The sequence below is a fragment of the Streptomyces gilvus genome (assembly GCF_022513565.1).
GTDB lineage: Bacteria > Actinomycetota > Actinomycetes > Streptomycetales > Streptomycetaceae > Streptomyces > Streptomyces gilvus.
The window spans coordinates 1-84,492 of sequence record NZ_JAKWBE010000034.1 but is presented as its reverse complement, the minus strand read 5'-3'; the positions used below and the strand labels follow the sequence as shown (position 1 = coordinate 84,492).

Genomic DNA, 84,492 nt, shown 5'->3' with positions numbered 1-84,492 from the left:
GCCCGAAGCCCACCCCGACCCCCACGCCGACGCCCGCGCCCACTTCCCCGCCCTCGCAACAGCCGAAGCCGAGCCCGAAGCCGACGCCCACCACCACACCGGCCCCGACTCCCCCGCCCGCTCCCGCCGTCTACGAGTGGAGCGAGCTGTCGTACGACCTCATCGGCGACGGCATCGAGCCCGAGATGCGGCTCGGGCAGAGCAGCTGGGTGTGGCAGCGCCACGGCCTCTCGATCGACGGCAAGTGGTACGCGCACGGCGTCACCGTGCACGGCGCGTCCTCCGTCACCATCGACCTCAACCAGAGCTGCTCCGCCTACGACGCCTCCGTCGGCATCGACGACACAGCCCTGGGCCTCGGCAAGGTCCGCTTCTCCGTCTACGCCGACGGCGTACGGCTGTGGAAGTCCGGCCTGGTCGAGGGCCGCGACCCGGCGGTCCCGGTTCATGTGAACCTGAGCGGACGCAGGACGGTACGGCTGGTCGTCGAACCCGACACCTCCTTCGACTCGCTGACGCTCGCCGACTGGGCGGAGTCGAGGTTCACCTGCTCGTAGCCCGGCCGCTCGCTCAGCGGGCGGGGTGGCGGCGCAGCGTCTCCGTGAACTCGGCGAACAGGGCGGCGGGGGTGAGCGCCGCGCCTCGCGCGTACTCCGTCTCGTGGCGCTCGGCGCCCAGCGCGACGCGGGCGGCCTCTCCGGCCGCCTCGGCCCGGGCCCCTTCCGGCATCAGGCGCGGCTGGCCGTCGCGCCAGGTGTCCGCCAGGGCCAGCAGTCGGACCACGCGCGCGTGGTCGCCGAGTTCGGCCAGCAGCCCCGCGGTGCCGTCCAGGAGGGTCGCCACGATCATGTCGGCGCAGCGCTTCTCCACCGCCTCACGCACGGCGTCGACCAGCTTCGACAACCCGTGCGCCGGACCCGACTCGGCGGCCGTCACGCCCGCGTCCACGGCCATCAGCATGACCAGGAACTGCGGCGGTGGCGTGCCCCGCCCGGTCTCCTCACGGGCCTCCTCCCACAGCTGCCGCGCCCGTGCCGTGTCCTTCTCGTCCAGCGCCATCTGAGCGCGCGTCAGCAGGACGAACGCCGCCGAGTCGACGACGGCGTGCCGCTCGGCGGCCTCGCTCGCCTCGTCCAGGAGCCTGCGCGCGGCCTGACGGTCACCCGCGCGGTAGGCGATCTCGGCGAGCCGGGCCAGCAGGAACGGCGTCTCGGCGTAGGCGCCGACCTCGTACGCCAGCCGCAGCGCCTCCTCGTACTCGGCCTTGGCCTCCGCGTGCCGGCTGCGGGCCATGGCCGCCTCGGCGGACGCGCTGCACACCTGGGCCCGCATCCAGCGGTCGCCGACCCGCCGGCTGAGCACCCTCAGCTCCGCGAGGTCCTCGTCGACGCCCTTCATGCCGCCCGGCGAGTCGACGGCCATGTGGGTGCGGAACATCAGGACGACGCCGATCGCCCAGTCGTCGCCGTATCTGCGGCTGTTGGCGACCGCGGCCTCCATGGCGTCGCGGACGTCCACCGAGCCGTCGAGGACGTACGTGGCCAGCGGCCACACCAGCCCCGGCATCCGCGCCGCCTCCGGACCGCCCGGCGCGTAGAAGTCCCGCAGCCGGGCGACGTAACTCCGCAGACGCTCGTCCAGCCGGTCCTCGAACCGCTCGCTGTCCGCCCTGAGGAACAGATGCAGCATCCGGAGGTTCATCCGGAGGGGGTGCCGGGGGTGCTGCCGCTCCCCGTCCGGGGCGTCGAGGAAGGCGTCGATGGGGTCGGGGGTGGTCGGCGGGCAGGGGTCGCGGGTGGTCGCGGTGGGTTGGCCGTCCAGGGTGACGCCCAGGCGCAGGGTGCGGTCCACCCAGGCCATGCCCTCCTGGCGGTAGTTGCGCAGCCACCAGAACCAGCCCATGTCCAGGGCCAGGGCACCGGCCTCCTCCTCGGCCCCCGCGTCGAGGGCACGGTCGAGAGCCGCCCGGATGTTGTCCAGTTCGGTCTCCAGACGGTGGATCCACGGGAGTTGGTCGGCGGAACGCAGGCGCGGTTCCGCCTCCGCCACCAGCGCCCGCACCCACGCGCGGTGCCGCCGTTCGGCCTTCGCGCGCAACTCGGGGATCTCGGCGGCGCGCTCGACGGCGTACTCGTGGATGGTCTCCAGCATGCGGTAGCGCATGGTGCCGGAGCCGCCCTCCTCGTACGGCGTCTCGTACGGAGTGGCCACGATCAGGGACTTGTCGACGAGCGCCCCCACGAGATCGGCCGCGGGGCCCGGGCAGACGGCCTCCGCCGCGGTGATGTCCCAGCCGCCGGTGAAGACGGAGACCTCGCGCAGGACCGTGCGCTCCCGCTCGTCGAGCAGTTCCCAGGACCAGTCCACGACCGCGCGCAGGGTCTGCTGGCGGGGCAGGACCGTGCGGCTTCCGGAGGTCAGGAGGCGGAAGCGGTCGTCGAGGCGGTCGGCGATCTGGCGCGGGGTGAGCAGCCGTAGCCGGGCCGCGGCCAGCTCGATGGCGAGCGGCAGACCGTCCAGGCGGCGGCAGATCTCCTGTACAGCCTCGCGGTCGCGGAGCACGGCCGCCGCGTCGGGACGAACGGCGGACGCGCGCTCCTCGAAGAGGCGGTGGGCCTGGTCGGGGACGAGGGGTTCGACCGGGCGCACCGACTCGCCGGGAACGCCCAGGGGTTCGCGACTGGTGGCGAGGATCGTGAGCCCGGGGCAGCGGGTGAGCAGGGTCTCGGCGAGGGCGGCCACCGCTTCGATGACATGTTCGCAGTTGTCAAGGATCAGGAGCTGGCTGCGCGGGGCGCAGTGCTCTACGAGCAGGGCGACCGGGTCGTCCTGCGGGGCCGTCAGCTCGGTGGTCATCAGCACGGTCTCGCGCAGACCGAGCGCGTTGACCACCGCGCCTGGGACCGCCTCCGGCCGGTCGAGCGGCGCCAGTTCGACCAGCCAGGCCTGCGGGAGCCCGGCGGCGGCTTCCTCGGCGAGGCGGGTCTTTCCGGAGCCGCCCGGCCCGGTGAGGGTGACCAGTCTGGCCCTGTGCAATTCGGAACGGATGGCGACGAGCTCTGGTTCCCGCCCCACGAAAGAGGTAAGCCGCGGACGAATGTTGCCGGTGCGGGTGGGGGGTTGGGGGCGGGGGCCTGGGGTGGGGGTGAGGGGGGTTGGGTTGTGGTGGGGGTGGGTGGTGGCGGCGGGGCTATGGGGGTGGGGGTCGGTGAGGGGGGCCGGGTCGCGGTGGGGGTGGATGGTGCCGGCGGGGTCGTGGGGGTGAGGACGGGAGTTGGGCTGGTCTGTGAGGCAGGGGGGTTGAGGGTGGGAGGGGGCGGAGCGCTCGGAGGGCTCGGAGTGCTTGGAGAACTCGGAGGAGGATCGGGAGAGGAAGCTTTCGCCGGATCCAGCGGGTTGGGGACGGACGCTTCGGGCTGCCCCGGGGGCTGAAGGACGGGAGTCATGGGCGGACCCGGGATCCTGGGGGCGCGAGGATTCGACGGACCCGGGGGCCTGGAAGGGCAAGGCTTCGGCAGACCCAGGGGTCTGGGAGCGCGAGACCTCGGCAGACCCAGGGGCCTGGCAGCGCGAGACCTCGGCAGACCCAGGGGCCTGGCAGCGCGAGCCTTCGGCAGACCCGGGGTCCTGGGAGCGTTCGGCTTCAACCCCAGGGACCCCGAAGCTCGACGCTTCAAACTCAGGGACCCCGAAGCTCGACGTTTCACACTCGGGGACCTGGAAGCGCGGCGCTTCAGATCCGGGGACCTGGAAGCGCGGCACTTCAGATCCGGGGGTTTCGGGCCAGGAGTCTTCCGCCGGACGCGCGTTGGCGGCGCTGCGATCTTCCAGGGGTCGAGAAGCTCCGGGTCGACCCACCTCGGCCGCCCCGGAAGCTGTGGCGCGCGAACTCCCGGGGGAGCCCGGGCTTGGGCTGCGAGCACCCTCGGCCGAACCCCGGCTCGCGGCACCAGCACCCTCGGCAAAACCCCGGCTCGCGGCACCAGCACCCTCGGGGGTGGCGGAGCGCGCGGAGCGAGGCTCTTCGGTGGAGTTGGAGGGCGCTGTCGGCTGGGGTGGTTCTGTGAGCAATTCGGCGTGCAGTGCTCGCAGTTGTGGGCCCGGGTCGGTGCCGAGCCCCTCGGACAGGGCTCGGCGGGCCGTCTCGTACGCGGCGAGGGCGTCGGCGCCGCGGCCCGTGTCGCGCAGGGCACGGATCAGGAGGGCGTGCAGGGGCTCGTCGTACGGGTGGGCCGTCGTCAGTTCCGTCAGGCGCGGTACGACGGTGTGGGCGCGGCCCAGTCGCAACTCCGCGTCGATACGCGCGCGCGTGGCCTCCAGGTGCAGGGCGTCGGCGCGGGTGGCGGCGGTGCGGTCCGGGAGGTCGGCGAGGGCGGGGCCGCGCCACAGGGCGAGGGCCTCGGTCAGGACGCGGGCGGCGTGTGCGGCGTCGTCGGCCGTCACGGCCGCCGTGCCCTCGTGGACCAGGCGCTCGAAGACGTACAGGTCGACGTCGTCCTCGGTCGCGGCGAGGCGGTAGCCGCCGGGGGTGGAGGTGATGGCGTGCTTGCCGAGAGTGCGGCGGAGGCGGCCGATCAGGGCCTGGAGGGCGGCGGGGGCGTCCTGGGGCGGGGCGTCCGCCCAGATCTCGTCGATCAGGGTGGTGGGGGGTATGACGCGGGCGGGGCGCAGGGCGAGGGCGGCGAGGAGCGTGCGCAGGCGGGGGCCGGGGATGGGTATGGCGGTGCCGTGGTCGTCTGCTGCCTCAGTGACGCCCAGGATTCTGTACCGCACCGGGTCATTGTCGCTGGGAGACGTGTGTGGGGCATCGTGTTTGGGGGTGACGGTCCGTGGGTGGGCGCGGGTCGATGGTTCTCGCCCCCGCCGCCCCTACCCGTCCCCAGGAGCTGCCGCCCCTACCCGTCCCGTCCCCAGGGGCTGCCGCCCCTTCGACCCCGCCCGGGGGCTCCGCCCCCCTGGACCCCTGCCGGGGCTCCGCCCCGAACCCCCATCGGCCCTTCGGGCCTCGTCCTCAAACGCCGGACGGGCCGAGATGTCCGAACCCGACGCTTCAGGAGAACCGTTCCCTCACGCCTTCGACCCTCACGCCACCCCCGCTCCCCCACCCGAAGCCAACGCCCCCCGCTTCGGTGTGATGCCGCCCGGGACCGCTCGCTGGCGGGCCGGGGTGCCTGTCCAGCAGGTGCCTCGGCGGGCCAGGAGGCGGCGGAGCCAGAGTTCGAGGGAGACCAGGTCGGCCAGGCCGTCCAGGGGCAGGGGCTCGCCCTGTGCCGCCGCGCGCAGCGCCTTGCGGACCACCCGTGCCTCGACCAGGCCCGCCTCCGCCAGCAGGGGCGTACCGAAGAGGGTCATCAGGGAGTCCGCGGCGACTCTCAGGCCGGTGCGGGCGGCGACCGCCGCCGACGCGTGGTTCGGGGCGCCCCAGCCGGGCGGAAGGTCCCGTACGCCGGCGCCCTCCAGGACCGTACGGAGGATGTCCGCGCGGGCGCCCGGCTGGACGCGCAGGGCCTCCGGGAGGGTGCGGCAGGCGCGGACGACCTGGTTGTCGAGGAACGGGGCGTGCAGACGCTGGGAGCGGATTTCGGCCGCCTGTTCGAGGACACGGAGGTCGGCCGCCTGGCGGGCGAGGGCGGCACGCGCGCGGTGGTCGCCGGGGCGTTGGCCCGGGCCCATCCCGGAGCGGTTCGTGGCCGCCTGCAGGCGAACCGATACTTCAGCGAGCGCCTCGCCGGTCAGCCAGCGGGCCGCGGGGCCCGGTCTGGCCCAGGTGAGGGCGGCCAGGGAGGCTCCGACGGCGCCTCCGGGTTCGTCGAAACGGCGCTGGAGGAGGCGTTCGGCGAGCAGTTCGAGGCCCGCGCGGTACGGGGTGCGGGCGAGTCTCCGCGCGGCGCCGTACACGCGCGCGGGGACCATCACCGAGCCGTCCGCCTTGGCCAGGGCGGCGACCGGGCGCACCAGGTGGCGGCGTTTGCGGTCCATCAGGAGGTCGGCCAGCCGGGCGGGGTGGGCATCCAGGACCTGGCGGGCGCCGTAACCCGTGAAGTGGTCGGCGCTGCCGGCGGCGAGGCGGGCGCGGTGGCGGGCGGCCGTGACCAGGGACTGGCCCGGCTCGTCGGTCAGCGGACCGTCCAGGTCGGCGTACGGCAGGGTCTCCTCGCCGCCGGTCACCACCACGTGGTGCAGGCGCGGGTTGGCCGCCAGGGTGCCCGCCCGTTCCACCTCGGCCTCACGGCCGCCCACGACCAGGTCGTTGAAGGTCACCGCCAGCAGGCGCTCGCCCGCGCCCGTGCCGTGGCCGAGGACCGTGCCCGGCATGCCCGGCAGGCCGGCCGCCAGGAGCGCGAGGGTGCCCGACGCGGGGCCGCCGGAGAGGTCGGCGCCGATGCCCGCGACCGGCATCCCGCGCGCGGCACGGCGTTCGGCGGGCCCCATGCCGGGGACCGGGCCGGGGTCCATGTCGACGCCCGGGACGTGTCGCGGGGCCGACAGACGCGCGCGTACCGCCTCCACCAGCGCGTCGCGCACCGCGTCCACCGCGCTGTCGGGGTCGGCGGAGGGCGCCGCCACCGCGAGGGAGGCGACCGGCTCGTAGCCGGCGATCTCGCGCGCCCCGGCGCGCAGGATGAGCGCGTGCCCCGGCGGAATGCGCCGTACGCCGTCGTAAGGGGTGGAGTCGTCCAGGGCCGCCGGCACGTCGGGGGCGGCGAGCAGGGCGGCGAGGTGGCCGAAGTCGAGGTTGGCCTCGATGAGGTCGGCGAGCGGCAGGGCCGCGGTCGCGTACGCCGTGCCGCCGGCCCAGGGGGTGTGGAACACCGGGCGCGCGCCCGCCAGATCGCCGCAGACGGTGAGGCGGCGGCCGACCTGGACGATGGCCGTGTAACTGCCCGGCCACGCCGTCAGATGCCGCAACGCGCCCCCGCGCGCGGCGAACAGACCGACCCTCAGTTCCTCGTCGGAGGCACCGCAGGTGCCCAGGACCGCGATCCGGGTCCGGGCGTCGGCACTGACCACGCGCACCTCGTCGGGGCGCCAGTCGCCGACCGCCCACAGCGGGTCGGGGTCGCCCCACAGGAGCTGGGAGCCCACCGGGTGCACGGTCTCGCCGTCGAATCCGGTGGCCCCCGCGGAACCGATCTCGGCGGCCACCGCGGCGGTGCTGCTCCATCCCACCAACCACCGCATCGACGCCTCCACAGGCTGTGGACAACCAGTGCACCGCACGAACCGGTTCACCATGCTGCCATGAAGAAGGCGTGCTGGAGGGGCCGTGGAGCCGCTTAGGACCCCCGGAACGCGCCGGGGCGCTCACCCTTGCGGGGAGATCCCGAAGCCGTCAACACCTCTGCGGAAGAAGGCGTCTGCGACGCGAATGCGCCCCCGAAACGCTCCCTGAAAACGCCGTTCGCGCCCTCAAGTGCCGTGGTGGGAGCCGTAATCCGGGAAGGAACACGGGGTCGATTTTCGGCCAAATCCGGGGCGCGGAGACAGGTGTGCACACGCTCCGTACATGCTCTGCGCACCGCCATGTCAGGTGCGCAGCCCGGGAGGTGGGATTCACCTCCCGGACCGGTCCGCCGCCCGCGGGGATGTAGGCGGCGGTGTCCCCCAGCCCACTGGATCCAGTACAGCGGGCCGACCCACGCAGCATCCATGGAAGCGCTCCCCCGGTGGCCGGAGAAGAGCGCACGGACGGGCGCACGGCCACACGGCGGTAGCACGACGCAACTGCGCGTATCGGACCCGCACTTCAGTACGGACCACAATCCCGCCATCCGGAACAATGCCCCTTAACGCTTGGGATGCGGCGAACTACGCTGGGTTTACGAATGCCGCGTGGTTATGCCAACGCGGCAGCCGTCTGTGTCGAGGGGTGGCGCAATGTCCAGGGAGCAACGCGGGCCGAACGAAAAGCTCGGCGCCGTTCTCGCCCTCGCGGGAATCAGCAACGCAGGCCTCGCCCGTCGCGTCAACGACCTTGGCGCCCAGCGGGGACTGACTCTTCGCTACGACAAGACCTCGGTGGCGCGCTGGGTGTCGAAGGGCATGGTGCCGCAGGGCGCCGCGCCGCACCTCATCGCCGCCGCGATCGGCCAGAAGCTCGGCCGCCCGGTGCCGCTCCACGAGATCGGCCTGGCGGACGCGGATCCCGCACCCGAAGTGGGCCTCGCCTTCCCTAGGGACGTGGGACAGGCGGTGCGCTCGGCGACGGAGCTGTACCGTCTCGACCTCGCCGGGCGCCGGGCCGGCTCCGGTGGCATCTGGCAGTCGCTGGCCGGATCGTTCGCAGTAAGCGCGTACGCGACGCCCGCCTCACGGTGGCTGATAACCCCGGCCGACTCGTCGGTGGCGCGCGAGGCGAACCCCGCGGAGGGCTCGGGCGCACCGCTCAAAGTCGGCCACAGCGATGTGCAGAAGCTGCGGGAGGCCGCCGAGGACGCCAGGCGCTGGGACTCCAAGTACGGAGGCGGCGACTGGCGTTCGTCGATGGTGCCGGAGTGTTTACGGGTGGAGGCGGCGCCGCTGCTGCTGGGCTCGTACTCGGACGAGGTCGGGCGCGCCCTGTTCGGGGCGAGCGCCGAGCTGACCCGGCTCGCCGGGTGGATGGCCTTCGACACCGGGCAGCAGGAGGCCGCGCAGCGGTACTACATCCAGGCGCTGCGGCTCGCACGCGCGGCGGCCGACGTGCCGCTCGGCGGCTATGTGCTGGCGTCGATGTCACTGCAGGCCACCTACCGGGGCTTCGGCGACGAGGGCGTCGATCTCGCGCAGGCCGCCCTGGAGCGCAACCGGGGACTGGCCACCGCCCGCACCATGAGCTTCTTCCGGCTGGTCGAGGCACGCGCGCACGCACGCGCGGGTGACGCGCAGGCCGCCGGGGCGGCGCTCAAGGCCGCCGAGGGCTGGCTGGAGCGGTCCCGGGAGGGCGACAACGACCCGTCCTGGCTCGGCTTCTACTCCTACGACCGGTTCGCCGCGGACGCCGCCGAGTGCTACCGGGACCTGAAGGCGCCCCGGCAGGTGCGGCGCTTCACCGAGCAGGCTCTCTCCCAGCCGACGGAGGAGTTCGTACGGTCGCACGGGCTGCGGCTGGTCGTCTCGGCGGTCGCCGAGCTGGAGTCGGGCAACCTCGACGCGGCCTGCGAGCAGGGCGTACGGGCGGTGGAGGTCGCGGGACGCATCTCCTCGGCCCGCACCACCGAGTACGTCAAGGACCTCCTGCACCGTCTGGAGCCGTACGGGGACGAGCCGCGGGTGGTGGAGCTGCGGGAGCGGGCGCGGCCGCTGCTGATGGCACCCGCATAAACGGCACCCGCACAAAGCGACGCGAGGCAGTTTGAACACGATGTCAGTGGCGCAGTGCACTATCGGAGGCGGAGGTGGTGCAGGTGCGGCATGAGATCGCTTACGACTGCGACGTGCTGGTGGTCGGCGGTGGCATCGTCGGGTTGTCGACGGCGTACGCGATCACGCGTGCCGCCCCGGGCACCCGGGTGACGGTGCTGGAGAAGGAGGCCGGGCCCGCCCGGCACCAGACGGGGCGCAACAGCGGGGTGATCCACAGCGGGGTCTACTACCGCCCCGGCTCGCTCAAGGCCCGGTACGCCGTGCGGGGCGCGGCCGAGATGGTGAAGTTCTGCGCCGAGTACGGCATCGCGCACGCCGTCACCGGAAAGCTGATCGTCGCCACCGAGCGTGAGGAGCTCCCCCGTCTGCACGCCCTGGTGCAGCGCGGCCGGGAGAACGGGATTCCGGTGCGAGAGCTGGGCGGCTCCCAGATCGGGGAGTACGAACCGGAGGTGCGGGGCCTGGCCGCGATACACGTCGGGACGACCGGGATCTGCGACTTCGTGGGCGTGGCCCGCCAGCTTGCGGAGGCCTCCGGCGCGGAGATCCGCTACGGGGCGCGGGTGGAGCGGGTCGACCGGCGCCCGGAGCGCGGGGTCGCCGTCCGCACGGCCGCCGGGGACGTCGTCCGCGCGCGCGTGATGGTGAACTGCGCCGGGCTGTACTGCGACGAGGTGGCCCGGCTGACCGGGGACGATCCCGAGATGCGGATCGTGCCGTTCCGCGGGGAGTACTACTCGCTGGCGCGGCCCGAGCTGGTGCGCGGCCTGGTGTACCCGGTGCCGGACCCGGCGTTCCCGTTCCTCGGCGTGCACCTCACGCGCGGGATCGACGGCGGCGTGCACGTCGGACCGAACGCGGTGCCCGCGCTGGCCCGGGAGGGGTACGGCTGGGGCGTCGTACGACCGCGCGAGGTGGCCGGCACACTCGCGTGGCCCGGGTCCTGGCACATGGCTCGGCAGCACTGGCGCTACGGCGCCGGGGAGCTGCGCCGGTCGGTGTCCAAGCACGCGTTCACGACGGCGGTGCGCAGGATGCTGCCGGCGGTGAACGCGGACGACCTCGTCCCGACCGCCGCCGGTGTGCGGGCGCAGGCGGTGCTGCGGGACGGTTCGCTGGCGGACGACTTCCTGATCAAGGAGGGCGCGCGGACCGTGCACGTGCTGAACGCGCCCTCGCCCGCGGCCACCGCCTCCCTGCCGATCGGGCGGGAGGTGGCGCGGAGGGCACTGGCGATGCTGGGCTCGGTGTGAGCCGCCGTAAAATCGACCTCACTGTGTCTGACTCCCACACCACCCCCGACCGCGCCGGCAGCGGCGAGCACACCTCGCACGCGCCCGGTGTCTCCATCCGGCACACCCGGGCGAAGGGCGAGCCGCGGTTCCCCGACGGGCCGAAGGCCGATCCGGCCGGGTCCCACTTCGAACGGCGGATCCGCAGCTTCCAGCCGCGGCGCAGCCGGGTGACCGCGGGCCAGGCGGACGCCCTGCAGCGGCTGTGGCCCAAGTGGGGGCTGGACATCGACGGGCAGCGCACCCTCGACCTGACGGAGCTGTTCGGCAACGCCAACCGGGTGGTGCTGGAGATCGGGTTCGGCATGGGCGAGGCGACCGCGCAGATGGCCGCCGCGGCCCCGGAGACCAACATCCTCGCCGTGGACGTGCACACCCCCGGCCAGGGCAACCTCCTCAACCTCGCCGACCAGGGCGGTCTGTCGAACGTCCGTGTGGCCAACGGGGACGCCATCATCCTGCTGCGCGAGATGCTGACTCCGGACTCCCTCGACGGGCTGCGCGTCTACTTCCCCGACCCCTGGCCCAAGAAGCGGCACCACAAGCGGCGGCTGATCCAGCCGGAGTTCCTCGACCTCGCCGCCGCCAGGATCAGACCGGGCGGGATCGTGCACTGTGCGACGGACTGGGAGCCGTACGCCGAACAGATGCTCGAAGTGCTGACGGCGCATCCGGAGTTCGAGAACACCGCGCCCGACGGCGGTTTCGCGCCGCGTCCCGACTTCCGTCCCCTCACCCGTTTCGAGGGCCAGGGGCTGGACAAGGGACATGTCGTGAACGACCTGCTCTTCCGTCGCGTACCCCATCACGACCAGCCCCCCACCGGCGCCTGAGGCCCTCGGCCTCCTGCGGGCGGCGCCCTCCCTCGTTAGGGTCAATGCCGTGGCCACCAGTTCCCCGTATCCGACACACCCGCCGCAACCGCCGTACCCCGGCGCTCCCGCGGGCGGGTCGATCCGGCACGCGCACTGGTGGCAGCGGCGCTCGGTGCGCTACGGCGCGCTCAGCGCCCTGCTGGCGTTGTCCGGGCTGGTCATCCTCGCGCTGGTGCGCCAACAGACCGGGACGGAGGGCTTCCTGGTCGGGCTCGGCCTCGCCGTCCTGCCCGTACCGCTGCTCATAGCCGCCTTCCGCTGGCTCGACCGGGTCGCCCCCGGCCCCTGGCGCAACCTGCTCTTCTCCTTCGCCTGGGGCGCCTGCGCGGCCGCGTTGATAGCGATCGTCGCCAACAGTTTCGCCACGCGATGGATAGCGACGGCGACGGCGGATCCCTCCAGCGCCGACACCCTGGGCGCCACCGTCATAGCGCCCATAGTCGAGGAGTCCGCCAAGGCGGCGGCCGTCCTGCTCGTGTTCCTGTTCCGCAGACGGGACTTCACGGGGATCGTCGACGGGGTGGTCATAGCGGGGGTCACCGCCACCGGCTTCGCGTTCACCGAGAACATCCTCTATCTGGGCACCGCCTTCGGCACCGACCAACTGACCGGTGACCGGGGCATCGCCTCCGTGACGGCGGCGACCTTCTTCGTCCGCATCGTCATGTCGCCCTTCGCGCACCCCCTGTTCACCGTGCTCACCGGGATCGGCTTCGGCATCGCCGCGGCGGCGGCCGACCGGCAGCACGTACGGCGGGTGCTGGTCCCCCTGTGCGGGCTGCTGCTCGCGATGGGCATGCACGCCATCTGGAACGGCTCGTCCACCTTCGGCCAGTACGGGTTCTTCGGGGTGTACGCGGCCTTCATGGTGCCGGCGTTCGGACTGCTGACCTGGCTGGTGATCTGGACCCGGCAGCGGGAACTGCGGACCGTGCGCGAGGAGCTGCCCGCGTACGCGGCCGCGGGGTGGCTGACGCCGGCCGAGCCGTACGCGCTGGGGTCGATGCGGGCGCGGCGGATCGCCCGCGACTACGCGGGGCACCACTTCGGCAAGGCGGGTGCGCGGGCGGTCACGCAGTACGAGGCGTACGCCACCTCGCTCGCGTTCCTACGGCACCGGGGGCGCCGTGGGCGGGCCGGGGTCGATTTCGTCGTACGGGAACGGGAGTTGCTGGCCGAGCTGTGGCGCCTGCGGGACGTCGCCCGGCCGGCCCTGGACCACGCGGCCCGGGCAACGGCCCCACCGGTCCCGGTGACGGCCCCACCCTGGCCCCTGCACGGCACGTACGGCCACCCGGCGGCCCCGTATCCCGCGTACAACCCGTACCAGTCGTAGGACTCACGGCACCCTGGCCACCGCCGACCCCCGCCACTGTGGCTGAGCGCCGTGGTGGCCCGTACCAGTCGTAGGACTCACGGCACCCTGGCCACCGCCGACCCCCGCCACTGTGGCTGAGCGCCGTGGTGGCGGACGGAAAGGGCTGACGGAGGGCGGCGGCCGCGGCAAGCGGGGGCCAACCAAGGACCGACGAAGAGTGGCAGCCGCGCCCTCGCCCGCGCGGCGAGCGGGGCCAGCGAAGGACCGGGCCGACGCAGCGGACGGCCGAGAGCCGATCAGGCGGAGGCCTCGACCAGGTGGGGCCCCTGGCCAGGGCAAAGGCCCGCGTCAGGCAGAGACCTTCGCCAGAGCCCCACCTCGGTGCCCGGCCGGCTACAGATGCCCCGGCCAGCCCGTGAGGCCGAGGCCTCCATCAAGCCGATGACCTCAACGTTCGTCAGGCCGAAGCCTCCGTCAAGCGGCTCAGCTCGGTTTCCGTCAGGGTCAGGTCGGCCACTCCCAGGAGGGCCGGGAGCTGGTCCGGCGTGCGGGCCGAGGCGATGGGGGCCACCACCGTGGGCTGGGCCGCGAGCCAGGCCAGGGCGATCGTGGGGATCGGGGCGTCGTGGGCCTCGGCGATCTCGTCCAGGGCCTTGAGGACCCGCCGGCCGCGCTCCGTCTCCAGGTGCTTGGCGGCGCCGCCCGCGCGAGGGCTGTCGACCGTCGTACCGGGGCGGTACTTGCCGGTGAGGAAGCCGGCCGCCAGGGCGTAGTACGGGACGGCGGCGAGGCCGTAGCGCGCGGCGAGATCCTGCAGCGGGCCCTCGTAGGTGTCGCGGGAGACCAGGTTGTAGTGCGGCTGCAGCGCCACGTACTTGGCGAGGCCCTCCCGGTCGGAGAACTCCAGGGACGCGGCGAGCCGTTCGGCGGAGATGTTGGACGCACCGATCGCCCGCACCTTGCCCGCCGTCACCAGCTCGTCGAGCGCCCCGATGATCTCCTCGACGGGAATCTCCGGCTTGTCGAAGTGCGTGTAGTAGAGGTCGATGTAGTCCGTGTCGAGGCGACGCAGCGACGCGTCGGCGGCGGCCTTGATGTTGACGGCCGACAGCCCCTGGTACTCGGGGTGCTGGCTCACCTTGGTCGCGATGACGACGTCGGACCGGTTGCCGCGCGCCTTCACCCACTTGCCGATGATCGTCTCGGACTCGCCGCCCTGGTGGCCGGGAACCCAGGCGGAATAGCCGTCGGCGGTGTCGACGAAGTTGCCGCCCGCGGCCGCGTACGCGTCGAGCACGGCGAAGGACGTGGCCTCGTCGGCGGTCCAGCCGAAGACGTTGCCGCCGAGGGAGAGCGGGAAGACCTCGAGGCCGGAGGAGCCGAGTTTGCGCAGAGAAGTCATGTGTCGTGTCAACGCCCGCCCCGAGGGCCCCTCTTCCGGAACGGCCGCAAACATCCCGTAAACAATCGGAGGCGGCCGTTCCGGGGCGGAGTCGCTGTCAGGGGTTGAGGCCCTTGCTGCGCAGCCAGGTCATCGGGTCGATGCCGGTGGCCTGCCCGTTCGGGTGGACCTCGAGGTGCAGGTGCGGGCCGGTCACGTTGCCCGTGGCGCCGATCCGGCCGATGACGTCACCGGTGGCGACCTTCTGGCCGACGCTGACGCTGATCGAGGACTGGTGGCAGAACCACAGCTCGGTGCCGTCGTCGAGGGTGAGGATCGTGCGGTAGCCGTACGACCCCGCCCAGCCGGCCTCCGTGATGGTGCCGGAGTGGATGGCCTTGATGAGCGTGCCCGTCGGCGCGGCGAAGTCCAGGCCCGTGTGGTACCCGGAGGACCACATGGAGCCGGCCTGACCGAAGGTGCCGGTGATGGTGTAGGAGACGACCGGCAGCTTGTACTGCTTGGCGAGTTCGGCGAGCTTGGCGTCCGCGGCCGCCTTCTCGGCCGCAGCCTCCGCCTTCTCCTTGGCGGCCCGCGCCTTGGCCACCGCGTCCTTCTCCGCCTTGGCGGCGGCCTGGTCGATCTGCTTGGCGAGGGCCGCCTCGGTGGCCGACTGGGCCTTGCTGTCGATCTGGACCTGCTGCGACTCGGCCTGCGCCATGATGCGGTCGCGCAGCGCCTCACCGGCGTCCCTGGCACCCTGCTCGGTGTCCTCGGTGCTCACCCCGACGGCGCTGAGCGCGGTCGCGGAGCCCTTGGGGGCGTCGGAGCCACCGTCGAACACATGGGCGACGGAGGCCAGGTCGGGCAGGGAGATGGACACCGGTGGCTTGCCGGTGTTGGCGCTGGCCATGCCGCCCGCGCCGACGGCGGCTATGACACCGACACCGAGAACCGTGGAGCTGCGGGCGAGTCCCCCGCCGCGCTGCCTGGAGACACGGTGCCGGCCGCGTACCGGGTGGATGGACTCCTCGGTGGGGTTCCACTCCTCCCACTGGCCCTCGTCGTCGCTGGGGCCGAAGCCGAAGGGCCGGGTGCCCGGCACGAACGGGGCTGCCGGGGCAGGCGGGTTGGACGCCACGTGGGCGTGCTCCTTTCCTTCCTTCTCGCCTACCGGGTTAGCTGACGGGTTCGGAGCAGGAAGGTCTCCTACGCGCGTAAACCTGCCGTGGGTCCACGGCGGTTTCCGCGCGATTCACCCCAGGGTGGTGGTTCCCCGGTTCCCTCGCGGGATTCGGCGCGTGCGCACGGAGCCGCCTCTTGTGACGGCTGGGACGACCGCGCTGCGTTATCGAACGTTAATAGACCCGGGGTGGGGTTTCCAAGCAGTTCGGCTTGATCATTAAACGTTTTTGGCGCGGACGTACGGGCCATGACCGGTGAAAACCGGGCGAGTTGGCCTTGTCTCAGGTTCTTCACAGGGAGTGACGGGCAGGCAAACGGGAAACACCGAGGGCCGGAATCCAGTGACTGGACTCCGGCCCTCGGCCTTCAGTAGCGGGGACAGGATTTGAACCTGCGACCTCTGGGTTATGAGCCCAGCGAGCTACCGAGCTGCTCCACCCCGCGTCGTTGTGAGACCAGCATACGCCATCCGCGGGACGCCCAGCACCACGGTTTCCGTCCGCCCCGCGTCCGCCCCCGCGCCAGCCCCCACCTCCGGCCCCGCTTCACCTGCGTTTTTCAGCCCGGCAGATGAGCGTTAGGCGCCTTCGCCCGCTCCTCGTACTCGGGCAGTACGACCACCTCGACGCCCCGCGACGCCAGCAGACCGCTGCCGTCGGCGGCCTCCACGAAGGTGTCCGGCTCCCGCCATGCCGTGACCACCCGCCGTACCCCCGCCTCCAGGATCAGCCGGGCGCACGGCTTGGGACGGGACGCGCGGTGGGCGCAGGGCTCCAGGCTGCTGTAGACCGTCGCGGTCGCGAGCCCCGGGTCGGCCGGGTCGAGCTTGGCCAGGGCCGCCTCCTCCGCGTGGACCACGGGATCGCCCGCCTCGCGGGAGTGACCGCGGGCCAGCTCCGTTCCGTCGGCGGCGACGACCACCGCGCCCACGCTGAAGGCCGTCCGCGAGGGCGGACACTGGGCCGCCAGGTCGCAGGCGAGGCGGAGCCAGTGGCGGTCGGCGGCGGAGGCCAGCGGGCCGGTGCCGGGGGCGGTGGGCTCGTAGCGCATGAGGACCACGTCCTCGATCCGCCGGCTCTCCACCAGCCTGAGCCGTCCGCCCTGGTAGCCGCCCGGGCCGAAGAGGCGGGGCGCGTCGGGGTCGCCCACGAACAGGGGTGCGAGCACCAGCTGGAGCTCGTCGGCGAGCCCCAGCTGGAGCAGCTGGGTGTGGATGCGGCCGCCGCCCTCGACCATGAGCCGCCGCACGCCCCGGACGTCGTGCAGATGGTCCAGCAGCCGGCGCCAGTCGAGGTCGGGGCCGAGGGGGACGACGTCGGCGGCGATCCCGAGCGCGCGGGCCCGTTCGCCGCCCTTGTCGGTCGTGTAGACGACCTTGTCGCCGCCCGTGTGCCAGAACCGCGCCGCCGGATCCAGCTCGCCCGAGCCGCTGACGGTGACCTTGAGCGGGTACTCGGGCCGGCCCGAGGCGACGCGGGCGGCGCGGCGCTCGGGCGCGTTGACCAGCAGCCGCGGATTGTCGGCGCGGATCGTGCCGGCGCCGACCAGGATGGCGTCGACGGAGGCCCGTACCTCGTCGACGCGGTCGAAGTCGGCCGGGGACGACAGCAGCAGGCGCTCGGGGCCGGTGTCGTCGAGGTAGCCGTCGAGGGAGACGGCGGCGGACAGCAGGACGTACGGGTGGGGCATCGACGCGCTCCCCGGCTCGTGGTGGACGGGACACTCGGCACAAAGTGCTGAGCGGCTGCTCTTGGTTCAAGTTTGAAACAAACCTACACTGGTGGCATGACGACTCGCTGGCTCACCCCGAAGGAGCAGCGCGCCTGGCGCGCGTACATCGCGGCGACGTTCCTCGTCGAGGACGCGATCGACCGGCAGCTCCAGCAGGACGCCGGCATGCCCCACCTGTACTACTCCATCCTGGCCAGCCTCTCCGACGCCCCGGAGCGGCAGCTGCGCATGACGGACCTCGCGGAGCGGACGAAGATCACCCGCAGCCGGCTGACCTACGCCGTGGGCCGGCTGGAGAAGGACGGGCTGGTACGGCGCGAGAACTGCCGCTGGGACAAACGGGGCAGCATCGCCGTCCTGACGGACGAGGGCATGGAGGTCCTGGAGCGCACCGCCCCGGGACACGTCGAGACCGTACGGTCCCTGCTGTTCGACCATCTCACCGAGGAGCAGGTCGGGCAGCTGGAGGAGATCTGCGGGGGGCTCGTCCGGCGGCTCCAGGAGGACGAGCGCCCCACGACCGACGAGGTGCCCTGGCGCCGCCGGTCGTCGCCGTCCTGCTCGTGACCGGTACGTGACCGGTACGTGAAGCGCTCCGTAAATCGGTTGCTTCAAATTTAAAGCATGAGGTAGGGTCGCCGACCGTGAACCTGTTTCAAAACTGAAGCAGGGGCCGGCAGACCTCGGACGACCCCGGAGACCCGCATGCCCGACTTCCCCGCCGCCACCGAGCGCGCCCGTGTCCGGGTGCCGCTGCGCTTCGCCGACGGCTACAGCGTCGACGCCGAACTGGTGACCTTCCACGGCCTGACCGACGGCCAGGAGCACGTGGCCGTCGTCCTCGGCAGCCCGGCCCCGGGCACGGTCCCGCTGGTCCGGCTGCACTCCGAGTGCCTGACCGGCGACGTCTTCGGCTCCGCCCGCTGCGACTGCGGCCCGCAGCTGCGCGAGGCGGTCGAGCGGATAGCCGACCGCGGCGGGGTCCTGCTCTACCTGCGCCAGGAGGGCCGGGGCATCGGCCTCTACAACAAGCTCGACGCCTACGCCCTGCAGGACCAGGGCCTCGACACCTACGAGGCGAACGCGGCCCTGGGCCTGCCCGAGGACGCCCGCGACTACACGGCCGCCGCGCAGATGCTGCGGGCCCTGGGCGTCGAGGAGCTGGACCTGCTGTCCAACAACCCCGACAAGGCCGAGCAGCTGCGGGGTCTGGACATCGCCGTGCGCGACCGCGTCCCCACGGGGGTGTTCACCACCGCGCACAACGTCCGCTACCTGCGCGCGAAGGTCCTGCAGACGCAGCACACGCTGCCGCTGGGCCAGCTGACGGAGCTCACGGCCGGCTGATTCCGACGGCGTCCGTCACCACACGCATCTCGGAGGCGTCCCTCACCACACGCACGGCAGCATGACGTCGATCACGGTCGGCCCGCCGACGGGGCTGGAGACCTCCATGGTCCCGTCCAGGGCGGCCACCCGCCGCCGCATCCCGACCAGCCCGGAACCGCCCGTCTCGTCGGCGCCCCCGTGCCCCTCGTCGGCGACCCGCACCCGCAGCCCGCGCCTGACCCGCTCCAGCCGGACCGAGGCCCGCGCGGAGCCGCTGTACTTGGCCGCGTTGGTCAGCGCCTCGGCGACCACGAAGTAGGCGGCCGCCTCCACGGCCGCGGGCGCCCGCACCCCGTCCTCCTCCAGCCCGGCCACCTCCACGCTCGCCTCCAGCCCGCTCCCGGCCGCCAGCGCCCGCACCGCACCCACCAGCCCGCGGTCCGTCAGGATCGGCGGATGGATGCCGCGCACGACGTGCCGCAGCTCGGTCAGCGCCTTCTCGGCCTGCGCCTGGGCCTCGTCGAGGAGTCTGCGGGCGGTGGCGGGGTCGCTGTCGTAGGCGCGTTTGGCGAGCCCGATGCGCATGGACAGGGCGACCAGGTTGGCCTGGGCGCCGTCGTGCAGATCGCGTTCGATACGGCGCAGCTCGGCGCCGTGCGCGGCGATGGCGTCGGCGCGGGTCGCCGCCAACTCCTCCACCCGCGCCGCGAGTTGGGCCTTCGGGGACGGTTTGAGCAGGGCGGTGGACCAGTCGGCCTCCAGGTCGGCGATCCGCACGATCAGCGGGAGCACGAGGGGCGTACGGCGCAGCAGCCCGCTCCACACGCCGTCGACGACCAGTCCGAGGGGCCACAGCGGGAGAGCGAGGGCGAGGAGGGCGCCGTAGAAGTAATCGGCGACCATCCAGCGCAGGTCGGTGAACGTGCCGGGGTCCCGGACGGACGTACGGATGCGCTCCCGGACGGTCCCCGTGATCGGCTGGTACGCCTCCGGGATCCCCTGCCCGGTCCAGGCGGCCGTCATGGCCCGCTTGGCGCCGGCGATCCGCCGGATGACGAGCACCGTCTCGGGCAGCAGCCAGGCGCCGACCACCGCGAGCGTCCCGACCGCGGTGATGAGCAGCACCGTGATGAAGATCCACAGCCCGAACGCCATCGCCGCGGCCAGCACGAGATGCAGGGTGGCCCGCGCCGCCTGCCGCACCGTTCTGCCCATGGGGCAACGGTAAGCGGGTGGGGGGCGAGGGCGCGGTGTAGCGGGCTACACCATGTAGGCGGCGGACGAGAGACCGCCTCTGCGACCTCCGGCACGGGATGCCTCGGGCACGGTGTCCCGCTCGGAGTCCTCGTCGGGGACGGCGTAGGCACCCGCTTCGAACCCTCCGGCCAGACCAACGACCCCGGCCTCCGTCAGGCCGCCTCGCTGATCGACTACGTCGGCCGCCGCCTCGCCCTCGACCACCTCCCACCGGTACTGGGGAACCAGCGGCGCGGCTGATTCCGTACGCCTCCCTCCGGGCCCCGCCAACTCCCGCGGGCCGCGTTGAACCCCTCGACCGCAGGCGACGTACGAGTCACCGTGGGTGCGTGGGTCAAGGACGCCACCCACCGTCAGGGGCCCGAAGAGAGGCGGAACGATTTCAGTGGGACCGAGCCAGGCCGCAGAAGAACTCGCGCCCGCCGTCCAAACACGGGAAGCGTCCCCCGTCCAGCCGCGGGAAGCGTCCCCCGTCCAGCCGCGGGAAGCGTCTCCCGTCCAGCCGCGGGAAGCGTCTCCCGCGTCGCCCGCCCCTCCCGACCAGCCACGGCAAGCGGCCGCCCGCGCTGCCCCGCACATCCCCGGCCTCGACGGCCTGCGCGGCATGGCGGCGCTGTACGTAGTCCTCTTCCACTGCTGGCTGCTGACCTTCCCCGGCTTCCCCGCCAACTCGGGCCCCGCCTGGACCGGTTGGATGATGTACGGCCGCCTGGCCGTCGTCTTCTTCCTCGTCCTGTCCGGCTTCTCGCTGGCCCTCTCCCCCGCACGCAAGGGCTGGCAGCTCGGCGGCACGGCCCGCTTCCTGCGCCGCCGCGCCTGGCGCATCCTCCCGCCGTACTGGGCGGCCCTCGCGTTCAGCGTCCTGATCGCCCGGTACGTCGTCCCCGCGTCGCACTTCGGCCCGCCGACCCGATCCTCGCTCCTCGTGTACGGCCTCCTGGGCCAGGACATGTTCTCGGCCCCGACCCCCAACGGAGCGTTCTGGTCGATCGCGGTGGAGGCGGAGCTCTACCTCGTCTTCCCGGCCCTGCTTTTCATCCGCCGCCGCTGGGGCGCGGTACTCCTGGTCTCGGCGGTGACTCTCCCGGTGATCGCCCGCGGCCTCTTGGCCCCGCACGCGAACCCGGCGGAAGGCCTGAACTGGCTGACCCCGGACCTGGCCCCGGTCTTCGTCGCCGGCGTCGTCACGGCGGGCATCGTCACCGCGTCCGAGCGGATCCGCGGCCTGCCCTGGCACTGGCTCTCCGCCCTGGCCGCGCTCCCGCCCCTGGCCCTCATCGTCACCAAGGGCTCGGTCTGGACGATGCACCACTCCTACTGGATGAACCTGGCGGTGGTCCCGGCGATGGCCCTGCTCCTGGCCGCCCTCACCACGGGCCGCCCCACCCCACTCCTCCGCCTCCTCGCCACCCGCCCGATCCGCGCACTCGGCGACTTCTCCTACAGCCTCTACCTGATCCACCTCCCGATCGTGATGATCGTGATCCGAAAACTCGCCCCCCACGTCGTCCCCCCGGGCGTCCCCACCTTCCTCCTCACCCTCGCCCTGAGCGTCCCCCTCTCCCTCCTGACGGCCTGGCTCTTCGCCCGCTACTTCGAAAACCCCTTCAAGAGGACACGCTCGTGGAGGGCGATGCTGGGGGCGGGCGCGCGGAAGGGCCGTGCGGTGGAGGGGACTTCATAGTCAACCCTTTGCAGTGGCCAACCCGGCTGAGCACACAGTTGTCGCAACGTCACGGGATGGCACCAATGGCGGGCACAGCGCTGCCAGTTGTCAGCCCGATGCCCAGATTTCCCACCATTTACCCAGGCGGGTTGCCATCGTTCGCCTTGGTGTCTTCGGCGCCCTCCCGGCTACCGTATTCGCTGCTTTCTCAAACATCACACGCCCCATCAGGAGCCCGCCGTGACCCGCCGTTCCCGCCTGATCACGACAGCCACCGCCGGAGTGACGGCCGCCCTGCTCGTCGCCGGCTGCGGCGGAGGTGACGGAGACAGCTCCACGTCGAATGACAAGATCGCGGGCGCCGACACGGGGGCGCCGACTTCGGCTTCGCCCAGTGCGTCGACTTCGGCTTCGTCCGACGGCCGCCCCAAGATCACGCTGCCGTCGGATGTGAAGCTGACCTTCGACGGCGGTCAGACCGGTGACCCGGTCAAGGACGCGGTGCTCGCGGACGGCGCGGAGAGGGTGCGGGCGGAGGACGCCGCCATCGCCGGGACCGATCCCAAGGGCGAAGGTCTCGCCTACTACAACACGGGCAAAGCCCTTGAGGCCACGCTGTCCTGGGTTGCTCAGTTCAAGAAGGCGAACGTCACGATCACGGGTGAAGTCCGGTACTACAACCGCAAAGTGACGCTCCAGAGCAAGACATCGGCCATCCTCACGTTCTGCGGCGACGAGAGCAAGGGCTTCAGCAAGGACAAGAAGACCAACAAGGTCAACAAGACTCCCGTCACCAAGAACAGTTACGTCTCGTACAACACGAGGCTCGACAAGAACTCCGCCGGCGTCTGGCAGACGTCTCAGATCATTTCCGTCAGGGGGGCAGCCCAGTGCCAGCCGTAGCCAGAGGAACGGCCTACGCCTTCTTCGTCGGCGTTCTGTTGTGGACCTCTGGGCCGGTGGCTTGGGCCGACGTCACTCCTGGAGGGGGCTCGGGCACGAACACCCAGGTGACGGGGGATCAGGAGGGCGGTTCTCAGCAAGCTTGAGTACTTGACGCAGGACGAACGGGGAGGCGGTGACAGCAACCGCTCCGGCAGCAACCAGTTCACCACTCTTCGCTCCTGCCGGGACATCCCTGGTGGAACGCGCCAACTGTACGTCTGCCACATCCAGTTCGAGGAGAGAGCGACGCAGTTGGCTGCCCAGGCTGAGGAGTTCGTCGTCATCGGTGTCTGAAAGCCCGATCAACTCCAGCCGTACGGTCTTTACTCATTCCCCACGCCCCGCGATCTCTGCTTTGTGTCCAGAGCACCTTACTGGCAGTGACCACGCAGCGGTGGAGTTCCCAGCGAATCACTCCTGTGCATATGGCTTCGCTCTGGCGGCCAAGCCTCTCGGCCGTTGACCAGTTGGGGACGTCGACTCGGCCCGAGCACGGGCATCACCGGCACCAGCATGTGCACCTTGCCATCCGGATGCGCCCGGCCGGAGGTCATCAAGACCGCGCGGGAAGCGAACTTGCTAGTCGAGTGCGCCATAGGCGCGGCCGACGCCCTCACGCGCCGCACCAACGGGATCACCATCCGCGCCCCGCTGGGTCAGCGAGAACGGACAGGAGCATCAGCATGCCCTCTCAGCTCTGTTCATCGTGCAATCGGTGACCGCGCCATGGCTGACGGAGCGCACCTTCGAGCGCGGACGCGACGCCACCAACCTGCAGTCGCTGCTTCGGGCTCGGCTACGAGGGCTACCTCGCCCGTTTTCATCGGCACCGAGACCAACACCCGACACGAAAGTACGCGCCGGCGGGGCGTCTGGCACATCGAGACCGACAAGCAGGTCGCGCAGGCACGTCACTGTCCACTCATCGGTCGCGGGTAGAGAAGAATACGAGTATCTTTTGGTACCCGAGGGAGGATGTAGGCATGGGAACCACAGAGGCAGCCCGGAGCAGGACAACCCGGACAACGGCACCGTTGAAGGTCGATGCGGCCATAGACGAGCTGATCGCGGACGGCGCCCACTTTCTCGGAATGACGAAGAAGGACCTGGTCGCGGAGGCCGTCCGAACCTACTTGGAGATCCGCCGTGAGGAGGTTCGGGCCAGCATGCTGGAGAAGATGCGCAAGCTTGACGGATCCGTCGAGTCGAGCGTCTCGCTGCTCACCGGACTGTCGCCGGAGCGGATCAAGGAGCTCGGCGGAGTAGGTAAGGACGACTGATCAGTGCAGCCCGCTCGCCCCACCCTCCGCGCGCTCCGCGAGGACCTGAAACTCCCGCTCCCGTCAGCCCGGGAGCCGCTCGATGAACTGGATCATCCGATCTTGGCCAAGGCCCGGGAACGCTTCGCCGAAAGCGAGTCGGGGCAGGAGCGGATCCGCTCGATCGATGATGAGGTGCTCTTCAAAGTCAAGGTCCAGCGCTGGCGCGGAGCGGTCTGGACGGACGAGGACCTACCCTGGCTCATCGCCGCCGGCCAACGCGAGGACGGGTCGCCAGACGACTTCTACTCAGCCCTGGAGATGTCCGCGATGGCGGCACGAGCCCGCTACAACGCCGACAAACGTCAGCCCCTGAGCACCAAAACGTACGTGGGGCATCTCCTCCCTGACCAAAACGACCGTGACCGCTACCAACTCGAAGCCGGTACGCGGCTTGTCCGCCATCTCGCTGCGGCTGTCCGGGAGCTGGCTCGTGGATCACTGCACGACGGGCATGAGCACGCCGCCGACTTTCCCACCTTCCGCCTCGGCATCCTCGTACGCGCCGACGACGGCCATGAGACCTATGTCGCCGTGCGCATCACCGGCTCCATCCCGGAAGATCTCATCGCGGTCATCCTGCGCCATGTCCCCGGCTGCGATCCCACCGTCTGGTACCCCGAGTACGCCCTCCCCAGCCGCCCCCTTCTTCCCGCCGAGCAAGCCTGGTCGACCCTCATGGATCCGAAGGCCGCGGCTGAGCTCCTGAACGAGGAATGAGCAGGGATCCTCACCCCTCCGCCTCAGGGCCAACGGCTATCGGACCAAGGAACCCGCTCATGCTGGATCACGACAACTCGTCCCGGACGGTGACTGTCCCTACATGCGACCACGGGCCTGTCGCCGTCTGGGAACCCGACTGGTGCACGGGAAGCGAGGAAGAGCATCAGCCCGGCGGCTACCGCGTCGACATCACTCACGCGAGCCCTGACTACGAATTCACCACCTCAACGAGCCGAGGCACAGCGGTGATCCTGCGTGCGTGCTTCGAACAACGCCCCTTCACCGAGCTCCCACCCGTTAACGTCCCCTTCGTGAACGTCGAAATGGATGGCGACTGGCATCCGCATGGTTCCGACGACCTGCGCCACCTCTCGGACACTCTCGCGGCTCATGCGGATCGGCTTCGAGCACTCGCCGACCGCCTCGACGGTCTCACCAATGCCTTCGATGCCACACAGGGGAGCACGCCTACGGCAGCGAACCCTGAAGAAGGAAGCGGTGACTGAACAAGCCACGCTGTCTGTCGGCACATCCGCTCACGCAGATGTCCTCCCCACATGGCACGACCCCGACCGGAAGAACCGGTCGGGGCCACAAAACCGCTGGTCAGGGCCACATAGTGGCCTCGCCCTCGGTAGGCCCTGTGGGACTCGAACCCACAACCAATGGATTAAAAGTCCACTGCTCTGCCAATTGAGCTAAGGGCCCCGGCGATGTTGCCTCCACGAGCATAGCCGGACGTGGCCGTGTCTCCGATCGGGTATCGGTGACACGGCCGCGTCGGGCGGGTGGACATGCCGGGAGTGTTACGGATCAACCTTTTCGGGGGCCGCCGAGCGGGCCGCCTCGCGGGCCCGGGTGCGGGCGTGCTCGGGGTTGAGGAACCAGTGCCGGGCCGAGGCCCCCCACCACGCCGCCGCGAAGCCGAGGACGACCAGGACGGCGACCGGGGCGTAGTTGAAGGTCTCCCAGTTGACCGGCGAGACCTGGGGGAGCATGAAGAGGATCGTGATGACGACGACCCAGATCACCGAGATCACGCCGATCGGCTGCGACCAGCGCCCCAGATGCCACGGCCCCCGCTCGAACGCCTCGCCCTTGCGCACCCTGAGCAGCGTCGGCACGACGTACGCGATGTAGAGGCCGATCACGGCGATCGACGTCACCGCCGCGTACGCCGTGACGTTGATCAGGTACGGCAGACCGAGGAGCAGGGCGCCGAACGCCGCCAGCCACACCGCCGCCACAGGGGTGCGGGTGCGCGGGCTGACGGTGTGCCAGACGCGGGAGAAGGGGAGCGCGCCGTCGCGCGAGAAGGCGTAGATCATCCGGCTGTTGGCGGTCACGGACGCCATCCCGCAGAACAGCTGGGCGCCGATCACGACCAGCAGCAGGAGCTTGCCGGCCGTCGCGCCGAGCGCGTCCAGGAGGATCTGGGCCGGCGGCGCGCCCGTCGGGGACGCGAGCTCCTTGTCGTAGGACTGGATGGCGAAGGTGAAGCCGAGGAGGAGGACGAATCCGGCGATCCAGGAGGTCCAGATCGAGCGGACGATGCCCTTCGGGCCCGCCGTCGACGCGTCGTGGGTCTCCTCGGTCATGTGGGCCGAGGCGTCGTAGCCGGTGAAGGTGTACTGGGCCATCAGCAGGCCCAGCAGCACCACGTAGACCCCACTGCCCCAGCCCGTGTTGTTCACGAACTTCGTGAACACGAAGGACGCCGACTGGTGGTGGTCCGGTACGAAGGCCAGCGCGCCGACGATCACGCCGACGCCCAGCACGTGCCACCACACGCTGATGTCGTTGAGCAGCGCGACGATCTTCACGCCGAAGGTGTTCAGCAGGCCGTGCAGGATCAGGATGGCCGCGAACAGCAGGACCGTGCGGCCCGGAGTGACCTTGAAGTCGAACTGCAGGTTCAGATAGGCGCCCAGGAAGGACGCGGCACCGAAGTCGATGCCGGCCGTCACCGCCACCTGCCCCAGCACGTTGAACCAGCCCGTGAACCACGCCCAGGCGGCCGCCGAGCGGGGCGGCGCGAGCCGGTGGGCCCAGAAGTAGAGGCCGGCTGACGTCGGGTAGGCCGAACAGATCTCGGCCATGGACAACCCGACGAACAGGGTCATCAGACCCACCGCGACCCAGCCCCACGTGATCACCGCGGGGCCGCCCGTGTTCATGCCGAACAGATACAGGGTGAGGCAGCCCGACAGGACCGAGATGATCGTGAAGGAGACCGCGTAGTTGGAGAACGCCGACATGCGGCGGGCCAGGACCTGCGTGTAGCCGAGCTGGGCAAGCCGTTCTTCGTCGGACAGCCCCGAGGGGGGCGGGCCCGACTGCCCGCTCGCTATGGCGTCTTCTGTCATGCCCCCAGCGATTCCCTCGCCGGGGGTGTGACATGCACCACTCGCGTTACGGCATGGCTAAAAAATGCCCTTGTACGCCTTCCAGCCGGAGGCGATCTTCACCCGGGCGCCGAAGGATCCCCTTCCGTCACCGGGATTCCGGTATACGTTCCCCGCCGCGTCCCGCTCCACCAGATCCGCCTTGCCGTCACCGGTGATGTCACCGACGCCGACGATCGCGTTGTACGAGCCGCCCCAGTTCGCGAACAGCTTGGCCCGCGCACCGAACGTGCCGTTGCCCTTGCCGTAGTAGCGGTACAGGGTGTTCGCCCCGTCCTGCGCCAGCAGGTCCCCGATCCCGTCGCCGTTCAGGTCACCGGCGCCGACGACCTTCTTGTAGCCACGCCAGTCACCGGACAGCTTCACCCGCGCGGACAGCTTGCCCGCCGACGTCCCCTTGTAGAGGTACAGGGCCCCGGTCGAGGAGTTCCGCGCGATCAGGTCCGGACCGGCCGTCCTTGGTGACGTCACCGGGCGCTGTCAGCACGTCGTACTGGTTCCAGCCGGACGTTCCCAGTGAGGTGTACGGCGTCGACGGCTTCAGCGCCGCACCGCACCCCGGCCGGTAGGCGCGCAGGGCGCCGCTGCTCAGCCGCACCAGGACGTCGTTGCACCGGTCGCCGCTGAGGTCCCCGAACGGCACCGCCCGGACCGAGGTCGCCCAGCCGCCGCCGCTCACCTTCCCGGAGAACGTGCCCTTGCCGTTGCTCTGCTGGAACGTCAGCGCGCCCGAGGAGTTGAGGGTGAGGAGCTCGCCGAAGCCGTCGTCGCCCACGTGGTCGCGACGGACCGCCGCGCCCTTCACCAGCTTGACCGTGCCGGTCACCGTCAGCGGATCGCCGACACCGTCCGCGGGGCTGACGGCGACGGTCCAGTCGTAGGAGCCGTTCGGCAGGTAGGCGTCCCCGGCGCCCTTGGGGTCGACACCGTTCCAGTCGATGTTCAGCTCACCGCGGGCGGCCGTGCCGTCCCTGCCGTCTCCGTAGACCTTGCCGGTCGCGCGGTTGCGCACGGTGAGGTCCCAACTGGAGGTCGGCTTCGACAGCAGCAGGGTGGTCAGCGTGCCGGAGGTCGTGTCGAACGGGTGCGCCTCGACGGTCCCGGCCCTGGAGACGGGTGCGAGCAGCCGCAGCGGCTGCTGCGGCACACCGGACGGTACGAGGTGCACCTGCTCGCGCTCGTCCACGTAGGCCGCGTTCGCGCCGGACTCGTCGACGGTCCAGCGCACGTCCCGCTGCGAGGTCCCGGTGTCGGGCAGGTCGCCGATGATCCAGCTCGCGGCCGTACCGCCGGCGAACGTCGTCAGGGTCAGCTTGCCGGCCCGCTTGTCGTGCGTGACGACGAAACCGTCACCGAGCTTGGCCTCGTCGGCGGGCACAGCGACGGACTTGCCCGCCGTACGGTCGTACACCCCCGCCTTGCCGTCGCACCTCCAGTAGAGGTAGCGGCCCAGCGCCTGGAGCTCGGTGGGCACGCAGCCGGCGTCCGTGGTGAGGGTCTCGACGGTCCGCTTCGTCGTCAGGTCGTACGCCGTGACCTCACCGGCGTTCGCCCCCGCCGTCCAGAGGATGTGGCCGTCGAGAGCGGCGGCGACCGGGGCGCGGGTGACGTTGGGGCCGGGGCTGTTGCTGAGATCGAGCACGGTCTGCTGGGTCGCGGTCGTGTGGATCACGTACTGGCCGGAGACGTCGGTGATCCGCCCACCGGCGGGGACGCTGTACTGCGAGAAGTCGTACGGCCCCGGCCCGTCGGCCACGATCCGGTCGCTGGTGGCGGAGTCCGTCGTCAGCCAGACCGCCCGGTCGTCAGGCGTACCGAACACGGCACAACCGCCCTGCGCGGGTGGGCAGTAGTAGTACTTCGTGCCGGTGCCGTCGTAGCTGGAACGCGCCCCATAAGTGGGCGTCCCGGTGGCGGCGACGGTCCGCAGGTAGACATCCCGGTTACCGCTGCGACTGTCGTCGGCGACCAGCAACCGCCCCTGCTCCAGGGCGAGCCCCTGGATCTTGTACGGCGGTTTCGGCAGCGCCTTGACCGTGCTCACCACGGGCCTGCCGTCCGCGCCGGAATGGATGCGCTGGAGGCCCCAGTCGTCAGGGCCGGTACGGCCGACGGCGACGGCGTCCCCGTGCGCCGAGGCGGAGACACCGCTGTACGAGTCGGCGAGCAGGGTGATCGGGTCACCGCCCGCGATCGGTACGGCGGTCACCTTGCCGGCACTGAGCGGACGGTGGACGAGCCAGTCGCCCACGACGGAGAGCTCGTCGGCGGGGCTCACACCGTCGGCGCCGTCCAGGGAGACCTCCACGGGCGGTGCCGAGAGGTCGGCGCGGGAGTAGACGTACGCCTTCGAGGCGGAGTCGCCCGCGTAGTGGACCAGGTAGTCGGGCGACAGGACAGCGTAGTTGCCGCCGGACAGCGCCGGGGTCCAGCCCTGCACCTGTCCGGTCTTCGGGTCGACGATCACCGACCGGATGCTGCCGTCGAGCGAGGCACGGAAGACGATGCCGGAGGTGTCGCCGCGCAGCGGCCCACCGATCTGCATGCCCGACGGCAGACCTGAGATCGTCAGGTCCCGGGTGCTTCCGTCTGTTGCCGGACTCAGCAGATGCCTGACCTTGGTGGTGATCCCGTCCGCGCCGGTGACGTTCTCGTAGGCGACGACCGTGCTGCCGTACACACCCGCGTACACCCCGGCGTATCCCGTGGGCACCTGGATCGTGCGGGTCGTGCCGTCGGTCGCGTCGAACAGTTCGACGCGACCGTCCTGGTAGCGGCGGGCCAGGACGTCGCCGCCCGTGCCGTCGGCGACCGCCAGATTGCTGCCGGCTGCCGGAACGTCGACGGACACACCGTCCGAGTAGCGCGTCCACACCAGCCCCGAGTGACCCTCCAGACGGTGGAAGACGCCCTGGGCGCCCGCCCCTTCGCCGCCGTAGGTGGTGTCGGCGTAGGAGACGGTCGCGGTCGTGTAAGAGTTCCGGAACGTCGCCGGCACCACCGTCTCCTGCGCGGTGTCCGCGACGGCGGACGACGGCAGCAGCGGGCTCAGACCGGCCATCAGTACGGCGGTGGCGGCGACCAGGCGCAGGCGTGCGTGGGCATGTCGAGCCAAGGAGACCCTCCCCGAGAAACGAGACGGGTGCGGCACTTCTCCGGCGCATCCTGGGTCGGCCCCCCGGCCGTCCCACCCGTCTCACAAGTCCTCTGATCTTACCTTCCCTTAACCTTGGGGGAGAGCCTTTTCTGACCGGGTGCACGACAAAGCGCCGTGGCCCTCACCAGGATCGGTGAGGGCCACGGCGCTCAGTGCTCGCTGACGGACTCAGCCGTTGCGCTTCCAGCGCGGCTTGTCGTCACGGCGGCCGAAGGAGCCGGTGCCGCGGTGGTCGTCACGGCGGCCGTACGGGCGGTCGTGGCTGCCGGTGCGGAAGCCCGGACGGTCGTCACGGCGGTCGCGGTTGAAGGGACGGTCGCTGCCACGGTGACCGCCACGCTCGTCCCGGCGCTCGAAGGAACGGCCGGCCGGACGGTCGTCACGGCGGAAGCCGCCACGGTCGTTGTCCCGACGCTCGAACCCACGCCCACCACGGTCCTCGCGGCGCTCGAAGGAACGGCCACCCCGGTCATCACGACGGCCGTCACGGCGGTCGTCGCGACGGAAGCCACCACGGTCGCCGTCCCGACGCTCGAACCCACGCCCACCACGGTCCTCGCGGCGCTCGAAGGAACGGCCACCCCGGTCATCACGACGGTCATCACGACGGTCATCGCGACGGAAGCCACCACGGTCGCCGTCCCGACGCTCGAACCCACGCCCACCACGGTCGTCACGGCGCTCGAAGGAACGGCCACCCCGGTCGTCACGACGGTCATCGCGACGGAAGCCACCACGGTCGCCGTCCCGACGCTCACGACGCTCGTACGACGGCGCGGCCTCCGTACGCTCCACGTCCTGCGCGACAGGCTGCTCGGGCACCGACACCTCCGCCGCCTCCACGGCAGCCTCGGCGACCGCGGCCTGCGCCTCGGCCACCGCCGCCTCCGGGTCCTCCCCGCGCTCGCGGGCGACCCGGGCCACCAGCCGGTCGGCCTCCTCGCGCAGCTCGCTCGCGCGGCGCTGCGCCCGCTCCAGCTGCTTGGTGAGGTGCGCGACCTCACGCTCGGCCAGCTGCGCGGCGTTCCCCGCGGACTCGGCCTGGACCTCGGTCATCGAACGGGCGCCGGTGATCTCGGCGACCTCGGGCTCGAAGGCCGTACCGGAGTTGATGATGTGACGCCCGGCGTCGACGCCCGCGTCCTCCATCAGCCGGAAGATCTGGCGGCGCTGGTGCGGCAGCGACAGGGAGACGACCGTGCCGGTGCGGCCCGCGCGGGCGGTACGGCCGGCGCGGTGCAGGTAGTCCTTGTGGTCGCCGGCCGGGTCGACGTTCAGCACGAGGTCGATGCCGTCGACGTGGATGCCGCGCGCGGCGACGTCGGTCGCGACCAGGCAGTTGACGTACCCGTCCTTGAAGTCCGCCAGCGTCCGGGTGCGCGCGCCCTGCGTCATGCCGCCGTGCAGCGCGTCCGCCTTCACACCCGCCTCGCGCAGCTGCTCCGCGACACGGTCGGCGCCCAGCTGGGTGCGGACGAAGATGATCGTGCGGCCCTTGCGGGAGGCGATCGCGGCCGTGACCGGCGCCTTGTCCTTCGGCTTCACGATCAGGATGTGGTGCGACATCGTGGTGACGGCACCCTGGGCGGCGTCCACCTCGTGGCTGACCGGGTCGTTCAGGTACCGGTCGACGAGGGTCTTGATCTCGTTCTCCATGGTCGCGGAGAACAGCATCCGCTGACCGCCCGCCGGAACCTGGTCGAGCAGCTCCGTCACCTCGGGCAGGAAGCCCAGGTCAGACATCTGGTCGGCCTCGTCGAGAACGGCGATCTGCACGTCCTCAAGGGAGCAGGCACCACGGTTGATGATGTCGCGGAGACGACCGGGGGTGGCGACGAGGATGTCGACGCCGCGCTCCAGGGCGTAGATCTGGTTGCCCATCGACGTACCGCCGCAGACGACCTTCATCTTCAGGCCGAGGACGTCGCCGTACGGCTGCAGCGCGTCCGCCACCTGCATGGCGAGCTCACGGGTCGGCGTGAGGATGACCGCGCGGGGCTTGTGCTTCTGGGTGTGGCCGCCGGCCAGCGTGGCCAGGGTCGGCAGACCGAAGGAGAGGGTCTTGCCGGAGCCGGTGCGGCCACGGCCGAGGATGTCCTTGCCCACCAGCGCGTCCGGAATGGTCGCGGCCTGGATCGGGAAGGGAGTGGTCACGCCGTTCTGCGCGAGCTTGCGCACGACGCCCTCGGGGAGACCGAGGTCCGCGAAGGTGACCTCGGGAGCTTCCACGGCGCCTTCGGTGCCCTCGTTCTCGGGCACGACGACGTGATCAGTACTGGAAATGGACATGCGTAAGCGAAACCTTCCGGAGTCTCGTCGGCACGCGCCCGTCAACTCCGTGAATTCGCAATACGACCGCCTCTATGCGGTCAGCCACGGCAAGGGAGAGAACGCGCCACGCGGCGCTCTCTGCAATGGCGCCGGGCAATGGGATCAAACGATCTACCACCATACGCACCCCCCACCCCCGAAGGCAAACCAGACCCCGCCCCTGTAGGCAAGGTCACGTGCCGCCCCGCACATCACACCGGCGACCCCGCCATCGGCGCCGGCTCACGGTCCTCCAACTGCGCCCCCGTGTCCTGATGCGCCGACGACGACGGCTCCGCCGACGACGACGGCTCCGTCGCGGACGACGGCGGCTGCTCGGACGGCGTCGGCTGCTCGGCACTCTGCGTCGGCGTGGGCTGCGCCCCCGTCGGCGTAGGCACCCCCGGCGCGGCACTCCTGCCCGGGCCGCCCCGCGCCGGAGCGGAACCACTCGGGCCCGCCGACGGCGAAGCACCCGGAGACGCCGACTCCCCCGCCTTCCCCCTGCCCTTCTTCCCCCCGTGCTTCCCGTCGGCCACCGCCCCCGTCCCGGAGCCGCCACCGGACACCGCCGACCCCCCACCCGAATCCGCACCACCCCGCCGGCCCGCCGAGTGCGCCGGCTTCGCGCCCCCGCCACCCCCGTCGTCACCCACGCTCATACAACCGGCAGTCGCGGCGACGGCCATGACCGTGACGGCCAGACGGACAGGTACGTACAAGGGGCGCACGGGGAGCCACCTCTCAGGCGGAGGGAGAAGTCAACCTCCTCAACTCCCGCCCCCCACAAGAGGACACGCGCCCGCCCCGCACCCCCTACCCGTACCCCAGCGCATGCAGCCGCGCGTCGTCGATCCCGAAGTGATGCGCGATCTCGTGCACCACCGTCACCTCGGTCTCCGCGACCACGTCCTCCCGGCTGTCGCACATCCGCAGCGTCGGCCCCCGATAGACAGTGATGCGATCCGGCAGCACACCGGCGTACCACTCCCCCCGGTCCGTCAACGGAGTGCCCTCGTACAGCCCGAGCAGCTCGGGATCGTCGGCGGGCGGTTCGTCCTCCACGAACACCGCGACGTTGTCCATCAACCGTGTCAGCTCCGGCGGAATCCGGTCCAACGCCTCGGCGACCAGTTCCTCGAACTCCTCGCGCGTCATCTCCAGCACACGCCCATTGTCAGCCACCGAGCGCCCGCACGAGAGTCACCAACCCGCCCGCATATCCACCCCCGCACTTGGGCATACGGGACCAATGGCCCGCGTCCCCGCCATGGCGTCGACCGTCGTGAACCGCATCCGCACGTCCCCGCACACCCTCACCCGCCACTACCGCTCCCGCCGACAACACCCCACCGCCGAACTCCTCCCCCAACCACACCCCTGGGCCCGCGCCCTCGGCCTCGTCGCGGTCGTCCTCCTCGGCGCCTGGCTCGGACTGCTCATCGTCGGCAACGTACGGGTACCGGTCGGCCCGATGAACACCACCATGACCCTCCGCCCCTCCCTCACCGGCGGCACGAAGATCAACGTCTCACCCCTGGGCGCCCTCGAACTCAACACCCACCACGCCCCCGTCCGCCTCGACGTCAACGTCGACCAGCTCGACCCCGTCCGCTCCCAAGCCCTCGTCGACCACCCCGAACGCCTCTCCGGCCTCCAGGACGAAGTCGCCCACGATGTCCAGCACGGCACCCTCGAGCTCGCCCTGCGCTCCTGCGTCGCCGTCGTCTCCGGCGCCACCGCCCTCGGCCTCGCCGTCTACCGCCGCCCCCGCCGCGCCCTCGCCGCCGGCGGCACCGCCCTCGCCCTGCTGATGGCCTCCGGCGCCACCGCCTACGCCACCTGGAACCCCGACTCCGTCCTCGAACCCAAATACTCCGGCCTGCTCTCCTCAGCCCCCTCCCTGGTCGGCAACGCCCGCAACATCGTCACCGAATTCGACGTCTACCAAAGGGAATTGGCCCGCCTGGTCACGAACGTGACCAAGCTGTACGACGTCACCTCCACCCTCCCCGCCTACCAGCCCGACCCCACCACCATCCGCGTCCTGCACGTCTCCGACATCCACCTCAACCCCGCGAGCTGGAAGATCATCGCCTCGCTCGTACAGCAGTACAAGGTCAACGTCATCGTCGACACCGGCGACACCATGGACCACGGCACAGCCGCCGAAAACGGCTTCCTGGACCCCATCGCCGACCTCGGCGCCCCCTACGTATGGGTCCGCGGCAACCACGACTCCCACCTCACCCAGCGCTACCTCGAACGCATGAAGAACGTCCACGTCCTCGACAACGGCAAGGCGGAGACCATCGCCGGACTGCGCTTCGCCGGCATGGGCGACCCCCAGTTCACCCCCGACCGCTCCAACAAACCCGGCGCCGACGCCTCCGAACAACTCGCCGGCGACCGCCTCGCCTCCGCCCTCAACGACCAGAAAGCCGCCGGCGCCCCCGTCGACGTCGCCATGGTCCACGAACCCTCCGCCGCCCGCGAGGTCGACGGCAACGTCCCGCTCGTCCTGTGCGGACACCTGCACCACGAGGGCGACGAGATCCTCAAGTACGGCACCCGGCTGCGCATGGAAGGCTCCACGGGCGGCAGCGGCCTGCGCGCCCTCGAACACAAGTACCCGGCCCCCATCGAGGCCTCGATCCTGTACTTCGACCGCGACAGCCGACGCCTCCAGGCCTGGGACGCGATCAAACTCGGCGGCCTGGGCGAGACCACGGCGGAGGTCAGCCGCCACCTCCCCGACGACAACAAGCCCGGGGCCACCCCCGCCACACCCACCCCATCAGCCCCTTCCCCCTCGGCCTCCTAAACCGTTTTGGCGATCCCTCCCCGCATCCCATATGCTTCTCACGTCCCCGACGCGCTGAGAAGCGCCCAGGCGGGCCGATAGCCCTCATCGTCTAGCGGCCTAGGACGCCGCCCTTTCAAGGCGGTAGCACGGGTTCGAATCCCGTTGGGGGCACGCAAAACCGTGTGCGACACTGGTGGTCGCTCACAAAGCTTGGTCCTGTGGAGCAGTTTGGAGTGCTCGCCACCCTGTCAAGGTGGAGGCCGCGGGTTCAAATCCCGTCAGGACCGCAAAGGCCTTGCAAAAGGCCTTGACGGCTGGGTAGCTCAGTTGGTACGAGCGATCGCCTGAAAAGCGATAGGTCGCCGGTTCGACCCCGGCCCCAGCCACAACTAAGGCCCCGATCTACGGATCGGGGCCTTTTTGTATGTCTCGTGCAGCGCGTCGTGGGTTCGATCTGGCGTATGCAGACGGTTCACTGGATCACGTGATCAGGTGATCAGGTGATCAGTCGAACAGGGGGCGGATGTTCATGGTGAGCGACTTCCACGGCTTCGAGATCGTCCGGCGCGGTTACGACCGTGCCCAGGTCGATGCCTACATCTCCCGGCTCGTCGCGGGTACGGCGCCCGACGCGCCCCCGGTCTTCGACCTTGCCCGTCGGGGGTACGACCGGGCGCAAGTGGACGCTCGGGTCGCTGAGTTGCGGGGGCGGTGACGGATGGGAGCAGGTTGGCACCGGGGGCGTGCGGCGCTAGGTTCTGGCGGGTCGGCGTTGGGGCAGGGAGCGGGGGACGATGAGTCACAGTGAGGCCAGAGCCATTCGGGACGTCGAGTTGGAGAAGGACCGGGCCCGGTACGGGCTGCTGGCCGTGGTGGTCAGCAATCTGGCCATCGCCGGGGTCGCGGTCTTCGGCGTGTGGCGGCTGGACGGTGACAAGTCGGTGATCGTGGGCGTGCTCACCGCCGCGTTCACCGCCGTGAGCAGCATGACGACCGCTTATCTGGGCATCAAGGCCGTGTCGAACACGGCCAGGTCGATCGCTCTGGGGGACGTCGGCAGCGCACGGCAGCAGGCCGCACCGGCCGCCACCGCACCCGCCGCACCGCCCGCCACGCCGACCGCCGCACCGACCTCCGCCCCACCCGCCCAGCGGACGCCGTAGGTGCCCGGTAGCCGCCGGTTACAAATCGTTCGCCACGCATTTCCCGGGGATGAGATCCTGGATCGCGTATGTCTACGCACCCTGCCCCTGGCACCCCGGCTCCCGGTACCCCGGCGCCCGGCACCCCGGCCCTCGGCTCCCTCGCCCCCCGCCTGACCGAGCTGTCCCTGCGCGACGCGCAGCGGCTCGGGCGCAGGCTCGAAGGCGCGCGCAAGATCCGTAAGCCGGAGGCTCGCGCCGCCGTGCTCGCCGAGATCGAGGGCGAGATCGGCAAGGCCGAGGAACGCATCGGCACCCGGCGCTCCCGTGTGCCCGCCGTCACCTATCCCGAGCAGTTGCCGGTCAGCCAGAAGAAGGACGAGATCGCCGAGGCCATCCGCGATCACCAGGTCGTCATCGTGGCCGGTGAGACCGGGTCCGGCAAGACCACCCAGATCCCGAAGATCTGTCTGGAGCTGGGGCGTGGGGTGCGCGGCATGATCGGGCACACCCAGCCCCGTCGTATCGCGGCCCGTACGGTGGCCGAGCGGGTCGCGGAGGAGCTGGACACCCCGCTGGGCGAGGCCGTCGGCTGGAAGGTCCGCTTCACGGACCAGGTGAACCAGGACGCGACCTTCGTCAAGCTGATGACGGACGGCATCCTGCTCGCCGAGATCCAGACGGACCGCGAGCTGCGCGCCTACGACACGATCATCATCGACGAGGCCCATGAGCGGTCCCTCAACATCGACTTCCTGCTGGGGTATCTGGCGCAGTTGTTGCCGCGCCGGCCCGATCTGAAGGTCGTCATCACCTCGGCGACCATCGATCCGGAGCGTTTCTCCCGGCATTTCGGGGACGCGCCGATCGTCGAGGTCAGCGGGCGGACGTATCCGGTGGAGGTGCGGTACCGGCCGCTGCTGGAGGACGACTCGGACGACTCGGACCGGGATCAGATCACGGCGATCACGGACGCGGTCGAGGAGCTGATGGGGGAGGGGAAGGGGGACATCCTCGTCTTCCTCTCCGGTGAGCGGGAGATCCGGGACACGGCGGACGCGCTCACTCGCAAGCAGTACCGCTTCACGGAGATTCTGCCGCTGTACGCCCGGCTGTCCCACGCCGAGCAGCATCGTGTCTTCCAACCGCACACCGGGCGCAGGATCGTTCTGGCGACGAACGTCGCCGAGACCTCTCTGACCGTGCCGGGCATCAAGTACGTCATCGACCCGGGCTTCGCGCGCATCTCCCGTTACAGCCATCGCACGAAGGTCCAGCGGCTGCCGATCGAGCCGATCAGTCAGGCCAGCGCCAACCAGCGCAAGGGCCGCTGCGGGCGTACGAGCGACGGTATCTGCATCCGGCTCTACTCGGAGGACGACTTCGAGGCTCGTCCGGAGTTCACCGACGCGGAGATCCTGCGCACGAACCTCGCGTCCGTGATCCTGCAGATGACGGCGGCCGGTCTCGGGGACATCGAGAAGTTCCCGTTCATCGACCCGCCGGACCACCGCAACATCCGTGACGGTGTGCAGCTGCTGCAGGAGCTGGGCGCGCTCGACCCGGCCGAGAAGGACCCGCGGAAGCGGCTGACGCAGACCGGCCGCAAGCTGGCCCAGCTGCCGGTGGACCCGCGGCTGGCCCGGATGGTGCTGGAGGCCGACAAGAACGGCTGTGTCCGCGAGGTCATGGTCATAGCCGCCGCGCTGTCCATCCAGGACCCGCGCGAGCGTCCCGCGGACAAGCAGACCCAGGCCGACCAGCAGCATGCCCGTTTCCGGGACGAGACCAGTGACTTCCTGGCCTATCTGAACCTGTGGCGGTACATCCGGGAGCAGCAGAAGGAGCGGGGTTCGTCGTCGTTCCGCCGGATGTGCAAGCAGGAGTACCTCAATTTCCTGCGCATTCGCGAATGGCAGGACATCTACACCCAACTCCGTACGGTCGCCAAGCAGATGGGCATCCACCTCAACGAGGACGATGCCCCCGGCGACCGCGTCCACGTCTCGCTCCTCGCCGGTCTGCTCTCCCACATCGGCATGAAGGACGTGAAGGAGGGCGCGAAGAACGAGTATCTGGGCGCCCGCAACGCCAAGTTCGCGATCTTCCCGGGTTCGTCGCTGTTCAAGAAGCCGCCGCGGTTCGTGATGTCGGCGGAGCTGGTGGAGACCTCACGGCTGTGGGCCCGTGTCAACGCGAGGATCGAGCCGGAGTGGGTCGAGCCGCTCGCGGAGCATCTGCTGAAGCGGACGTACAGCGAGCCGCACTGGGAGAAGGACCAGGCGGCCGTGATGGCGTACGAGAAGGTGACGCTGTACGGCGTCCCGATCGTCGCCGACCGGAAGGTCAACTACGGCCGGATCGACCCGGAGGCCAGCCGCGAGCTGTTCATCCGCAACGCGCTCGTCGAGGGTGACTGGCGCACACACCACAAGTTCTTCGCCGACAACCGCAGGCTCCTCAGCGAGGTCGAGGAGTTGGAGCACCGGGCGCGGCGCCGGGACATCGTGGTGGACGACGACACGCTCTTCGACTTCTACGACCAGCGGGTGCCCGAACACGTGGTGTCGGGCGCCCACTTCGACTCGTGGTGGAAGCGGAAGCGGCACGAGCAGCCGGAGTTCCTGGACTTCGAGCGGGAGATGCTGATCCGGGAGTCGGCCGAGGCGGTCACCAAGGCGGACTATCCCGACAGTTGGCGGCAGGGGCAGCTGAAGTTCCGGGTGACGTACCAGTTCGAGCCGGGGGCGGACGCGGACGGTGTGACGGTTCACATCCCGCTCCAGGTGCTCAACCAGGTCACGGACGAGGGCTTCGACTGGCAGATCCCGGGTCTGCGGGAGGAGTTGGTGACGGAGCTGATCCGTTCGCTGCCCAAGCCGATCCGCCGCAACTACGTGCCGGCGCCGAACTTCGCGAAGCGTTTCCTGGACACGGCCGTGCCCCTCCAGGAGCCCCTGACCACCACCATGGCGCGCGAGCTGAAGCGCATGGTGGGGGTGCCCTTCGAGGCGGAGGACTTCGACTGGTCGAAGGTGCCGGACCATCTGCGGATCACCTTCCGGATCGTCGACGAGCGCCGTCGCAAGCTGGCGGAGGACAAGGACCTGGAGGTACTGAAGCTCCGGTTGAAGCCGAAGGCGCGCAAGGCGATCTCGCAGGCCGCGGCGGCCACCGCCGAGCGGCAGGGCGGGGAGTCCCTGGAGCGCAAGGGGCTGACCGACTGGACGATCGGCTCGCTGACGCGTGTCTTCGAGACGCGCCGGGCGGGGCAACCCGTCAAGGCGTACCCCGCGCTGGTGGACGAGGGCGACACGGTCTCGGTCCGGCTCTTCGACACGGAGGCGGAGCAGGCCGAGGCGATGTGGAAGGGCACGCGGCGGCTGATCCTGCGTAACATTCCGGTCAATCCGGCCAAATTCGCGAGCGATCATCTGACGAACGCGCAGAAGCTCGGGCTGTCGGCGAATCCGCACGGCTCGGTCCAGGCGCTGTTCGACGACTGCGCGATGGCGGCGGCGGACCGGCTGATCGGTGACTTCGGAGGGCCGGCGTGGGACGAGGAGTCGTACCGGAAGCTGTACGACAAGGTGCGCGCGGAGATCGTGGACACGACGGTGCGGACGGTCGGGCAGGTGCAGCAGGTGCTGGCCGCCTGGCAGGCCTGCGAACGCCGCCTGAAGGCCGTACGCAGCCCGGCGCTGCTGGCGAACCTGCAGGACGTGCGTCAGCAGCTGGACGCGCTCGTGAGGCCCGGTTTCGTGACAGAGGCGGGGCTGCGGCGGCTGCCGGACCTGATGCGGTATCTCGTCGCCGCCGATCGCCGGCTGCAGCAGATGCCGACGAACGTCCAGCGGGACACGACCCGTATGGAGAAGGTGCACGAGATGCGGGACGAGTACGCGTGGCTCCTGGAGCAGATGCCGCAGGGGCGCCCGGTGCCGCAGCAGGTTCTCGACGTGCGCTGGATGATCGAGGAGCTCCGGGTGAGCTATTTCGCCCACGCGCTCGGCACGGCGTACCCGATCTCCGACAAGCGGATCGTGAAGACGATCGACCAGCTGGCCCCGTGACGACCCCCGCACGCTAAGTGAGTTCGACCAGGCGGCTCCCCTCCTGTACAGTCTCTTCTCGCAGCGCAACGCACGAATGGCGCCGCGAAACCTGGTCCTGTGGAGCAGTTTGGAGTGCTCGCCACCCTGTCAAGGTGGAGGCCGCGGGTTCAAATCCCGTCAGGACCGCAACGAAGGCCCGCGCCCGCAAGGGTGGCGGGCCTTTTGCCTGCCCCGGCCACCAGCAAAGGTGCCGGGTCCGACACCTCCCCGGACCGCCCGCCAACCGGAGGCCGCGCCCGCGGCGCAAGCCGCAATCGACCGCAGCAAATCCCGTCAGGACCGCAACGAAGGCCCGCGCCCGCAAGGGTGACGGGCCTTTTGCCTGCCCCGGCCACCAGCAAAGGTGCCGGGTCCGACACCTCCCCGGACCGCCCGCCAACCGGAGGCCGCGCCCGCGGCACAAGCCGCAATCGACCGCAGCAAATCCCGTCAGGACCGCAACGAAGGCCCACGCCCGCAAGGGTGACGGGCCTTTTGCCTGCCCCGGCCACCAGCAAAGGTGCCGGGTCCGACGCCTCCCCGGACCGCCCGCCAACCGGAGGCCGCGCCCGCGGCACAAGCCGCAATCAACCGCAGCAAATCCCGTCAGGACCGCAACGAAGGCCCGCGCCCGCAAGGGTGGCAGGCCTTTTGCCTGCCCCGACGAAGGCCCGCACCCACACAGGGTGGCGGGCCTTCTTCGTGCGAGGCCGTTCTCACGGCTCCCAGGCCGTCTTGACGGCGTCGGGATCCCTCGGTACCCAGGGATCAGGGCCCGTTCCCGTGCGGCCCCTGGAGGTGGCGTATGGCGGCTTCGGTCAGGCACGAGACGCGGGCGTTGCTCCGTGCGCATCTGTCGGCCGCGTCGTCGTACGGGCATCTGACCCGGCACTGCGCGATCTGCCACCATCTGCTGCGACTGGCGATGGACTCCGCGCCCAGAGCCGCCGAGGCACCGGACGAGACGGCCCCGAAGGAGCGCTGAGCCCCAACGGCCGCCGCGCCAGGGGGCGGTGGTGGCTCGGATGCCTCCTCTAGCGCACGGGGAGCAACGGCAACAAGCTCCCCGGCATGTGACGGGTGTCACCGCATGAGTTTCTGAAACCGCGGTACTTACACCCCACCTACAACTGGTCAATTTAATATGTGCAATTGCACCCCTGTGTCGCCCCGCCCGCCGGCCCCCTTCTGAGGTCGCCCACAGGAGATCCGACACCCCTCCCCAGACTCCGACAAGCCCGCTCACAGGGCGATCGGTCCTGTGCCCGACGCGCACAAAAAAGATCGCGCTGGACCCGGCGGAGTCCAGCGCGATCGACGACGCACCCTTGTCACTTGCCTGAGAAGCCCCTGGGGGCTTGGGCGTGGGCTCTGTTGGGGCAGAACCCGCGTCGCTTGGAGCTAGGGTTCGGGCATCTCGGCACGTTGGGGACCTGCCGGTTTGCCCGCTATTGAGTTGTTCAGGCCTCGCTGCGCTGCTGCGGAATGCCCGCGAGCAGAGCGCGGACCTCGGCCTCGCGGTAACGGCGGTGCCCGCCGAGCGTACGGATGGACGTGAGCTTGCCGGCCTTCGCCCACCGCGTGACCGTCTTCGGGTCCACGCGGAACATGGTGGCGACCTCAGCCGGGGTCAGCAGCGGCTCGGCATCAGGGGTGCGAGCGGTCATGAGCGGCCTCCTCGGGAGAACCGAACCTTCTCGGTTCTTTCCTCTAAATTCTGCACCTTGACCCGCGTTGCCCGAAATGGCGGACGCGAGTCGAGTCGGTTATAGGACGAACGGCTTGTCCTCGGCACTACAACTACACCATCTGTCCAGCCGCGTCGGCCAAACCGATGGAATTGCCCCTCCAGGTGTTCATCACCGACGGAAGCCGATGGACCATGCCATAGCGGACAGTCACGCCACTGTGACGATCAGTCACAGAAGCGCGCAGGAGTCGTCAAGCCCCCCAAAGAAGAGCCTCCCCCGAACCCCTTGTCCTATTTTGGCATGAGGAGGGGCAAGAGATGCAAGAGCCGGGTACGTGCGGTCCGTCACGCTTGATACACAGTGAGGCGTACGCCCGGATCGGGACCTACGTCGCTTGTCGGCGAAAGCTCAAGGGAGCATGGGAACTTCTTGAACGAGGACGAAACCCCAAAACGGGCGTCCCGTCAAACGTCAGTTCGCCGAGCGCCGTTCCCTGACCGACCGCCAGCGCTCCACCAGCCGCCCGTACGCGGTCCCCGCGGCCGCCCCGTCACCGAGCCGCAGCGCCTCGATGCCCTCGGCCACGTCGGCCGCCGAGTGGTCGTCCTCGAGCTCGCCGGCCGACAGCGTGTGCACCAGCCCGCCGTAGTCCAGTTCGACCAGCGAGCGCGGATGGAACTCCTCCAGCCAGCGCCCCACGTCCACCAGACCGTCGATGAGCGGCCCCTCGTCGAGGGCGTCCTTCAGGGCCCGCAGCGCCCGCGCCACCCGCCGCCGCGCCTGCACCATGGGCGTGCGGTACCGCAGCATCGGCGGGATCTCGCCCGACCCCTTGTCGAAGCGCCGCTCCTCGTCGGAGACCAGCACGAACCAGTGCAGCGGCACCTGCCAGGTCGAGGTGCGGATCCAGGGACGGGCGTCCGGGTTGCGCGCCAGCCAGCGCTCGTAGTCCTGGGTGGCCTGGCGCCGTACGACCTCGGGCAGCACCGCGTCCAAGACCGGCTTCGGCAGCTCCTCGGGCAGCTCCTGCAGGGCCTGCCAGCCGCGCAGCCGGGTCCGCCACGGGCACACGCACACGACGCCGTCCACATCCACCACGAACGCGTCGCTGCTCTCGTGCACCGGCACCGGGATCGGCGGGGTGGGCAGCAAGTCGGCCAGCGCGCGACGCAGTTCGTCCTGGTACGAGGGGCGCTGCGGGCGGCGGGCGTAGCGCGCCCAGTGGCTGCGCTCCGGCTCGGGGAAGGCGGCCAGCGGTTCGTAGACGCGGAGGTAGGTCGCGTACGGGACGATCACCGAGGACACCTTGGGCACGCCTGCTCCCTCCCCCGCCCACCATCGGGAAAACCTGCGGAACCCGCACACAAACCCGCGGGAAATCTATGCAAATCGTCGCACGGCCTCACGCCACCGGTAGGTGATCCTGAGCACTGCGCGGATGGCGGGGCGATCAGGGTCTAAATTCGTGCTCACAGCCCCGCCACCCCCAGGGGCCCAAGTCCCACCCGCCGCTACTGCTTCAGGAGTCACCACAGTGACCGACGTAACCGGCGCACCTGCTGATGTACTGCACACCCTGTTCCACTCGGACCAGGGCGGACATGAGCAAGTCGTGCTCTGCCAGGACCGCGCGAGCGGCCTGAAGGCCGTCATCGCCATCCACAGCACCGCCCTGGGCCCCGCGCTCGGCGGCACGCGCTTCTACCCGTACGCGAACGAGGCGGAGGCCGTCGCCGACGCGCTCAACCTCGCGCGCGGGATGTCGTACAAGAACGCCATGGCCGGTCTCGACCACGGCGGCGGCAAGGCCGTGATCATCGGGGACCCGGACCGGGACAAGACCGAGGCCCTGCTGCTCGCCTACGGCCGCATGGTCGCCTCCCTCGGCGGCCGCTACGTCACCGCCTGCGACGTCGGTACGTACGTCGCCGACATGGACGTCGTCGCGCGCGAGTGCCGCTGGACGACCGGGCGCTCCCCGGAGAACGGCGGCGCCGGCGACTCCTCCGTCCTCACCGCGTTCGGCGTCTACCAGGGCATGCGCGCCAGCGCGCAGCACCTGTGGGGCGACCCGTCGCTGCGCGGCCGCAAGGTCGGCATCGCGGGCGTCGGCAAGGTCGGGCACCACCTGGTGCGGCACCTGCGGGACGAGGGCGCCGAGGTCGTGATCACCGACGTGCGCGAGGAGGCCGTGGGGCGGATCCTCGCGGCGCACCCCGAGGGCGTCACGGCGGTCGCCGACACCGCGACCCTGATCCGCGTCGACGGCCTGGACATCTACGCGCCCTGCGCGCTGGGCGGGGCCCTGAACGACGACACCGTGCCCGCGCTGAGCGCGCGGATCGTCTGCGGGGCGGCCAACAACCAGCTGGCCCACCCGGGCGTCGAGAAGGACCTCGCCGACCGCGGGATCCTCTACGCGCCGGACTACGTGGTCAACGCCGGCGGTGTCATCCAGGTCGCCGACGAGCTGCACGGGTTCGACTTCGACCGGTGCAGGGCGAAGGCGGCGAGGATCTTCGACACCACGCTCGCCATATTCGCACGTGCGAAGGCGGATGGGATTCCGCCGGCCGCGGCGGCCGACCGGATCGCCGAGCAGCGCATGGCCGAGGGCCGCGGAGCGCTCTGATTCCGTAAGGTTTCCGGGCCTTTCGGGGTTTGGCCGGTACCCGCCGGCGGGCACTTGGAGAGAACTCTCACGTCCGTCGGCGGGTCGCCCGTCGAGAAGTGGTTAAAATCGCGGTTGACCAGCGGGGACGGGGCACCCCGAGGGTCCTGGGCGCGGGCACGTCATGCGGGCGACGTACCGTATGGGCGCGGGCTCAGGTACCGTGGAAGCCCTACGGACCGGTCTCTCCACGGAGAGCCCGTTCCAGATCATGAACGCGTGTCAAGACTCTGGGGCCGTCGAGCCCCGTCACCGAGGGGGTCGAGCCATGGGGCGCGGCCGGGCCAAGGCCAAGCAGACGAAGGTCGCCCGCCAGCTGAAGTACAACAGCGGCGGGACTGACCTGTCGCGTCTGGCCAGCGAGCTGGGCGCTTCGACTTCGAGCCAGCCGCCGAACGGCGAGCCGTTCGAGGACGACGAGGACGAAGACGACCCGTACGCCCAGTACGCGGATCTCTACAACGACGACGATGAGGACGAGGACGACCAGCCCGGTCCGTCCTCCCAACATCGTCGCGGCGCGTAGTGCTTGCAGCGGCTTAGCCGTTCAGACCCGGTCCGGGGCCCAGCACCGGACCGGGTCTCATGCTGCCGTCACGGGGCTCCGCCCCGGACCCCGCTCCTCACACTCCCCCACTGCCTCAAGGGCGTCGGGGGACCCCCAAGGGGCTGGATTCACGCGTAGTCGCCCACGAGTTCCGCACCCGTGGTGTGGTCCCCGCGCTCGGTGATCTCTCCGGCGACCCATGCCTCGACCCCGCGGTCCGCCAGGGTCGCAAGAGCCACGTCGGTCGACTCCTCGGGGACGATGGCGATCATGCCGACGCCCATGTTGAGGGTCTTCTCCAGCTCCAGGCGTTCGACCTGACCCGTCTTCCCGACGAGGTCGAAGACCGGGGCCGGGGTCCAGGTGGAGCGGTCGACGACCGCGTGGAGGGTGTCGGGGATCACACGGGCCAGGTTGGCGGCGAGTCCGCCGCCCGTGATGTGACTGAACGCGTGCACTTGGGTCGTCCGGGTGAGCGCCAGACAGTCCAGCGAGTAGATCTTGGTCGGCTCCAGCAGCTCCTCGCCGAGCGTGCGGCCGAACTCCTCCACGCGCGCGTCCAGGGACAGGCCGGCCTGGTTCAGCAGGACGTGCCGGACGAGCGAGTACCCGTTCGAGTGAAGCCCGGAGGCCGCCATGGCGATGACGGTGTCACCCGTACGGATGCGATCCGCGCCCAGCAGCCGGTCGGCCTCCACGACACCCGTACCGGCGCCGGCGACATCGAAGTCGTCCTCGCCCAGCAGCCCGGGGTGTTCGGCCGTCTCGCCGCCCACCAGGGCGCAGCCGGCCAGCACACAGCCCTCGGCGATGCCCTTGACGATCGCGGCGACCCGCTCGGGGTGGACCTTGCCGACGCAGATGTAGTCGGTCATGAACAGCGGCTCGGCACCGCACACCACGATGTCGTCCATGACCATGGCGACCAGGTCGTGGCCGATGGTGTCGTAGACGCCCAGTTGGCGCGCGATGTCGACCTTGGTGCCGACGCCGTCGGTGGCGGAGGCGAGCAGGGGGCGCTCGTAGTTCTTCAGGGCGGAGGCGTCGAAGAGGCCGGCGAAGCCGCCGAGGCCGCCGAGGACCTCGGGGCGCTGCGTCTTCTTCACCCACTCCTTCATGAGCTCCACGGCGCGGTCGCCCGCTTCGATGTCTACGCCCGCGGCCGCGTAGCTGGCACCGGTTGTCTCAGACATGGCTGGTGAGAACTTTCGTGTCGTACGGCAGGTCTTACGGGCCGTCTACGGGCGGCGGATCGCGTCGGCCGCGGCCGTGGCGGCGGGCCCTGCGGCCAGCTCGGTCTCCAGCAGCTGCTTGCCGAGCAGCTCGGGGTCCGGGAGTTCCATCGGGTACTCGCCGTCGAAGCAGGCGCGGCACAGGTTCGGCTTGGCGATGGTGGTCGCCTCGATCATGCCGTCGATGGAGATGTAGGCGAGGGAGTCGGCGCCCAGGCTGGTGCCGATCTCGTCGATCGTCATGCCGTTGGCGATGAGCTCGGCGCGGGTGGCGAAGTCGATGCCGAAGAAGCAGGGCCACTTCACGGGCGGCGAGGAGATCCGGATGTGGACCTCGGCGGCCCCGGCCTCACGCAGCATCCGCACCAGCGCCCGCTGGGTGTTGCCGCGCACGATCGAGTCGTCGACGACGACCAGGCGCTTGCCCTTGATGACTTCCTTCAGCGGGTTCAGCTTCAGCCGGATGCCGAGCTGCCGGATGGTCTGGGAGGGCTGGATGAAGGTCCGGCCGACGTAGGCGTTCTTCACCAGGCCGGCGCCGAACGGGATGCCGGAGGCCTCCGCGTAGCCGATGGCGGCCGGGGTGCCGGACTCCGGGGTCGCTATCACCAGGTCGGCCTCGACCGGGGCTTCCTTGGCGAGCTTGCGGCCCATCTCCACGCGGGAGAGGTAGACGTTCCGGCCGGCGATGTCGGTGTCCGGGCGGGCCAGGTACACGTACTCGAAGACACAGCCCTTGGGCTTCGCGTCCGCGAATCGGGAGGTGCGCAGGCCGTTCTCGTCGACGGCGACGAACTCGCCGGGCTCGATCTCGCGGACGAAGCTCGCGCCGCAGATGTCGAGGGCGGCGGACTCCGAGGCGACGACCCAGCCGCGCTCCAGGCGGCCGAGGACCAGCGGGCGGATGCCCTGCGGGTCGCGGGCGGCGTAGAGAGTGTGCTCGTCCATGAAGACGAGGGAGAACGCGCCACGCACCTTCGGCAGGACCGTGTGGGCGGCCTCCTCGATGGTCAGCGGCTTGCCGTCCTCGTCGACCTGGGCCGCGAGCAGCGCGGTGAGCAGGTCGGTGTCGTTGGTGGCGGCGACGCGCGGGGTGCGGCCGCCCTCCTGCTTGGGCAGGTCGGCGACCATCTCGGCGAGCTGCGCCGTGTTGACCAGGTTGCCGTTGTGGCCGAGCGCGATGGAGCCGTGCGCGGTGGCGCGGAACGTCGGCTGGGCGTTCTCCCACACGGAGGCGCCGGTGGTCGAGTAGCGGGCGTGTCCGACCGCGATGTGACCCTGGAGCGAACCGAGCGAGGTCTCGTCGAAGACCTGGGAAACCAGGCCCATGTCCTTGAAGACGAGGATCTGGGAGCCGTTGCTGACCGCGATACCCGCGGATTCCTGGCCCCGATGCTGGAGGGCGTAGAGCCCGAAGTACGTCAGCTTGGCGACCTCTTCGCCGGGAGCCCAGACTCCGAAAACGCCGCAGGCGTCCTGGGGGCCCTTCTCACCGGGGAGCAGGTCGTGGTTGAGTCGTCCGTCACCACGTGGCACGGCATCGAGTGTAGGCGAGATCGACCACTGGTCCGAATTGGGGATACCCACCGGTAGTGGATCTTCCTCGGCCCACCCCCTTCTGACCTGCGCAAACGCTGGCGGACCCGAGCGTCGTGGCCGGTCCGCGGAGGGCGCGGAGTGAGACGTCCCTCACCCTTCGGGTGGCGCTCCGGCGCGCCGGGGGCTATGCCATCAGCGGCAGCAGCGCGGACAGGTCGGCGCGCTCCCCGCTCGCGCTCACCCGTGCCTCGTCGAGCGCGTCCTTCCAGGCCAGGCGCCCGGTCGCGAGCCGGATCCAGGTCAGCGGGTCGGTCTCGACGACGTTCGGCGGGGTGCCGCGGGTGTGCCGGGGCCCCTCGACGCACTGCACGACGGCGTACGGCGGCACCCGCACCTCCGTCGAACCGCCGGGTGCCTTCGCGGCCAGCGCGTCGGCCAGCAGCCGGGTGCAGGCGGCGAGCGCCTGCCGGTCGTACGGCACCTCGAGGCCCGGCACGGCGGCGTTCAGGTCGTCGGTGTGGACGACGAGTTCGACGGTACGGGTGACGAGGAAGTCGGCGAGCGTGACGGCGCCCTTGCGCCAGGCCAGCACCCGCGGGCCGGGGTTCTCGGCGAGCCGTTCGGCGAGGCGCTCGGCGGTGGCGGCGAGCGCGGCCTCCGGGTCCGGCTCGCGCTCGGCGCCCGCCCGGGCCATGTCGGCGATGGCAGCCGCGTCCACGGTGGTCCCGGACACCCAGTCCAAGGCCGTGATCTCCGCCTTGAAGGGCGCCGGCTGGTCGAGCAGCCGGGAGACCACGTCCGCACTGATCGCGATGTGCGCCACCAGATCCCGCACGGCCCACCCACCGAGCCGCGTGGGCAGCGCGAGCTGTTCGGCGCTGAGCGTGCGGACGCCCTCCCGGACATGGCCGAGCTGACTCAGCACGGCGGCACGGATCTTCACCGGGTCATAGGTACGGACACGCTTCTTGGCCGTGGGCATGCCGACGAGCCTAATCCGCACGCAGACCGGAGACGGCCGGGAGCCGTGCGTGCTGTGCGTCCTCGCCGGAGCAGGTGGGGACGGGGAGCCGGTGCGGGCCTCGCCGAGCATCGCGTCCAGCGCTCGGCCCACGCCGCGAAGGCCGGGGCGTGGGCCGAGGGCCCGCTCGGCGTGGAGCGTCCGGTATTCCGGCCCGGCAGGCGCTCGGTGCAACCGAGGCGGGCGACGCGCCGGGGCCGTGGCCGGGTACCCCGTCCCGGCATGACGAAGGCCCCGCCGGTCCGCGCCGGCGGGGCCCACGTTCTCGTACGAGCGCCTACTTGAGCAGTGCGGGGATGGTCTCCTCGTGGGCCTGGCGCAGTTCCTCCAGGGTGAGCTCGAACTCGCCCTGGAGCTCCACCGATGCGCCGTCGACGACACCGATACGGGTCACGGGCAGGCCGCGCGCGCCGCACATGTCGTTGAAGCGGACCTCCTCGGAGCGCGGCACGGCGACGACCGCGCGCCCCGCCGACTCGGAGAAGAGGAAGGTGAACGCGTCCAGCCCGTCCGGTACGACCAGACGCGCGCCCTTGCCGCCCAGCAGCGCCGACTCCACGACCGCCTGGATCAGACCGCCGTCGGACAGGTCGTGCGCGGAGTCGATCATGCCGTCGCGGGAGGCGGAGATCAGGATCTCGGCGAGCAGCCGCTCACGCTCCAGGTCGACCTTCGGCGGCAGTCCGCCGAGGTGGTCGTGGACCACCTGGGACCAGGCCGAACCGCCGAACTCCTCCCGCGTGTCGCCGAGGAGGTACAGCAGCTGCCCCTCCTCCTGGAAGGCGACCGGGGTGCGGCGGGCAACGTCGTCGATGACGCCCAGCACCGCGACCACCGGGGTCGGGTGGATGGCGGCCTCGCCGGTCTGGTTGTAGAGGGAGACGTTGCCGCCGGTGACCGGGGTGCCCAACTGCTGGCAGCCGTCGGCGAGTCCACGGATGGCCTCCGCGAACTGCCACATGACGGCCGGGTCCTCAGGCGAACCGAAGTTCAGGCAGTCGGAGACGGCGAGGGGCTTCGCGCCCGTCGTCGCCACGTTCCGGTAGGCCTCGGCGAGCGCCAACTGCGCGCCCGCGTACGGGTCCAGCTTGGCGTACCGGCCGTTGCCGTCCGTCGCGATGGCGACGCCGAGGCCGCTCTCCTCGTCGATGCGGATCATGCCGGAGTCCTCCGGCTGGGCCAGCACGGTGTTGCCCTGTACGAAGTGGTCGTACTGCGAGGTGATCCACTTCTTGGAGGCCTGGTTGGGGGAGGCGACCAGCTTCAGGACCTGGTCCTTCAGCTCTTCGCTCGACGAAGGCCGGGGCAGCTTGTTCGCGTCGTCCGCCTGCAGCTCGTCCTGCCAGGACGGGCGGGCGTACGGGCGCTCGTAGACCGGGCCGTCGTGCGCGACGGTGCGCGGGTCGACGTCGACGATCTTGCCGCCGTGCCAGTAGATCTCCAGGCGGTCGCCGTCGGTCACCTCACCGATGACGGTGGCGATGACGTCCCACTTGTCGCAGATCTCCAGGAACCGCTCGACCTTCTCCGGCTCCACGACCGCGCACATGCGTTCCTGCGACTCGCTCATGAGGATCTCCTCGGGCGAGAGCGTGGAGTCGCGCAGCGGTACGTCGTCCAGGGTGACGCGCATGCCGCCGGAGCCGTTGGAGGCGAGCTCGGAGGTGGCGCAGGACAGGCCGGCCGCACCGAGGTCCTGGATGCCGACGACCAGCTTCTCCTGGAAGGCCTCCAGGGTGCACTCGATGAGCAGCTTCTCCTGGAAGGGGTCGCCGACCTGGACGGCGGGGCGCTTCGACGGCTTCGCGTCGTCGAAGGTCTCACTCGCCAGGATCGACGCGCCGCCGATGCCGTCGCCGCCGGTCCGGGCCCCGTACAGGATGACCTTGTTACCCGCGCCGGACGCCTTCGCGAGGTGGATGTCCTCGTGCCGCATCACACCGATGGCACCGGCGTTGACCAGCGGGTTGCCCTGGTAGCAGGCGTCGAAGACGACCTCGCCGCCGATGTTGGGCAGGCCCAGGCAGTTGCCGTAGCCGCCGATGCCGGCGACCACGCCCGGGAGCACACGCTTGGTGTCGGGGTGGTCGGCGGCGCCGAAGCGCAGCGGGTCCACGACCGCGACCGGGCGCGCGCCCATCGCGATGATGTCGCGCACGATGCCGCCGACGCCGGTCGCCGCGCCCTGGTAGGGCTCGACGTACGACGGGTGGTTGTGCGACTCGACCTTGAAGGTGACGGCGTAGCCCTGGCCGACGTCCACGACACCGGCGTTCTCGCCGATACCGACGAGGAGGGCGTCGGACTGGGGGGCCTTCTCGCCGAACTGGCGCAGATGCACCTTCGAGGACTTGTAGCTGCAGTGCTCGGACCACATCACGGAGTACATGGCGAGCTCGGCGCCGGTCGGGCGGCGGCCGAGGATCTCCACCACCCGCTCGTACTCGTCCTTCTTCAGGCCCAGTTCGGCCCAGGGCAGCTCGACGTCGGGGGTCGCGGCCGCGTGCTCGACCGTGTCCAGAGGCGTCCTGCTCATGCGGTGACCAGCTTCTTGAGGATCGAGGTGAAGAACGGGAGGCCGTCGGTACGGCCCGTGCCGATCAGCGGCTCGGTGGCGTGCTCGGGGTGCGGCATGAGGCCCACGACGTTGCCGGCCTCGTTGGTGATGCCGGCGATGTCGTTCAGCGAGCCGTTCGGGTTGCCGCGTTCATCAGCGACTCCGTCGCGGGCCAGGTACCGGAAGGCGACGAGCCCCTCGGCCTCCAGCTTGTCCAGCGTGTACTGGTCGGCGACGTAGCGGCCGTCCATGTTCTTCAGCGGGATGTGGATCTCCTGGCCCTGCTCGTAGTCCACGGTCCAGGCGGTGTCCGCGTTCTCCACCCGCAGCTTCTGGTCGCGGCAGATGAAGTGGAGGTGGTCGTTGCCGAGCATGCCCCCCGGGAGGAGGTGGGCCTCGGTGAGGATCTGGAAGCCGTTGCAGATGCCGAGGACGGGCAGTCCGGCCCGCGCCTGCTCGATGACCGTCTCCATCACCGGCGAGAAGCGGGAGATGGCGCCGGCCCGCAGATAGTCGCCGTAGGAGAAACCACCCGGGAGGACGACCGCGTCCACCTGGTGGAGGTCCTTGTCCTTGTGCCACAGGGCGACCGGCTCGGCACCCGCGAGGCGGATCGCACGCTGGGTGTCCCGGTCGTCGAGGCTGCCCGGGAAAGTGACGACGCCGATACGAGCGGTCACTTCGCGGCCTCCGCGACTTCGTCCACGCGTACGGTGAAGTCCTCGATCACGGTGTTGGCGAGGAAGGATTCCGCAAGATCGTGGATACGGGCGAGCGCGGCCTCGTCGACCGGCCCGTCAACTTCCAGTTCGAAACGCTTTCCCTGACGTACGTCCGAGATCCCCTCGAAACCCAGCCGCGGCAGTGCGCGCTGCACCGCCTGGCCCTGGGGGTCGAGGATCTCCGGCTTGAGCATGACGTCGACTACGACGCGTGCCACGTGCACTCCCGGTGGTGTGGTGCTGAGCAGGTTCCTGCAGTGGTTTCAGACTACCCGCACAAAATTTCTACGCGCGTCGACTTGTAGGAAGCTACGTGACCGCTGTCACGATCCGGCGACGACGGGGGCGCTCACCAAAATTTCCGGGAAAGATACGCGATCGACAGCCGATACCTATTGCGCCCACCCGTCTCCCACCACCACCCTCAATCGAAGTCGCTTCCGCTCCCCCTTGATTTCTGACACGCGGACAGATTTAGTCAGGCTTCACAATGCATTGTCGGGCGCTGTACAAATGAATTGGCAAGTGCCGTACGAAGGGACCGATATTCGTGGCGCAGAAGGTCGTGGTCACTCTCTTTGACGACATCGACGGCTCGGAAGCGGCGGAAACGATCGCCTTCGGACTCGACGGCAAGTCGTACGAGATCGACCTGAATCAAGCCAATGCCAAGAAACTGCGTAAGGCGCTCGCGCCCTACGTGGAGGCCGGCCGCAAGCGGTCGAAGTCTGGCAAGGCCTACCGGCAGACAGAGGTCGCCCCCGATCCGGCGGCCGTCCGGGCCTGGGCCCTGGCCAACAAGATGGACGTACCCGCTCGCGGCCGCATCCCCAAGAAGGTCTACGAGGCCTTCAGCGAGGCCCAGTAGCCGCCGGCCGACGACCGGTCAGCCGCCCCTCGGCGGAACCGACTTGCGCTGCACCCCTCCTGGTCAGCTAGAGTCTGGAGCACGCCGAGGGGCAAGGCCGAAAGGCCCGGCTCCAAAGCACATGCGGGTGTAGTTCAGTAGCAGAACATCCCCCTTCCAGGGGGAAGGCGCAGTGTGCAATTCCTGTCACCCGCTCTGCACCGCCGGTCTGACCACTCTTGTGGATCAGGTAGGCTGGTGCTCGCGCCGATCGGTGGGAGCCGGTCGGAGGCAATGCGGACGTAGCTCAGTTGGTAGAGCGCAACCTTGCCAAGGTTGAGGTCGCGAGTTCGAGCCTCGTCGTCCGCTCTTGAATGAAGGCCCCGGTCATCGACCGGGGCCTTTGTCGTACGCGCCCTGTCCTCCGCGGCTGTCATGCGCGATCTCCGCCTCTGACATTTGTCATGCCGAGTGATGACAGCGCGCACTGCTCCGCGCTCATGGGCGCGGGGACGCTGGTGCCATGGACACGAAGGAACACGTGATTGAGGTCACTGACCTGCGGCGTGTGTACGGGGGCGGGTTCGAGGCGGTGCGCGGAATCACCTTTTCCGTGGACCGCGGCGAGATCTTCGCGCTGCTCGGCACCAACGGCGCGGGCAAGACGTCCACGGTCGAGCTGCTGGAAGGGCTCGCCCGGCCGGCCGGTGGCCGGGTGCGGGTGCTCGGGCACGATCCCCACGGGGAGCGGGCCGCCGTACGGCCACGCACGGGGGTGATGTTGCAGGAGGGCGGCTTCTCCTCCGAGCTGACCGTCGCGGAGACCGCGCGGATGTGGGCCGGGTGCGTGAGCGACGCGCGGCCCGAACAGGAGGCGCTGGAGCTGGTCGGGCTGCGGCGGCGGGCGGACGTACGGGTGAAGCAGTTGTCCGGAGGTGAACGGCGGCGCCTGGACCTCGCGCTCGCGCTGCTCGGGCGGCCCGAGGTGCTGTTCCTGGACGAGCCGACGACCGGACTGGACGCCGAAGGGCGCCGGGACACCTGGGAGCTGGTGCGCGCCCTGCGGGAGGCGGGGACGACGGTGCTGCTCACCACGCACTACCTGGAGGAGGCCGAGGGGCTCGCCGACCGGCTGGCGATCCTGCGCGAGGGGCGCATCGCGGCGACGGGGACACCGGCCGAGGTGAGCGCCCGGCAGCCCGCCCGGATCTCCTTCCGCCTCCCCGACGGCTGGTTCCTCGGCGACCTGCCACCCCTCGCCGGACTGGGGGTGTGCGGCCACGAGACGGACGGGGACGTCGTACGGCTACGCACCCGGGAACTGCAGCGCGCGGCCACCGGACTGCTGACCTGGGCCGAGGGCGCACGAGTGGAACTCCGCGACCTGGACGTGCGCTCGGCGTCGCTGGAGGAGGCGTTCCTGGGGATCGCTCGGGAGCAGGGGGTGGCGGCGTGAAGGGGCTCGGCGGCATGGAGGCACTGCGGGAGCGGACGGTCGGTGCAGGGGCGCGGGCCGGTCGGACGGGGGCTGCGGGTTCAGGGCGGCGGATGCGGGCCCTGGCCCGGGCCGAACTCACCCTGCTCGGGCGCAACCGTGGCGCGGTGGTCACGGCGTTGCTCGTGCCGCTCGCGTTGCCGTTCACCGTGCGGCCCGCGGTCGACCAGGTGGACCTGAAGGCCGAGGGGCTGAACATCGGCACGGTGACGCTGACGGCCGCGATCGGGTTCTCCTTCCTGTTCGCCGTGTACACGTCCCTGGTCGGCGCGTACGTCGCCCGCCGCGAGGAACTGGTCCTCAAACGCCTGCGCACCGGCGAGCTCGACGACGCCGAGATCCTGGCCGGCACCGCGCTGCCCGCCGTCTGCGTCGGCCTCGCGCAGGCCGTCGTCCTCGCCGTCGGCTGCGCGGTGCTGCTGCACCCCGGGGCGCCCAGGGCGCCGTACCTGACCGTCCTCGGGATCCTGGCGGGTCTGGTGCTGAGCGCCGCGTTCGCGGCCCTGACCGCCTCCGTCACCCGGACCGTGGAGAGCGCGCAGGTCACCGCGCTGCCGCTGGTGCTCGTGTCCATGATGGGCTCGGGCATCGCGGTCCCGGCCCAGATCCTGCCCGACCGGCTCGCGAGGGTGTGCGAACTCCTGCCCCTGTCCCCCGCGATCCGGCTCGTCCAGGGCGGCTGGACCGGGCGGTTGAGCGCCTACGAGGCCCTGGGCGCGGTGGCGACCGCCCTGGCCTGGAGCGTGCCGGCGGTGTTTGCTGTACGGCGGTGGTTCCGCTGGGAACCCCGGCGCTGAGGGGAACGGGGGGAGCCGTGTTCGGGCGGATCAGGGGCTGGCAGCGGCGGCACTGGCGGGATCGCAGCAAGGCCGAGCGGGTCGAACTGCAGAGCGTGCTCAGCTGGTACGTGAGCACCTGGCTCTTCTCCCTCTCCTGGCTGGCGCTGCCGCTGGTGGGCGGGGTCGCGCACCGGCCGGTGCCGCTGGCCGTCGGGGGGCTGCTGCTGCTCGTGAGCGCCCTGCAGTGCGCGGAGGCCAACCGGCTCACCCGGACCGTGCTCGACCACTACCTGGGCCGTGCCGCCCTCCCGCCGCACGCCCTGCGCCCCGCCGCCGTCCTCCTCACCGTCGCGCTGGTCCTGCCGCTGGTGCTGGCCGCGCTGGGCGGCACCGAGGCGGTGGCGATCCGGCTCGCCGTCGGCGCCGCGCTGCTGCCGTTCGGGCTGCTGTACGCGCTGGCCCTGCCGATGCGGACCTTCCTGCGCCGGTCGGCCGTGCTCGCCGTGGTCCTCATGGCCGCGTTCGCCTGGACCGATCCGGAGCCCGCCCCGATCCTCATGGTCGGCGTCGTCACCGTTTTCGGGGCGCTCTTCTCGCTGGTCGCCTGCCGCTGCGGCGCCTGGACGCTGTCGGTCCTGTGGGAGGCGGAACGCAACCGCGAGGTCCAGGCCCGGCTCGCGGTGGCGGAGGAACGGCTGCGCTTCGGCCGGGACCTGCACGACGTGATGGGGCGGAACCTGGCCGTGATCGCCCTGAAGAGCGAGCTCGCCGTGCAGTTGGCCCGGCGGGGGCGGCCCGAGGCGGTGGAGCAGATGATCGAGGTGCAGCGGATCGCGCGGGAGTCGCAGCGGGAGGTACGGGACGTCGTACGGGGGTACCGGGAGGCCGACCTCGGCGTCGAACTGGCCGGAGCGCAGGGGGTGTTGAGCGCCGCCGGGATCGAGTGCGCGGTGCGGGGGACGGATGTGGCGGGGCTGGATGCGCGGGTGCAGGGGGTGTTGGGGTGGGTGGTGCGGGAGGCCACGACGAATGTGCTGCGGCACGGGGACGCTGCGCTATGTGACATATCACTGGACGTTGAACGGGATCGTGTGGTGCTGACCGTGCAGAACGACGGGGCGTCCGCCCCCGCCCCCGCCCCCGACCTCGCGCCCGCCCCCGCGCCGGGCCGGGGGTCCGGACGGGGGTCCGGACTCGCCGGGCTGTACGAGCGGTTGTCCGCGGTGGGCGGGACGCTGGAAGCGGGGCCGGTCGGCGGCGGCCGGTTCCGGGTGGTGGCCGAGGTGCCGTTGCGTGTGCGTGAGAGCGTGAGCGAGGTCACCGCATGACGGGCGTCGTACGACTGCTCCTCGCCGACGACGAGCATCTGATCCGGGGCGCGCTCGCCGCGCTGCTCTCCCTGGAGGACGACCTCGTCGTGGTCGCCGAGGCCGCGAGCGGTCCCGAGGCGCTGGCCATGGCCCGGGCGCACCAACCGGACGTGGCCGTACTCGATCTCCAGATGCCCGGCGCGGACGGTGTGAAGGTCGCCACATCGCTGCGGGCGGAACTGCCCGGCTGCCAGGTGCTGATCGTCACCAGTCACGGGCGGCCCGGGCATCTGAAGCGGGCGCTCGCCGCAGGAGTGCGCGGGTTCGTGCCGAAGACGGTCAGCGCCCAGCGGCTCGCGGAGATCATCCGGACCGTGCACGCCGGGAACCGTTACGTCGACCCGGAGTTGGCCGCCGACGCCATCGCCGCCGGGGACTCCCCGCTGACCGTCCGGGAGGCGGAGGTGCTGGAACTCGCGGCCGACGGGGCGCCCGTCGCGGAGATCGCCGAGCGGGCCGCGCTGTCGCAGGGGACCGTACGGAACTACCTGTCCTCGGCCGTCTCGAAGCTCGGGGCGGAGAACCGGCACTCGGCCGTGCGTCTCGCGCGGGAGCGGGGTTGGGTATAGTTGCTCTCGCGCCACGGCGCAACGCGGACGTAGCTCAGTTGGTAGAGCGCAACCTTGCCAAGGTTGAGGTCGCGAGTTCGAGCCTCGTCGTCCGCTCTGGATCAGGGCCCCGGTCATCGACCGGGGCCTTTGTCGTGCGCCCGCGGGGGTACGGCCCCGGTCGCCCGCCGGGGCCGTCCCGTGCGTCAGCTCCAGCTGGTGCCCGTCAGACGCTCGTACGCCTCCAGGTACTTGGCGCGGGTCCGCTCCACGACCTCCTGCGGCAGCGGCGGCGGGGGCTGCTCGCTCCTGCGGTCCCAGCCGGAGGCTGGCGAGGTCAGCCAGTCGCGCACGAACTGCTTGTCGTACGAGGGCTGCGGGTGCCCGGGCTCCCACTCCTCGGCCGGCCAGAAACGGGAGGAGTCCGGGGTGAGGACCTCGTCCGCGATGACGAGGGTGTCCCCGTCGAAGCCGAACTCGAACTTGGTGTCCGCGAGGATGATCCCGCGCTCCCGGGCGATGTCCCGGCCACGGGCGTAGACGGCGAGGGTCGCCTGGCGCAGCCGGGCGGCGGTGTCGGCGCCGACCTGGCGGGCGACCTCCTCGTAGGAGACGTTCTCGTCGTGCTCTCCGACGGCGGCCTTGGTGGCCGGGGTGAAGATCGGGGCGGGGAGTTCGCTGCCGTCGACCAGGCCCTCGGGGAGGGCGAGACCGCAGACGGTGCGGGACTCGTCGTACTCCAGCAGGCCGGAACCCGTGAGATAGCCGCGGGCGACCGCCTCCACCGGGATCATCTGCAGCGGCTTGCACACCAGGGTGCGGCCGGCCCATTCGGCGGGGGCGCCGGCGGGGAGTTCGGTGCTCAGGACGTGGTTGGGGATCAGATCGGCGATCTGGTCGAACCACCACAGGGACAGCTGGGTGAGGACCCGGCCCTTGTCGGGGATGTCGGTCGGCAGCACCCAGTCGAAGGCGGAGATGCGGTCGCTGGCGACCATCACGAGGTCGCCCGCCTCGTTCTGGTACAGCTCGCGCACCTTGCCGGTGTGCAAGTGCACCAGGCCCGGAACCTGCAGCGGCTCGGGCTTTTCTACGAATCCGGACACGGTTCCTCCCCGTGGTTCTGTCCAAGTGGCTCAATTCTCCCGTATGCCGGGTCTCGCCGTTGGAGTGGGGTGGGCTCGAGTGGGGCGGTGACGTGGGCTTACGTGAGCTCAGTCACGTTTGCAGATGCGGTCCAGGAGGTTGGCGGTGGCGCGCTGGACGCGTTCGTCGACGTGGCCCGGACGGTCCAGGGACGGGGACCAGGCGAACGTCCCGGAGGCGAAGACGAGGGCGCCGGAGGGGGCGCGGTAGAGGGACGTCTCCTGGTGGCGCGGGACGCCCTCGGCGTCGGTGTAGGGGGAGTGCGCGAGCAGGATGCGCTCCTCGTGCTCGGGCAGCGGGGTGCGCGGGAAGTAGCGGTCGGCCTCGCCCGCGACGAGGCCCTCGATCTCCTCGCCCTCGTGCGTACCCGTGGCCTCCCACAGCCAGTGGTCGGCGTTGCGGACGATCAGCGGATGCGGCTCGGGGACCCGGCCCGCGTACTGGATGCCGACCACCTGCTGTTCGGGGCGGTCTACTTCACGCCACAGCACGGGCCGGCCGGGGCCCTTGCGTTTTCGGCAGGTGAGCAGGCGGTCGGGGACACCGGACGGGGAGGGGCCCAACTCCGCCTGCCAGTACATGGTGTTGGCGGAGAGGAAGACGAGGGAGGTGCCGTTCTCGCGGGCCAGCTCGACGGTACGGCGCATGCCGGTCGACCAGTACTCGTCGTGGCCGGGGAAGACCAGTCCGCGGTAGCGGGTGGGGTCCACGCGGCCGGCGTGCAGATCCCGGGCGTCGGCGTAGGCGAGGTCGTAGCCGTAGCGCTCGGCGTAGCGGATGAAGTCGTAGGCGTGGCCGACGTGCAGGGGCAGGCCGGCGCCGGCGTACGGACGGTCGAAGGAGACCGTCGTCGCCGCGTCCGACTCGCCGAGCAGCCGGCCCTGTTCGTCCCAGGCGTGGTAGAGGCTGGCGCCGGTGCGGCCGTCCTCCGGGTAGAGGTTGTACGCCTGCCAGGTCACGTCGGGCAGCAGCAGGAGCAGGTCGGCGGGGTGGTTGTCGCGGACCGTGAAGGGGATGTGCGAGCGGTAGCCGTCGGCCGTGGTCAGGACGGCGACGTACGCCCCGATGCTCCAGTAGCTCGGGATCTGCAGCCGCCAGGACAGCCACCAGTGGTGGCAGGAGACCGTGCGGTCCGCGGTCAGCGGCGGGGGCTGGACGATGCCCGAGAGGCGGGGGCTGGTGGTGATCTTCGCGGCGCCGTCTCCGCCGTAGTGGCCGATGCGGTAGACGTCCACGGCGAACTCCTGCGGCGGGTCGACCGTGACATGGAAGTCGACGGCGTCGCCGGGGGACACCGCGCCGGTGGAGATGAAGCCCTTGATCTGCCGGCGGACGTCGTCGGCCGAGCGGGGGCCGCCTCCGGAGCGGGGCGCGGGGACGCGGGTGCCGCCGGCGGACGTCCGGGGGGAGGGCTGGGGGGCCTGGTCCACGTACCAGGGGACGACCTGGCCGGTGTCGTCGAAGTAGGTCTCCGTGCCGCGCAGCCAGGGGACCGGGCCCTGGCCGAAGGGATCGGTCACGGCGTGCGCCAGCGCTCCGGATTCCCAGCGGCGGATCTGCTCCGGCCCCATGGTCGCTCCCCTCCCTCGTGCCCCCGTGGTCGCTTGCTCGCCTGTCCTGTGCCGTATGCCCTTGCCATGTGCCCGATCGGTCCAAGCACATCACATTACGCACGCAGGTGGTCACTAGTCGTTGCGAATTGGCCAGAAGAGGAATGCGGGGTTCCGAAGGGCTGGGGGAGCGTGGCGGAGGGTTACGGAGGTGATGCGGTCGGGCGGTCAGCCCAGGCGCACCGGCTTTTCCGGGCGTATGCCGGATTCGCGCAGCCAGGCCCGCAGGGGAGCCGGGTCGCCGTCCTCGACGAGGCTGAGGACCCGGGGGGTGAGGTCGGTGGCCCGTTCGCCGTTGAGGAGGAGGGTGGGGCCGTCCAGCCAGTCCAGGCCGGGGGTCGCGCCCGCGGTGTCCATGGCGGCGCAGCAGACCATCGCGGTGACGTGCTCGGTGAGCAACTCGCGGGCGCTGCGGGGTGGTTGGAGCGGGAAGAGGGGGAGCGTCGCGTCGTCCCAGGGGACCGCGTCGGGGGTGGCCGGGCGGACGGGGGCGGCGGTGGCTTCCTCGCGGGAGAGCAGGGTGGTCAGGGCGGCGGCGAGAGTGGCGGCGGGGCCGTCGGGCTCGGGTTCGTCGTCGCCTTCGGCCTCGATTCCGTCCACACCTGGGTGACGTTCGACCTCGGTTGCCGTCGGCCCCTTGGAAACCAGGGCCTCCTCGCCGTCGGTGGTGGCCGCGGGTCCGTGCGGCGTCGACAGGTGGTCCATGACGCGGGCCAGGTTGGGGCCCTCGGGTGGTGTCGGAGCGGGGCCGGTGGTGATGCCCAGGGTGTCCAGGACCCGGTGGAGGCGGGCCGCGTCCGTGCGCCATTTGCGGTCCACGACCTCGTCCGGGTACTCCTGCCAGTCGACCGGGGACCAGTCGGGGCCGGCCTCGGGGCCGCCGTGGAAGAGGCGGGCGGCGAGCAGGGAGGCGGCCTCGTCGACCGTGCCGGGCTCCTCCAGGAGGTCGCAGGCGGGGCGCTCGCCCAGCCGGGAGGCGAAGCCCTCGGCCAGACGGTCGCGGCGGGACAGCTCGGTGAGCGCCGCCACCACCCCGGCGTCCAGGCGAGAGGGCCAGCGGCCCATCCGCCAGGCCGGCAGCGCCACCCGGGTGAGCAGCCGGTCCCAGCCCGCGTAGGCCAGACCGACCTGTTCCTGGGCGACGATGCGCAGGCCGTAGTCCACAGCCTGTGCACGCTCGGCGGCGGCCGCCGCGACCCCGCGCTCCATCAGCGCCGCGTGCTCCCGACAGCTACGCAGGAGAAGACGGGCCACCGCGCCGATCCCCACGCACACCACACGGCTCGCCGGACAGCGCCCGGACGACGAGGAGACGGCCACGGCGGCGTCCAGCCCCCGGACGAAACGGCGGGCCGCGGCTATGTCGGGGTGGGCCGAGGGACCCGTACCGGCGACGACCGGCGCGAGGACCGCGCGCAGCTCGCCGACGCGCATCCACCACAGGAACGGGGAGCCGATGACGAGGACCGGCGCGGCCGGCGTACGGCGGTGGTGCGAGGCGCGGACGCCCGCTATCTCGTCCGCGCGGTCGTCGGCCGGTGGCGGGCCGTGGGCCGGGTGGGTGCGGTCCTCGAGCCAGCTGTCGCAGTCCGGGGTGAGCGCTATCGCGGACGGTGCCGGGACGTCGAGCCGGTCGGCGAGGTCGCGCACCATCCGGTACAGGTCGGGGGCGGACTCCTCCGCTATCGGAACCGTCGGGGTCACGGCCGGCCGGGCTCGCGCGATGACCAGCGCGACGGCGCCGGCGGCCAGCAGGACCGCCACGGCGACGGGGGTCACGGCCCAGCGGGCCGCGTGCCAGAAGGAACCCACCAGATGCCCCGTGGAACCGCCCGCCAGAAGGATCACGGCGAGGGCCGCGGGGAGCAGGCCCACGGCCAGCGCACGGCTGCGGACGCGCAGCACGGCGAGAGCCCTTGAGCGCGCTGCCTGCGCGCCCGCTTCCACACCCATCGCGGTACCGGTCACGACCGGACCTCACCCCCCTCCCTGACTGTCCCGGCCTGCTGGCCGTCTGGCGTTGTCCACTCCCCCACTGTGGCACCCGCCACTGACATCGCAATGCCGGTGGGCCAAGTGCCGGAACGCTTGCGCCGCACCCTAGTTGGGGCCCCCGCCCTCGTCAGCCGGATGGGGCAGCGGCCACTCGATGGAATGGCTTTGGTCAGAGGTGGATGACGGTCAGCGAGGATCAGGCCCCGGTTTTTGACTCAGGTTCGAATTCACCGCCGGGTGCTTTCGGGCCGGCTTCGCGGGGTGGGGACGGCATTCAGGCCCCGCATCCGAAGACGGACACGGGGCCTGGAGGGTTCATCCGGACTTCCGGGGGCGTACGCCGGTCAGGCGCCCGCCGCCTTCGCCGCGATGTCGGTGCGGTGCTGGGAGCCGTCGAGCCGGATGCGGGCCACGGCCCGGTAGGCGCGGTCACGGGCCCCGGTGAGGTCCTTGCCGGTCGCCGTGACCGACAGGACGCGTCCACCGGCGCTGACGACCGCGTCGCCGTCGCGCTTGGTGCCGGCGTGCAGGACGTAGGCGTGCGGGGCGTCCTCGGCGGCCACTTCGTCGAGGCCCGTGATCGGGTCGCCGGTACGCGGGGTGCCGGGGTAGTTGTGCGAGGCGACGACCACGGTGACCGCGGCGTCCTCGCTCCAGCGCAGGGGCTCCAGGTCGGCGAGGGTGCCGTTCGCGGCGGCGAGCAGGACGCCGGCCAGCGGCGTCTTCAGCCGGGCCAGGACCACCTGGGTCTCCGGGTCGCCGAAACGGGCGTTGAACTCGATGACCCGGACACCGCGCGAGGTGATCGCGAGTCCGGCGTAGAGCAGGCCGGAGAACGGGGTTCCGCGGCGGCGCATCTCGTCCACCGTCGGCTGCAGAACCGTCTGCAGGACCTCGTCCACGAGCTTGGGGTCGGCCCACGGGAGCGGGGAGTACGCGCCCATGCCGCCGGTGTTCGGGCCCTCGTCGCCGTCGAGGGCGCGCTTGAAGTCCTGGGCCGGCTGGAGCGGGAGGACCGTCTGGCCGTCGGTGATCGCGAAGAGGGAGACCTCGGGGCCGTCCAGGAACTCCTCGATGACCACGCGCTCGCAGGAGTTCGCGTGGGCCCGGGCGGTGTCGAGGTCGGCGGTGACGACGACGCCCTTACCGGCCGCGAGACCGTCGTCCTTGACGACGTAGGGGGCACCGAAGGCGTCGAGGGCCGTGTCGACCTCGTCGGGGGTGGTGCAGACGTACGACCGGGCGGTGGGGACTCCGGCGCCGGCCATCACGTCCTTCGCGAAGGCCTTCGACCCCTCGATCTGCGCGGCCTCCTGGGAGGGGCCGAAGACCGGGATCCCCGCCTCCCGCACGGCGTCGGCCACACCGGCCACGAGCGGCGCCTCCGGGCCCACGACCACGAGCTCGGCGCCGAGCTGTTCGGCCAGCGCGGCCACGGCCTTGCCGTCGAGGGCGTCGACCGCGTGCAGCTCGGCCACCTCGGCGATGCCGGCGTTGCCGGGGGCGCAGTGCAGAGCGGTGACGTCGGGGTCGAGGGACAGGGAACGGCACAGGGCGTGTTCGCGGGCGCCGCTACCGATGACGAGGACCTTCACGGGGTTCAGGGTAACCGGCGCGGCCTTGTGGAGGTTGCCGAGGGCGGGCGGGGGGCTGAGCTGTAGGTTCCTCCAAGGGGCGACCGGGCGTCCTGGGGTGCCCTCTGTGGGGTCGCGCGCCGGACGTCGGGGCTTGGCGCTCCGGGAGCTGCGCCCCGGCGTCGCGGTTGCCCTGCTGGGGGTTGCCCTTGTGGGGTTGCGCCCCCAGCCCCCCGCCTTGCCCCTGAACAGGCCTTGGCCTCAAATCGCCGACTACGGCGGCCGCCGGACGGGCGCGAGGAGGCAAGCCCGCGACCTCGAGCAGCTGGACGGCCGGGCCACCGCCCCAGACGGCCTGCGGGGATCGTGGCGCCTACGAGCGCCGCCGGTGGACGGGGTCGGTCGGTCCCCCCGTCACTCGTTCGTGAACTCCTCCACCACCGTCGCTCCCAGTTCCCGGACGATCAGTTCGTGACCGGAGAGGGCCGATTCGTTGAGGTCGGGGTCGTCGTCCTCGGGGATGTCGTCCTCCGGAGCGACCGGTGCGGGGGGCTCGGGGGCGGGCGGGTGGGGCGTCGATGCGGTCGCCGCAGGGGGAGTCGGAACGGACGGGGATGCGGTGGGGGTGGTGGGCATGGTGGGCGCCGACTGCGGCGGTGCCGGGCGCTGAGCCGTCGTGGCACCGCCGTAAGAGGCACCGGTGTAGGAAGCGCTGGGGGCGCCGGTCGTGCCGTAGCCGCCTCCCCCTCCGCCACCGCCGCCGTAACCGCCCTGCGCACCGCCCCCGCCGTTGAAGCCGGAGGGGCCGCCGCCCGGCGCGGGGGCCGAGCCGCCGGACGTGTCGACGATCGCCTCGATCTTCCACTGCACGTTGAACTGCTCGGCCAGCGCCTGGCGCAGCACGTCCTCGCTGCCGCTGCTCGCGAAGTTGTCCCGGGCGCCGGCGTTGACGAAGCCCAGCTGCAAGGTCGTGCCGTCGAAGCCGGCGACCTGGGCGTTCTGGCTGAGCAGGATCCAGGTGAAGCGGCGGCGGTTCTTGACGGCCTCCAGGATGTTCGGCCAGAGCATGCGGGGGTCGAGACCGCCGCTGGGAGGCGCGTAGGCGGGCGGGGGGGACGCTGATGCCGGTGACTGTGGGGCCGGTACGGGGGTCGATGGGGCCGGAGTCGAGGGGGCGATGGGCGCGGCTGGAACCTGACCGGCCCCTGCCCCTGCCCCTGCCCCTGCCCCTGCCCCTGCCCCTGCACCGGCACTGGCGCCCGCGCCCGCCGCGTTCGCCGTCGGCCAGCCGCCGGGGCGCCGGCCGCTGCCCGCGGTGGCCGCGGTGGGCCAGGCGCCGGGCGCGGGAGCCTGAGCGGGGCCCGGGACGGGCGTCGCGGGCGACGAGGGCTGATGTTGAGGGTGAGCGTGCTCGGGCCGGCCTCCGGGAGGAGTACCACCGGGTGTGCCCGGACCGGTGGACTCGCCGGCCGGATCGCCAGAGGTCACCGGCTCGGGCGTACCGCCCACCGCCGGACCGCCTGCTCCACCCCCCGGACTCCCACCACCAGGCACACCACCGCCCGGCACGGAGCCACCCTGACCGAACCCACCGGGCCCGGCCCCACCCGGCACAGAACCCCCCGCCCCGAAACCGCCCGGCGTCGACCCCGCAGGCACGCCACCCCCCGGCGCCCCCGGCGCCCCGGCACCGGAGCCCCGTACCGCCGCCCTCGCCGCAGCCGGACCACCGCCGGGAGGAACCGGACCAGGACCAGGACCAGGACCAGAACCGGCCGCCATCGGTCCCGCATGCGCCTCAGGACCCGGTACGTAGCCCATCGCAGGCGCGCCCGTGCCCCCGCCCGCCGAGAAGTTGACGCCCCGCTCCAGACGGTCGAGGCGGGCCATGACCGAGCGTTCGTCACCGTAGGCGGCGGGGAGCAGCACGCGCGCGCAGATGAGTTCGAGCTGGAGGCGAGGCGAGTTGGCGCCGCGCATCTCGGTGAGGCCCTCGTTGACGAGGTCGGCCGCACGGCTGAGCTCGGCCGCGCCGAAGGTGCTCGCTTGGGCCTGCATCCGTTCGATGACGTCGGCGGGGGCGTCGATGAGCCCCTTCTCGGCGGCGTCCGGCACGGCGGCGAGGATCACCAGGTCGCGCAGCCGCTCCAGCAGGTCGGCGACGAAACGGCGAGGGTCGTTGCCGCCCTCGATGATCCGGTCGACGACCTCGAACGCGGCGGCGCCGTCGCCGGTCGCGAAGGCCTCGACGACGGAGTCGAGGAGGGAGCCGTCGGTGTAGCCGAGGAGGGAGGTGGCCATGGCATACGTCACACCCTCCTCCCGCGCACCGGCGAGCAGCTGGTCCATGACGGACATCGAGTCACGCACGGAACCCGCGCCGGCGCGCACGACGAGGGGCAGGACGCCGTCCTCGACCGGGATGTTCTCCTTCTGGCACACCTGGCCGAGGTAGTCCCGCAGGGTCCCCGGCGGCACGAGCCGGAAGGGGTAGTGGTGGGTGCGCGACCGGATGGTGCCGATGACCTTCTCGGGCTCGGTGGTGGCGAAGATGAACTTGAGGTGCTCCGGGGGTTCCTCGACGACCTTCAGCAATGCGTTGAAGCCCGCCGACGTGACCATGTGGGCCTCGTCGATGATGTAGATCTTGTACCGGCTGGCGGCGGGTCCGAAGAAGGCCTTCTCGCGCAGCTCACGGGCGTCGTCCACACCACCGTGAGAGGCCGCGTCGATCTCGATGACGTCGATCGAGCCCGGGCCGTTCCGCGCCAGGTCGCGGCAGGACTGGCACTCACCGCAGGGAGTCGGTGTGGGGCCCTGCTCGCAGTTCAGGCAGCGGGCCAGGATCCGGGCGCTGGTCGTCTTGCCGCATCCGCGCGGGCCGCTGAACAGGTACGCGTGATTGACCCGGTTGTTCCGCAGGGCCTGCTGCAACGGGTCGGTGACATGCTCCTGCCCGATGACCTCGGCGAACGACTCCGGGCGATAGCGGCGGTACAGCGCGAGAGACGACACGCATACGAGGTTATAGGCGCCCACTGACAACCAGCCCCGCCGCCGGGACCACGGAACGCAAGCGCCCCCCACGCACCCGCCAGAGCCAACCTACCCTTGCTGCCTTCCGGCCCTGGGGGAGTTCAGTCAGATAGCGCCGCGTGAGGGGCTCCGCACAGAGTACCCGACGTCAGCGGGTGGAACGAGTTCGCGAGCACTCCTCTCGGTCATGTAATGTTTCCGGCGGAGGATTCGCCTAGAGGCCTAGGGCGCACGCTTGGAAAGCGTGTTGGGGGCAACCCCTCACGAGTTCGAATCTCGTATCCTCCGCCAGTGCCTCACCGGGCACGATGTCGAAGGGCCCCACCGTTCGCGGTGGGGCCCTTCGACGTTGTCCGTCTCAGTTTCCGTCTCAGTTCGGCTTCAGTCGGTCTTGGGCGGCTCCCAGAAAGCGTCGCCGACTTGCTGGGCGACTTTGCGGAGCAGCGTCCCCGTGACATGCATGTAGCGAGCGCGCATCCGGGCCGCTCCCCCAGGCTCCCATCCCATGATCGCGTCGACCACGACGTCCGGGACGCCGAGGATCAGAAGGACAGTCGCGGCGGTGTGGCGAGCGTCATGGAGACGGCCGTCTCGTACACCCGCGTTTCTGAGGAGCTTCTTCCAGGTGTGGAAGTCGGTGTTCGGGCTGAGGGGTCCGCCGGTCGGGGAAGCGAAGACGTATCCCTTGTCCTCCCAGTCGGTACCGGCGGTGATCCGTTCCCTTTCCTGCTCCTCCTGGTGCTGGCGGAGGAGCTTGATCAGCGGGTCGGGCAGGCCGATCGTGCGACGTCCGGCACGGGACTTGGTGGACTTGTGCTCTCGGCGGGTTTGCTGCTTCTGAGGGCAGTAGCCCGCCTTCCGGCCGCAGGGTTTGTCACCGCATCCGTGGGCGTACTTGGGCCGAAGCCGGTTCTTACGGATGCGGACGTAGCCCGCGTCCAGGTCGACGTCTTCCCAGTGGAGCCCGAGTGCCTCCCCCTGGCGGAGGCCGAGCGCCAGGGCGACGACCCAGCGAGCGCTGTTGCGGAGCTTGGCGGCCTCGACCAGGAGGCTCTGAACCTCCTCGATCGTGAACGGCTCGATGTCCTCTTCTTCGAGACGCGGAGCCTTGGCGATCTCGGCGACGTTGGTGGCCACATGCCCACGCCGCTTGGCTTCACCGAGGGCAACTCGGATCGTCCGGTGAGCGTGGTGAGCGGTGCCGGCAGAGCTTCCGGCCTCCTGCATCTTCCGGTAGAAGCGCTCCAGGTGCTCGGGCTCCAACTTGTCGAGCTTGTGAGCGCCCAGGCCGGGCACGAGGTGAACGCGTACGTCGACCTCGTAGCCGTCGTACGTGTTCTCGGAGACGTACGGCTTGGCGATGTTCTCGACCCAGTGCTCAAGCCAGGCTTGGACGGTCCAGCTCTGGCCCGGTTTCCTGAGCTTCTTCTCATCGCGTGCCCGCTCCATGTCGCGGACAGCCCTGGTCACCTCGGCTTTTGTCTTGCGCTCGATGTGACGGCGGTCAGGTGTGCCGTCATCCTTCACACCGACCGTCACTCGTCCGTGCCATTTGCCGTCCTTGCCGAAGTAGATCGACGAGGCCCCATTAGGTTGGCGTGTGCGCTTCTTCTTCTCTGCCATGACGTCCCCCTCACGCTGCTTCTGCGGGGCGGCGGCGAAGCTTGCTGACGTACGCGGGCACGGCATCGGCGGGAACGCGACGCAGCCGCCCAACGGTGACGGACTCGATCTCTCCGGCCAGAACGAGCCGAAAGCACGTCGTACGGCCGATGCGGAGCCGTCTCGCCGCCTCCTCAACAGTCAGAAGGACCAAGGACCGATCGAAGGGATCAGTGGACCCGGTATCAGCGAGATGCAGATCAGCCACGGGTTGGCTCTCCTTCCGTTCCGGGGGCGGGTTCGAGGGATTCGGCAAGCCAGGCCTCAGCGGAGGACAGGCCGGTTCCGGCGAAGACCCAGTGCGCGAGGACGTATGTGGTGTCGGTGTCGCGTTCGGGTTGTGCGGCGGCTGCTTGGGCGCGGCGCCATTCGGCGCGGGCGTCGCGGAGGGCGCCGAGGGTGGTGGAGTAGCGGCGGGACTTGGTGGAGAAGTGGCCGCGGAAGCCGAGCATGTGGGCCCAGGCGCGCAGGCGGAGGTGTTCGAGGTTCTTAAGTGCGCCGAGGTCCCAGGCGGTTCGGATCAGTCGGCGGGCGTGGTCGCTGATGTCGAGCTGGGCGAGTTCGGCGGCGAACTTCAGGGGGCGGTCGAGAGCTCCCGTGGCGGTGTCGGCGCCCTTGGTGGCGTACTTGGCGATGTACGCCGCTACAGCCCGCTCGGTGAGTTCCTGACCGTCGTTGAAGTCGGCGGATTTGATGGTGCGGACGTCGAGTTGGCGGCCGAAGGTGAAGGTATGGGCACGGCCGTCGATGATCGGTCCGTCCACGCGGACCTTGGCGGTTGCGGTGCGGATGGCCTCGGTGAGGAGTTCGGCTGTGGCCCAGGCCGGAGGCGGGGTGTCGCCGCCTCCGGGGCCGTCGATGCGGATGACGGCGTGGAAGTGGACGGCGCCGCGTTTCTGGTATTCGGCGACCTTGGCGAAGGAGACGCGGGCGTGGTCGCGGAACCGGCGCTGCGAGAGGCCCGCGCGCTTGGCGACTTCCCGGTGCAGGTAGGTCGAAAAGCGGCGCCAGAGGGCTCCGGCGTGGGCGTTCCAGAGCACGGCTGCTTCGTAGTCGTAGGTGTCGGGGTTGAGTGGGGTGCCGAGGGTGTCGTCGTCCTGGTCGTGGTGGGCGCCGCAGCGGCAGGGACGGCCGCTGGAGGGGCGGTTGTGGACCGGGCCGAAGCTGGGGGCGGTGAAGGTGGCGAAGACGCGGGGGTGGGTGGCGACGTGTTCCGGGGTGCCCTTGCCGCCGCGGAGGCCTGCGGTGATCAGGTGGAAGGTGTCGCGGCGGTAGACCTCCGCGCAGGCCGGGCAGCGGGTGGTGCGGCGGTTGTTGCAGCGGACGAGGAGTTGGCCGGCGGGAAGGTCGGTGGAGTCGAGGTGGTGGAGGACGTTGCCGATCTCGCCGGTGGTGGTGTCGACGTCGTACTCGGTGCGGTGGCCGTCGAGGCGGATGGGGTGGGTGCAGCCGCCGAGGGTGGAGAGCTGGCGGAGGATACCCGGGAGGGTGCCCTGTGCGGCCAGGTTCGCGACTTCCGGGAGTGGGGCCGGAGTGGTGCGGGTGAAGATGGCGTTCTCCTTCTGGCTGGCTCGGTCGGGAGGAACAGGCCCCGGGGCGGCGTAATGCTTGGTCGTGTGCCGCCGCCCCGGTGGCCCGAAGGGGCGTGCGATCAGCGCCGGTTGTGGTCGCGGAGCATGGAGCGCAGGACGACCGCCGCGACGGCTACCGAGATGGCCGTGACGGCGACGGCGGCCAGGAGCGCGGTGAGGACGACTCCGCCGACGAGCACGACCGCGACCGTGTTCTTGTCGATCGAGACCGACGGCAGGGAGCGCCGTACAGGCGCCGGGTCGGTCGTGGCCGGGGCGTGGATGTGCGCGGGCGGCGGGGTGGGGTTGTCGGGGTACTTGGGCAGGAACACGAGGAACCCTTTCTTATCTACTCGTCTAGTCATGTGAGCCGTTTATGACGTCCACGCCGGAACGGGTGCCGGACTCGATGGCGGGGGCCATGAAGGTGTGGGAGAGCCAGAAGCCGAAGAGGGCGATCAGGACGACGACCCAGGTGCGGACGCCGAGGAACTTGACCGCTCCCCAGGCGAAGAAGCCGAGGACGAAGACGAGCGGGAGGCTGACGGTCACGGCAGAGAGGTCCCCTTTCAGCGGGCGGGGCAGCGGTGGGTGCGGGCGGCGAGTTCGGCGGCGGCGCGGCTGTCGTAGTCGGCGGAGAAGCCGCAGCGTGGGGCGGTGCAGGCGGCGGTGTGTTTCTCGCGGCCCCGGTCGTCGTAGGCGGTGGCGACCTGGACGGGGCCGATGCGGGTGACGTTGCGGAAGCGGCGGTTGGCGGGCATGTCAGTCCTCCTGTCGCAGGCTGGAGCCGGGGAATTCGTTCAAGATCCGGGCAGCTTCGGCGGGGTTTGAGGTGCGGTCGGCGGCCTCTTCGGCCAGGAGCCGGGCCAGTGTCGGGTGTCCGGTGGCGGCCATCTGGCGGGCCGCTTCGAGGTAGTCGGCGACGGTGTTGAAGCAGAAGAGCGGCATGGTTCCTCTTGTTCAGGTGAGTTGTGCGGCGATGGCTTCGGCCATGGGGGCCGGGATGCCGAGGCGGGCGCGGAGGGTCGGGGTGTCGATCGGGGTGCCGGTGCGGGTGTGGTGTTCGGCGGCGACCTTGCGGGCGTGTTCGACCAGGGCGGCCGGGACCGGTATGACTGGACGCTCGGGTGCCTCGATGGCGGGGTGGGCAGGTGGTTCGGGGGCGGGCTCTGGTGCGGGCTCCTGGTCCCCGATCACCTCGACGTCGTGCTCGGTGGCGTTGTCCGGTTCCGTTGTTGGGGTGGAGTGGGCGAGGAGGGTGCCGCCGAGGAAGGCGACGGCTGGCCAGCCCGCGACGAGGATGCGCAGCCAGGCCGGCACCTGGTGGATGTCGAGCAGTCCGGCGGTGGCGACGTTGGCGCCGAGGGATGCGGTCAGGGCGATGACGAACCAGCACCAGGAGGACGCTTTGGCGCCCCCGGAGCGCAGTCGGCGCCACGCGGCGACGAGCAGCAGGTCAACGCTGATCGGGTAGGCCCACGCTTTCCAGCCGTCCTGTCCGGCCACCGCAGCGATGTCGTGCAGGTGGGCGAAGGACAGCGCGGCGGCGATGAGGGCCTGGACGAGTACCGCGTCGACACGGGCCAGCAGGGCGCGCATGACGCGCCTCCTTCCGGTTTCAGGCATGGCAGGGGTAGGGACGTGGCGTGAGGCGGTCACGCCGACCGGGGCTTGTGCGGAAGGTCAGTCGGTCACCGGGCGCGGCTTGACGACCGGGGCCGGGACCTCGACCGGCCGGACAGGCACGGCGGGGCGGAAGGGCTGGAGCGCGGGCAGGTCGGGGACCAGGTGCGCGGACTCGCGGCAGATCTCGGCGGCGTCGCTGAGGGAGAGGTACGACGTGCGGATGCGGGACCAGCCGCCGGAGGTGTCACCGGCCACAGCGAGGCCGGGCTGTTCGGGGGCGATGGCGCAGGCGGCCATGACTGCTTCCGGGGCGATGTCGCCGAGTGCCATCTTGGCGGAGGCTTCGTCGTTGACGCGGTGGCACACGCGCCCGGTCAGCTGGGCGCGAAGCATGGTGGCGCCCTTGCCGAGTTCGGCGCCGAAGCGCTGCCCGCACACCTCCAGGTAGATGCCGGCGGCGCGGCCGAGCTGGGCGAGGCGGATGAGCTGGGTGACCATCTCATCCCGCCGTTCCTCGTCCTTCTTGGTGGCGGTGAGGAAGAGTTCGGCGACCTCGTCGACGAACAGCACGATCGGCGTCGGGCGTTGGTGCTCGGGCAGGCCCCAGATGTCGGAGGTGATCTCCTCGTCGGGGGTGTCCGGGGCGATGCCCTGCCGGGCCTTGATCAGGTCGTAGCGGTCCTCCATTTCCTTGACGAGCACGGGCAGCAGCTCGGCCGCCTGCTCGGGGTCGGTGGCGAGTGCGGAGAGCCGGGCTGCGAACGGCGCGAGCTCCACGCCCCGCTTGCAGTCGATGCCGACCAGGGCGACCTGCTGCGGGGCCAGGCCGGTGATGAGGTGGCGCAGGTACATGGACTTGCCGGACAGTGTTGCGCCGAGGGTGAGTTGGTGCGGGATGGTGCGGTAGTCGCGCACGAAGGGCATGGCGTCCTCGCGTAGCGCGACTGGGATGGACAGGTAGCCGCCGCCGACCTTGCGCGGCATCCGTACCCGCCGCAGGACGTCGAAGCCGACGAGCCGCAGTTCGACCACGCCGGGCTTGATGGTGGTGACGTACACGGCGTGAACGCCCCAGGCGTGCCGCAGCCGTTCGGCGGAGGCGGCGACGTCGGCGGGTTCCTGCCCCGGGGCGAGCCGCAGCCGGATCCGAAGCCCGGTGGAGGTGGGCCGGATCAGGCCCCGGCGCGGCGGCACGGGCCGCACCTCACGGTTCGTGGTGGCCTTGACCGCCAGGACCCGCAGCCGGGACGGTGCGACGGTGAGCCCGCACGCGTCCATGACGGAGCCGTAGGAGCCGAGGAGTCTGGCGGTGGATATGGGCAGGCCGACGGTGGACCAGTACAGGCCCGGGTGCCTGGCCCGGGTGTAGGCGGCCCCGCCGCCGAGCGCGGCGAGGGGACCACCCACCTCCAGGAGTGTCGTCAGGTCGGTCATCAGGCGGCGGCCTCCGTGCCGGTCGCCGGGAAGGCGGCCGGGGTGACGGCGGCGGCGCGGAAGGCGATGCCGTGCCGCTTCTGCCCGTTGAACACGGACTCCCACGGCCGGGCGACCAGCCCCGGGAGCGCGACCGGAGCACCCAGCGCCAGCCCCTCGGAGACACCGCTCTCCGGAACGGTGACCTTGATCAGTGACGATTCGCCGTCCTCGATGTGGACGACGCCGATCGTCATCAGCGCTTCACCGCTGACGGCGTCCTTGGCGATCTCGCCGGTCTGCCGGTCGCGGACCTTGGGCTCGGGGGCCTCGGTCAGCAGGATCGTCGCGGCCGAGGTCTCAACGCGGATGGTACGCAAGGGACTTCCCCTATCTACTCGTCTATACATGTAGCGTCCTGCGAACCCGATATCGGGATCGCGTGGACCACTATGCATCACAACTTGCCCACTCGTCTATACGAGTAAGCGTGTTGGGGTGTACGAGTCCGGGAATCGCTCCCGCGCACCACCGCAAACCATGACGATCAGGTCGCAGGAAGCTGATACGACAGCACATATGCGTCAGCCGCCATGACCGTGTCGCAGACCTCGACGGCCCGCCCCTCGGTGTCGAAGGCGGTCCGGATGAGGTGGATGACCGGCACGCCGGAGGCCAGCCGGAGCGTCTTGACCTCGGCCGGCGAGGGCATCCGGGCCCGGATCTCCTCCTCGAAGTGGTCGAGGCGGTGGCCTAGTTCTTCGAGGCGGGCGTAGATGCCGCCGGGCCCGGGGTTGGGTTCGGCGATCTGCGTGCCGCGAGCGATGTCGAGGGGCAGGAAGGAGGTGGCGAACTCGACCGGCCGTCCGTCCAGCAGATACCGCCGCCGACGGGCCAGCACCCGCCGCACGGAGCCGAGCCGTGCGGAGACGTCTGGACTGGCCTTCTCCTCCTTGACCTCCAGCGAGTCGACCTGGGGGTGACTGCCGGCGGCGTCGGCCTCGACGATGAAGGCGGACTTGCCCTGCTCCCGATGCCGCCGCGCGAACCGGTCCGAGGCGAGGCGCCGCACGGGTGGCCGTGGCCGGACGAAGACGCCCTTGCCGTGTTCGGCGTGCACGAGCCCTTCCCCCTGGAGGATGGAGAAGGAGTTTCGGACCGTCATGCGGGATACCCCGTAGTGCTCGACAAGGTCGGCTTCCGAGGGCAGCTTGTCGCCCTCGTGGAATCGCCCGCGGTCGATGGCCTCGCGCAGCTGGTCGGCGATCTGCCGGAAGACCGCACGATCACTCGTGGGGTCCAGGTCGCCGAGGAGACCGGAGGGAAGAGAAGGACTCACGCGCATACTCCTTTAGGTATCTAGACGTGTGGGCGAGTGTTGTTGCTACGGTGGAGAGCCTAGCCAGCCGAGAGGGCCGAGGAACGTGAGCATGGACCGTCCGCACTCCGTGAGCGTCGCCGGAGTGATCGTCGATGCCCTGGGCCGCGCCCTCTTGATCCAGCGCCGCGACAACGGCAAGTGGGAACCCCCGGGCGGCGTCCTCGAACGCGAGGAAACCATCCCCGAGGCCCTGCAACGCGAAGTCCTCGAAGAAACCGGCATCAAGATCGCGCTTCCCGCGACCCTGACCGGGGTCTACAAGAACATGACGGGTCTGATCGTCTCGCTGGTCTTCCGCTGCCAGGCCGCCGACGGCGCACCGACCACCGGCGACGAGACCCGCGCCCTGCGCTGGGCCACCCGTGAAGAAGTCTCCGACCTTGCCGACGAGGCGTACGCGATCCGCGTCCTGGACGCACTCGACGCGGCGTCCCCGCCGGCCATCCGCGCCCACGACGGCGTGAAACTCGTCTAGCCCGAACCCGCTGCACATGGCGGCCTACCAGCACGAAGGAACTTGTATGCACGAGTATACGAGTACAGCCCGGGTCTGGGGCCTGTCTTGCCCAGGATTTCCCGAAGAGGTCAGCAGAGCCCGCCGCTGGACCCGCGACATCCTGCGCGGCTCACCCCTGGCCGAGGACGCCGAACTGATCGTCAGCGAACTGAGCGCGAACGCGATCCTCCACACCGCCAGCGGGCACCAGCGCGGCAGCTTCCACCTGGCCCTCGCGGTATCGGCACAGGTGGTCGCCCTGTCAGTGACGGACGAAGGAGGCACGGGCAGCGCCCCGAAGGTTGAGCACCAGGACCAGGAGGCCGAGCACGGCCGCGGCCTGGGCATGGTCAACGCCCTCGCACACCGCGTCATCGTCCACGACAGCCAGGGCCGCCACACCATCACCGCGGAACTCTTCACCGACGGCCACCCGGGAGGCTCCCTGTGGTGACACCGACCTCGACCGAAGCCTTACCCGGCCCGGTCGGCACACGCCGCGCCACATTCCAGTGCCTCGCCGCCGCCTACCCGTTTCACCAGCCCCGCTCCATCACCCTGAGCGCCCACGACGCCAGCAGCGCCCGCCTGGCATTGCGCTGGCTCAAAGAACGTACGAGCCACATCACCGACCAACTCGACGCCCCACACGCCCAACCGGGCCGCCACTGGCTCACCGACGAGACCGAACACGAACGAGCCCTCACCTACCTGACCACCGGCACGGCCTACCAACTCACCCTCTCCGACGAGCACACCCGCTACGTCCTCGTCACCTACCCACCAGGACCGGCCACATGAAGACACCCACACCCGGCTACTGGTGCGAATGCTGGACTCAAGACCTCACCACCGGACAGCCACCGACGCTGCGGGCATCTCTCGACGCCTACACGGCGCCCCAGGCCGACAGATGGGTTGCGGTCACCCTGCGCACCATCTCACCGGCCCTCGACGCCGACGCATCCGAAGAGGCATGGGACTGGCTCTACAACGGCCGCATCGACACCAGGCGAGCCCTCCTACGTGCCGAGCCCTGCACGGTGTCAGTCACCCAGGCCAACACCCGCATCACCTGGACGATCCGCCCAGTCCTCTTCATCCCGCTCGCTGACCGCCAGGGCGCCCAACTCCCAGCCTGCGCATACGCCTTCACGCCCCAGCCGACCGACTGAGTTACAACTTTCTCTACTGGTTCAAGGCGGCTCGCTCCGCTCCCCGCGCGCGGCCCGGCCCCCGGCCGGGCCTGCGCTCCTGTCTCCGCCCCGCTCCAGCCCGGCCGGCGCCCGTGCCGCGCGCACAGCAATCAGCCGCTTGCCGTGAGAGAAGGAGTGGCATCGTGGCTGGGGCGGTCGGCTCCACGACTTTAGCCAGCCACTTTGGCGCGAGCCTCGAAGATCATGGCCCCAACGTCGTGCTTAACGGGCAGGTCAACAGACTGCCCGACGCGCCGGAAGCTTACGGGGCCATGATCACTCGCGCCAAAGCAGCTCCCGGCCAAAGTCGCTGCGCCGACCTCGGTTTGCAGAACTCGACGTGCGTCGCACCTCAACTGACTACCCTCCCAAACTATGACCAATGAGCAGCCAGCGGGGTTCTGGAGCTACACACATCGCGATGATGAACTGGATGGCGGACGGATCGTACGCTTGTCCGAGCGCATCGCGAGCGCGTTCGAAATGATTACTGGTGAACCACTAGAAATCTTCCTCGATAAAAGATCCATCGAATGGGGAGATGCATGGCGCGCGCGGCTAGACTCCGCCCTCACTGGAACCACATTTCTAATTCCAGTCGTCACGCCTAAATTCCTCAAGAGCCAGGAATGCCGGCGGGAAGTAATCAAGTTCGCCGGGCATGCAGCAAGCCTAGGACTGGATGAACTGCTGCTTCCCATTCATTACGTAAACGTCCCGCAACTCACCCAAGGGTCCGACGGTCAACCGATCGATGAAGTTGTCGAGCTAATCTCAAGGCGACAGTGGGAGGACTGGCGCGATTTGCGCCTCGAAGATGAAGACTCGCCCGTATATCGGCAAGCAGTTCACAAGCTGGCACTGAAGATCGCTAACGTATTGGAGACTGCACCTCCGGTTAGACCTGTGGAACTGCCACAGCAGGAAGCTACCGCCGAAGAGCCACCTGGCTTCATCGAGGTCATGGCAGAGGCAGAGACAGCTCTACCTGCCTGGCTGGAGATCGTCGAGAAATTCGCGGCAGTAATTCAAGTTATCGGCGCGGAGTCTTCTTGGGCAACCGAAGAAATAGCTAATTCAGATGCCCGAGGAGGGGGATTTGCTGGTCGAATGCGCGTAGCAGAACAGCTTTCGACCCGACTAACTGAGCCCGTGAAACAGGTGGACACGTTGGGATCTGAGTACTGGTCCACGTTGTCGTCAATTGACCCGGGCATCATCGGGTTTATCAGGCATGCGGGAGAGAGCGACCTAAGCACAGAAGACCGAGAAGCGGCTCGCGATTTCTTCAAGGAAGTCAAGCAGCTGGCCGCTGTGACTAAAGAAACTACCGCACAGCTTCAGGACTTCTCTAACAACATCGGAGAAACCGCCCGCAGCAGCAGCCGCTTGAGGCCGCAGTTCAGGACTATTCAAGCAGCAGTGCAAAAGGTTATCGATAGTCAGACGGTCCTGGATGAGTGGACCCGAATGATCGATGAAACAGACCTGGGAGAAGACGACCAGCCCTAACCGCCTGGCAGTCTGCCGTGGACTACCGAGGTACAACAACCAGGCCGATCCACACCAGTAATGGTTGATCCTCGCAGCGATCGCCGTCGGCCCAGCAGGGGCCGACAGCCATCTCGCATGCATTTTGTAGCCACCGCGAAAACGACCATGTTCCCGAAGCGGACCTAACTGTGCATGACTGGCTAGAATCCCTAATCTGTCTCTCTCCGATAGCAGGCTGGAGATTTGCTAGACGAGTGGAACTTGGGCAAGTCATCACGATAAAAGAAGATCTGCCGTTCATCTGCGCCACGGATTTCATTCGCGGCTTTCTTTGAGACAATCAAACAGAATCTCTTGGTCAAAGGATTGTGATTCTCCGATCTGCTCAACTGAAGCGAACCTTCGTACTGGCCGGGTTGGAAGGTCCAGTTGTCCGACCAAAAATCTAGTGTGGGCTGCTGAGGTTTGTCCTGACTGACGATGAATGGGGCGGGATCGCTAGTCCAGTGATAGTTAACCTGATCCGAAGCGAAGTCGTATACGTATGTTCCAGTTTCATGCCAGTAGAAAATTGGCTTCTTTGATGACGAAATTGAACCGACGGGGGTCAATTGTAGACGCGCATCGCGAATCACCTCGACATCCTGGGTTTTGAATCTGGTGGACACTGTCGGCTGAATCTGGAAAGTGGTTCCGTTGCCTACTGGTCCAGCGCGCAGCAGGTGAGGAAGCGCCATATCGATTCTGGGCTTCTTTTGGAGTTCAGCGAAGTTGTAAGTCGAGAAAGCAAGCGCAACGACAGCGGCTAGTGTCGCAGCCCACTTGTGCAAACTATCGAATCGCATTCTTCGAGGCTCCGTCGTGCTCTCATCTCTATCGTTCACCCTCCTAATATCGCCTTAGATCAGAGTCATCGGTCTGCTGGGTTGCTCCAAATGGCAGCACCATCAACACCAGCGAACCAGTCCGAAGCCTGTGCGCCGCAAGCACCAGGCAGTCTGGCAAGCCCTCGATCCAAGCCCGTCAATACAGCCCAGGAGGCCCCCTCCTTTGGAGGAGGGGGGCGGACAGTGGACGTAGACGCCTGGGACGAGGCAGCAGGCACGGCACTTGTGGTCGATCCCAAACGCGGAACCCACCGCCCGGTGACGGACTACCCGGACTTCTCCCACCTTGAGCAGGCAGGCCAAGTGGTGGCAGCCATCGCCGGAGGCGGATGGCGCGCGTATTGAAAGGACGAGGGACCGGAGAACAGCCCGTTGACCGAGCAAGTGCTCGCATGGCTGGCTACATCCAAGGGACGAGCAACACCGATCACCGTCGACGCACACGGACATCTGGACGACGCCGAGAGCGCTGATCGCCTCATCCCACCTGGGGAGGAGTGAGACAGCCTCCCCTCACCGCCGTCTCAGTTTCCGTCTCATTCAGCACCGTTCGCGGCCGTTCATGTGAGACCCGAGGCTCGACGCGACCCGGCATAGAGTCATCGATGAACCCAGGTGAACGGCCCTGTACGCAGCCGCGAGAGGCACCAACACAGTTGGAAAGCGTGTTGGGGGCAACCCCTCACGAGTTCGAATCTCGTATCCTCCGCCAGCTCAGAGGGCCGGACCACGAATGTGGTCCGGCCCTCTGGCGTTCGTCCGTCTCAGTCGGCTTTTCTTCCGTCGTCACCGCCGTCTCCGGGCGGCTCCCGGAGGGCGTCTCCAACCTGTGCGCGACCTTGCGGAGCAGCGTCCCGGTGACGGGCATGTACCGGGCGCGCATCCGTGCCGCTCCCCCGGGCTCCCACCCCGTGATCGCGTCGACCACGACGTCCGGGACGCCGAGATCAGGAGGACGGTCGCGGCGGTGTGGCGAGCGTCATGAAGTCGGCCGTCCCGCACTCCCGCGTCCCGAAGGAGCCGCTTCCAGACGTGGAAGTCAGTGTTCGGGCTGAGCGGCCCGCCGGTCGGCGAGGCGAAGACGTACCCCTTGTCCTCCCACTCGGCACCGGCCGCGATCCATCCTGGACGATCCGCCCAGTCCTCTTCATCCCCGCTCGCTCACCGCCAGGGCAGCCAACTCCCAGCCTGTACATACGCCTTCACGCCCCAGCAGACCGACTGAGTTGCAACTTTCTCTACTGGTTCAAGCCCCGGCTCCGCTGCTGGCGCCGCTCCTGCCTCCGGCAGGGGATCGGCCGGCACCGGGATGGAGGGGCAGAGCCGAGCAGACGCGGCCCATGGCGTCCAGGTCGTTCGTACAGTGGCGCGCTCCACCTGGACGCATGAACCACGCCCGCTCCACGGTGTGTGGGTCGACGGCGGACGGGATGGGAGCTGGAGAGAGCGGGGGTGAAGGACGTGATCGCACCTCCAACAGAGACCGGACTGACGAACGCCGGACACCTTGCCCCCGAGAGATACAGAAGTCACAAAGGGTAATGGCTCCTAGCGTTGGGTGCCGGGACATTTTTGTGGTCGAAAAATCGCTGAGCCAGTTAGCGTGAGAGGAGGAGAGGAGTCTGATGGACACGATCGAGTACAAGGACGAGGGTGACGCCCTCGTGGTCGAGACGCGTGTGCCCAAGACCGAGGTGGCTACCCCACGCCAGGACCCAGACGCGCACCAGGCGTACGAGACGGCTCTCCAAGGCGCTGCCTTCACGCACATGGCCGAGCGTCTGACGCACCGCGGAGACGTCTCGGCAGACGAAGCCACTGCCGCTCTTGCCGTGCTCATGAAGTGGCTCGACTCTTTGCAGGGTGACCATGGGGTCGACCTGGCAGGAGTCGACCACGAGGGACGCCATGTCGTAGCCCAGATGAAGCTCACTCTTCAGCCCGGTTCTGGCAAGACCGCGACCATCCTTCGCCTTCTGTCCTCGCTGCCGCAGGACCGGCGGCTGGTTCTGGCCTTCGCAGAAGGTGGCCTGACCGTCGCCGACGTGAAGAAGACCCAGGAGGCCGCTCCGGCGCAAAAGCGGAGCAAGACAGAGCGCCGGGAGCAGCTAGTCAGTCGCATCCGTGAGGCCAACTCGGAAACACTGGAGAGGCTGGCCGATCTGTGACCGATCCGGGGGGAGAGGTCGAGTACATCGATCTGGACGACATCGCCTACTTGCTTGGCGGGGATCTATCCACGGTCCGGGACCGGGGCTTTTGCTCTCGGCCCTCGGGCGCCCGCAATACACGACGTTCGGCGTGGACGCCTATCCCGACCTGTGGGCGAAGGCTGCGGCCCTTGGCGAGTCGATCGCAAGAAACCATCCGCTGATCGACCGGAACAAGCGCACAGCCTTTGAGGCCATGCTCCTGTTCCTCGACTACAACGACGAGCCGTACACCGACCCAGACCCTGACGACGCCGTGGCGTACATGCTGCGCCTGGCTCAGGGCGGCTACGGAGAGGACATCACGGAAGCCGCGAAGGATCTCCGCGACATGCTCGGCGCTGGATAGTCAGCGGTCACCTGCACCGCGAACAAGTGCGGTGGCGGCCTCAACGCGCTGGCAGACCGGCTACTCAAGGCCACGCCGACCGCGCCGGAGTCCACCCCCATTCGGCAGCGGATGCCTTCCGGGACGAAGAAGATGGTCTCGCTAGGGATAGTATCTCTGACGATACTATCCCTAGCGGGAGGCTTGCCTTGCGTCGCTTCATCGGGCGGGACCGCGAACTGAGCGTGCTCGGCAGCGCCTTGCAGGCAGTGCAGGACGCCGTCGGGTCGGCGAAACCGGGGCAATGCGTCCTCATGCGGGGAAGACGGCGGGTCGGCAAGTCCAGCCTCGTCGAGGAGTTCCTCCGGCGTACCGAGACGCCGTACCTCTTCTTCACCGCTGCGGGCGGCGCGGCGGAGGACGAACTGACGGAGCTGCTCGACGCCGTCGCCAGATCCAACCTGCCGGAGCGGGAACTGTTCGCCGAGGAGACCCCGGCGCAGTGGAACGCGGCGTTGCGGCTGCTCGCGGAGATCCTTCCCGACGACAGCCCGAGTGTGGTGGTCATCGACGAGGTTCCGTATCTCATGGACGGCATCGACGCCTTCGAGGGCATGCTCCAGCGAGCATGGGACCGGCTGCTCAGCCGAAAGCCGGTACTTCTCCTCCTGGTCGGGTCCGATCTGTCGATGATGGAGGCGCTGAACAGCTACGACCGTCCCTTTCACCAGCGGGGGCGGGAAATGATCGTCGGGCCCCTGAACCCGGCCGACATCGGCGAGATGCTCGGCCTGTCTCCGGCGGCCGCGTTCGACGCCGCGCTGATCACCGGGGGTCTCCCCCTGATCTGCGCGGAGTGGAGGGTCGGGGCCGACGTCTGGGAGTTCCTCCGCGATTCGCTGGAGAACCCCATCTCAGCCCTGCTGGTCTCCGCCGAACGCTCACTGGCCGCAGAGTTTCCACCGCAGGCGATGAGCAGGGAGGTACTGCGGGCCATCGGATCCGGAGAGCGGACCTTCACCAACATCGCGCGCGCGGCCGGCGGCATCGCCCACACCACGCTCACCCGAGCCACAGACGTGCTGACCGAGAAACGGGTCGTGACCGCCGAACTTCCCATTTCCCTGGGGCCGTCGAAGGAACGCCGCTACCGGGTGGCCGACCCCTACCTGCGGTTCTGGCTCGCGTTTGTGGACCCGCACATGGCGGAGATCGAACGGATGCGGGGCGATCTCACGCTGAGCCGCATCCAGGAGCAGTGGACGAGTTGGCGGGGCCGCGCCATCGAGCCCCTGGTGCGGGAATCCCTCGCTCGTCTCCTGCCGGACGAGATCCTGCCTGCCGCCCCGGCGATCGGTGGCTACTGGACCCGCAGCAACGACGTCGAGATCGACCTGGTGGGCGCCGACCGGCAACCGGTGGCCAAGCGGTTGCTCTTCCTCGGCTCGGTCAAGTGGCTGGAGAACTCCGCGTTCGACAGCCACGACCTGGCCGCCCTGCAGAAGCACCGGGCGGCGATCACCGACGAGCCGGTACCGCTCGTGGCGGTCTCCCGCAGCGGGGTCGGTTGTTCCGGCCTTCAGGCGGTGTACGGCCCCGAGGAACTGCTCAGCGCTTGGCGCCCGGCATGAGCACCCCCTCGCCGCAGTCGGCACGCTCCTGATCACCAGAATCTCCGCACCAGCCTCGGTCGCGCGTCGGGAGGGAGGCCGGCGCGAGATGGGCGCGCGGGGAGACTGGGAGGGCGTGTGATTCGGCACAGTCGTGAACTTCCGTCGTCGAATGCGTCTGGGACTGGGACTGGGACTGGTTCGCAGCGGGCGCAGGACAAAGGGCCCTGACCGCCCTGTGGGCGTACCGCCCTATGGGCGTTGGGGCCGGGGGATCACACCGCCGTCAGTGTCCGCGCCCGGTCAGGCGCAGAGGGGCGGCAGAACGACGTGCCAGTAGGAGGTCACGGCTCGATCGTGGCCACCGGGGCGGCGCCCTCAGGAGTGCCAGGGATCGCAAACCGTCGGATCATGAGCAAAGCGGCCTTCTTCCTCGTATCCCCCATAAAGCACCCGAAGGGGATGATCTACGTGATGATCTCAACCGGAGTCGCACTCCGTACGACGGCGCTGGCGTTCTCCGCCGCGCTCTTCCTGGCCGCCTGTTCCAGTGGAAGCGGAAGCAGTGGCAGCGGTACCTCCAGCAGCACGGCGGGCGCGGCCAAGGCCGGGTCCGGGACGCAGGTGACGGTCACCGAGACCGAGTACTCGCTGAAGCTGTCCCGGAACTCCTTCACGCCCGGCACCTACACGTTCACCGCCGACAACGCCGGCAAGGTCACCCACGCCCTGGAGATCGACGGCCCCGGGGTGTCGGACGTGAAGACCAAGAACCTCCAGGGTGGTGGCATGGCGGCGCTCACGGTCACCCTCAAGAAGGGCACCTATGAGCTGTACTGCCCCGTGCCCGGCCACAAGCAGCTCGGGATGGACACCCACATCAAGGTCTCCTGAAGGGCCGGCGCGGACGCCCGGTCGGTCACGGCTGGCAGCGCGGGCACCACACCGTCCCCCGTCCCGCCGTACGGGACCGTCGTAGCGGGGTGCCGCAGCGTGGGCAGGCCGGGGTGCGGTCGTCGCGGTGGCCGGTGAGCCAGGAAGGGCGTGGGGGGACGCGGCCGGCGGTGACCGATGAGCGCAGGGTGCGGCGCATCTGCTCGTAGAGGCGGCGGCGGTCGGGCTCGGTGAGGTCGCTCGCCCGGATGCCGGGGCGCAGGCCCGCCCGCCACAGGATCTCGTCGGCGAGCAGGTTGCCGAGTCCGGCCAGGGCGGACTGGTCGATGAGGACCGTCTTCACGGCGGCCCGGCGCTGCGAGAGCACGGTCTCGAACTCCGCCCGTCCCACCTTCAGGGCGTCGGGCCCCTGGCGGGCGAGCCTCCGCTCGACCTCGTCGCCGCCCCACGCCAGCCACAGCCCCTGCAGCTTGCGCTGGTCGCGGAAGCGGAGTTGGCGCCGGGCGCCCAGGCCGAACAGGACCCGGTCGTGGGCCTCGGCCTCGTCCTCGGGGCGGGCGCACACCAGGCTTCCGGTCATCCCGAAGTGCAGCATGAGCGTGGGGCCGCCGGTGTGGGCGAGCAGCCACTTCCCGCGCCGCTCGGACGCCGTGAACCGGCGCCCCTCCAGCGCCTCGCGGAACCCGCGCACGCTCGTCCCGTGCAGTACGCCCGCGTCCCGCACGTCGATCCGGCCGATGACCCTGCCCTGCGCACAGGACACGAACACCCGCCGGAAGCCCTCGACGTCCGACAGCTCAGGCATGGCAACAGCACAGCACCGGGCCGCCCCGCCCGCCACTCAGGCCGGCGGCAGCTCCCCGTACTGCGGCCGCCGCAACACTCCCCGCTCCTCAGCCGCGCCGCGGCAGCTCCCGAAGGAACCCCCGCATCACAGCCGCTCCCGCACCACCGCCACCTCGCCCGCCGGTACGGTGACCGAACCGGTCGCGGGTTTGCCGGAGAGGAGTTCGGTGGCGTCCCCGGAGACGGGGATCTGGGCGTCGTGGTCGGTGTGGTTGATC

General features: G+C 70.2%; 72 protein-coding genes, 10 tRNA genes, 1 other RNA gene, 1 pseudogene and 1 riboswitch. Of the genes and pseudogenes, 42 read left to right on the top strand and 42 right to left on the bottom strand.

The window, feature by feature from the left end; all coding sequences use genetic code 11:
* Positions 1 to 557, top strand: a 557-nt coding sequence (locus MKW14_RS35215; protein ID WP_240870018.1) for an NPCBM/NEW2 domain-containing protein, incomplete at its 5' end; no start/stop codon positions are given.
* 13 nt (positions 558 to 570) lie between these two features.
* Here MKW14_RS35215 and MKW14_RS35210 read toward each other — a convergent pair.
* Positions 571 to 4,773: a BTAD domain-containing putative transcriptional regulator gene (locus tag MKW14_RS35210; RefSeq protein ID WP_240870016.1), complete on the bottom strand. Its 4,203-nt coding sequence runs from the start codon at positions 4,771 to 4,773 to the stop codon at positions 571 to 573.
* Between the two features lie 309 nt (positions 4,774 to 5,082).
* Positions 5,083 to 7,182 (bottom strand): asparagine synthase-related protein, encoded by a 2,100-nt coding sequence (locus MKW14_RS35205; protein ID WP_240870014.1) that lies wholly within the window; start codon positions 7,180 to 7,182, stop codon positions 5,083 to 5,085.
* A 696-nt stretch (positions 7,183 to 7,878) separates the two neighbouring features.
* On the opposite strand from MKW14_RS35205, the gene MKW14_RS35200 reads away from it, so the two are divergent.
* From MKW14_RS35200 to MKW14_RS35185, 4 genes are all read left to right on the top strand, one after another.
* The gene (locus MKW14_RS35200) at positions 7,879 to 9,303 is read left to right on the top strand and encodes an NsdA family TPR-like regulatory protein (protein WP_240870013.1); all 1,425 of its coding nucleotides are present in this window, start codon (positions 7,879 to 7,881) and stop codon (positions 9,301 to 9,303) included.
* A gap of 74 nt (positions 9,304 to 9,377) precedes the next feature.
* Complete coding sequence (gene lhgD, locus MKW14_RS35195) at positions 9,378 to 10,598, top strand: L-2-hydroxyglutarate dehydrogenase (protein ID WP_240870011.1); 1,221 nt, start codon at positions 9,378 to 9,380, stop codon at positions 10,596 to 10,598.
* Positions 10,599 to 10,621: 23 nt separating this feature from the next.
* Entirely contained in the window at positions 10,622 to 11,470 is an 849-nt protein-coding gene (trmB, locus tag MKW14_RS35190) for a tRNA (guanosine(46)-N7)-methyltransferase TrmB (protein WP_240870009.1), read from the top strand.
* 49 nt (positions 11,471 to 11,519) lie between these two features.
* Entirely contained in the window at positions 11,520 to 12,848 is a 1,329-nt protein-coding gene (locus tag MKW14_RS35185) for a PrsW family intramembrane metalloprotease (protein WP_240870007.1), read from the top strand.
* A gap of 439 nt (positions 12,849 to 13,287) precedes the next feature.
* Here MKW14_RS35185 and MKW14_RS35180 read toward each other — a convergent pair whose 3' ends face one another.
* The 4 genes from MKW14_RS35180 to MKW14_RS35165 all read right to left on the bottom strand — a co-directional run bounded on the left by MKW14_RS35180 (position 13,288) and on the right by MKW14_RS35165 (position 17,085).
* On the bottom strand, positions 13,288 to 14,232 hold the full coding sequence (locus MKW14_RS35180; protein WP_240870006.1) for an aldo/keto reductase: 945 nt from the start codon (positions 14,230 to 14,232) through the stop codon (positions 13,288 to 13,290).
* Between the two features lie 97 nt (positions 14,233 to 14,329).
* On the bottom strand, positions 14,330 to 15,352 hold the full coding sequence (locus MKW14_RS35175; protein WP_240870005.1) for a M23 family metallopeptidase: 1,023 nt from the start codon (positions 15,350 to 15,352) through the stop codon (positions 14,330 to 14,332).
* A gap of 12 nt (positions 15,353 to 15,364) precedes the next feature.
* A riboswitch (cyclic di-AMP (ydaO/yuaA leader) is annotated at positions 15,365 to 15,521 on the bottom strand.
* A 245-nt stretch (positions 15,522 to 15,766) separates the two neighbouring features.
* Positions 15,767 to 15,840, bottom strand: a tRNA-Met gene (locus MKW14_RS35170).
* Positions 15,841 to 15,954: 114 nt separating this feature from the next.
* Positions 15,955 to 17,085: a dihydrofolate reductase family protein gene (locus MKW14_RS35165; RefSeq protein WP_240870004.1), complete on the bottom strand. Its 1,131-nt coding sequence runs from the start codon at positions 17,083 to 17,085 to the stop codon at positions 15,955 to 15,957.
* A gap of 96 nt (positions 17,086 to 17,181) precedes the next feature.
* On the opposite strand from MKW14_RS35165, the gene MKW14_RS35160 reads away from it, so the two are divergent.
* Both MKW14_RS35160 and MKW14_RS35155 read left to right on the top strand, forming a co-directional pair.
* Complete coding sequence (locus tag MKW14_RS35160) at positions 17,182 to 17,694, top strand: MarR family winged helix-turn-helix transcriptional regulator (protein WP_240870003.1); 513 nt, start codon at positions 17,182 to 17,184, stop codon at positions 17,692 to 17,694.
* Between the two features lie 138 nt (positions 17,695 to 17,832).
* Positions 17,833 to 18,474: a GTP cyclohydrolase II gene (locus MKW14_RS35155; protein WP_240870002.1), complete on the top strand. Its 642-nt coding sequence runs from the start codon at positions 17,833 to 17,835 to the stop codon at positions 18,472 to 18,474.
* 42 nt (positions 18,475 to 18,516) lie between these two features.
* Here the strand turns inward: MKW14_RS35155 and MKW14_RS35150 are convergent, their stop codons facing one another.
* Positions 18,517 to 19,671, bottom strand: a complete 1,155-nt coding sequence (locus MKW14_RS35150) for a sensor histidine kinase (protein ID WP_240870001.1) — start codon at positions 19,669 to 19,671, stop codon at positions 18,517 to 18,519.
* 619 nt (positions 19,672 to 20,290) lie between these two features.
* Here MKW14_RS35150 and MKW14_RS35140 point away from each other — a divergent pair.
* The 6 genes from MKW14_RS35140 (at position 20,291) to MKW14_RS35115 (ending at position 24,872) form a co-directional block, all read left to right on the top strand.
* Positions 20,291 to 21,397 (top strand): acyltransferase family protein, encoded by a 1,107-nt coding sequence (locus MKW14_RS35140; protein WP_308314669.1) that lies wholly within the window; start codon positions 20,291 to 20,293, stop codon positions 21,395 to 21,397.
* A 222-nt stretch (positions 21,398 to 21,619) separates the two neighbouring features.
* Positions 21,620 to 22,282 (top strand): hypothetical protein, encoded by a 663-nt coding sequence (locus MKW14_RS35135; RefSeq protein ID WP_240869999.1) that lies wholly within the window; start codon positions 21,620 to 21,622, stop codon positions 22,280 to 22,282.
* A gap of 150 nt (positions 22,283 to 22,432) precedes the next feature.
* A complete protein-coding gene (locus tag MKW14_RS35130; RefSeq protein WP_240869998.1) occupies positions 22,433 to 22,618 on the top strand; it encodes a hypothetical protein in 186 nt (61 codons plus the stop codon).
* A 689-nt stretch (positions 22,619 to 23,307) separates the two neighbouring features.
* Complete coding sequence (locus MKW14_RS35125) at positions 23,308 to 23,604, top strand: hypothetical protein (protein WP_240869997.1); 297 nt, start codon at positions 23,308 to 23,310, stop codon at positions 23,602 to 23,604.
* Positions 23,605 to 23,706: 102 nt separating this feature from the next.
* Positions 23,707 to 24,363, top strand: coding sequence for a hypothetical protein (locus MKW14_RS35120; RefSeq protein WP_240869996.1), 657 nt, complete (start codon positions 23,707 to 23,709; stop codon positions 24,361 to 24,363).
* Positions 24,364 to 24,422: 59 nt separating this feature from the next.
* Positions 24,423 to 24,872, top strand: coding sequence for a DUF6907 domain-containing protein (locus tag MKW14_RS35115; protein WP_240869995.1), 450 nt, complete (start codon positions 24,423 to 24,425; stop codon positions 24,870 to 24,872).
* Positions 24,873 to 25,001: 129 nt separating this feature from the next.
* Here the strand turns inward: MKW14_RS35115 and MKW14_RS35110 are convergent.
* From MKW14_RS35110 to MKW14_RS35080, 6 genes are all read right to left on the bottom strand, one after another.
* A tRNA-Lys gene (locus MKW14_RS35110) sits at positions 25,002 to 25,074 on the bottom strand.
* 98 nt (positions 25,075 to 25,172) lie between these two features.
* Positions 25,173 to 26,732 (bottom strand): amino acid permease, encoded by a 1,560-nt coding sequence (locus tag MKW14_RS35105; RefSeq protein ID WP_240869994.1) that lies wholly within the window; start codon positions 26,730 to 26,732, stop codon positions 25,173 to 25,175.
* 57 nt (positions 26,733 to 26,789) lie between these two features.
* Complete coding sequence (locus MKW14_RS35100; protein WP_374116639.1) at positions 26,790 to 27,182, bottom strand: FG-GAP repeat domain-containing protein; 393 nt, start codon at positions 27,180 to 27,182, stop codon at positions 26,790 to 26,792.
* Positions 27,121 to 29,886 (bottom strand): VCBS repeat-containing protein, encoded by a 2,766-nt coding sequence (locus tag MKW14_RS35095; RefSeq protein ID WP_240869990.1) that lies wholly within the window; start codon positions 29,884 to 29,886, stop codon positions 27,121 to 27,123. Before MKW14_RS35095 ends, MKW14_RS35100 begins: the two co-directional genes overlap by 62 nt.
* A gap of 210 nt (positions 29,887 to 30,096) precedes the next feature.
* Positions 30,097 to 32,217: a DEAD/DEAH box helicase gene (locus MKW14_RS35090; RefSeq protein WP_240869986.1), complete on the bottom strand. Its 2,121-nt coding sequence runs from the start codon at positions 32,215 to 32,217 to the stop codon at positions 30,097 to 30,099.
* A gap of 837 nt (positions 32,218 to 33,054) precedes the next feature.
* A complete protein-coding gene (locus MKW14_RS35080; RefSeq protein ID WP_240869980.1) occupies positions 33,055 to 33,405 on the bottom strand; it encodes a metallopeptidase family protein in 351 nt (116 codons plus the stop codon).
* 85 nt (positions 33,406 to 33,490) lie between these two features.
* Between MKW14_RS35080 and MKW14_RS35075 the strand changes: the two genes are divergently transcribed.
* From MKW14_RS35075 to MKW14_RS35035, 9 genes are all read left to right on the top strand, one after another.
* The gene (locus MKW14_RS35075; RefSeq protein ID WP_240869979.1) at positions 33,491 to 35,062 is read left to right on the top strand and encodes a metallophosphoesterase family protein; all 1,572 of its coding nucleotides are present in this window, start codon (positions 33,491 to 33,493) and stop codon (positions 35,060 to 35,062) included.
* Between the two features lie 80 nt (positions 35,063 to 35,142).
* Positions 35,143 to 35,215, top strand: a tRNA-Glu gene (locus MKW14_RS35070).
* A gap of 41 nt (positions 35,216 to 35,256) precedes the next feature.
* Positions 35,257 to 35,331 (top strand) — tRNA-Asp (locus tag MKW14_RS35065).
* Positions 35,332 to 35,356: 25 nt separating this feature from the next.
* Positions 35,357 to 35,430 (top strand) — tRNA-Phe (locus MKW14_RS35060).
* A gap of 143 nt (positions 35,431 to 35,573) precedes the next feature.
* Entirely contained in the window at positions 35,574 to 35,759 is a 186-nt protein-coding gene (locus MKW14_RS41695; protein ID WP_374116638.1) for a hypothetical protein, read from the top strand.
* A gap of 79 nt (positions 35,760 to 35,838) precedes the next feature.
* A complete protein-coding gene (locus tag MKW14_RS35050; protein ID WP_240869978.1) occupies positions 35,839 to 36,207 on the top strand; it encodes a hypothetical protein in 369 nt (122 codons plus the stop codon).
* A gap of 68 nt (positions 36,208 to 36,275) precedes the next feature.
* Positions 36,276 to 40,259, top strand: coding sequence for an ATP-dependent RNA helicase HrpA (gene hrpA / locus MKW14_RS35045; protein WP_240869976.1), 3,984 nt, complete (start codon positions 36,276 to 36,278; stop codon positions 40,257 to 40,259).
* A gap of 93 nt (positions 40,260 to 40,352) precedes the next feature.
* Positions 40,353 to 40,427, top strand: a tRNA-Asp gene (locus MKW14_RS35040).
* Between the two features lie 658 nt (positions 40,428 to 41,085).
* Positions 41,086 to 41,265 (top strand): DUF6274 family protein, encoded by a 180-nt coding sequence (locus MKW14_RS35035; protein ID WP_240869975.1) that lies wholly within the window; start codon positions 41,086 to 41,088, stop codon positions 41,263 to 41,265.
* A 475-nt stretch (positions 41,266 to 41,740) separates the two neighbouring features.
* On the opposite strand, the gene bldC is transcribed toward MKW14_RS35035, so the two are convergent.
* Both bldC and MKW14_RS35025 read right to left on the bottom strand, forming a co-directional pair.
* Positions 41,741 to 41,947 carry a developmental transcriptional regulator BldC gene (gene bldC / locus MKW14_RS35030; RefSeq protein WP_003949541.1) on the bottom strand — a complete coding sequence of 69 codons (207 nt, stop codon included), beginning with the start codon at positions 41,945 to 41,947 and terminating at the stop codon, positions 41,741 to 41,743.
* 495 nt (positions 41,948 to 42,442) lie between these two features.
* Positions 42,443 to 43,285 carry a DUF8083 family protein gene (locus MKW14_RS35025; RefSeq protein WP_240869974.1) on the bottom strand — a complete coding sequence of 281 codons (843 nt, stop codon included), beginning with the start codon at positions 43,283 to 43,285 and terminating at the stop codon, positions 42,443 to 42,445.
* 220 nt (positions 43,286 to 43,505) lie between these two features.
* On the opposite strand from MKW14_RS35025, the gene MKW14_RS35020 reads away from it, so the two are divergent.
* On the top strand, positions 43,506 to 44,603 hold the full coding sequence (locus MKW14_RS35020; protein ID WP_240869973.1) for a Leu/Phe/Val dehydrogenase: 1,098 nt from the start codon (positions 43,506 to 43,508) through the stop codon (positions 44,601 to 44,603).
* Positions 44,604 to 44,910: 307 nt separating this feature from the next.
* Entirely contained in the window at positions 44,911 to 45,168 is a 258-nt protein-coding gene (locus tag MKW14_RS35015) for a DUF3073 domain-containing protein (RefSeq protein ID WP_240869972.1), read from the top strand.
* Between the two features lie 149 nt (positions 45,169 to 45,317).
* Here MKW14_RS35015 and purM read toward each other — a convergent pair whose 3' ends face one another.
* The 6 genes from purM to purS all read right to left on the bottom strand — a co-directional run bounded on the left by purM (position 45,318) and on the right by purS (position 52,478).
* Positions 45,318 to 46,382 (bottom strand): phosphoribosylformylglycinamidine cyclo-ligase, encoded by a 1,065-nt coding sequence (gene purM / locus MKW14_RS35010; protein WP_240869971.1) that lies wholly within the window; start codon positions 46,380 to 46,382, stop codon positions 45,318 to 45,320.
* 45 nt (positions 46,383 to 46,427) lie between these two features.
* A complete protein-coding gene (gene purF / locus MKW14_RS35005) occupies positions 46,428 to 47,957 on the bottom strand; it encodes an amidophosphoribosyltransferase (RefSeq protein WP_240869970.1) in 1,530 nt (509 codons plus the stop codon).
* Positions 47,958 to 48,144: 187 nt separating this feature from the next.
* Positions 48,145 to 48,942, bottom strand: a complete 798-nt coding sequence (locus tag MKW14_RS35000; protein ID WP_240869967.1) for a maleylpyruvate isomerase family mycothiol-dependent enzyme — start codon at positions 48,940 to 48,942, stop codon at positions 48,145 to 48,147.
* Between the two features lie 316 nt (positions 48,943 to 49,258).
* Positions 49,259 to 51,517, bottom strand: a complete 2,259-nt coding sequence (gene purL / locus MKW14_RS34995) for a phosphoribosylformylglycinamidine synthase subunit PurL (RefSeq protein ID WP_240869965.1) — start codon at positions 51,515 to 51,517, stop codon at positions 49,259 to 49,261.
* Positions 51,514 to 52,218 carry a phosphoribosylformylglycinamidine synthase subunit PurQ gene (gene purQ, locus MKW14_RS34990; protein WP_133049041.1) on the bottom strand — a complete coding sequence of 235 codons (705 nt, stop codon included), beginning with the start codon at positions 52,216 to 52,218 and terminating at the stop codon, positions 51,514 to 51,516. Before purQ ends, purL begins: the two co-directional genes overlap by 4 nt.
* Positions 52,215 to 52,478 (bottom strand): phosphoribosylformylglycinamidine synthase subunit PurS, encoded by a 264-nt coding sequence (gene purS, locus MKW14_RS34985; protein ID WP_093501106.1) that lies wholly within the window; start codon positions 52,476 to 52,478, stop codon positions 52,215 to 52,217. The genes purQ and purS overlap by 4 nt, the downstream gene beginning before the upstream one ends.
* Before the next feature lie 332 nt (positions 52,479 to 52,810).
* Between purS and MKW14_RS34980 the strand changes: the two genes are divergently transcribed.
* From MKW14_RS34980 to MKW14_RS34945, 8 genes are all read left to right on the top strand, one after another.
* Complete coding sequence (locus MKW14_RS34980) at positions 52,811 to 53,128, top strand: histone-like nucleoid-structuring protein Lsr2 (protein ID WP_240869963.1); 318 nt, start codon at positions 52,811 to 52,813, stop codon at positions 53,126 to 53,128.
* A gap of 123 nt (positions 53,129 to 53,251) precedes the next feature.
* A tRNA-Gly gene (locus MKW14_RS34975) sits at positions 53,252 to 53,323 on the top strand.
* Between the two features lie 80 nt (positions 53,324 to 53,403).
* Positions 53,404 to 53,476, top strand: a tRNA-Gly gene (locus MKW14_RS34970).
* 154 nt (positions 53,477 to 53,630) lie between these two features.
* The gene (locus MKW14_RS34965) at positions 53,631 to 54,563 is read left to right on the top strand and encodes an ABC transporter ATP-binding protein (protein WP_240869961.1); all 933 of its coding nucleotides are present in this window, start codon (positions 53,631 to 53,633) and stop codon (positions 54,561 to 54,563) included.
* A 92-nt stretch (positions 54,564 to 54,655) separates the two neighbouring features.
* Entirely contained in the window at positions 54,656 to 55,399 is a 744-nt protein-coding gene (locus tag MKW14_RS34960; RefSeq protein WP_240869960.1) for an ABC transporter permease, read from the top strand.
* 17 nt (positions 55,400 to 55,416) lie between these two features.
* Positions 55,417 to 56,709 carry a sensor histidine kinase gene (locus tag MKW14_RS34955; RefSeq protein ID WP_240869958.1) on the top strand — a complete coding sequence of 431 codons (1,293 nt, stop codon included), beginning with the start codon at positions 55,417 to 55,419 and terminating at the stop codon, positions 56,707 to 56,709.
* Positions 56,706 to 57,320 (top strand): response regulator, encoded by a 615-nt coding sequence (locus MKW14_RS34950; RefSeq protein ID WP_240869956.1) that lies wholly within the window; start codon positions 56,706 to 56,708, stop codon positions 57,318 to 57,320. The genes MKW14_RS34955 and MKW14_RS34950 overlap by 4 nt, the downstream gene beginning before the upstream one ends.
* A 23-nt stretch (positions 57,321 to 57,343) precedes the next feature.
* A tRNA-Gly gene (locus MKW14_RS34945) sits at positions 57,344 to 57,416 on the top strand.
* A gap of 89 nt (positions 57,417 to 57,505) precedes the next feature.
* On the opposite strand, the gene MKW14_RS34940 is transcribed toward MKW14_RS34945, so the two are convergent.
* The 6 genes from MKW14_RS34940 to ffs form a co-directional block, all read right to left on the bottom strand.
* Complete coding sequence (locus MKW14_RS34940; RefSeq protein WP_240869954.1) at positions 57,506 to 58,405, bottom strand: phosphoribosylaminoimidazolesuccinocarboxamide synthase; 900 nt, start codon at positions 58,403 to 58,405, stop codon at positions 57,506 to 57,508.
* Between the two features lie 108 nt (positions 58,406 to 58,513).
* On the bottom strand, positions 58,514 to 60,016 hold the full coding sequence (locus MKW14_RS34935; protein WP_240869951.1) for a N,N-dimethylformamidase beta subunit family domain-containing protein: 1,503 nt from the start codon (positions 60,014 to 60,016) through the stop codon (positions 58,514 to 58,516).
* Between the two features lie 207 nt (positions 60,017 to 60,223).
* Complete coding sequence (locus MKW14_RS34930) at positions 60,224 to 62,008, bottom strand: hypothetical protein (protein ID WP_240870028.1); 1,785 nt, start codon at positions 62,006 to 62,008, stop codon at positions 60,224 to 60,226.
* Positions 62,009 to 62,394: 386 nt separating this feature from the next.
* Positions 62,395 to 63,645, bottom strand: a complete 1,251-nt coding sequence (gene purD / locus MKW14_RS34925) for a phosphoribosylamine--glycine ligase (RefSeq protein ID WP_240869949.1) — start codon at positions 63,643 to 63,645, stop codon at positions 62,395 to 62,397.
* Positions 63,646 to 64,038: 393 nt separating this feature from the next.
* On the bottom strand, positions 64,039 to 66,639 hold the full coding sequence (locus tag MKW14_RS34920; RefSeq protein WP_240869947.1) for a DNA polymerase III subunit gamma and tau: 2,601 nt from the start codon (positions 66,637 to 66,639) through the stop codon (positions 64,039 to 64,041).
* A gap of 54 nt (positions 66,640 to 66,693) precedes the next feature.
* Positions 66,694 to 66,792, bottom strand: an RNA gene (gene ffs / locus MKW14_RS34915) — signal recognition particle sRNA small type.
* A 71-nt stretch (positions 66,793 to 66,863) separates the two neighbouring features.
* Between ffs and MKW14_RS34910 the strand changes: the two genes are divergently transcribed.
* Positions 66,864 to 66,951: transfer RNA gene (locus tag MKW14_RS34910), tRNA-Ser, on the top strand.
* Between the two features lie 90 nt (positions 66,952 to 67,041).
* Here MKW14_RS34910 and MKW14_RS34905 read toward each other — a convergent pair.
* From MKW14_RS34905 to MKW14_RS34855, 11 genes are all read right to left on the bottom strand, one after another.
* Positions 67,042 to 68,283 (bottom strand): tyrosine-type recombinase/integrase, encoded by a 1,242-nt coding sequence (locus MKW14_RS34905; protein ID WP_240869945.1) that lies wholly within the window; start codon positions 68,281 to 68,283, stop codon positions 67,042 to 67,044.
* A gap of 10 nt (positions 68,284 to 68,293) precedes the next feature.
* Complete coding sequence (locus tag MKW14_RS34900) at positions 68,294 to 68,521, bottom strand: excisionase family DNA-binding protein (protein ID WP_240870026.1); 228 nt, start codon at positions 68,519 to 68,521, stop codon at positions 68,294 to 68,296.
* Between the two features lies 1 nt (position 68,522).
* Complete coding sequence (locus MKW14_RS34895) at positions 68,523 to 69,827, bottom strand: replication initiator (RefSeq protein WP_240870024.1); 1,305 nt, start codon at positions 69,825 to 69,827, stop codon at positions 68,523 to 68,525.
* A gap of 146 nt (positions 69,828 to 69,973) precedes the next feature.
* A complete protein-coding gene (locus MKW14_RS34890; protein ID WP_240869943.1) occupies positions 69,974 to 70,225 on the bottom strand; it encodes a SpdD protein in 252 nt (83 codons plus the stop codon).
* A gap of 25 nt (positions 70,226 to 70,250) precedes the next feature.
* A complete protein-coding gene (locus MKW14_RS34885; RefSeq protein ID WP_240869941.1) occupies positions 70,251 to 70,445 on the bottom strand; it encodes a hypothetical protein in 195 nt (64 codons plus the stop codon).
* A 17-nt stretch (positions 70,446 to 70,462) separates the two neighbouring features.
* Positions 70,463 to 70,654 carry a mobile element transfer protein gene (locus MKW14_RS34880; protein WP_240869939.1) on the bottom strand — a complete coding sequence of 64 codons (192 nt, stop codon included), beginning with the start codon at positions 70,652 to 70,654 and terminating at the stop codon, positions 70,463 to 70,465.
* 1 nt (position 70,655) lies between these two features.
* A complete protein-coding gene (locus MKW14_RS34875) occupies positions 70,656 to 70,841 on the bottom strand; it encodes a hypothetical protein (RefSeq protein ID WP_240869937.1) in 186 nt (61 codons plus the stop codon).
* A gap of 12 nt (positions 70,842 to 70,853) precedes the next feature.
* Positions 70,854 to 71,492: a DUF2637 domain-containing protein gene (locus MKW14_RS34870; RefSeq protein WP_240869935.1), complete on the bottom strand. Its 639-nt coding sequence runs from the start codon at positions 71,490 to 71,492 to the stop codon at positions 70,854 to 70,856.
* An 84-nt stretch (positions 71,493 to 71,576) separates the two neighbouring features.
* Positions 71,577 to 72,953, bottom strand: a complete 1,377-nt coding sequence (locus tag MKW14_RS34865) for an FtsK/SpoIIIE domain-containing protein (RefSeq protein WP_240869933.1) — start codon at positions 72,951 to 72,953, stop codon at positions 71,577 to 71,579.
* On the bottom strand, positions 72,953 to 73,312 hold the full coding sequence (locus MKW14_RS34860) for an SCO3933 family regulatory protein (protein ID WP_240869931.1): 360 nt from the start codon (positions 73,310 to 73,312) through the stop codon (positions 72,953 to 72,955). The genes MKW14_RS34865 and MKW14_RS34860 overlap by 1 nt, the downstream gene beginning before the upstream one ends.
* 167 nt (positions 73,313 to 73,479) lie before the next feature.
* Complete coding sequence (locus tag MKW14_RS34855) at positions 73,480 to 74,271, bottom strand: GntR family transcriptional regulator (RefSeq protein WP_115907211.1); 792 nt, start codon at positions 74,269 to 74,271, stop codon at positions 73,480 to 73,482.
* Between the two features lie 109 nt (positions 74,272 to 74,380).
* Here MKW14_RS34855 and MKW14_RS34850 point away from each other — a divergent pair, with 109 nt between their 5' ends.
* The 5 genes from MKW14_RS34850 (at position 74,381) to MKW14_RS34830 (ending at position 77,517) form a co-directional block, all read left to right on the top strand.
* Complete coding sequence (locus MKW14_RS34850) at positions 74,381 to 74,788, top strand: NUDIX hydrolase (protein WP_240870022.1); 408 nt, start codon at positions 74,381 to 74,383, stop codon at positions 74,786 to 74,788.
* Positions 74,789 to 74,834: 46 nt separating this feature from the next.
* Positions 74,835 to 75,263 carry an ATP-binding protein gene (locus MKW14_RS34845; protein ID WP_240869929.1) on the top strand — a complete coding sequence of 143 codons (429 nt, stop codon included), beginning with the start codon at positions 74,835 to 74,837 and terminating at the stop codon, positions 75,261 to 75,263.
* Positions 75,257 to 75,610, top strand: a complete 354-nt coding sequence (locus MKW14_RS34840) for a hypothetical protein (protein ID WP_240869926.1) — start codon at positions 75,257 to 75,259, stop codon at positions 75,608 to 75,610. The genes MKW14_RS34845 and MKW14_RS34840 overlap by 7 nt, the downstream gene beginning before the upstream one ends.
* Positions 75,607 to 75,984: a hypothetical protein gene (locus tag MKW14_RS34835; RefSeq protein WP_240869923.1), complete on the top strand. Its 378-nt coding sequence runs from the start codon at positions 75,607 to 75,609 to the stop codon at positions 75,982 to 75,984. The genes MKW14_RS34840 and MKW14_RS34835 overlap by 4 nt, the downstream gene beginning before the upstream one ends.
* A gap of 396 nt (positions 75,985 to 76,380) precedes the next feature.
* Positions 76,381 to 77,517, top strand: coding sequence for a TIR domain-containing protein (locus tag MKW14_RS34830; RefSeq protein ID WP_240869921.1), 1,137 nt, complete (start codon positions 76,381 to 76,383; stop codon positions 77,515 to 77,517).
* 191 nt (positions 77,518 to 77,708) lie between these two features.
* On the opposite strand, the gene MKW14_RS34825 is transcribed toward MKW14_RS34830, so the two are convergent.
* Entirely contained in the window at positions 77,709 to 78,344 is a 636-nt protein-coding gene (locus MKW14_RS34825) for a hypothetical protein (protein ID WP_240869919.1), read from the bottom strand.
* 724 nt (positions 78,345 to 79,068) lie between these two features.
* A pseudogene (locus MKW14_RS34820) lies at positions 79,069 to 79,487 on the bottom strand (tyrosine-type recombinase/integrase); the annotation flags it as partial.
* Between the two features lie 524 nt (positions 79,488 to 80,011).
* Between MKW14_RS34820 and MKW14_RS34815 the strand changes: the two are divergent.
* The 4 genes from MKW14_RS34815 (at position 80,012) to MKW14_RS34800 (ending at position 83,428) form a co-directional block, all read left to right on the top strand.
* Entirely contained in the window at positions 80,012 to 80,554 is a 543-nt protein-coding gene (locus tag MKW14_RS34815) for a hypothetical protein (RefSeq protein WP_240869917.1), read from the top strand.
* Positions 80,511 to 80,945: a type II toxin-antitoxin system death-on-curing family toxin gene (locus MKW14_RS34810; RefSeq protein WP_240869916.1), complete on the top strand. Its 435-nt coding sequence runs from the start codon at positions 80,511 to 80,513 to the stop codon at positions 80,943 to 80,945. Before MKW14_RS34815 ends, MKW14_RS34810 begins: the two co-directional genes overlap by 44 nt.
* 188 nt (positions 80,946 to 81,133) lie before the next feature.
* Positions 81,134 to 82,555, top strand: coding sequence for an ATP-binding protein (locus MKW14_RS34805; protein ID WP_240869908.1), 1,422 nt, complete (start codon positions 81,134 to 81,136; stop codon positions 82,553 to 82,555).
* 390 nt (positions 82,556 to 82,945) lie between these two features.
* Positions 82,946 to 83,428 (top strand): plastocyanin/azurin family copper-binding protein, encoded by a 483-nt coding sequence (locus MKW14_RS34800; protein WP_240869906.1) that lies wholly within the window; start codon positions 82,946 to 82,948, stop codon positions 83,426 to 83,428.
* A 25-nt stretch (positions 83,429 to 83,453) separates the two neighbouring features.
* Here the strand turns inward: MKW14_RS34800 and MKW14_RS34795 are convergent, their stop codons facing one another.
* Positions 83,454 to 84,233, bottom strand: a complete 780-nt coding sequence (locus MKW14_RS34795) for an Fpg/Nei family DNA glycosylase (protein WP_240869904.1) — start codon at positions 84,231 to 84,233, stop codon at positions 83,454 to 83,456.
* Between the two features lie 126 nt (positions 84,234 to 84,359).
* Entirely contained in the window at positions 84,360 to 84,491 is a 132-nt protein-coding gene (locus MKW14_RS34790) for a Beta-galactosidase C-terminal domain (RefSeq protein ID WP_308314668.1), read from the bottom strand.
* Position 84,492 lies beyond the last annotated feature (1 nt).

Excerpts from the sequence above, each read along its gene's own strand:
- MKW14_RS35205 (WP_240870014.1), bottom strand. The coding sequence starts at position 7,182 with ATGCGGTGGTTGGTGGGATGGAGCAGCACCGCCGCGGTGGCCGCCGAG.
- MKW14_RS35200 (WP_240870013.1), top strand. The coding sequence starts at position 7,879 with ATGTCCAGGGAGCAACGCGGGCCGAACGAAAAGCTCGGCGCCGTTCTC.
- MKW14_RS35180 (WP_240870006.1), bottom strand. The coding sequence starts at position 14,232 with ATGACTTCTCTGCGCAAACTCGGCTCCTCCGGCCTCGAGGTCTTCCCG.
- MKW14_RS35165 (WP_240870004.1), bottom strand. The coding sequence starts at position 17,085 with ATGCCCCACCCGTACGTCCTGCTGTCCGCCGCCGTCTCCCTCGACGGC.
- MKW14_RS35160 (WP_240870003.1), top strand. The coding sequence starts at position 17,182 with ATGACGACTCGCTGGCTCACCCCGAAGGAGCAGCGCGCCTGGCGCGCG.
- MKW14_RS35155 (WP_240870002.1), top strand. The coding sequence starts at position 17,833 with ATGCCCGACTTCCCCGCCGCCACCGAGCGCGCCCGTGTCCGGGTGCCG.
- MKW14_RS35150 (WP_240870001.1), bottom strand. The coding sequence starts at position 19,671 with ATGGGCAGAACGGTGCGGCAGGCGGCGCGGGCCACCCTGCATCTCGTG.
- MKW14_RS35125 (WP_240869997.1), top strand. The coding sequence starts at position 23,308 with ATGGGAACCACAGAGGCAGCCCGGAGCAGGACAACCCGGACAACGGCA.
- MKW14_RS35115 (WP_240869995.1), top strand. The coding sequence starts at position 24,423 with ATGCTGGATCACGACAACTCGTCCCGGACGGTGACTGTCCCTACATGC.
- MKW14_RS35105 (WP_240869994.1), bottom strand. The coding sequence starts at position 26,732 with ATGACAGAAGACGCCATAGCGAGCGGGCAGTCGGGCCCGCCCCCCTCG.
- MKW14_RS35090 (WP_240869986.1), bottom strand. The coding sequence starts at position 32,217 with ATGTCCATTTCCAGTACTGATCACGTCGTCGTGCCCGAGAACGAGGGC.
- MKW14_RS35075 (WP_240869979.1), top strand. The coding sequence starts at position 33,491 with ATGGCCCGCGTCCCCGCCATGGCGTCGACCGTCGTGAACCGCATCCGC.
- MKW14_RS41695 (WP_374116638.1), top strand. The coding sequence starts at position 35,574 with ATGGTGAGCGACTTCCACGGCTTCGAGATCGTCCGGCGCGGTTACGAC.
- MKW14_RS35050 (WP_240869978.1), top strand. The coding sequence starts at position 35,839 with ATGAGTCACAGTGAGGCCAGAGCCATTCGGGACGTCGAGTTGGAGAAG.
- hrpA (WP_240869976.1), top strand. The coding sequence starts at position 36,276 with ATGTCTACGCACCCTGCCCCTGGCACCCCGGCTCCCGGTACCCCGGCG.
- MKW14_RS35035 (WP_240869975.1), top strand. The coding sequence starts at position 41,086 with ATGGCGGCTTCGGTCAGGCACGAGACGCGGGCGTTGCTCCGTGCGCAT.
- bldC (WP_003949541.1), bottom strand. The coding sequence starts at position 41,947 with ATGACCGCTCGCACCCCTGATGCCGAGCCGCTGCTGACCCCGGCTGAG.
- MKW14_RS35015 (WP_240869972.1), top strand. The coding sequence starts at position 44,911 with ATGGGGCGCGGCCGGGCCAAGGCCAAGCAGACGAAGGTCGCCCGCCAG.
- purM (WP_240869971.1), bottom strand. The coding sequence starts at position 46,382 with ATGTCTGAGACAACCGGTGCCAGCTACGCGGCCGCGGGCGTAGACATC.
- MKW14_RS35000 (WP_240869967.1), bottom strand. The coding sequence starts at position 48,942 with ATGCCCACGGCCAAGAAGCGTGTCCGTACCTATGACCCGGTGAAGATC.
- purL (WP_240869965.1), bottom strand. The coding sequence starts at position 51,517 with ATGAGCAGGACGCCTCTGGACACGGTCGAGCACGCGGCCGCGACCCCC.
- MKW14_RS34965 (WP_240869961.1), top strand. The coding sequence starts at position 53,631 with ATGGACACGAAGGAACACGTGATTGAGGTCACTGACCTGCGGCGTGTG.
- MKW14_RS34960 (WP_240869960.1), top strand. The coding sequence starts at position 54,656 with ATGCGGGCCCTGGCCCGGGCCGAACTCACCCTGCTCGGGCGCAACCGT.
- MKW14_RS34950 (WP_240869956.1), top strand. The coding sequence starts at position 56,706 with ATGACGGGCGTCGTACGACTGCTCCTCGCCGACGACGAGCATCTGATC.
- MKW14_RS34935 (WP_240869951.1), bottom strand. The coding sequence starts at position 60,016 with ATGGGGCCGGAGCAGATCCGCCGCTGGGAATCCGGAGCGCTGGCGCAC.
- MKW14_RS34930 (WP_240870028.1), bottom strand. The coding sequence starts at position 62,008 with ATGGGTGTGGAAGCGGGCGCGCAGGCAGCGCGCTCAAGGGCTCTCGCC.
- MKW14_RS34905 (WP_240869945.1), bottom strand. The coding sequence starts at position 68,283 with ATGGCAGAGAAGAAGAAGCGCACACGCCAACCTAATGGGGCCTCGTCG.
- MKW14_RS34880 (WP_240869939.1), bottom strand. The coding sequence starts at position 70,654 with ATGCCCGCCAACCGCCGCTTCCGCAACGTCACCCGCATCGGCCCCGTC.
- MKW14_RS34875 (WP_240869937.1), bottom strand. The coding sequence starts at position 70,841 with ATGCCGCTCTTCTGCTTCAACACCGTCGCCGACTACCTCGAAGCGGCC.
- MKW14_RS34870 (WP_240869935.1), bottom strand. The coding sequence starts at position 71,492 with ATGCGCGCCCTGCTGGCCCGTGTCGACGCGGTACTCGTCCAGGCCCTC.
- MKW14_RS34865 (WP_240869933.1), bottom strand. The coding sequence starts at position 72,953 with ATGACCGACCTGACGACACTCCTGGAGGTGGGTGGTCCCCTCGCCGCG.
- MKW14_RS34845 (WP_240869929.1), top strand. The coding sequence starts at position 74,835 with ATGCACGAGTATACGAGTACAGCCCGGGTCTGGGGCCTGTCTTGCCCA.
- MKW14_RS34835 (WP_240869923.1), top strand. The coding sequence starts at position 75,607 with ATGAAGACACCCACACCCGGCTACTGGTGCGAATGCTGGACTCAAGAC.
- MKW14_RS34830 (WP_240869921.1), top strand. The coding sequence starts at position 76,381 with ATGACCAATGAGCAGCCAGCGGGGTTCTGGAGCTACACACATCGCGAT.
- MKW14_RS34825 (WP_240869919.1), bottom strand. The coding sequence starts at position 78,344 with ATGCGATTCGATAGTTTGCACAAGTGGGCTGCGACACTAGCCGCTGTC.
- MKW14_RS34815 (WP_240869917.1), top strand. The coding sequence starts at position 80,012 with ATGGACACGATCGAGTACAAGGACGAGGGTGACGCCCTCGTGGTCGAG.
- MKW14_RS34800 (WP_240869906.1), top strand. The coding sequence starts at position 82,946 with ATGAGCAAAGCGGCCTTCTTCCTCGTATCCCCCATAAAGCACCCGAAG.
- MKW14_RS34795 (WP_240869904.1), bottom strand. The coding sequence starts at position 84,233 with ATGCCTGAGCTGTCGGACGTCGAGGGCTTCCGGCGGGTGTTCGTGTCC.